General features: G+C 69.0%; 112 protein-coding genes and 3 pseudogenes (1 of these 115 cut by a window edge). 62 read left to right on the plus strand and 53 right to left on the minus strand.

Features of this window, described 5'->3' with window-relative positions; genetic code table 11:
• The 5 genes from AB4Z09_RS08390 to AB4Z09_RS08410 form a co-directional block, all read right to left on the minus strand.
• The coding region (locus tag AB4Z09_RS08390) for a signal peptidase I (protein WP_442239532.1) at positions 1–629 on the minus strand (629 nt) is incomplete at its 3' end.
• Between the two features lie 7 nt (positions 630–636).
• Entirely contained in the window at positions 637–1,230 is a 594-nt protein-coding gene (locus AB4Z09_RS08395) for a TasA family protein (protein WP_174908467.1), read from the minus strand.
• Positions 1,231–1,241: 11 nt separating this feature from the next.
• The gene (locus AB4Z09_RS08400; RefSeq protein WP_442239533.1) at positions 1,242–1,877 is read right to left on the minus strand and encodes a signal peptidase I; all 636 of its coding nucleotides are present in this window, start codon (positions 1,875–1,877) and stop codon (positions 1,242–1,244) included.
• Positions 1,877–2,431, minus strand: coding sequence for a hypothetical protein (locus AB4Z09_RS08405; RefSeq protein ID WP_254622815.1), 555 nt, complete (start codon positions 2,429–2,431; stop codon positions 1,877–1,879). Before AB4Z09_RS08405 ends, AB4Z09_RS08400 begins: the two co-directional genes overlap by 1 nt.
• 3 nt (positions 2,432–2,434) lie before the next feature.
• A complete protein-coding gene (locus tag AB4Z09_RS08410) occupies positions 2,435–2,962 on the minus strand; it encodes an alternate-type signal peptide domain-containing protein (protein ID WP_442239534.1) in 528 nt (175 codons plus the stop codon).
• Between the two features lie 305 nt (positions 2,963–3,267).
• Between AB4Z09_RS08410 and AB4Z09_RS08415 the strand changes: the two are divergent.
• Positions 3,268–4,645: pseudogene (locus tag AB4Z09_RS08415) on the plus strand (thiamine pyrophosphate-binding protein); the annotation flags it as partial.
• On the opposite strand, the gene AB4Z09_RS08420 reads toward AB4Z09_RS08415, so the two are convergent.
• Complete coding sequence (locus tag AB4Z09_RS08420) at positions 4,632–4,925, minus strand: thiamine pyrophosphate-binding protein (protein ID WP_442239535.1); 294 nt, start codon at positions 4,923–4,925, stop codon at positions 4,632–4,634. The pseudogene AB4Z09_RS08415 and the gene AB4Z09_RS08420 sit on opposite strands and share 14 nt — an antisense overlap.
• Positions 4,922–5,698 (minus strand): cyclase family protein, encoded by a 777-nt coding sequence (locus AB4Z09_RS08425; protein ID WP_442239577.1) that lies wholly within the window; start codon positions 5,696–5,698, stop codon positions 4,922–4,924. The genes AB4Z09_RS08420 and AB4Z09_RS08425 overlap by 4 nt, the downstream gene beginning before the upstream one ends.
• 281 nt (positions 5,699–5,979) lie before the next feature.
• On the opposite strand from AB4Z09_RS08425, the gene AB4Z09_RS08430 reads away from it, so the two are divergent.
• On the plus strand, positions 5,980–6,393 hold the full coding sequence (locus AB4Z09_RS08430) for a cold-shock protein (RefSeq protein ID WP_174908475.1): 414 nt from the start codon (positions 5,980–5,982) through the stop codon (positions 6,391–6,393).
• Between the two features lie 89 nt (positions 6,394–6,482).
• Here AB4Z09_RS08430 and AB4Z09_RS08435 read toward each other — a convergent pair whose 3' ends face one another.
• From AB4Z09_RS08435 to AB4Z09_RS08445, 3 genes are all read right to left on the minus strand, one after another.
• Positions 6,483–6,983 (minus strand): DUF2771 family protein, encoded by a 501-nt coding sequence (locus AB4Z09_RS08435; RefSeq protein ID WP_114722917.1) that lies wholly within the window; start codon positions 6,981–6,983, stop codon positions 6,483–6,485.
• 24 nt (positions 6,984–7,007) lie between these two features.
• A complete protein-coding gene (locus tag AB4Z09_RS08440; protein WP_217487189.1) occupies positions 7,008–8,807 on the minus strand; it encodes an MFS transporter in 1,800 nt (599 codons plus the stop codon).
• A 101-nt stretch (positions 8,808–8,908) separates the two neighbouring features.
• Positions 8,909–9,730 carry a glutaminyl-peptide cyclotransferase gene (locus AB4Z09_RS08445; protein ID WP_442239536.1) on the minus strand — a complete coding sequence of 274 codons (822 nt, stop codon included), beginning with the start codon at positions 9,728–9,730 and terminating at the stop codon, positions 8,909–8,911.
• A gap of 51 nt (positions 9,731–9,781) precedes the next feature.
• Between AB4Z09_RS08445 and AB4Z09_RS08450 the strand changes: the two genes are divergently transcribed.
• From AB4Z09_RS08450 to AB4Z09_RS08460, 3 genes are read left to right on the plus strand one after another with little or no spacing between them, the layout of a single operon-like run.
• The gene (locus AB4Z09_RS08450) at positions 9,782–10,642 is read left to right on the plus strand and encodes a DUF3027 domain-containing protein (RefSeq protein ID WP_254622949.1); all 861 of its coding nucleotides are present in this window, start codon (positions 9,782–9,784) and stop codon (positions 10,640–10,642) included.
• Complete coding sequence (locus AB4Z09_RS08455; protein WP_442239578.1) at positions 10,639–13,410, plus strand: sacsin N-terminal ATP-binding-like domain-containing protein; 2,772 nt, start codon at positions 10,639–10,641, stop codon at positions 13,408–13,410. The genes AB4Z09_RS08450 and AB4Z09_RS08455 overlap by 4 nt, the downstream gene beginning before the upstream one ends.
• 10 nt (positions 13,411–13,420) lie before the next feature.
• Positions 13,421–13,975, plus strand: a complete 555-nt coding sequence (locus tag AB4Z09_RS08460) for a phosphatase PAP2 family protein (RefSeq protein WP_114722919.1) — start codon at positions 13,421–13,423, stop codon at positions 13,973–13,975.
• 45 nt (positions 13,976–14,020) lie between these two features.
• On the opposite strand, the gene AB4Z09_RS08465 is transcribed toward AB4Z09_RS08460, so the two are convergent.
• The gene (locus tag AB4Z09_RS08465; protein ID WP_114722920.1) at positions 14,021–14,269 is read right to left on the minus strand and encodes a DUF2530 domain-containing protein; all 249 of its coding nucleotides are present in this window, start codon (positions 14,267–14,269) and stop codon (positions 14,021–14,023) included.
• A gap of 80 nt (positions 14,270–14,349) precedes the next feature.
• Between AB4Z09_RS08465 and AB4Z09_RS08470 the strand changes: the two genes are divergently transcribed.
• Together AB4Z09_RS08470 and AB4Z09_RS08475 are read left to right on the plus strand one after the other, a co-directional pair.
• Positions 14,350–15,840 carry an NCS2 family permease gene (locus tag AB4Z09_RS08470; RefSeq protein WP_114722921.1) on the plus strand — a complete coding sequence of 497 codons (1,491 nt, stop codon included), beginning with the start codon at positions 14,350–14,352 and terminating at the stop codon, positions 15,838–15,840.
• Between the two features lie 35 nt (positions 15,841–15,875).
• Positions 15,876–16,307: a MarR family winged helix-turn-helix transcriptional regulator gene (locus AB4Z09_RS08475; protein ID WP_174908478.1), complete on the plus strand. Its 432-nt coding sequence runs from the start codon at positions 15,876–15,878 to the stop codon at positions 16,305–16,307.
• A gap of 53 nt (positions 16,308–16,360) precedes the next feature.
• Here AB4Z09_RS08475 and AB4Z09_RS08480 read toward each other — a convergent pair whose 3' ends face one another.
• The 3 genes from AB4Z09_RS08480 to AB4Z09_RS08490 are packed head-to-tail and all read right to left on the minus strand — an operon-like array spanning position 16,361 to position 20,149.
• Positions 16,361–17,374: a winged helix-turn-helix transcriptional regulator gene (locus tag AB4Z09_RS08480; RefSeq protein ID WP_174908480.1), complete on the minus strand. Its 1,014-nt coding sequence runs from the start codon at positions 17,372–17,374 to the stop codon at positions 16,361–16,363.
• 8 nt (positions 17,375–17,382) lie between these two features.
• The gene (locus tag AB4Z09_RS08485; protein WP_174908482.1) at positions 17,383–18,915 is read right to left on the minus strand and encodes a carotenoid oxygenase family protein; all 1,533 of its coding nucleotides are present in this window, start codon (positions 18,913–18,915) and stop codon (positions 17,383–17,385) included.
• Positions 18,916–18,925: 10 nt separating this feature from the next.
• The gene (locus tag AB4Z09_RS08490; RefSeq protein WP_442239537.1) at positions 18,926–20,149 is read right to left on the minus strand and encodes an acetyl-CoA acetyltransferase; all 1,224 of its coding nucleotides are present in this window, start codon (positions 20,147–20,149) and stop codon (positions 18,926–18,928) included.
• A gap of 103 nt (positions 20,150–20,252) precedes the next feature.
• Here AB4Z09_RS08490 and AB4Z09_RS08495 point away from each other — a divergent pair, with 103 nt between their 5' ends.
• The 3 genes from AB4Z09_RS08495 to AB4Z09_RS08505 are packed head-to-tail and all read left to right on the plus strand — an operon-like array spanning position 20,253 to position 24,245.
• On the plus strand, positions 20,253–21,260 hold the full coding sequence (locus AB4Z09_RS08495) for an LLM class F420-dependent oxidoreductase (RefSeq protein WP_174908486.1): 1,008 nt from the start codon (positions 20,253–20,255) through the stop codon (positions 21,258–21,260).
• A complete protein-coding gene (locus AB4Z09_RS08500; RefSeq protein WP_174908488.1) occupies positions 21,257–22,441 on the plus strand; it encodes a thiolase family protein in 1,185 nt (394 codons plus the stop codon). Before AB4Z09_RS08495 ends, AB4Z09_RS08500 begins: the two co-directional genes overlap by 4 nt.
• A gap of 52 nt (positions 22,442–22,493) precedes the next feature.
• Entirely contained in the window at positions 22,494–24,245 is a 1,752-nt protein-coding gene (locus AB4Z09_RS08505) for a class I adenylate-forming enzyme family protein (RefSeq protein WP_174908490.1), read from the plus strand.
• Between the two features lie 22 nt (positions 24,246–24,267).
• On the opposite strand, the gene AB4Z09_RS08510 is transcribed toward AB4Z09_RS08505, so the two are convergent.
• Positions 24,268–24,819, minus strand: a complete 552-nt coding sequence (locus tag AB4Z09_RS08510) for a hypothetical protein (RefSeq protein ID WP_174908492.1) — start codon at positions 24,817–24,819, stop codon at positions 24,268–24,270.
• A gap of 70 nt (positions 24,820–24,889) precedes the next feature.
• Between AB4Z09_RS08510 and AB4Z09_RS08515 the strand changes: the two genes are divergently transcribed.
• The 3 genes from AB4Z09_RS08515 to AB4Z09_RS08525 are packed head-to-tail and all read left to right on the plus strand — an operon-like array spanning position 24,890 to position 26,608.
• On the plus strand, positions 24,890–25,495 hold the full coding sequence (locus tag AB4Z09_RS08515; protein ID WP_174908494.1) for a TetR/AcrR family transcriptional regulator: 606 nt from the start codon (positions 24,890–24,892) through the stop codon (positions 25,493–25,495).
• Positions 25,496–25,526: 31 nt separating this feature from the next.
• Positions 25,527–26,333, plus strand: a complete 807-nt coding sequence (locus tag AB4Z09_RS08520) for a TrmH family RNA methyltransferase (protein WP_174908496.1) — start codon at positions 25,527–25,529, stop codon at positions 26,331–26,333.
• Positions 26,330–26,608, plus strand: coding sequence for a DUF2537 domain-containing protein (locus AB4Z09_RS08525; RefSeq protein ID WP_174908498.1), 279 nt, complete (start codon positions 26,330–26,332; stop codon positions 26,606–26,608). The genes AB4Z09_RS08520 and AB4Z09_RS08525 overlap by 4 nt, the downstream gene beginning before the upstream one ends.
• 6 nt (positions 26,609–26,614) lie before the next feature.
• Here AB4Z09_RS08525 and AB4Z09_RS08530 read toward each other — a convergent pair whose 3' ends face one another.
• From AB4Z09_RS08530 to AB4Z09_RS08545, 4 genes are all read right to left on the minus strand, one after another.
• Positions 26,615–27,430, minus strand: a complete 816-nt coding sequence (locus AB4Z09_RS08530) for a DUF6928 family protein (protein ID WP_174908500.1) — start codon at positions 27,428–27,430, stop codon at positions 26,615–26,617.
• A gap of 5 nt (positions 27,431–27,435) precedes the next feature.
• Positions 27,436–28,311, minus strand: coding sequence for a septation protein SepH (gene sepH, locus AB4Z09_RS08535; protein ID WP_442239538.1), 876 nt, complete (start codon positions 28,309–28,311; stop codon positions 27,436–27,438).
• Positions 28,312–28,563: 252 nt separating this feature from the next.
• A complete protein-coding gene (serC, locus tag AB4Z09_RS08540; protein WP_174908504.1) occupies positions 28,564–29,682 on the minus strand; it encodes a phosphoserine transaminase in 1,119 nt (372 codons plus the stop codon).
• 54 nt (positions 29,683–29,736) lie between these two features.
• A complete protein-coding gene (locus tag AB4Z09_RS08545) occupies positions 29,737–30,864 on the minus strand; it encodes a citrate synthase 2 (protein ID WP_174908506.1) in 1,128 nt (375 codons plus the stop codon).
• Between the two features lie 234 nt (positions 30,865–31,098).
• On the opposite strand from AB4Z09_RS08545, the gene pdxH reads away from it, so the two are divergent.
• The 6 genes and pseudogenes from pdxH to AB4Z09_RS08575 all read left to right on the plus strand — a co-directional run bounded on the left by pdxH (position 31,099) and on the right by AB4Z09_RS08575 (position 36,062).
• Positions 31,099–31,749, plus strand: a complete 651-nt coding sequence (gene pdxH / locus AB4Z09_RS08550; RefSeq protein ID WP_174914482.1) for a pyridoxamine 5'-phosphate oxidase — start codon at positions 31,099–31,101, stop codon at positions 31,747–31,749.
• Positions 31,749–33,029 carry an MFS transporter gene (locus AB4Z09_RS08555; RefSeq protein WP_174914484.1) on the plus strand — a complete coding sequence of 427 codons (1,281 nt, stop codon included), beginning with the start codon at positions 31,749–31,751 and terminating at the stop codon, positions 33,027–33,029. The genes pdxH and AB4Z09_RS08555 overlap by 1 nt, the downstream gene beginning before the upstream one ends.
• On the plus strand, positions 33,022–33,942 hold the full coding sequence (locus tag AB4Z09_RS08560; protein WP_442239539.1) for a carbohydrate kinase family protein: 921 nt from the start codon (positions 33,022–33,024) through the stop codon (positions 33,940–33,942). The genes AB4Z09_RS08555 and AB4Z09_RS08560 overlap by 8 nt, the downstream gene beginning before the upstream one ends.
• Before the next feature lie 57 nt (positions 33,943–33,999).
• A complete protein-coding gene (locus AB4Z09_RS08565; RefSeq protein ID WP_114722932.1) occupies positions 34,000–35,298 on the plus strand; it encodes a citrate synthase in 1,299 nt (432 codons plus the stop codon).
• Between the two features lie 38 nt (positions 35,299–35,336).
• A pseudogene (locus tag AB4Z09_RS08570) lies at positions 35,337–35,693 on the plus strand (FKBP-type peptidyl-prolyl cis-trans isomerase); the annotation flags it as partial.
• Positions 35,682–36,062 carry an FKBP-type peptidyl-prolyl cis-trans isomerase gene (locus AB4Z09_RS08575; protein ID WP_254622950.1) on the plus strand — a complete coding sequence of 127 codons (381 nt, stop codon included), beginning with the start codon at positions 35,682–35,684 and terminating at the stop codon, positions 36,060–36,062. The pseudogene AB4Z09_RS08570 and the gene AB4Z09_RS08575, both read left to right, overlap by 12 nt.
• Positions 36,063–36,138: 76 nt before the next feature.
• On the opposite strand, the gene AB4Z09_RS08580 is transcribed toward AB4Z09_RS08575, so the two are convergent.
• The 7 genes from AB4Z09_RS08580 to AB4Z09_RS08610 all read right to left on the minus strand — a co-directional run bounded on the left by AB4Z09_RS08580 (position 36,139) and on the right by AB4Z09_RS08610 (position 43,623).
• Positions 36,139–36,384, minus strand: coding sequence for a nitroreductase/quinone reductase family protein (locus AB4Z09_RS08580; RefSeq protein ID WP_442239579.1), 246 nt, complete (start codon positions 36,382–36,384; stop codon positions 36,139–36,141).
• 217 nt (positions 36,385–36,601) lie between these two features.
• The gene (locus AB4Z09_RS08585; protein ID WP_114722935.1) at positions 36,602–37,684 is read right to left on the minus strand and encodes an alpha/beta hydrolase; all 1,083 of its coding nucleotides are present in this window, start codon (positions 37,682–37,684) and stop codon (positions 36,602–36,604) included.
• 154 nt (positions 37,685–37,838) lie between these two features.
• Positions 37,839–40,232 (minus strand): flippase-like domain-containing protein, encoded by a 2,394-nt coding sequence (locus AB4Z09_RS08590; RefSeq protein WP_442239540.1) that lies wholly within the window; start codon positions 40,230–40,232, stop codon positions 37,839–37,841.
• On the minus strand, positions 40,222–41,529 hold the full coding sequence (locus AB4Z09_RS08595; protein ID WP_174908516.1) for a sensor histidine kinase: 1,308 nt from the start codon (positions 41,527–41,529) through the stop codon (positions 40,222–40,224). The genes AB4Z09_RS08590 and AB4Z09_RS08595 overlap by 11 nt, the downstream gene beginning before the upstream one ends.
• Positions 41,526–42,263, minus strand: coding sequence for a response regulator transcription factor (locus AB4Z09_RS08600; protein ID WP_442239541.1), 738 nt, complete (start codon positions 42,261–42,263; stop codon positions 41,526–41,528). The genes AB4Z09_RS08595 and AB4Z09_RS08600 overlap by 4 nt, the downstream gene beginning before the upstream one ends.
• A gap of 5 nt (positions 42,264–42,268) precedes the next feature.
• Positions 42,269–42,721: a MarR family winged helix-turn-helix transcriptional regulator gene (locus AB4Z09_RS08605; protein ID WP_254622816.1), complete on the minus strand. Its 453-nt coding sequence runs from the start codon at positions 42,719–42,721 to the stop codon at positions 42,269–42,271.
• Between the two features lie 56 nt (positions 42,722–42,777).
• Positions 42,778–43,623: a fumarylacetoacetate hydrolase family protein gene (locus AB4Z09_RS08610; RefSeq protein WP_442239580.1), complete on the minus strand. Its 846-nt coding sequence runs from the start codon at positions 43,621–43,623 to the stop codon at positions 42,778–42,780.
• 112 nt (positions 43,624–43,735) lie between these two features.
• Between AB4Z09_RS08610 and AB4Z09_RS08615 the strand changes: the two genes are divergently transcribed.
• The 7 genes from AB4Z09_RS08615 to AB4Z09_RS08645 all read left to right on the plus strand — a co-directional run bounded on the left by AB4Z09_RS08615 (position 43,736) and on the right by AB4Z09_RS08645 (position 50,174).
• Positions 43,736–44,398 (plus strand): GntR family transcriptional regulator, encoded by a 663-nt coding sequence (locus AB4Z09_RS08615; RefSeq protein WP_442239542.1) that lies wholly within the window; start codon positions 43,736–43,738, stop codon positions 44,396–44,398.
• Positions 44,398–44,772: a BlaI/MecI/CopY family transcriptional regulator gene (locus AB4Z09_RS08620; RefSeq protein WP_258558012.1), complete on the plus strand. Its 375-nt coding sequence runs from the start codon at positions 44,398–44,400 to the stop codon at positions 44,770–44,772. The genes AB4Z09_RS08615 and AB4Z09_RS08620 overlap by 1 nt, the downstream gene beginning before the upstream one ends.
• Positions 44,769–45,722 (plus strand): M56 family metallopeptidase, encoded by a 954-nt coding sequence (locus tag AB4Z09_RS08625; protein ID WP_442239543.1) that lies wholly within the window; start codon positions 44,769–44,771, stop codon positions 45,720–45,722. The genes AB4Z09_RS08620 and AB4Z09_RS08625 overlap by 4 nt, the downstream gene beginning before the upstream one ends.
• Before the next feature lie 198 nt (positions 45,723–45,920).
• Positions 45,921–46,652, plus strand: coding sequence for a DsbA family protein (locus AB4Z09_RS08630; RefSeq protein ID WP_442239544.1), 732 nt, complete (start codon positions 45,921–45,923; stop codon positions 46,650–46,652).
• The gene (locus tag AB4Z09_RS08635; protein WP_442239545.1) at positions 46,649–47,509 is read left to right on the plus strand and encodes a cytochrome c biogenesis CcdA family protein; all 861 of its coding nucleotides are present in this window, start codon (positions 46,649–46,651) and stop codon (positions 47,507–47,509) included. The genes AB4Z09_RS08630 and AB4Z09_RS08635 overlap by 4 nt, the downstream gene beginning before the upstream one ends.
• Before the next feature lie 47 nt (positions 47,510–47,556).
• Positions 47,557–48,888, plus strand: a complete 1,332-nt coding sequence (locus AB4Z09_RS08640; protein ID WP_442239546.1) for a cryptochrome/photolyase family protein — start codon at positions 47,557–47,559, stop codon at positions 48,886–48,888.
• 89 nt (positions 48,889–48,977) lie between these two features.
• On the plus strand, positions 48,978–50,174 hold the full coding sequence (locus AB4Z09_RS08645; RefSeq protein WP_174908525.1) for an NADH:flavin oxidoreductase: 1,197 nt from the start codon (positions 48,978–48,980) through the stop codon (positions 50,172–50,174).
• Between the two features lie 16 nt (positions 50,175–50,190).
• Here the strand turns inward: AB4Z09_RS08645 and AB4Z09_RS08650 are convergent, their stop codons facing one another.
• From AB4Z09_RS08650 to AB4Z09_RS08660, 3 genes are all read right to left on the minus strand, one after another.
• On the minus strand, positions 50,191–51,030 hold the full coding sequence (locus AB4Z09_RS08650; RefSeq protein ID WP_174908527.1) for a hypothetical protein: 840 nt from the start codon (positions 51,028–51,030) through the stop codon (positions 50,191–50,193).
• A 238-nt stretch (positions 51,031–51,268) separates the two neighbouring features.
• Positions 51,269–53,182: a propionyl-CoA synthetase gene (locus tag AB4Z09_RS08655; RefSeq protein WP_174908529.1), complete on the minus strand. Its 1,914-nt coding sequence runs from the start codon at positions 53,180–53,182 to the stop codon at positions 51,269–51,271.
• 156 nt (positions 53,183–53,338) lie between these two features.
• Complete coding sequence (locus AB4Z09_RS08660; protein WP_442239547.1) at positions 53,339–54,076, minus strand: DNA alkylation repair protein; 738 nt, start codon at positions 54,074–54,076, stop codon at positions 53,339–53,341.
• A gap of 40 nt (positions 54,077–54,116) precedes the next feature.
• Between AB4Z09_RS08660 and AB4Z09_RS08665 the strand changes: the two genes are divergently transcribed.
• Positions 54,117–54,794 carry a GOLPH3/VPS74 family protein gene (locus tag AB4Z09_RS08665; protein ID WP_442239548.1) on the plus strand — a complete coding sequence of 226 codons (678 nt, stop codon included), beginning with the start codon at positions 54,117–54,119 and terminating at the stop codon, positions 54,792–54,794.
• A 75-nt stretch (positions 54,795–54,869) separates the two neighbouring features.
• Here AB4Z09_RS08665 and AB4Z09_RS08670 read toward each other — a convergent pair whose 3' ends face one another.
• The 4 genes from AB4Z09_RS08670 to AB4Z09_RS08685 form a co-directional block, all read right to left on the minus strand.
• A complete protein-coding gene (locus tag AB4Z09_RS08670) occupies positions 54,870–55,928 on the minus strand; it encodes an aldo/keto reductase (protein WP_442239549.1) in 1,059 nt (352 codons plus the stop codon).
• Entirely contained in the window at positions 55,925–56,359 is a 435-nt protein-coding gene (locus AB4Z09_RS08675; RefSeq protein WP_442239550.1) for a MerR family transcriptional regulator, read from the minus strand. The genes AB4Z09_RS08670 and AB4Z09_RS08675 overlap by 4 nt, the downstream gene beginning before the upstream one ends.
• 226 nt (positions 56,360–56,585) lie before the next feature.
• Positions 56,586–57,590, minus strand: a complete 1,005-nt coding sequence (locus AB4Z09_RS08680; protein ID WP_442239551.1) for an NADP-dependent oxidoreductase — start codon at positions 57,588–57,590, stop codon at positions 56,586–56,588.
• Positions 57,591–57,619: 29 nt separating this feature from the next.
• Positions 57,620–58,006, minus strand: a complete 387-nt coding sequence (locus AB4Z09_RS08685; RefSeq protein ID WP_114722951.1) for a DUF1304 domain-containing protein — start codon at positions 58,004–58,006, stop codon at positions 57,620–57,622.
• A 79-nt stretch (positions 58,007–58,085) separates the two neighbouring features.
• Here AB4Z09_RS08685 and AB4Z09_RS08690 point away from each other — a divergent pair, with 79 nt between their 5' ends.
• Positions 58,086–58,682 (plus strand): TetR/AcrR family transcriptional regulator, encoded by a 597-nt coding sequence (locus AB4Z09_RS08690; protein WP_114723015.1) that lies wholly within the window; start codon positions 58,086–58,088, stop codon positions 58,680–58,682.
• Positions 58,683–58,756: 74 nt separating this feature from the next.
• Here the strand turns inward: AB4Z09_RS08690 and AB4Z09_RS08695 are convergent, their stop codons facing one another.
• The 6 genes from AB4Z09_RS08695 to AB4Z09_RS08720 all read right to left on the minus strand — a co-directional run bounded on the left by AB4Z09_RS08695 (position 58,757) and on the right by AB4Z09_RS08720 (position 63,898).
• The gene (locus AB4Z09_RS08695; protein WP_442239552.1) at positions 58,757–59,302 is read right to left on the minus strand and encodes an SAM-dependent methyltransferase; all 546 of its coding nucleotides are present in this window, start codon (positions 59,300–59,302) and stop codon (positions 58,757–58,759) included.
• A gap of 81 nt (positions 59,303–59,383) precedes the next feature.
• On the minus strand, positions 59,384–60,889 hold the full coding sequence (locus AB4Z09_RS08700; RefSeq protein ID WP_442239553.1) for a carboxyl transferase domain-containing protein: 1,506 nt from the start codon (positions 60,887–60,889) through the stop codon (positions 59,384–59,386).
• 76 nt (positions 60,890–60,965) lie between these two features.
• The gene (locus tag AB4Z09_RS08705) at positions 60,966–62,177 is read right to left on the minus strand and encodes an ABC transporter permease (RefSeq protein WP_442239554.1); all 1,212 of its coding nucleotides are present in this window, start codon (positions 62,175–62,177) and stop codon (positions 60,966–60,968) included.
• Entirely contained in the window at positions 62,174–63,073 is a 900-nt protein-coding gene (locus AB4Z09_RS08710; protein ID WP_442239555.1) for an ABC transporter ATP-binding protein, read from the minus strand. Before AB4Z09_RS08710 ends, AB4Z09_RS08705 begins: the two co-directional genes overlap by 4 nt.
• On the minus strand, positions 63,070–63,615 hold the full coding sequence (locus tag AB4Z09_RS08715) for a hypothetical protein (RefSeq protein ID WP_174908546.1): 546 nt from the start codon (positions 63,613–63,615) through the stop codon (positions 63,070–63,072). The genes AB4Z09_RS08710 and AB4Z09_RS08715 overlap by 4 nt, the downstream gene beginning before the upstream one ends.
• The gene (locus AB4Z09_RS08720; protein ID WP_114722957.1) at positions 63,608–63,898 is read right to left on the minus strand and encodes a helix-turn-helix transcriptional regulator; all 291 of its coding nucleotides are present in this window, start codon (positions 63,896–63,898) and stop codon (positions 63,608–63,610) included. Before AB4Z09_RS08720 ends, AB4Z09_RS08715 begins: the two co-directional genes overlap by 8 nt.
• Before the next feature lie 101 nt (positions 63,899–63,999).
• On the opposite strand from AB4Z09_RS08720, the gene AB4Z09_RS08725 reads away from it, so the two are divergent.
• The 3 genes from AB4Z09_RS08725 to AB4Z09_RS08735 all read left to right on the plus strand — a co-directional run bounded on the left by AB4Z09_RS08725 (position 64,000) and on the right by AB4Z09_RS08735 (position 66,409).
• Positions 64,000–64,542, plus strand: coding sequence for a hypothetical protein (locus tag AB4Z09_RS08725; protein ID WP_174908548.1), 543 nt, complete (start codon positions 64,000–64,002; stop codon positions 64,540–64,542).
• Between the two features lie 126 nt (positions 64,543–64,668).
• Positions 64,669–65,226, plus strand: a complete 558-nt coding sequence (locus AB4Z09_RS08730) for a copper chaperone PCu(A)C (protein ID WP_174908550.1) — start codon at positions 64,669–64,671, stop codon at positions 65,224–65,226.
• Positions 65,219–66,409, plus strand: coding sequence for a Dyp-type peroxidase (locus tag AB4Z09_RS08735; protein WP_174908552.1), 1,191 nt, complete (start codon positions 65,219–65,221; stop codon positions 66,407–66,409). Before AB4Z09_RS08730 ends, AB4Z09_RS08735 begins: the two co-directional genes overlap by 8 nt.
• Before the next feature lie 19 nt (positions 66,410–66,428).
• Here the strand turns inward: AB4Z09_RS08735 and AB4Z09_RS08740 are convergent, their stop codons facing one another.
• On the minus strand, positions 66,429–68,066 hold the full coding sequence (locus tag AB4Z09_RS08740; RefSeq protein WP_442239556.1) for an ABC-F family ATP-binding cassette domain-containing protein: 1,638 nt from the start codon (positions 68,064–68,066) through the stop codon (positions 66,429–66,431).
• Positions 68,067–68,187: 121 nt separating this feature from the next.
• Between AB4Z09_RS08740 and AB4Z09_RS08745 the strand changes: the two genes are divergently transcribed.
• Genes AB4Z09_RS08745 through AB4Z09_RS08760 form a run of 4 tightly spaced genes read left to right on the plus strand, consistent with a single transcriptional unit; the run spans position 68,188 to position 71,553 of the window.
• A complete protein-coding gene (locus AB4Z09_RS08745; RefSeq protein WP_442239557.1) occupies positions 68,188–68,805 on the plus strand; it encodes a TetR/AcrR family transcriptional regulator in 618 nt (205 codons plus the stop codon).
• The gene (locus tag AB4Z09_RS08750) at positions 68,802–69,818 is read left to right on the plus strand and encodes a TIGR03617 family F420-dependent LLM class oxidoreductase (RefSeq protein ID WP_429517807.1); all 1,017 of its coding nucleotides are present in this window, start codon (positions 68,802–68,804) and stop codon (positions 69,816–69,818) included. Before AB4Z09_RS08745 ends, AB4Z09_RS08750 begins: the two co-directional genes overlap by 4 nt.
• Positions 69,815–70,627 (plus strand): enoyl-CoA hydratase/isomerase family protein, encoded by an 813-nt coding sequence (locus tag AB4Z09_RS08755; protein WP_442239558.1) that lies wholly within the window; start codon positions 69,815–69,817, stop codon positions 70,625–70,627. The genes AB4Z09_RS08750 and AB4Z09_RS08755 overlap by 4 nt, the downstream gene beginning before the upstream one ends.
• Positions 70,624–71,553, plus strand: coding sequence for an SDR family NAD(P)-dependent oxidoreductase (locus AB4Z09_RS08760; RefSeq protein ID WP_442239559.1), 930 nt, complete (start codon positions 70,624–70,626; stop codon positions 71,551–71,553). The genes AB4Z09_RS08755 and AB4Z09_RS08760 overlap by 4 nt, the downstream gene beginning before the upstream one ends.
• 51 nt (positions 71,554–71,604) lie before the next feature.
• Here the strand turns inward: AB4Z09_RS08760 and AB4Z09_RS08765 are convergent, their stop codons facing one another.
• The 3 genes from AB4Z09_RS08765 to AB4Z09_RS08775 form a co-directional block, all read right to left on the minus strand.
• Positions 71,605–72,402 (minus strand): SDR family NAD(P)-dependent oxidoreductase, encoded by a 798-nt coding sequence (locus AB4Z09_RS08765; protein ID WP_442239560.1) that lies wholly within the window; start codon positions 72,400–72,402, stop codon positions 71,605–71,607.
• Positions 72,403–72,596: 194 nt separating this feature from the next.
• A complete protein-coding gene (locus tag AB4Z09_RS08770) occupies positions 72,597–73,436 on the minus strand; it encodes an LLM class flavin-dependent oxidoreductase (protein WP_174908563.1) in 840 nt (279 codons plus the stop codon).
• A 61-nt stretch (positions 73,437–73,497) separates the two neighbouring features.
• Positions 73,498–74,106 carry a class I SAM-dependent methyltransferase gene (locus AB4Z09_RS08775; protein WP_174908565.1) on the minus strand — a complete coding sequence of 203 codons (609 nt, stop codon included), beginning with the start codon at positions 74,104–74,106 and terminating at the stop codon, positions 73,498–73,500.
• Positions 74,107–74,240: 134 nt separating this feature from the next.
• Between AB4Z09_RS08775 and AB4Z09_RS08780 the strand changes: the two genes are divergently transcribed.
• The 3 genes from AB4Z09_RS08780 (at position 74,241) to AB4Z09_RS08790 (ending at position 77,328) form a co-directional block, all read left to right on the plus strand.
• Positions 74,241–75,077, plus strand: coding sequence for an aldo/keto reductase (locus AB4Z09_RS08780; protein WP_114722969.1), 837 nt, complete (start codon positions 74,241–74,243; stop codon positions 75,075–75,077).
• Between the two features lie 113 nt (positions 75,078–75,190).
• On the plus strand, positions 75,191–75,835 hold the full coding sequence (locus AB4Z09_RS08785; RefSeq protein WP_442239561.1) for a PadR family transcriptional regulator: 645 nt from the start codon (positions 75,191–75,193) through the stop codon (positions 75,833–75,835).
• The gene (locus AB4Z09_RS08790; RefSeq protein ID WP_174908569.1) at positions 75,832–77,328 is read left to right on the plus strand and encodes a DHA2 family efflux MFS transporter permease subunit; all 1,497 of its coding nucleotides are present in this window, start codon (positions 75,832–75,834) and stop codon (positions 77,326–77,328) included. Before AB4Z09_RS08785 ends, AB4Z09_RS08790 begins: the two co-directional genes overlap by 4 nt.
• Here AB4Z09_RS08790 and zapE read toward each other — a convergent pair.
• On the minus strand, positions 77,315–78,406 hold the full coding sequence (zapE, locus tag AB4Z09_RS08795; RefSeq protein ID WP_254622818.1) for a cell division protein ZapE: 1,092 nt from the start codon (positions 78,404–78,406) through the stop codon (positions 77,315–77,317). The two genes, AB4Z09_RS08790 and zapE, sit on opposite strands and share 14 nt — an antisense overlap.
• Before the next feature lie 42 nt (positions 78,407–78,448).
• On the opposite strand from zapE, the gene AB4Z09_RS08800 reads away from it, so the two are divergent.
• Positions 78,449–79,039 (plus strand): TetR/AcrR family transcriptional regulator, encoded by a 591-nt coding sequence (locus AB4Z09_RS08800; protein WP_174914490.1) that lies wholly within the window; start codon positions 78,449–78,451, stop codon positions 79,037–79,039.
• A gap of 48 nt (positions 79,040–79,087) precedes the next feature.
• Here the strand turns inward: AB4Z09_RS08800 and AB4Z09_RS08805 are convergent, their stop codons facing one another.
• Entirely contained in the window at positions 79,088–80,407 is a 1,320-nt protein-coding gene (locus tag AB4Z09_RS08805) for a DUF222 domain-containing protein (protein ID WP_442239562.1), read from the minus strand.
• Between the two features lie 366 nt (positions 80,408–80,773).
• Between AB4Z09_RS08805 and AB4Z09_RS08810 the strand changes: the two genes are divergently transcribed.
• Positions 80,774–81,193 (plus strand): SMI1/KNR4 family protein, encoded by a 420-nt coding sequence (locus AB4Z09_RS08810; protein ID WP_174908572.1) that lies wholly within the window; start codon positions 80,774–80,776, stop codon positions 81,191–81,193.
• Positions 81,194–81,224: 31 nt separating this feature from the next.
• Here the strand turns inward: AB4Z09_RS08810 and AB4Z09_RS08815 are convergent, their stop codons facing one another.
• Positions 81,225–81,704 (minus strand): cupin domain-containing protein, encoded by a 480-nt coding sequence (locus tag AB4Z09_RS08815; protein ID WP_174908574.1) that lies wholly within the window; start codon positions 81,702–81,704, stop codon positions 81,225–81,227.
• 67 nt (positions 81,705–81,771) lie between these two features.
• Here AB4Z09_RS08815 and AB4Z09_RS08820 point away from each other — a divergent pair, with 67 nt between their 5' ends.
• Positions 81,772–83,130: a DUF1254 domain-containing protein gene (locus tag AB4Z09_RS08820; RefSeq protein WP_174908576.1), complete on the plus strand. Its 1,359-nt coding sequence runs from the start codon at positions 81,772–81,774 to the stop codon at positions 83,128–83,130.
• Between the two features lies 1 nt (position 83,131).
• Here AB4Z09_RS08820 and AB4Z09_RS08825 read toward each other — a convergent pair whose 3' ends face one another.
• A complete protein-coding gene (locus AB4Z09_RS08825) occupies positions 83,132–84,202 on the minus strand; it encodes an NAD(P)-binding domain-containing protein (RefSeq protein WP_442239581.1) in 1,071 nt (356 codons plus the stop codon).
• A 175-nt stretch (positions 84,203–84,377) separates the two neighbouring features.
• Between AB4Z09_RS08825 and AB4Z09_RS08830 the strand changes: the two genes are divergently transcribed.
• Together AB4Z09_RS08830 and AB4Z09_RS08835 are read left to right on the plus strand one after the other, a co-directional pair.
• Entirely contained in the window at positions 84,378–85,109 is a 732-nt protein-coding gene (locus AB4Z09_RS08830; protein WP_114722979.1) for an enoyl-CoA hydratase, read from the plus strand.
• Positions 85,110–85,139: 30 nt separating this feature from the next.
• Positions 85,140–86,237 carry an MBL fold metallo-hydrolase gene (locus tag AB4Z09_RS08835; protein WP_442239563.1) on the plus strand — a complete coding sequence of 366 codons (1,098 nt, stop codon included), beginning with the start codon at positions 85,140–85,142 and terminating at the stop codon, positions 86,235–86,237.
• Between the two features lie 19 nt (positions 86,238–86,256).
• Here the strand turns inward: AB4Z09_RS08835 and AB4Z09_RS08840 are convergent, their stop codons facing one another.
• Positions 86,257–88,629 (minus strand): glycoside hydrolase family 3 C-terminal domain-containing protein, encoded by a 2,373-nt coding sequence (locus tag AB4Z09_RS08840; protein ID WP_442239564.1) that lies wholly within the window; start codon positions 88,627–88,629, stop codon positions 86,257–86,259.
• 77 nt (positions 88,630–88,706) lie between these two features.
• Between AB4Z09_RS08840 and AB4Z09_RS08845 the strand changes: the two genes are divergently transcribed.
• The 13 genes and pseudogenes from AB4Z09_RS08845 (at position 88,707) to AB4Z09_RS08905 (ending at position 102,701) form a co-directional block, all read left to right on the plus strand.
• Entirely contained in the window at positions 88,707–91,178 is a 2,472-nt protein-coding gene (locus AB4Z09_RS08845; protein WP_442239565.1) for an HAD-IC family P-type ATPase, read from the plus strand.
• Positions 91,179–91,376: 198 nt separating this feature from the next.
• Positions 91,377–92,507, plus strand: coding sequence for a globin domain-containing protein (locus AB4Z09_RS08850; RefSeq protein WP_442239566.1), 1,131 nt, complete (start codon positions 91,377–91,379; stop codon positions 92,505–92,507).
• 119 nt (positions 92,508–92,626) lie between these two features.
• Positions 92,627–93,034, plus strand: a complete 408-nt coding sequence (locus AB4Z09_RS08855; protein WP_174908583.1) for a hypothetical protein — start codon at positions 92,627–92,629, stop codon at positions 93,032–93,034.
• On the plus strand, positions 93,034–94,233 hold the full coding sequence (locus tag AB4Z09_RS08860) for a globin domain-containing protein (protein ID WP_442239567.1): 1,200 nt from the start codon (positions 93,034–93,036) through the stop codon (positions 94,231–94,233). Before AB4Z09_RS08855 ends, AB4Z09_RS08860 begins: the two co-directional genes overlap by 1 nt.
• Before the next feature lie 79 nt (positions 94,234–94,312).
• On the plus strand, positions 94,313–95,011 hold the full coding sequence (locus AB4Z09_RS08865) for a PaaI family thioesterase (protein ID WP_442239568.1): 699 nt from the start codon (positions 94,313–94,315) through the stop codon (positions 95,009–95,011).
• Between the two features lie 100 nt (positions 95,012–95,111).
• Positions 95,112–95,303, plus strand: a complete 192-nt coding sequence (locus AB4Z09_RS08870; protein WP_031938790.1) for an antitoxin — start codon at positions 95,112–95,114, stop codon at positions 95,301–95,303.
• 76 nt (positions 95,304–95,379) lie between these two features.
• Positions 95,380–96,809, plus strand: a pseudogene (locus AB4Z09_RS08875) (cation:proton antiporter).
• A gap of 31 nt (positions 96,810–96,840) precedes the next feature.
• Entirely contained in the window at positions 96,841–98,022 is a 1,182-nt protein-coding gene (locus AB4Z09_RS08880; protein ID WP_442239582.1) for a lipase family protein, read from the plus strand.
• The gene (locus AB4Z09_RS08885; protein ID WP_442239569.1) at positions 97,998–99,227 is read left to right on the plus strand and encodes a sensor histidine kinase; all 1,230 of its coding nucleotides are present in this window, start codon (positions 97,998–98,000) and stop codon (positions 99,225–99,227) included. The genes AB4Z09_RS08880 and AB4Z09_RS08885 overlap by 25 nt, the downstream gene beginning before the upstream one ends.
• 109 nt (positions 99,228–99,336) lie before the next feature.
• On the plus strand, positions 99,337–100,095 hold the full coding sequence (locus tag AB4Z09_RS08890; protein WP_254622821.1) for a LytR/AlgR family response regulator transcription factor: 759 nt from the start codon (positions 99,337–99,339) through the stop codon (positions 100,093–100,095).
• Positions 100,092–100,463, plus strand: a complete 372-nt coding sequence (locus tag AB4Z09_RS08895; RefSeq protein ID WP_442239570.1) for a hypothetical protein — start codon at positions 100,092–100,094, stop codon at positions 100,461–100,463. Before AB4Z09_RS08890 ends, AB4Z09_RS08895 begins: the two co-directional genes overlap by 4 nt.
• Positions 100,464–100,475: 12 nt before the next feature.
• On the plus strand, positions 100,476–102,230 hold the full coding sequence (locus tag AB4Z09_RS08900) for a sodium/solute symporter (protein WP_442239571.1): 1,755 nt from the start codon (positions 100,476–100,478) through the stop codon (positions 102,228–102,230).
• 108 nt (positions 102,231–102,338) lie between these two features.
• A complete protein-coding gene (locus tag AB4Z09_RS08905; RefSeq protein ID WP_442239572.1) occupies positions 102,339–102,701 on the plus strand; it encodes a Rieske 2Fe-2S domain-containing protein in 363 nt (120 codons plus the stop codon).
• Here the strand turns inward: AB4Z09_RS08905 and AB4Z09_RS08910 are convergent.
• Positions 102,676–102,837, minus strand: coding sequence for a hypothetical protein (locus AB4Z09_RS08910; RefSeq protein ID WP_174908595.1), 162 nt, complete (start codon positions 102,835–102,837; stop codon positions 102,676–102,678). The genes AB4Z09_RS08905 and AB4Z09_RS08910 overlap by 26 nt on opposite strands.
• Positions 102,838–102,905: 68 nt before the next feature.
• Between AB4Z09_RS08910 and AB4Z09_RS08915 the strand changes: the two genes are divergently transcribed.
• The 4 genes from AB4Z09_RS08915 (at position 102,906) to AB4Z09_RS08930 (ending at position 107,152) form a co-directional block, all read left to right on the plus strand.
• A complete protein-coding gene (locus AB4Z09_RS08915; RefSeq protein WP_174908597.1) occupies positions 102,906–103,268 on the plus strand; it encodes a DUF485 domain-containing protein in 363 nt (120 codons plus the stop codon).
• A complete protein-coding gene (locus tag AB4Z09_RS08920; RefSeq protein WP_442239573.1) occupies positions 103,265–104,917 on the plus strand; it encodes a solute symporter family protein in 1,653 nt (550 codons plus the stop codon). The genes AB4Z09_RS08915 and AB4Z09_RS08920 overlap by 4 nt, the downstream gene beginning before the upstream one ends.
• A gap of 87 nt (positions 104,918–105,004) precedes the next feature.
• Positions 105,005–105,436, plus strand: coding sequence for a type II toxin-antitoxin system Rv0910 family toxin (locus AB4Z09_RS08925; RefSeq protein ID WP_442239574.1), 432 nt, complete (start codon positions 105,005–105,007; stop codon positions 105,434–105,436).
• A gap of 69 nt (positions 105,437–105,505) precedes the next feature.
• Positions 105,506–107,152: a VWA domain-containing protein gene (locus AB4Z09_RS08930; protein WP_174908601.1), complete on the plus strand. Its 1,647-nt coding sequence runs from the start codon at positions 105,506–105,508 to the stop codon at positions 107,150–107,152.
• Between the two features lie 44 nt (positions 107,153–107,196).
• Here the strand turns inward: AB4Z09_RS08930 and AB4Z09_RS08935 are convergent, their stop codons facing one another.
• From AB4Z09_RS08935 to AB4Z09_RS08950, 4 genes are all read right to left on the minus strand, one after another.
• Positions 107,197–107,844 (minus strand): CoA transferase subunit B, encoded by a 648-nt coding sequence (locus AB4Z09_RS08935; protein WP_114722994.1) that lies wholly within the window; start codon positions 107,842–107,844, stop codon positions 107,197–107,199.
• Positions 107,841–108,617 carry a CoA transferase subunit A gene (locus AB4Z09_RS08940; RefSeq protein WP_174908603.1) on the minus strand — a complete coding sequence of 259 codons (777 nt, stop codon included), beginning with the start codon at positions 108,615–108,617 and terminating at the stop codon, positions 107,841–107,843. The genes AB4Z09_RS08935 and AB4Z09_RS08940 overlap by 4 nt, the downstream gene beginning before the upstream one ends.
• Before the next feature lie 40 nt (positions 108,618–108,657).
• Positions 108,658–110,019: an MFS transporter gene (locus AB4Z09_RS08945; protein WP_174908605.1), complete on the minus strand. Its 1,362-nt coding sequence runs from the start codon at positions 110,017–110,019 to the stop codon at positions 108,658–108,660.
• Between the two features lie 327 nt (positions 110,020–110,346).
• The gene (locus AB4Z09_RS08950; protein ID WP_114722997.1) at positions 110,347–111,375 is read right to left on the minus strand and encodes an AraC family transcriptional regulator; all 1,029 of its coding nucleotides are present in this window, start codon (positions 111,373–111,375) and stop codon (positions 110,347–110,349) included.
• A gap of 337 nt (positions 111,376–111,712) precedes the next feature.
• On the opposite strand from AB4Z09_RS08950, the gene AB4Z09_RS08955 reads away from it, so the two are divergent.
• Both AB4Z09_RS08955 and AB4Z09_RS08960 read left to right on the plus strand, forming a co-directional pair.
• Positions 111,713–112,687 (plus strand): quinone oxidoreductase family protein, encoded by a 975-nt coding sequence (locus AB4Z09_RS08955; RefSeq protein WP_442239575.1) that lies wholly within the window; start codon positions 111,713–111,715, stop codon positions 112,685–112,687.
• 95 nt (positions 112,688–112,782) lie between these two features.
• On the plus strand, positions 112,783–113,188 hold the beginning of the coding sequence (locus AB4Z09_RS08960; RefSeq protein WP_114722998.1) for a TauD/TfdA dioxygenase family protein. 491 nt of this gene lie beyond the right edge of the window; the window shows 406 of its 897 coding nt (coding positions 1–406); the start codon lies at positions 112,783–112,785; its stop codon lies beyond the right edge, outside the window.

Here is a 113,188-nt window from a genome sequence, read left to right on the forward strand (position 1 = left end):
GTGGGAGACATGGGTTCGACCTTCGACTCGATGACTGGCACGAATTCGGTGGTGGCAGCGTCCTCGATAGACGAACCCGGGCCGGTCGCCTGGTCGTCGTCGCTGTCGTCGTCATTCTTCTTGGCTGGGCGTACCACGATCATCAGTAGAGCGCCGACGAAAGCGCCGCCGAGGAGGAGTGCAGCGGGGCTCGACAGCCACGCCACCACGTAGCCGAGTCCGCCGACGCTCGTGAAGACGCGATCGGCTTCGGTGATTGCGTAGGGTTCGATGTCGGGGTCCTGGTTGGCATCGCCCTTGAGTGTGACGAGCACGGTGCCACCGGCCTGTGGATCGAGCGCGTGCACGCGGTGCGTGATGCGGGTGCCCTGCGTATTCTCGACGCTGACAACGTCACCAACCTTCAGATCGGTGGCTGGGACGTTGCGAGACAACGCGAGTGAACCGGTTGTGATCTCGGGCGACATCGAACCGGACCGGAAGATCAGCGGCTTGACGCCGAACACCATTGCGGCGACGGTCGCCACTATGCAGATCACGCCAGCGACGGCACCGATGGTGAGCGCGGTTTCTCGGCAGAGCCAGCTGATTGATCTTGGCCGGCGCGAAGCCTTCTCATTGTCAGACATTGCTACCTCACGCCGTGGTCGCCGCAAAGGCGAATGAGACGTTGACCGTCTTGTTCTGCGAGGCGACTGTCACGGTGGGGTCGAGTGCGACGCGGAAACACAGTGTCTCCGAACCGGTCGACGGGGCGAGGTTGCGGCCGACGGTGATGATCGGCTTGGCTGCGCTGGTGGACAGGGCCGTGGGGGCGATGATCTGGTTTGCGCACGCGGCGTCGAGGACAGTGACCTTGAGGAATCCGGCCAGGGTGGCGTCGCCGGTTGCAGAGGCCGACATCGTATAGCTGAACGGGGCAGTGCCCTTGTTCTGGATCGGCAGGGCGGCCTGGACACTGTCGCCCGGCATCATGTCGGTCTTGTTCAGCGTTGTGAACGCGTACGCGGGATTGCCCTGATTGTTGTTGAGCTGCAGGTCGATCGAGGCAACGCTGAAAACACCCGACGTCGCGGTTGCGGTGTCACTCCACGCGGCCATAGTGCCGACCGCACCCAGACCGAGCACGATTCCGAGGGAGAGTGCGGCGCGCACTCGGCCGCCACCTAACGCCTTGCGCACGCGGGTACCGGAGGTGGGAGTCGATGAGGAGTGCTCGGGGCGAGGCATCGCGGTCCTTCTTACTTCGTCGTGGCCGGCGCGTCGGCGTCGACAACGGGGATTACGGCAGTGACGGTGGAGTCGTCGTCGGAGGCCGACTCGGGTCGGCGCTTGCGGGCCTTGTCCAGGCCTGAGCTGACGAACATCGACACCGCGTAGATCAGCAGACCGCCGACGACCACCACGAGGAGGTCCGAGCGCTGCTTGCCGGTGATGTAGTTGTTGACATACCCCACATAGGGCACGGAGTACCAGACCTTGCCCCGAACCTGCTCGGGTACAACCGGTCTCTCGTCGGGTGACGGGTTGTTGTCGCCGTGCGTCACAAACGTCAGTTCGCCCTGAGACGTGCGCCGCACCTGGGTGATCCGGTGGGTCACAACATCCGGCTTGCCGGACTCCCACTGAAAGGTGATGGGGTCGCCGACCGCGAGTGTCTGCGGGTCCTGCGGTCGCACAACGATGAGCGTTCCCGGAGGATACGTGGGCTTCATCGAACCGGTCAGCACCGTATATGGGGTGGCGCCGACGATTCGTGGAATCACGATCGTCAGCGCCAGGATGCCGACCATCGCGATGAGCAGCAGCCAAGAGACGACGGACTTCACCCACCACCAAATGGTGGTGGGCTCGTCCCTCCCGACCGCGTTACTCATCAGGACTCCGAAGCGAAGGTGAATGTTGCCGTGGTGCTGGCGCCTTGAATTGCTGCAGCGCCGACTGTGCCGCGAAGACACAGCACCTCGGACGCACCTGAGCCGAGAGTGCGCCATTGCGGCGACGTGGGAGTCTGCGCACCGACCATCGCCCCGCTGTAAAGCTGCGTTGCCCCAGTCGGGTTGGCGTCTGCGGGGCATGCCGCCTCTGAGCCGACGGTCGATACCGTGAGCGTCAGGGGCACAGCAGCATCGGATTGCGCGACGTTCTGCAGTCGGTACTTCATTGGCACGTTGCCGGAGTTGCGCACCGTCAGCGGAGCCTGCGCGAAGCCTCCGGGTATCAGGTTGGTCTTGCCCAGGGCCGAGAACGCGAAGTTGCTCTGCGTCGTGCCGCCGGCACCGACACCGATGTCGAGGGTTCCGGAGGTGATGGTTCCCCCGGCGAGGCTCTTGGAGTCACTCCACAGGGCGCCGGTCTGCTGGGTGGAGAAGAAGATCAGACCCAGGGCCGGCACCGCTGCGAGTGCCCACCAACGGTGGTTTTTGGACAACTGTCAGGAATCCTGCGTGAGGTCCAGAACGACGTTGCCGAAGGTCACGCTCTGGTTCTGTGCAACCTGGTTCGCGGTTGCCGCGTCGAACGTGAACTGGACCTGAACGTTGACGGTCTGGTTGTCGTTTGCACTGGTGATGGCGACGCCATCCTCGTCTGTGGGCAGCGTGGTGCCGCCAACCGATGCGGTCGTCACGGCGCTCAGCTTGGCGGCAAGTTCGTTGCCAGTCAGGCCGGGGACTGTTGCCTTGAGGTGTGCCGCGAGGTTGTCGCCCGAGGCGCCGATGGTCGCTGTGGCGTTGTAGCTGATGACGTCGCCCGGGACAACCTTGTATGTGGAGATGTCGATGCTCTGGCCGCCCTTGGTCCACGTCGGGGTTCCAGACGTGGTCAGGGTGAGCTTTCCGGACTGGATCGCGCCGCCGGCGAGCGATTCGGTGTCGCTCCACAGCGCGAACGAGCCGGCACCACCGGCGAGGAGCAGCGCCGCTGCGCCGGCGGCGATTGCGCCCTTGGTCTGCTTGTTCATGCGGGTGTTCTCGTTTCTTCTGGCCCCGGGGCAGGGGTCGTTACAAGGGGTGGTGCGTCGGCACTCAGACACTTGGACCAGTCAAAACTTTGTTTCACGCATACACCTGGTCGGCGCTTGTCCGGCGCTGGCAGAGCTGGTGGAGCAGATGAACTGGTGGAACAGATCGGCACAACCCCCGCGCTGCGCCGGAGCAATTTGTAGCACCTTCTGCGCCTGGTTGAAGGTAAAACTGGTCAAATGTCCAGTAGAAAGGTTCGTCCTGATCGGTTCAGCTGGTGCGGCAACGCCGACCAGCACCGACAGCCAGCACCGAAACCCCGCTGATCGTGCTCACCGCCGACACCGCGGGCGCGGCGGTGCGGTCGAACTTCCGGATCGACCAGGACGCGTTGGCGCGCAGCGTCGGTGCCGTCGCCGAGCGGGTGCATTCGGCGGCGTCGGCGGTGGCCGACACCGTCCGCGCGTACCGCACGGCGGTGCGGGAGCGCCGGACGGTGGTGCTGAGCCTGCCGCTGGGGGTGCAGGAGGCGCCGGCGCCGGATTCGTGGACGGTTCCGCTGCTGCCGCCGGTGCAGCGCATCCGACCCGACGTGGACGCGCTCCACGCGCTGGTGTCGGTGCTGGAGAAGGCGCAGCGGCCGGTGTTCGTCGCCGGGCGGCGCCCGCGATGCCGGCCCGCAGATCGCGGCGCTCGCGGATGAGGTCGGCGCGCTGGTCGCGACGTCGGCGGTGGCCAACGGTTTGTTCGAGGGAGATCCGTTCTCGCTCGGCATCTCCGGCGGCTTCTCGAGCCCGCTCACCGCGGAACTGATCGCCGGCGCCGACGTGATCGTGGGCTGGGGCTGCGCGTTGAACATGTGGACCATGCGGCACGGGTCGCTCATCGGCCCGGAGGCCACCGTCGTGCAGGTGGACATCGAGGACTCGGCGCTGGGCGCGAACCGGCCGATCGACCTGGGTGTGCTGGGCGACTGCCGGGAGACCGCGGCCGTCGCGCTCGAGCGGGTGCGTGAGGGCGGTCACGGCTACCGCAGCGACGAGGTGCACTCGCGCATTGCGGCGCAGGGCCGTTGGAACGACGTGCCGTTCGACGACCTGTCCACCGCGACGACGATCGACCCGCGCCTGCTCTCACGGGAGCTGGACGTGATCCTGCCGCGGGAGCGGACGGTGTCGGTGGACTCCGGCAACTTCATGGGTTACCCCAGCGCGTACCTGTCGGTGCCGGACGAGTTCGGCTTCTGCTTCACGCAGGCGTTCCAGTCGATCGGGCTGGGCCTGGCCACGGCGGTCGGCACCGCACTGGCACAACCGGATCCGCTGCCGGTCGCGGCGCTCGGTGACGGCGGATTCCTCATGGGGATCTCAGAGTTGGAGACCGTGGTACGCCTGGGACTGCCGATGGTGCTGGTGGTCTACAACGACAGCGCGTACGGCGCCGAAGTGCACCACTTCGACTCTCCCGGCACCGACCATTCGGCGGTCACCTTCCCCGACACCGACATTGCGGCCATCGCCCGTGGGTACGGCGCCGAGGCGGTCACGGTGCGGTCGGTCGGCGACCTCGACGCGGTGCGCGCATGGGTCGCGGGTCCGCGAACCCGTCCGCTGCTGATCGACACGAAGGTCGCCTCCGACGGCGGCGCGTGGTGGCTCGCCGAGGCGTTCAAGGGCCACTGACGGGCGTGCGGCTCTTGGCCGCCTCACCGATCCCCGTCAGCGCATTGGTCAGCCCGCACCCCTGGTGGGTGGTGACGACCGCGGGCAGCTCCGACATGCGCGAGTACGCGTCGGCCATGGTCGCGGCCCCGCCCTCGTGCCGGGCCGCGACGAACGGCACCCCCGCCGCGATCAGGGCGTTGGTGACCGCGAAGTTGCCACTGCCCACCACCCCGAACGCGTGACCGATCCCGAGGTCGGCGAGGGTGCGACCGACCAGCTGCGCGACGGTGGAACTCATGCGCGCTCGACCAGTGCGAACACGCGTGCCGGGCTGCCGGTTCCGCCGACGATCGGCAGCGGCGACGCCACCAGCACCGCGCCCAGCGTCGGCAGCTTGTCGACCTTGCGCAGCTGCGTCAGGCCGTACTTGTCGTGGCCCAGCAGGAAGTAGTGCGCCGGGAACATCGGGTCGAAGCCGCCCGCGATGCCGGCGTCGATGCCGACCGTCTCCACACCGAACCCGGTGATGGGGCTCGACTCGGCCAGCCATTTGGCCGCCGCCACCGACAGGCCGGGGGTGTGCGGGCCGTCGGCGTCCGCGTTCGCGAAACGCACCGGGTCGCTGCCCCGCTCGCCCCAGCCGGTGCGCAGGATCAGCCACGCGCCGTCGGGCAGCGGGCCGTGCTCGGCCTCCCACGCCTCGATGTGTTCCACCTCGAGCACGAAGTCCGGGTTCGCCTCCACCTCGGCGGTGACGTCGATGACCGCGACCGGACCGATCAGCCGCTCCGGCGGAATCTGGTCGACGCTGGCGCCGTCCCGCCCGGTGATCCAGTGCGTCGGCGCATCCAGATGGGTGCCGGTGTGTTCGCCGGTGTGCAGGTTGTTCCACGCCCACATCGGGCCGTCGTCGTCGAAGTTGCTGACCGTCTCGAGTCCCGCCGGGATGGTGTTGGCGAACGGCTCCGGCAGATGCAGGACCGGTGTGTCCGAGCTGAGCGGCGCGGTCAGGTCGAGCACCTCGATGCTCTTGGAGCCGATCTTGGTGAGCAGGTCGGTCAGCGTCGTCACTATCTCGTCCCATCGGTCGTCGGAGGGGTCGTCGGAGGGGTCGGGCCCGCCGAGCACCCCGACCATCTGCACAGTATCGAGCACGACGCCGACGAACCGACCGCCCGGTCACCCGGTCGAGAGGCCGCCGCGTGCCGGGAAAGGAGGATGCCGGGCAGCTGGCCAGGCGGGTACACTCGGCCATTCACGCGTCCCGCACTCCGAGTGGGGCGCGTTGTTTTGCATGTATCCACGCGCGCGCTCAACGACGAGTGCGGCAGGCAGATGAGCGGGTGAACACGGTGCCTACCGGCAAGGTGAAGTGGTACGACGTCGAGAAGGGTTTCGGCTTCCTGTCCCAGGAAGAGGGGGAGGACGTCTACGTCCGCGCGGCGGCGCTGCCCGAAGGCGTCGAGGGCCTCAAGGCCGGCCAGCGCGTCGAATTCGGCATGGCCGCCGGACGCCGCGGCCCGCAGGCGCTGAGCGTCAAGGTGCTCGATCCGGCGCCGACGCTGCGTCAGAGCGGCGGCGCGCGCAAGGAGGCCGTGGCCCGCAAGCACTCGCCCGACGAACTGCACGGCATGGTCGAGGACATGATCACGCTGCTCGAGGCCAAGATCCAGCCGGACCTGCGCAAGGGCAAGTACCCGGACCGCAAGACCGCGCAGCGGATCTCCGAGGTGGTGCGCGCCGTGGCGCGCGAGCTCGACAGCTGAGTGGACTCACTGCGGTAAGCAGTCGCTGACAGACGAAACGGGAGCCCTCCGATGATCATCGGAGGGCTCCCGTTTCGTCGTTCCTGGGGTCAGGAGGCCGGGGCGACCTGTCCGCCGCCGGGCATCGGGATGGTCTGCAGGGCCCACACCGGTGCCAGCCCGCCCTGCGCGGGAAGCTGGATGATGGCGCTGATCAGCTGCTCGCCCGGATTGCCGGGCACCGTCACCGCCCACGCCTCGCCGGGGGTGTAGTCGCGGTAGCCCTCGAAGATCTCGCCGGTCTTCGGGTTACCGATCTGGACGTTGAGACGCCAGTCGGAGTCCGCGACCTCCTTGGGCAGCGACAGCTGCAGCGGGTAGCCCTCGGGCACGTGGAGTTCGACGATCTCGAGCCCCTCGCACTGCAGCGTCTGGTCGCAGAACCCCGGCGTGGCCGAGACGGTCTCCTGCTTCGAGTACGCGGTGATGGTCGGCAGCTTCTCCTCCGACTGACCGACGAGGTAGGCGACGACCCCTGCAAGACCGGCCGCCGCGACCACCACTAGGGCCGCGATCAGCGCGACAATCTTTTTCGTCCGGTCCTGCATCATGGAATCCGTTTCTCGTTCGGTGGATCAGTCGGCACGAGGGCTGTGGCCGACGGTGGTCTCCTGGTTCACGTGCTCCGGTCGCTTGCCGCCCAGTCCCGGCAGCAGCGACGCGCCGCGGTACGTGAGGACGGTCTGCACCAGCCCGATCGTAAGCACCACCGACACGACCGTGAAACCGATCCACAGTTCGGTGGGCAGCAGGACGCCCATCGCGCCGCCGATGACCCAGCTGAGCTGCAGGACGGTCTCGGACCGGCCGAAACCGGATGCGATGGACTCTTCGGGCAGGTCTTGCTGCAGCGACGCGTCCAGCGACACCTTCGCCAGGGCGCTGGCGGCCGATGCCACGAGCGCTGCGAGCGCCGCGGTGAGCAGGTTACCGGTGACCGCCGCGATGATCGCGACGACCGTCACCGCGATCGTGCAGCGCAGCACCATCACCGCGGGCCGCCCCAGCTCCAGCCGGGCGCCGGCGGCATTGCCGGCGAAGTTGCCGATGCCGGCGGCCGCGCCCACCAGGCCGAGCATCGCGGCCTGCATCAGCGCCGCGTGTTCGGTGCTGGCCTTCGCGACGAACGCGATGTACAGCGTCAGGAATCCGGTGAGCACGCGGATGGTGCCGTTGCCCCACAGTCCGGTGACCACCACGCGGCCCAGGGGTTGGCGTCGCTTGTCCGGTTTGACGCTCGCCACGGCGGACACGTCGATCAGTTCGGTGGGGGAGTCGTCGCCGTGGAAGGTCAGCGTGGCCGGCACCTCACCCTCGGTGACCTCCACCCACGCCGGGATCCGCATGCTCAGGTAGGCGCCGAACGCGGTGATGAGCGCGGCCAACCAGAGCGCCCCGGTGGACCCGGTGACCAGCGCGAGGGCGCCGGCCAGCGCGCCCGCGCCGATGGTGCCGCCGAGCAGGCCGAACACCGTCAGCCGCGAATTGACCCGCACCAGATCGATTTCCGGTGGCAGCACACGAGGGGTCACGGCGCTCTTGAGGACCGAGAACGATTTGCTGAGCACCATCATGCCCAGCGCACACGGGTAGAGCGCCCAGCTGTCGAAGTTGAAGACGAGGACGAGCGCGAGCACCGTCCGCAGCGCGAACGACGACGCCAGCGCGATCCGGCGACCCCGCTGCAGGCGGTCGAGCGCCGGGCCGATCAGCGGGGCGATCACCGCGAACGGCGCGATCGTGATCAACAGGTACAGCGCGACCTTGGTCTTGTCCTCGCCGGTGGCCGCCGAGAAGAACAGCGTGTTGGCCAGCGCCACGGCGATCGCGGCGTCGGTCGCGAAGTTCGCCATCACCGCGTACGTGAGGGCGGTGAGCCCGGACTTGTCGGCGCCGTCCGCGGTCGCAGCCCGCCGGAACGTCGCGATGCTCTTGTTGGTCAGCTCGCGGCTGCGCATCGCGGCGACCCGGGTGACCGTCAGCTTCCGCGGCATCGGCCGCGGCTTGGGTGCCCCGTCGTCGGTGTCGGCCTCGAGCGCCTCCGCGTCCTGCTTGGAGAACCGTCGGGTCGACTGCTCCTGGTGTTCGGGCGGCTGCTCCACGCGCGCGGTCTCGTCGGGGCCCGGCGCGGCCTGCCCGTTCCGGTCCTGCCCGGTGCGGCTCGGCTCGCCCTGGCTGTGTCCGTTCGGTCCCGGCGGGATCCGATCGGTGGGCGCGGACCGGTCGACGGGATGCAGCGGGGGCAGCGGAGTGCGCCGGGCGGTGGCACGTCGCGCGGGCGGATAGTTGTCGTAGCCGGGGTGTCGCGGGGGCGCGGGGATACGCGGGTCCTGCCCACGCCGGTCGGCGTCGTGGGGTTCGCGAGGTCCGGTCACCCCCCAATTCTGTCCTAGTCCCCGGACATTGCACGACACGGGCGGTCTGTTCCAGCTAGTTCGGACGTGTCGGATGCGTCACGCGCTCGTCACGTCCGCCCTCAGGCGACGAACCGGACCTCGAACATGCGCGGCCACAGCTTCCCGGTCACGAGGAAGCGGTCGGTGCCCGGAATCTGGGCGATGCCGTTGAGGACGGCGATGTCGCGGCTCTCACCGGACGGCAGGGCCTCGCGCAGCGCGGCGGCATCGATCCGGCCGACCGCCACTCCGGTCGCGGGATCGATCCGCAGGATGGTGTCGGTCTGCCACACATTCGCGTATACGAAACCGTCACTGCTGCATTCGAGTTCGTTGAGCTGATCGATCGCCCGGCCGTCGAGCGTGACATCCACCGACCCCGTCGGCTCGAACGTCGCGGGATCACGGAACGTCAGGGAGTCCGAGCCGTTGCTCATCACCAGGCGGTCCGGTTGCGCGCACAGCCCCCACCCCTCGCCGTCGTACCGGACCTGCTGCTTTTGGGTGAGCGTGTCCCGGTCGCGCGCGACCGCGACACCGTCCTTCCAGGTGAGCTGCCACACCGTGTCGCCGACGACGGTGATCCCCTCACCGAACATCGGGCGCATCAGATCGGCACGCGCCCGCTCGGCGCCGGTGTCGAACTCGGTGGCCCGCACCCACGACCGGCCCACCCGGCCGGTGCTCTCGTACAGCGTGCCGTCGGAGATCTCGAGGCCCTGCGTGAACGCGTCCGGGTCGTGCGGAAGCTCGCGGACGATCTCCGGGCGCAGCGATTGGGCGATGGTCGCGCCCTCCGGCGGGGTGCCGTCGTCGGTGCTTGCGGTGCAGCCGGCGAGCAGCGCAACGGCCAGCACGGACACTCCGACAGCGACGGGATACGGGGTGCGACGCCGATTCACCGGACCAGCATGACAGCCCGCACGAGCACGGTCCGGACCCAGTGCGGCAAGATGGACATTGTGAGTGTTACGTCGTCTCCAGAGAGCGCCGTCGTGCGCCCCGTCCTCGCCGAAGCCGTCGAGCCTGCCCGAGCGGCACTGACCGCGCTCGGTGAGGGTGGTGTGGGGAAGCACCTGGGCGTGACCGGGGAGGACTTCTGCGCGGCCACCCACCGGTTCGAGGCCGAGCTTCCGGGCTATCGCGGCTGGCAGTGGGCCGTCGTGGTGGCCGCAGCCCCCGACTCCGATCGGGTGACGATCAGCGAGTTGGCGCTGCTGCCGGGACCCGACGCGCTCGTCGCCCCCGAATGGCTGCCGTGGGATCAGCGAGTCCGTCCCGGCGACCTGTCGCCCGGCGACCTGCTGGCGCCGCCCGCCGGCGACCCCCGTCTGGTGCCGGGGTACGTCGCGACCGGCGATCCCGAGGTGGACGACGTCGCGCTCGAGATCGGGCTGGGCCGCAAGCAGGTCATGAGCCGCGAGGGTCGACTGGAGTGCGCCGAGCGTTGGCACGACGGCGACTTCGGACCGGACTCGGACATGGCGAAGGCCGCGCCGTCCACGTGTGACCTGTGCGGTTTCTATCTGCCGCTGTCCGGTTCGCTGCACGCGGCGTTCGGCGTGTGCGGAAACGAGATGGCCGCCGACGGTCACGTCGTGCACGCCGCGCACGGCTGCGGCGCGCATTCCGACACCACCCTGCCGACCGGTGCCGGCACCCCGCGCTACGACGCGTACGACGACGCCGCCGTCGAGGTCGTCGAGATCGAGCGCCCGGTCGCGCCCGAGGCACAGGCCGAGGCGACCGCCGAGATGCAGGCCGACGAGCCCACCGATCCCGAGCCCCCGCTGGACCCGGCATCGACCAGCTGACGGATCCGTTCGGCACCGCGGCGCTGCGGGAGGGGACGCTCCTCGCGTGGCGGAACTCGCCGACGCGTCTGCGTGAGGACGCGGCGGCCGAGGCCGACCTCGTCCGCGCCGGCTACCGCGACCGGCTGCTGACCGAACTGGCGCAGAACGCGGCCGACGCCGCCGCCCGCACCGGGATCCCCGGCGCCCTGCGGGTCCAACTGCACGACGACGTGCTCCGGATCGCGAACACCGGTGCACCCCTCGATGTCGAAGGCGTGCACGCGCTCGCCGCGCTCCGTGCCTCCGGGAAGACCGGAAGCTCCGGAGCGTTCGCGGGGGTAGGACGATTCGGCGTCGGATTCACCGCGGTCCGGGCCGTCAGCGACGAGGTGGAACTGCGGTCCACCAGCGGCTCGCTGCTGTTCTCCGCCGCCCGCACCCGTGCCGCCGTCGCGGAGGAGGGCCTGGAGGTGCCCGACGCGGGTGTCCCGGCGCTGCGCCTGGTGTGGGCCACCGACGAACGGCCGCCGTCCGGATTCGACACCGAGGTGGTGCTGCGGCTGCGCCCCGATGTCGATGCCGCGGCCCTGGTGGCCGGATTCGCCGCCGAGGCCGTCGACCTGCTGCTCGAGCTCCCGGGAATCGCGACGATCGAGGTCGGCGACACGGTGCTGCGCCGTACCGAGCGTGAACTCGACGGTGACCGCGCCGGGCTCACCGAGATCACCGTCCGCGACCGCACGTGGTGGCAGTTCCGGGCCGATGCCGCGCGGTGGCTGGTGCCGGTGGTCGACGGGCGGGTGCGCACCGTGACCGCCGACGTCCTGCGTGCCCCCACCCGCTCCGACGAGGAACTGTCGATCCCGGCGCTGCTGATCGCCGACGTCCCGACGCAGCCCGACCGCCGGCGCGTGCTGCCCGGCGCGCCGTTGGCCGCCGTCGCCCGCGGCTACGCACGGTTCGTCGCGGCGCTCCCGCGCGACCAGCGCCCGGATCTGGTGCCGCAGCCCGGATTCGCGCGCAGCGAGGTGGACGCGGCCCTGCGCGAGGAGTTGCTGCGCGAGTTGCGCACGCAGCCGTGGGTGCCCGCCGCCCGCACCGCTGCCTACCCGGATGCCGCCGACCTGGTCCCGACCCGCGCCACCGTGATCCCCGCACTGACCGACGAACTGGCCGATGCGCTCGCCGATGTCGTGCCCGACCTGGTGGACCCGGAGCTGTCGGGGCCGCGGCACGCCCCGGCGCTGGCGGCGGTGGACGTGCACCGGGTGGGACTGGCCCGTATCGCCGAACTGCTGGGCGGCCATCACCGGGAACCGTCGTGGTGGCACGCCCTCTACGACGCGCTCGAACCGCTGGTGGTGGATGCGCTGGCCGTCGAAGAGCTTGCCGCCGTTCCGGTTCCGCTCGCGGACGGTCGCACCGTCACCGGCCCGCGCACCACCGTCACCGGCACCGACCTGGGGCATGCGGTGGATGCGGCCGTCGCGGCCCTGGACTGGGTGCGGCTGGTGCACCCGGACGCCGCCCATCCGCTGCTCAACCGGTTGGGTGCCGAGCGGGCGACCGCGGGGGACCTGCTGTCCGATCCCGCGCTGCGCGCCCGCATCGAGGACGTCGACTACGACGACCCCACCGCCGCAACCGAATTGGCGACCGCAGTGCTCTCGCTGGTCGGACTCGCGCCGCCCGACGCGCGGCCGGGTTGGCTGGGTGAGCTGCCGCTGCCCGACGCCGACGGCGAACTGGTGCCCGCCGACGAACTGCTGCTGCCGGGCGCCCCGCTCGCCGAGCTGCTCGACGACGACTCGCCGTTCGGCACCGTCGACGCGGCACTGGTCGAGCGGGTGGGGGAGGAGTCGCTGCGCGCGCTCGGCGTCGGCTGGGGCTTCTCCGTGATGCGTGCCGAGTTGCCCACCGGCCCCGAACACGACCTCGACGACGAGCCCCGCTGGTGGGACACCCTTTCCGAGGACCCCGAGACGCTGGTCGCGGTGCGGGACCTGGACCTGGTCGATCCCGCGCGGTGGTCGCAGGCGCTGACGCTGCTCGCCGGCGACCCGCTCACCGCGGCCGCGCTCGCCGACCGCGACGGCTACACCGCGTGGTGGCTGCGCACGCACGCCGAGATCGACGGACGGCGCCTCGGCCTGCTGCGCGCACCCGACGACGACACGTTCGCCGGACTGCTCGACGTCTTCGACCACCCGGCCGCACCCGCGCTGGCCGGTGCGCTGGCACCCACCGCGGTCGACGACACCGGGCTGGCCCGGGTGCTGCTCGACCRGCTCGCCGACCCCGAGCGCACCCCCACCCCGGACGTCGTGACCCGCACCCACCGGCTGCTGGCCGCGGCCGCGGACCGCGGCGTGCTGGATCTCGACGAACTGGGCCTGCCGTCCGGCGTGCGCAGCCTCGCGGGCGCCGTCGCCGATCCCGACGTCGCGCTGGTGCTCGACCGCGCGCACCTCGGCGCCGTCGTCCCACCGGGGCGCCTGGTGCTCGGTGCGCTGGACACCGCCGCCGCCCTCGCGGATCTGCTGGATCTGCCGCTCGCGTCGGCCGCGGTCCACGCACAGGTCCTCGGGGACGGCGAGACCAGCACGTGGGATCGCGAACCGGGGGCCGTGCTGGCGTGCACGGTGCTGGGGCTGCCGCTGCCGAGCGGATCCGTCGTCGTGCACGACGAGCTCGTCGTGCGGCTCGGCGGTGCGCTCGACGGTGACGTCGCCGTCGCATGGTGGGTGGACACCGACGGCCGGACCCACTGCCGTCGCCGTCCGTGAGGGGAGAGACATGACGTTCGACCAGTCGGTACTGGACTGGATGCTCGACATCCGCACGCCCGGGCTCACGGACGCCGTCACGGTCGTCACGAACAGCGGCGGGACGCTCGCGGTGTTCGTCATCTCCGCGGTCGTGACGACCGCGCTGCTCGCGCGGCGGTACACCGCGGACGCCGTGATGGTCGCCGGCGCGATGCTCTCCGGCTGGGCGGCGATGAGTTTGCTCAAACTTTTGTTCGGGCGTGAACGGCCGCCCCTGCCGGAGCGTCTCGTGATGCTCGAGAGCTATTCGTTCCCGTCCGGACACGCGATGATGTCCGCGATCCTCGCGTGCGTCCTGGGTGCGGTGGCGGTGCGGATCCTCGCCGCCGGCCTCCGGCGGAACCTGCTGCTGGTGCTGCTGGCGTGCTACACCCTGGCCGTCGGGCTCTCACGGGTGTACCTGGGCGCGCACTGGCTCACCGACGTGCTCGCCGGCTGGGCGTTCGGTGTGGCGTGGGCCGCACTGTGGATCTGGGCGATCACCCGTCGAAATACCCGTTTGACGCGCGCGAACTCCGTGTGAATTCCCTCACCCCGCGGATCGGGCGGCGGTGACGACGTCCGAGGCTCAGGCGAGGCCGCGCTGCGCGCCCCGGCTGCCGCGCCGCGCGGCCCGGCGCTGAACGAGGAACAACGCGAATCCCAGGAGGCCCAGGGCGGTTCCGGCATAACAGACCGGAAGTGCGTCGCTCCACCGGTCGCCCACCAGTAGCACCACGACGGTCGCCAGAACCCACGCTGCCGTGCCCACCGCGAGCACCGGGCGGGGATCGGACAGGCGGGCCACGAGCGTCGACGTGCTATGGATTTCGGTCACACGATTAAGTTACCCCTGCGTCGGTGCCCTAATCTGCCAGGTGCGAACCCCACTTCCCGGCGATTGGACCGAAACTCGACATGGCGGTTACCGACAAAACGACCGAGCCCACGCGGCGGTCGGCGCCCTCGCGGTTGCTCGACACCTACTTCAAGATCACAGAGCGTGGCTCGACCATCAGCACCGAGGTCCGCGGCGGCCTGGTCACGTTCGTGGCCATGGCGTACATCGTCGTCCTCAACCCGCTGATCCTCGGTAGCTTCTCGGCCGACGACGCCGCCGCCAAGACCGACGTCCTCGGCAACATCCTGCCGATCAGCCAGGTCGCGGCGGTGACCGCGCTGGTCGCCGGTCTGATGAGCATCGCCTTCGGCATCATCGCGAACTATCCGTTCGGTATCGCCGCGGGTCTGGGCATCAACAGCCTCCTCGCCGTGTCGATCGCGCCGCAGGTCACCTGGCCCGAGGCGATGGGTCTGGTCGTCATCGACGGCATCATCATCGTGGTGCTGGCCGCGACCGGTTTCCGCACGGCGGTCTTCAACGCCATCCCGCGTGAACTCAAGGCCGCGATCGCCGCCGGTATCGGCATGTTCATCGCGTTCATCGGTCTGGTCGACGCCGGATTCGTCCGCCGCATCCCCGACGCCGCCGGCACGTCCGTCCCCGTCGGCCTCGGCATCAACGGTTCGATCGGCGCGTGGCCGACCGCAGTCTTCGTCTTCGGTGTCCTGCTCATGGGCGTCCTCGTGGTCCGGAAGGTCCGCGGCGGCCTGCTGATCGGCATCGTCGTCACCACCGTGCTCGCCGCGATCATCGAGGCCGTCTTCGATGTCGGCGCCTCCAAGGGCGTCGACCCCAAGGGCTGGAACCTCAGCGTTCCCGTGCTGCCCGACGTCGTCGCGCAGCTGCCCGACCTGAGCCTCGTCGGCGACGTCAGCCTGTTCGGTGCGTTCACCCGCATCGGTGTCCTCGCCGCCAGCCTGCTGGTCTTCACCCTGGTGCTCGCCAACTTCTTCGACGCGATGGGCACCATGACCGGCCTCGGCAAGGAAGCCGGGCTCACCGACAAGGACGACAACCTGCCCGGCGTCGGCAAGGCCCTCGTCGTCGAGGGCGCCGGCGCGATCGTCGGCGGCGGCGCATCCGCGTCGTCCAACACGGTGTTCGTCGAGTCCGCCTCCGGCATCGCCGAGGGCGCCCGCACCGGCCTCGCCAACGTCGTCACCGGTGTGCTGTTCCTGGCCGCGATGTTCCTCACGCCGCTGTACTCGGTGGTCCCGATCGAGGCCGCGGCCCCGGCGCTGGTCGTGGTGGGCGCGTTGATGATCGGCCAGGTGCGCGACATCGACTTCGGCAAGTTCTCGATCGCGCTGCCGGCGTTCCTGACGATCGTCACGATGCCGTTCACGTACTCCATCGCCAACGGCATCGGTGTCGGCTTCATCTCCTACGTGGTCCTCGCGGCCGCGGGCGGCAACGCCAAGAAGGTGCACCCGCTGCTGTGGCTCGTTGCGGCACTGTTCGTCGCGTACTTCGCAGTCGGCCCGATCACTGACGCCGTTACGTGATTGGCGGGGCGCGAGTTCCCGTATTGTTTGATTCTGTGACATCGGATACTCGCGCCCTGGCCAGCGACCTGTCCTTAGCGGTTGTGCGTCTCACGCGCCACCTGCGGGGACGGCGTGCGGAGGCCCAGGTCTCGCTGACGCAGCTGTCGGCGCTCGCCACCCTCGCCGCCGAGGGGTCGATGACGCCGGGCGCTCTGGCCGCGCGCGAGAAGGTCCAGCCGCCGTCGATGACCCGGGTCATCGCGTCGCTCGCCGACCTCGGACTGGTCGATCGCACACCGCATCCCACCGACGGTCGGCAGATCATCGTCTCGCTCTCCGATGCCGGTCACGCCCTCATCGAGGGCGAGACCCAGGCGCGCGAGGCGTGGATGACCGAGAAGCTGTCGGGCCTCGACGACGAGCAGATCGAAACCCTGCGCAACGCCGTCACCATCATCTCCGGTCTGGTCTCCGAGAACGGCTGACTCGACCGATTGCGGCCCCGAAGTCGTTCACGCACAGCCTGATCGGGTCCGCGTCATCGCGAAGGTGATGCGGCGCTCGGTATCTTGTCGAGGTGTTGATCGGCGCGGGGCTCCACCGAGACGGTCCGCGCTTCCAGTGTCGTCTCGCAGTGATCGCACACGAGCCGCGGCACGAACGGCCTCCCGCACCCAGTGTGTGTGAAGACGATCGCCTCGCCCTCGGGTGCAGGAAACCAGTGCTGTCCCCACGTGATCATGCACAACACCACGGGGAAAAAGGCTCGACCCTTCTCGGTCAGGTGGTAGGTCACCCAGTCCGTACGGGCGGTGCTGGGCGATTCGCGAAGGACACCGAGTTCGAGGAACGTCCGTAGTCGATCCGCCACAATCGTGGGTGACGCCTGCATCCGCTCTGCGAACTCGCTGTAGCGCTGCGCCCCGAAGAACGCCGCTCCGAGCATCGCCGCGGACCACCGATTGCCGAGCAACTCCATGGTGTGCGGTAGTACTCGCGGCGGCCGGGCCGCGCCGCTGGACCGCCGCCGACTCGACGCCGCGGGCACGCTGCGGGTCCAGCCGCCACTGGGGCCCATCTCGGCGACAACGTCGCGGGCGCTGGCCGGACGACCGCACGCGGCGCAGTGCGTTACCGGTGTGAACTGGTGTCCACAAGGGGAGTGCCGCATGCTCGGCAGAATGCCCTCGTCCGGTGCCCACTGGAGTTCCCACGACCACACCGAGAGCAGAATCGGCCACACGGCGTGCCCGCACTGGGTGCGCCGGTACTCGTAACGCGCGGGTCTCTCCTGGTAGCAGACCCGATCGAACAGTCCGGCCTCCGTGAGCGCGGCCAGTCGGGCCGACAGGACCGCGTGCGAGATCCCGCCCACCGACATCCAGTCGCGGTACCGCAGTGCGCCTTGGAACGAATGGCGGAGAATCCACAGGTTCCATTCGTCGCCGAGCAGACCGAGCGTCACCGCGATCGCGTTGTCACCACCCGGTGCGAGCATGCGCCCGGCGGTCGGAGCGGTCTGCGCCGCGCCGGAGGCATGTTCGTCGGACATCCCACGAACTATAGTCCGGGACGGTCCAGTCCCACCGCGTCCGTCGGGCTGTCCGCCGTACGCCAACGGGGGAGCGCCGACCCCGGCGCCCACGTCGAATGCGTGCCGCTCGAGATCCGTTCGGGCAGGCGGATCCGCGCGATCGGTCCGTCGGCGACGCGCGCGGCGTCGAACACGAGGCACTCGGAGATGTCCCGGTTGACGTCCGAGGTAATGGTCACCAGGTAGCCGTCGTCCTCGGACGTCGACCCGATCCGCGGGGCCATGACGGTCTCGCTGCCGAACACGCCCTCCCCGAACGCGAAGTGTTCCTCGTTCCCCGTGACGGTGTCGTGCTTGACCAGGCCGTTGAACAGGAACCAGCCCGGAAGCCCGGTCGCCGCGTAGGTGTAGCGGTGACTGCGCCCCGCATGCGCGGGGTTGATCATGCCGAACTCCGTCACCGTCTCCGAAAGACGTTCCTCCCGAACCTCTCCCGTGCGCATGTTCAGCCGCCATCGGTGCAGGTGCGTGCCCATGCGGTCGAGCGCGAGGAAGCGGAACATCCGCTGGTAGGGTCCGCCGTCTCCGGTGTCTTCGGGCTCCGGATGCTCCTGGTGGAAGCCTTCGAGGATGATCTCGTCGCCGCTCTCGTACGCGTTGGTCCAGTGCAGGACGTACGTCGGGTCCGCCTCGAACCACCGGATCTGATCCGAGTTTCCGCGGCGTGGGATCACGCCCAGTCGTAGCGGGACGTCCGGATGGAACCGGGAGACGTACTTGCCCACCGCGAGGGCCTCCGGAACCCAGAACAGGGGGCAGTCGTTGAGGATCGCGTAGTTGTCGGTGAACGCCATGTCGTGCGGCAGGCGCGGACCCGGCAACTCGATGTCGACGTAGTGCACGAGGCGGTCGTCGGCGTCGACCACGCCGTAATGCATGTACGGAGCATCGGTGCCGTAGTTGAAGAACAACAACTCGCCGGTGCGTTCGTCGACCTTGGGATGCGCCGAGATGCCCAGGGCCGATGGGAAGTCGCCGTGCCACGTGGCCTTCCCCAGGGTCTCGAGCGTCGTCGGATCGAGCCGGTAGAGGTCGCCGCACTGCCAGAAACTGGTCTGGGCGACGCCGCCGTGGACCACGACATCGGTGCTCGACGCATCCTTCATCCGACCCCGGGCGCCCCAGCCGTCCTGCCGGATCGACTTCTCCGGCCGCTCGGCAATGCCCGCCCACAGCGGGCCACCGGCCTCCTGCTCGGCGAGGAATCCGTCGGTCTTGACGAAACGGTTGCGGTAGAAAGCCTTTCCGTCGCGGAAGCCGACGACGTGAATCATGCCGTCACCGTCGAAGGGGTGGTACCGGCCCTCCAAGGCCGGATGCGCCGGGTTCTCGGTGTTGCGGAGGTAGACGCCGTCGAGGTCGCTCGGCAACTCGCCCACCACCTCGAGATCGTCGGCGCTGCGCTCGACATGTTGGGGGCGCCACGCCCCCGTGCGGTACGGATGGTCGTCGTCGGCCGGCAGCGTCGTCAGGGCGCGCCCGAGTACCTCGATCTCCATGTGGTTCCTCCTACTGTCCGATCACGAAACTGGCTGTCGTTGCGGTGCTTCCGCCGAAGTTCAACATTGCGGCGCGGCGCGCGTCGGGCACCTGGTTCGCGCCCGCCCGGCCGGTCACCTGGCGGTGGCAGTCGAGCAGCATACGAATTCCGGTGGCGCCCACCGGATGGCCGACGCCGAGCAGGCCGCCGCTCGGGTTCACGGGGATTCGGCCGCCGATCTCGAGGTCGCCGTTCTCGACGGCGCGCCAGCTCTCGCCGGGCGGCGTGATCCCGAAATGATCGATGGCCAGGTACTCGCTGACGGTGAAGCAGTCGTGGGTCTCGATCAGATCGAGGGCGTCGACACCGTCGATCCCCGCGCGGCCGAACGCATCCCGGATCGTAGCCCGCACGTGGGGAGCCACGTAGGGGTCGTCGGCGCTGCATGAGAGCTTGTCCTCGAGTGACAGCCCCACGGTCCGGTGCCCCCAGCCCAGGATGCGGGACTGGTTCGACGTCGCCCCGCCGGAGCGGAGCACGGGGTGGTCCGCGCGGACCAGGACCACTCCGGCGGCGCCGTCGGTGAGGGGTCCGCAGTCGGCCTTCCGCAGCCGGCCCTCCACCGGCGGGTTGGCCACGAGGTCGTCGGTGAACGACGCCTCGGTCCGGTCCCAGCCGCGGGTCTGGGCCAGCGGATTGCGGGCCGCGTTGCGGGCATTGAGTTCCGCGATCGACCACAGGTGGCGTTCGTTCAGGCCGAAGCGCCGCTCGTACTCGTCGGCGATCTTTCCGAACATGTAGGGCCACATGAATTTTGCGTCGGATCCCTCGTGGCCTACCCATGCCGCGGCGCCCATGTGCTGCGCACCCAGGTCGCCGGGAACGGTCTTCTCGAGTTCGACGCCGACGACCAGCGCGCAGTCGTACCTGCCGGACTCGAGATCTGCCATTGCGGCGAGGAGTGCAAGTGACCCCGACGCGCAGGCGCCCTCGTGGCGGGTTGCGGGTGCGCCCCACAATCCGGGCACGACCGAGGCCGGCATCGCGCCGAGGTGGCCCTGGCCGGTGAAGAGCTGCCCGAATGCGTTGCCGACGTGCACGACGTCGATGTCGGAGGGGGTGACTCCCGCATCCGCGAGCGTGCCCTCCACGACCTCTCGGGTCAGGTCTGCGACATCGAGACCCTCCTTCGTCAGGTTGCGGGCGAAATCTGTCTGGTAGCCACCGATCACTCTGATCGCGTCTGTGTCCATGTCGGCTGTTGTCTCCTCGGGTCTTGCGGTTCCATGCGCGTCAGACTACAACTAACAGAGTGATGAAGGCCACTCATTCTTTCGAAGTGAGGATGACGACGCGATGAAGACCTCGGAGCCGCGACTGAGCGTGAGCCTCCCGTACTGGCAGGACCGCCCGCCGCTCGATGCGCTGGCCGTCGCCGACGAAACCGCCCGCCTGGGATTCGACCGTCTCTGGGTCGGCGAGATGGCGACCTTCGATGCCTTCGCGCTCGCCACGGCGATCGGCGCCAGGGTTCCGGACCTGCCGCTCTGCGTCGGACCACTGGCGGTGGACGTCCGTACGCCGGTGGCGATCGCACTCGGCGCGGCCAGCGTCGCCGCGCTGACGGGCGCGCGTGTCGATCTGGCGATCGGCACGTCCAGCACGGTGGTCGTCGAGGGATGGCACGGTCGTACGAGGCTCAGTCCCGCAATCCATCTGGAGGAGACGGCCCGCATCGTCCGGCAGGTTGCCGCGGGGCGGAAGGCGGACTTCGACGGTCGTGTCGAGCGTGCCCGCGGGTTCCGGCTCAGGTTGCCGGCCACCGACCCGGCGCTCGTCATCGCGGCCTTCGGCCCGCAGGCGCTCGCTGTCGCCGCCCGCGAGGCGGATGGTGTGGTGCTCAATCTCGTTACACCGCAGCAGGTGTCGCGGTGCGTATCCGTCGTACGTGCGGCGGCGGAGTCGGCCGGCCGGCCCTGTCCGCGAGTCTCGGTGTGGGTCACGGCCGCGGTGGACCCCAGTGCCGCGGACCTCGAGTCGTTCCGCCGCGCTGTCGTCGGCTATCTCGCGGCCCCCGGGTACGCCGAGATGTTCGCCGACGCCGGCTTCGCCACCGCGGTCGAGATCGCGCGTAGTGGAGCAACTCCTAAACAGATCTACGGTGCCGTCACCGACGACCTCGCAGCCGTGATCGGCGCCTTCGGAGACGCCGGCGCCGTGGCTCGACGTCTCGCCGCGTACCGAGACTCGGGTGCCGACGAGATCGTGGTGGTGCCCGCGACCTCGGCCGACGACCCGGGCGGAGCCCGGACGCTCGACGTCGTGGCGCGTGCGTGCGCCCCTGCCGCCGAGATCCTCGCGTGAGCCGGGCGCTGGTGTTCGACGCCGTCCGCCTGCCGCGCGGGCGGGTACGGCGCGGCGGCGGCACGCTGGCGGAGATACCGCCGCACGTTCTGTTCGCGCACCTGCTGCGCGCGCTGGAACTGCGCGGCCTCGACCCCCAGCGGGTCGACGACGTCGTGGTCGGGATCGGCACCGTCACCGGCGAGCAGGCAGGCAACCTCGCGCGCGGCGCTGCGCTGTACACGGGCTGGCCCGACGCGGTCGGTGGTTCGGTCGTGACGCGCCTGTGCTGCTCGGGGCTCGAGGCACTCGGCACCGCCGCGGCGAAGGTCGTCGCAGGGCACGCCGACGTGATCGTTGCCGGCGGCGTCGAGTCGATGTCGAGGGTGCCGATGCTCTCCGACGCCCCCGCGATCGCGACGGACGGTGAACTCGGTGAGCGGACCGGCTTCGTCACGATCGGTGTCTCCGCCGATGCGACCGCGACGGTGCACGGATTCACTCGCGATCAGCTCGACGTCTACGCCGTGGAGTCGCACCGGCGCGCGTCGTCGGCGCCGTCGTCGGAGTCCGTGGTGCCGGTGCGTCGTGGTGACGAGGTGATCCTGTCGGTCGACGAGGGTGCCCGCCACGACGCGAGTGCGGCACAGTTCGCGGCTCTGCCGGCATTGTTCGGGGACGACCCGGCCTGGGGGCTGGTGCAGCGCCGACTGCCCGAGATGCAGCCGCCCACCGAGGGTTTGCACTCCATCGCGACGGCGCCGCAACTCGCGGACGGCGCGTCGGCGGTCGTGATCGGGAGCCCCGGTGCGGGGCCGATGCGCGGTCGTCGGCCGGTCGCCGAGATCGTCGCCGTCTCGCACCGCGCCGTCCGCTCGCCGCTGCTCGATGCTCCGGTCGACGCCGCGCGAGATGCGTTGCGCCGATCAGGAATCGGTGCGCACGATCTGGACGTCGTCGAGGCCAACGAATCGTTCGCGGTGAGCCCGTTGCTGCTGACACGGGAGTTGGACCTCGATCCCGCGCGGGTCAATCCCGTCGGCGGGGCGCTCGCCGTCGGGCACCCGCTCGGTGCGACGGGCGGCAACCTGCTGGTGTCGGCGTTGGACGCGTTGCGCCGCGTCGACGGCGAACACGCTCTGATCACGATCCCGGCGGCGCTGGGCCTCGGCTCCGCCCTGGTCGTGCGTCGCCTCCGATGACGAACATCCCACATTCCAGACCCGTTCCCCCGCTCAGTCGAGGAAGGTAGCCATGCCCCGAGAGTTAACCGCCACAACACTTTCCGGATCGAGTAGTCGCGGCGCCGTGCTGTGCCATTCGGAGAGCAAGATCCGCGACTACGTCGAGAAGGGGTGGTGGCGGACCACCACGCTGCTCGACGCGTTCGACGACTGGGTCGCCACTCGACCGCACGAGGACGCGGTGTCCGATCCGGTGAACCTGCCCGCCCTCACCGGCGCCGTGCCGGAGACCGTGACGTGGACCCGGATGGGGGAACGCGTGGACGATATCGCGGCACGACTGTACGAGAACGGGATCCGGCAGGGCGACGTCGTGGTGGTGCTGCTGCCCAACACGGTGTCGCTCGTGGCGACCTACCTTGCCCTGTGGCGGCTCGGGGCGGTTGCGAGCCCGGCCCCGGTCGCGTACCGGCAGCACGAGCTGTCGAACATCTGCCGTGCGACGGGGGCGGTGGCCATCGTGACGGTGGGCCGGCTCACGGACCGCGACCTCGCGGCCGAGGCTCTCGAGCTCGTCGACTCGGGCGTCGGCCTGGAGACGGTGTTCGCGTTCGGGCCGGATGCCGACGTGCGCGCAGTGCCGATGGACCCAGAAGTGAACGACGCCGCGAAGGCGCAGGCCCGCAGCTACATCGACGATCTGCACGTCACGATCGGCGACCGGATCACGATCTGCTGGACCAGTGGGACCGAGGCCGCGCCGAAGGGTGTGCCCCGGTGTCACGCAGACTGGTTCGCGAGCGGGCAAGCCGCCCAGGACGGGCTCGAGACCGACACGTCGTCGGTGATCCTGAACCCGTTTCCGATGGTCAACATGGCGGGCTTCGCCGGCGCGTTCCTGCCCTGGCTGCTCGGCGGCGGTCACCTCGTTCAGCATCAGCCGCTCGACCTGCCCGTCTTCCTGTCCCAGATCGAGCGGCACCGCGTCACCCATACTGCGATGCCTCCGGCGATCCTGACGATGCTGCTGCAGCGCGACGAGCTCCGCGACTCGGTCGATCTGACATCCCTGCAGCGCGTAGGTTCGGGTGGTGCGCCGCTGCCACCCGCCGTGGTGCGTCGGTGGCAGGAAGAGTTCGGCATCGAGGTCCTCAACTTCTTCGGTTCGAACGAGGGTGTGTGCCTGCTCGGCGCACCCTCCGACATTCCGGATCCGACGGTGCGCGCCCGTCACCTGCCGAACTACGGTGCACCGGGTAAGGAATGGGCAACGCGGGTCGCGAAGATGACGGCGGTCCGACTGGTGGATCCGGTCTCGGGTGCCGATGTGCACGCGGTCGGCGAGCGCGGTGAACTACGCCTCGTGGGGCCGACCGTGTTCGGTGGATACCTCGAAGGCACCGCTACCTCGAGCCCGTTCGACGACCAGGGCTACCTCTGTAGCGGAGACGTGTTCGAGTTGGGCGGCACCGACGGGGAATACCTCGAGTTCGTCGACCGGATCAAGGAGATCATCATCCGTGGCGGCATGAACATCGCCCCCGCCGAGATCGAGGGACTGCTCTTCGAACATCCGGCCGTCGGCGACGTCGCGGTCGTCGGGTATCCCGACGAGGTCCTGGGAGAGAAGTGCTGCGCCGTAGTGGTGCCGGCCGGCGCGTCCGACGTGTCTCTCGCCGATCTTGTCGAACACCTACGTTCCCACCAGGTCGCCTCGTTCAAGCTGCCGGAGCGACTCGAGATCGTCGCGAGCATCCCTCGGAACCCCGTCGGCAAGATACTGCGCCGAGATCTGCGCGACAGGCTGCAGTCGAGGACGTGAGCTGCCCGCCGACCGCCCCCTTCTACGTCCGCCGCTCGACCGCCTTCGCCCGTGCCGGGAACACCGTGTAGCTCAGGGCGATGACGCCCCAGATCCCGAGTACGACGGTGAGGGTGTCGATCCAGTCGGACAGGGCTGCGGTGCGGGTCGGGTCGTCGACCATCGCGATCGCCGCGGACAGCAATCCGCACGCGATGCCCCACGCGATCACGGCCTTTCCGAACTCGCGCCACTCGCGGATCGCCCGGCCCGCGCCGTGCCGCGGCGGCTTCACCGGGGCCGGCCCGCCGGCGAACCGGTACGCGAATCGGGCGTCGGCCCAGCGGATGATGCTGTGCCCGAACGCCACCGAGAAGCCGATGTAGGCGGCCGCCAGGCCGTGACTCCACGACGCCGCACTGCCGCTGTGCAGGTCGATCGTGGTGGCGACGAGGAGCACTACGTCGACCAGCGGTGCGCCGATGAGTAGCGCGGCACCCAGGGCGGGGCGGCGCAGCAGGTAGCGGGCGACGAGGCCAGCGCTGAGGAACACCCAGAAGAGGATCTCGCACACGACGATCAGTTGGACGATCATGCTCGACCCCGTTTCTAGTACGACTGTGTTAGTTGTTCGAAAGCTAGCACAGTCGTGTTAGTTTTGCGATGTGGTGAAGAGGTCGAGCCCCGAATGCAGACGCGAGGAGATCGCCGACGCCGTGCTGCGCGTGATCCGCCGCAACGGCATCGGCGCGGCCAGCGTGCGAACCGTCGCCGACGAGGCGGGCATGTCGACCGGGTCGCTCCGGCACTTCTTCGGCACCCAGTCCGAACTGCTGCTCTTCGCGATGGAACTCGTCACCAAACGGGTCTACGACCGCATCGCCGGGATCGAGTTCAGTGGGGATCTGCGGGCCGACGTGCGCGTTCTGGCCGAGCAGTTCGTCCCCCTCGACGACGACCGTCGCGGCGAGATGGAGGTGTGGCAGGCGTTCACCGTCGCCGCCCAGGCCGATCCCGCGCTCGCCGAGGTGCGCGACCGCTCCGACTTCGCGGTGTACGAGGGCTTCCTGGGAGCCACTCGGTTGCTCGCGGAGGCCGGGGTGCTCGCGGCGTCCGCGGTCGAGGTCGAGGCGATGCGGATGCACGCCCTGGTGGACGGCCTCGCGGCACACGGCCTCAACCACCCCCACCGGATCGGTCCCGACCAGATCCACGCCGTCCTCGACGCACACTTCGCCGCGCTGTTCGCGGCGGGCGGGAGCGCCCGCTAGCCGTCGACCACCCATACGGCACGATGGATCCGTGGTTCACGTCATCGACATCGCAGACCCCGCCGATCCCCGGCTGGACGACTTCCGAGACCTCAACTCGTCGGATCGTCGGCCGGACCTGCCCGGGGGCAAGGGGCTGGTGATCGCCGAGGGTGTGCTGGTGGTCCAGCGGATGCTTGCGTCCCGGTACGCGCCGATCGGCCTGCTGGGTGTGGACCGCCGGCTCGGCGAGCTGTCCGCGGACCTCGAGGGCGTGGACGTGCCGTTCTACCGAACCACGGCCGACGTGATGGCCGAGGTGGTGGGCTTCCATCTCAACCGGGGTGTGCTCGCTGCGGCGCACCGGCCGCCTCCGCTCGACGTCGAGGACGCACTGCGCGACGCGCGGACGGTCGCGGTGCTCGAGGGCGTCAACGACCACGAGAACATCGGCTCGATGTTCCGCAACGCCGCCGGCCTGGGTGTGGACGCGATCCTGTTCGGTGCCGCCGTCGCCGACCCGCTCTACCGCCGCGCGGTACGGGTGTCGATGGGGCACGTGCTGCGCGTACCGTTCGCGCAGGTCCCCGAGTGGCCGCGTGGGCTGAACATTTTGCGCGACAAGGGCTTCCAGTTGATCTCGCTCACCCCCGATCCTGCAGCGGTGCCACTGGCCGAGGCGATGACGGGGGAGAAGGTGGCGGTGCTGCTCGGAGCGGAGGGCCCCGGCCTCACCGAGCACGCGATGCGCGTCACCGACGTGCGCGCCCGCATCCCGATGGCGCCGGGCACCGACTCGCTCAACGTCGCGACCGCCGCTGCGATGGCGTTCTACGAGCGCATCCGGACCGGCTCGTGACGGCAGGTCCGGCGTCGCCACCCACCCCGTGGTGCACGGGACTGCTGGTCAGTGGCTTCGCGGCGCTCGTGACGTTGGTCGCCGTGGTGGCCTTCGGGTCCGCGCTGGCGCACATCCACGTGCTGCTCGCGGTCGGCTTCAACCTGGTGGTCGTCGGCGGCGCCGCCCCCACCGTGTGGCGCTGGCGGCACCGGCCGGTATGGCGCTGGGTGGTGTACGGCGTCGGGGCCGGCGTGGTGTTCGGTTGGGCCGCGCTGTTTTTCGGGGCCCTCTGACGTCGGTCAGTGGTCGCGACGGAACAGGCGGGAGAGCAGCGACGGCCTCTTCGGTGACGGCACCGACTCCTGGTCGCTGCCGTCCTCCGGCTGGCTGTGCTCGTTCGGTTCGCTGTGCTCGTCCGGTGCGCCAGGCTCCTCCTGCTCCCGGGCCGGTTCCGCGCGGCGCGCCTCCTCGAGTCGGAGGACCGACTCGGGAACCTGTCCGGACGGGTGCACCGCGAACCGCGAGACCGTGATCGACGCCGGATCCAGGTCGTCGCCCAGCCAGCCCCGGGGTGCCGCCTCCGCGAACTCGCCGGGATTGAACGGCAGCGTCTGCGGGTCCGGTAACACGTCCAGCGAGGGGCGCACCGGATGCTCCCCGGCCCAGAACGGACGCTCCCACACCTGTGGGAGGCCGAGGTCCTCGATGATGTGAACCGGTGTGGCGCTGAACGATCGCTTCAGTTCCCCGTGGTCCCAGTGCGCGAACGCGCCCCACGAACCGGCCTTCGTCACCGGACTCGACGAGCAGAGAAACGTGTGGCGGAAGCCCGTCGGGTGGATCCAGTGCTCCACCAGTGAAGACGGGACCGGCGGCAGGGATTCGCCCGTGCGGACGACGACCACCCCGGGGTACCAGCCGGCGATCACCTCGCCCGCTTCAGGTTTCGCGGCGTCCGTCAACGGTTCGTCGCCGAGATACGACACCTCGAGCCCTGGATGCAACTGCCCGACGAGGTCGCGGGCGGCGTCCCGGTCCGGTTCCGCGTCACGCAGAACCGAGGCGGGCTCGGTGGCGTCGACGTACCAGATGGTGGATGCGTTGACCCCCAGCACTGACGTCAGCCGCGCCCGTTGCTCCGAACGCCCAGCAGAACGTCGTCCCAGGACGGCAGTGCGGGCTTACCGCGCTTGTCCTTGCCGTGGGTGTGCTGGGGTGCGGTCTTCGGCTCGTCGTGCTCGGCCTCGTCGACGGGCTCCGGCGTGTCGACCTGCTCCGCCGATTCCTCTTCGATGGCGTTGTCCGCCAAGATGATCGACGAGTCTTCCGCGGCCTCGTGATCGTGGTCCTGCTCCATGTCGGCCGGGCCGTAGATGCCGTCGCTGGGGACGGGAGTCAGCCCGCGGAGCGGACGCCCGAAGTCGGGGTCGATAAGCTGGACCGCGGCGTCGTCGAGGGAGTTGATGGTGCCGCCGTGCGCGTCCGGCTGGTAGCGCCAGTGCGCGGCGTTGGTGCTCCGTCCGGCCTGCCACTGCAGCTGGGCCACCCAGTGGCCGTCCTCGTCCTTCCACGCGTCCCACGTGGCGGCGTCCATGTCGTGGCCGCGGGCTCGGAAGGCCTGCGCGACGATCTCGGACAGGGTGTCCACGGCGGGGCCGTCCGGGCGGACCGGGTGACCGGCCTGTGCCATCTCGGCCGCGCGACTGCGTTCGAGAAGCACGGGATGTGCGTAGCGCTCCACCTTGGAGTACGGAATGCCCGCCTGCTCGGCGACTTGTTCGATGGATGCGCCGGCGCGGATACGGGCCTGGATCTCTCGCGGGCGAAGCTGACTGTCCATTTCGATCTCAATCTGGCCGAGTCGAGCGATGTCTCCGCGAGAGGCCGCGCGGAGCTTGTCATCGGCGGGGAGCCGGAACTTTTCGCCGGTATCTGGATCCGAACACACTACGTGCGCGCCGCCAGGTTCGAGACCGATCACTCGCAGCTCTCGCACACTGTCCTCCTCATCGCGCCGACTCGCGATCACGCCGGAATCGACTGTAATTCATCTGTGACCCGTGTGCAGGAAAGACACGCGTGTGAATACGTTTCCTCGCGATTTGCGCACGTATCGGTGTTTCGCGGGCGTCCCCGGGACCGATACGTGCGCAAATCGCGGGGCGGCGGGGCGCGCGGACGACGAAGACGAAAGGGAGGGGCGGTCACGCAATTCGTGACCGCCCCTCCCTTCAGAGGTAGTGCGGGATCAGCCGAGCTGCGAGACGACCCAGTCGATGCTCTTGGTGAGCTGCGAGATGTCCTCGGGATCGATCGCCGGGAACATGCCGATGCGCAGCTGGTTGCGGCCCAGCTTGCGGTACGGCTCGGTGTCGACGATGCCGTTGGCGCGCAGGATCTTCGCGACCGCGGCCGCGTCGACCGAGTCGGCGAAGTCGATGGTGCCGACAACCTGCGAGCGGTATGCCGGATCGGCGACGAACGGCGTCGCGTACTCGGAGGCCTCGGCCCACGAGTACAGGCGCTCCGACGAATCCTTGGTGCGCGCGGTGGTCCAGTCCAGGCCGCCGTTGGCGTTCATCCACGCGATCTGGTTCTCGAACATGAGTAGCGTCGCGAGCGCCGGGGTGTTGTAGGTCTGGTCCTTGGTGGAGTTGTCGACCGCGATCGGCAGCGACAGGAAGTCCGGCGTCCAGCGACCCGAGTCCTTGATCTCGGCGACACGCTCGAGCGCGGCCGGGCTCATCAGCGCGATCCACAGGCCACCGTCGGCGGCGAAGCACTTCTGCGGCGCGAAGTAGTAGACGTCGGCGTCGGCGGCGTTGACCGGCAGACCGCCGGCACCCGAGGTGGCGTCGATCGCGATGAGCGCGTTCTCCGAGCCCGCCGGGCGGGACACCGGCACGGCGACACCCGTCGAGGTCTCGTTGTGCGCCCAGCCGATGAGGTCGACGGAGCCGTCGGCGACGATCGCCGGCGCGGTGCCCGGATCGCTCGAGACGACGATCGGGTCACCGATGAACGGGTTGTTCTTCGCGACCGACGCGAACTTCGACGAGAACTCGCCGTACGTGAAGTGCTGCGAACGCTCACGGATCAGACCGAACGCCGCGGCGTCCCAGAACGCGGTGGAGCCGCCGTTGCCGAGCACGACCTCGTAGCCCTCGGGCAGCGAGAACAGGTCGCGCAGGCCCGAACGCACGCGGGCGACGACGTCCTTGACGGGCTTCTGCCGGTGGCTGGTGCCGAACACCGAGGCGCCGACGTCGACCAGGGACTGCAGCTGTTCGGGGCGGACCTTCGACGGTCCGCAACCGAAGCGGCCGTCTACGGGCTTGAGGTCGGCGGGGATGATCGGAGTGCTCATCGGCGTGAGATGTCCTTCTCGGTTGTGCTCGGTTGTGGTGACGGTCCAACTGGTCTAGCTGTGCGAGATCTGGTCCCAGCCCTCGACCGAGTCGGGGGTGCGGGGCTCGGGGCCGGTGTAGATCGCGGCCGGGCGGACGAGCTTGCCCAGACGCTTCTGCTCCATGATGTGCGCGCACCAGCCGGCGGTGCGGCCACACGTGAACATCGCGGGCATCATGTGCGCCGGGACCTCGGCGAAGTCGAGGATGACCGCCGCCCAGAACTCGACGTTGGTCTCGATCGCGCGGTCGGGGCGACGCTCGCGCAGTTCGGCCAGCGCGGCCTGCTCGAGGGCGGCAGCCGCCTCGAAGCGGGGGGCGTTGAGGCGCTTGGCTGTGGCGCGGAGCACGCGGGCGCGGGGATCCTCGGCCCGATACACCCGGTGACCGAAGCCCATGAGTTTCTCCTTGCGATCCAGGATGCCCTTGACCAGTGCGCGGGCGTCGCCGGTGCGCTCGGTCTCCTCGATCATCGGCAGCACGCGGGCCGGGGCGCCGCCGTGCAGCGGGCCGGACATCGCGCCGATCGCGCCGGACAGCGAGGCCGCGACGTCGGCGCCGGTGGACGCGATGACGCGCGCGGTGAAGGTGGAGGCGTTCATGCCGTGCTCGGCGGCCGACACCCAGTAGGCGTCGATGGCCTCGATGTGCGCGGGGTCCGGGTCGCCCTTCCAGCGCGTCATGAAACGTGCTGTGACGGTGGGGCATTCGTCGATCAGCTTCTGCGGGACGGCGGGCTGGTAGATCCCGCGGGCCGACTGCGCGACGTAGGACAGTGCCATGACGGACGCGCGGGCAGCCTGCTCGCGGGCGGTCTCGTCGTCGATGTCCAGCAGCGGCTGGTAGCCCCAGATCGGGGCGAGCATCGCCAGGCCGGCCTGCACGTCGACGCGGACGTCGCCGGTGTGGATGGGCAGCGGGAACGGCTCGGCCGGGGGCAGTCCGGGGCCGAATCGACCGTCGACCAGCAGGGCCCACACGTTGCCGAACGTGACACGACGACCGACCAGGTCCTCGATGTCGACACCGCGGTAGCGCAGCGCGCCGCCGTCCTTGTCGGGCTCGGCGATGTCAGTGGTGAAGGCGACGACGCCTTCGAGGCCGCTGACGAAATCCTCGGGTACTACAGCGCTTGGTGCCATTGCTCCTGGACTCTCCTCATCCGAGTGCGTCCCGGTGAGGGGTGCACTGCCTTGGACCGAATCAGCCTTCGACTACTGCGGTAACTGTCAGGTGCGGGATGCGCCGCCGGGCCTGGTACCCAAACTTTAGCCGGTGTCACCGGTCACCTGGTCAGCGCATACCCGGGGGTAGCGTCTGAGGCTGTGTCACCAGATTCCCAACGCCGGGGTTCCCGGAAGTCCGACCTCTCCGCGATGCGGGTGAGCTACGGCGAGATCGGACCCGAACGGCCCGTCGTCGACCCCGATCTGGAACCGTCGTGGCTCGACGACGGCTGGCCCGCGCTGGCGCGGCACTGGGTGGAGGACGCCGTCCAGGCCGCACTGCCCGAACCCAACGCGATGGTGCTCGGCACCGTCGACGCCGCCGGACACCCCTGCACGCGAACGGTGCTGTGCAAGGGACTCGACGCCGACGGGGTGCTGTTCTTCACGAACTACGACTCCGACAAGGGCCGTCAACTCGCGGCCACCCCCTACGCGTCGGTGACGTTCACCTGGATTCCGCTGGCCCGGCAGATCACCGTCCGCGGCCCGGTGGAAAGAACCAGCGAGAACACGACCTCCGACTACTGGGCCAGCCGGCCCCGCGGCTCGCAGTTGGGGGCGTGGGCGTCGCAGCAGTCGCGGCCGATCGGCTCCCGGGCCGAACTCGAGGCGGCACTGATCGAGGCGGGCGAGCGGTTCGCCGTCGACGGGGACATCCCGGTCCCGGGACACTGGGGCGGATTCCGGATCCGACCGGAGTCGGTGGAGTTCTGGCAGGGCCGACCCAATCGCATGCACAACCGGATCCGCACCCGTCTGGTCGACGGTGTGTGGATCGTCGAACGCCTCCAGCCGTGATGCGGGGACTGCTCGCCGACACCACACCGCTGCGCAATCCCGACTACCGCCGGCTGTGGACGAGCGGCATCGTCACGGTCATCGGCGGTCAGCTGACCGTGGTCGCGGTGCCGGTGCAGATCTACGCGATGACGCAGAACTCGGCGTACGTCGGCCTCGCCGGCTTGTTCGGGCTGGTCCCGCTGGTCATCTTCGGGCTGTGGGGCGGCGCGCTGGCCGACGTCATGGACCGCCGAAAGCTGATCATCATCACCACGCTCGGGCTCATCGGCACGTCGGTGCTGCTGTGGCTGCAGGCCGCGTCCGGGGTGAACAACGTGTGGCTGCTGCTGTGCCTGTTCTCGCTGCAACAGGTGTTCTTCGCGGTGAACTCGCCCACCCGCAGCGCGATCATCCCCCGCCTGCTGCCGCTGAAGGACCTGCCCGCCGCGAACTCGCTCAACATGACGGTGATGCAGTTCGGTGCGATCGCCGGTCCGCTGCTCGCGGGCGTGCTCATCCCGCACCTGGGCTTCGCGACGATCTACCTGCTGGACTCGCTCGCGCTGCTCGCGACGCTGTGGGCGGTGATCAAGCTGCCCGCGCTGCCGCCGACCGGGGAGGCGCGCCGCGTCGGCCTGCGGGTGCTGGGGGAGGGCTTCACGTACCTCGCGACCCAGAAGGTGCTGCTGGCGTCGTTCGTCGTCGACATCATCGCGATGGTGTTCGGCATGCCGCGCGCGCTGTTCCCGCAGATCGCCGAGGACACCTTCGGCGACCCGAGCGGCGGCGGGCTCGCACTCGGGCTGCTGTTCGCCGCGATGTCGGCGGGCGCGGTCCTCGGCGGCGTCTTCTCCGGGTGGCTGCCGCGGATCCGCTACCAGGGCCGTGCGGTGATCGTCTGCATCGTGCTGTGGGGGCTGGCGATGGTCGGCTTCGGCGTGGTCGTCGGGATCTCGACCCCGGGCAGCTCCGCGGTGCTGTTGTGGCTCGCGCTCGGCTTCCTCGCGTTCGGCGGTGCCGTCGACATGGTCTCGGCGGCACTGCGTTCCACGATGCTGCAGCAGGTCGCCACCGACGACATGCGCGGCCGACTGCAGGGCGTGTTCACCGTCGTCGTCGCGGGCGGGCCGCGGATCGGCGACGTGCTGCACGGCGGCGCGGCCTTCCTGTTCGGCACCGCCGTCGCGTCCGCGGGCGGAGGCGTCCTGGTGGTGATCGGGGTGGTCGGGTCGATGCTGGCGTTCCCGGCGTTCGTCCGGTACCGCGTCAGCCGATCGGGTAGCCCCGAACATGTCTGAGTCGCGAATCGTCGTGTGCGGTGAGGCCCTCGTCGACCTGGTGCCGACGGGGGAGACCACGTTCGCGGCGCACCTCGGCGGCGGCCCGTTCAACGTCGCGATCGCACTCGGCCGCCTCGGCAGCCGCGTCGCCTTCTGCTCGAGGCTCTCCACCGACTCGTTCGGGGAACGGCTGCTCGCGGCGCTGGTCGCGGCGGGTGTCGACGTCTCGATCACGCAGCGGGGACCCGAACCCACGACGCTCGCCGTCGCTGCCGTCGACCCCGACGGCGGTGCCGGCTACACGTTTCATGCCGACGGCACCGCCGATCGTCTCGTCGCCGATCCCGGACCGTTGCCGGCATCGGCGGCCGCGGTGTCGTTCGGCACGCTCTCGCTCGTGTTCGAACCCGGCGCGAGCRTGTACACGGATCTGTTGCGCCGCAGCCACGGCGAGGGGCGGCTCACGATCGTCGACCCCAACATTCGGCCGGACGTGTTCCCCGCCGACTACCGCCGCCGCTTCACCGAGTTGCTGCCGTCGATCGACATCGTCAAAGTCTCCGACGACGACGTCCAATGGTTGGGACGGGGTGTGGACGGCACGACGCCGGTGCAGTGGCTCGACCGCGGGGTCGCCGCGGTCGTCACCACCCACGGCGCCGACGGTCTGAGCGTGCGGACGCGTCGGTTCCGCGTAGAGGTTCCCGGTTGCCGGGTTCCCGTCGCGGACACCATCGGTGCAGGTGACACCGTTCACGGTGCGCTGCTGCATTGGCTCGACGAGCATCGCGCGCTGGATTCGGATTCGGTCGAGGGCCTCGGCGGGGGACAATGGCAGGACGCCCTGGAATTCGCGGCGCGAGCGGCTGCGGTCACCGTTTCCAGGCCTGCGGCGGACCCTCCGTGGGCATCGGAGCTCACGGGCGGCTAGTTTCTACTTGAATGTTACGAAGTTACTCACTGGTCTGAGTTTGAGAGGGATCCTTCCGTGCCCGCTGAGAATGACAACAAACCCACACTCAGCTACCCCGGTGGCGAGCACACAATGTCCATCGCCAAGGCGACTGAAGGCAATGACGGCATCGAGCTGGGCAAGCTCCTTGCCAACACGGGTTACACGACGCTCGACCCGGGCTTCGTGAACACCGCGTCCACCAGTTCCGCTATTACCTACATCGACGGTGAACAGGGCATTCTGCGCTACCGCGGATACCCCATCGAGGAGCTCGCGCAGCGCTCGACGTTCATCGAGGTCAGCTACCTGCTGATCTACGGGGAGCTGCCCACCGAAGCCCAGCTGGAGTCGTTCACGGACAAGATTCGTCGACACACGCTGCTGCACGAGGACCTCAAGCGGTTCTTCGACGGCTTCCCGCGCAACGCGCATCCGATGCCGGTGCTGTCGAGCGCCGTCAACGCGCTGTCCGCGTACTACCAGGACTCGCTGGATCCGGAGGATCCGGAGCAGGTCGAGCTGTCCACCATCCGACTTCTCGCGAAGCTGCCCACCATCGCGGCGTACGCGTACAAGAAGTCCGTCGGCCAGCCGTTCCTGTACCCGGACAACTCGCTGAGCCTGGTCGAGAACTTCCTCCGCATGACGTTCGGCTTCCCGGCCGAGCCGTACGAGGTCGATCCCGAGATCGCCAAGGCACTCGACATGCTGCTGATCCTGCACGCCGACCACGAGCAGAACTGCTCGACGTCGACGGTGCGCATGGTCGGCTCGTCGGACGCCAACCTGTTCACGTCCGTCTCCGCCGGCATCAACGCGCTGTGGGGCCCGCTGCACGGCGGTGCCAACCAGGCCGTGCTCGAGATGCTCGACGAGATCAAGGCCAACGGCGGCGACGCCAAGGACTTCGTGCGCAAGGTCAAGAACAAGGAAGACGGCGTGAAGCTCATGGGCTTCGGTCACCGCGTCTACCGCAACTACGACCCGCGCGCCGCGATCGTCAAGGAGACCGCGCACTCCATCCTCAGCAAGCTCGGCGGTGACGACAAGCTGCTCGAGATCGCGATGACCCTCGAGGAGACGGCGCTCACCGACGACTACTTCGTCGAGCGCAAGCTGTACCCGAACGTCGACTTCTACACGGGCCTGATCTACCGCGCGATGGGCTTCCCGACGCGCATGTTCACAGTGCTCTTCGCGCTCGGCCGCCTGCCCGGCTGGATCGCACACTGGCGTGAGATGCACGAGGATCCGGCCACCAAGATCGGCCGCCCGCGTCAGATCTACACCGGCTACACCCAGCGCGGTTACGTGGACCTGTCGGGCCGCTGACCCGTCCTGCCCGACTACGACTGATCGGACAACACACCATGAGCACCAAGCCCGAGATCGATTTCCAGGAGGGCCCCGCGCCCACCGAACTCGTCATCAAGGACATTGTCGTCGGTGACGGCCCCGAGGCCACCCCCGGCGCCAAGGTCGAGGTCCACTACCTCGGCGTCGAGTTCGACTCCGGCGAGGAGTTCGACTCCTCGTGGAGCCATGGCGAATCCATCACCTTCCCGCTCGCCGGCCTCATCGCCGGATGGCAGGAGGGCATCCCGGGCATGCGCGTGGGTGGTCGGCGTCAGCTGACGATCCCGCCGGAGCTCGCGTACGGTCCGGCCGGCGGCGGCCACCAGCTGTCGGGCAAGACGTTGGTGTTCGTCATCGACCTGCTCGACGTCGTCGTCCCGCCGCCCGCTCCCGAGATCGAGCCGGCCACCGGCCCGGCCCCGGCCGAGCTGGTCATCGAGGACATCGAGGTCGGTGACGGCGCGGAGGCTCAGCCCGGCGGCGTCGTCGATGTCCACTACCACGGCGTCGAGTACGACACGAACGAGGTGTTCGACTCGTCGTTCCTGCGCGGGGAGTCCGTCGCGTTCCCGCTGAACCGGCTCATCCCGGGCTGGCAGGAAGGCATCCCCGGCATGAAGGTCGGCGGTCGCCGCAAGCTCACGGTTCCGCCGGAGCTCGCGTACGGTCCGGCCGGTGCCGGTCACCAGCTGTCGGGCAAGACGCTGGTGTTCGTCATCGACCTGCTGGGCACCCAGTAGTCCTGTAGAGCAACAGAACTCGGGCCCCGCACCGTTCCTCGGTGCGGGGCCCGAGTCGTGTCCGGGCTCGGTCGTCTCAGGTCCGGCGGGTCTGCCCGATGACCGGCAGTTCACGATCGGTCTTCTGTTCGTACTCGGTGAACTGCGGCGCCGCCGCCGTGATCGTCGCCCAGGCGTCGTCGCGCTCGGTGTCCTGGAGTTCGCGTGCCGTCACCGGAATCGACTCGCCGCCCACCTCGATCGTCACCCGGTCGGGGTGCGCGGCCAGGTTCATGAACCTGCCGCCGCGCCGGACCGGCCCATCGCGAACTTGTTGACCCAGTTCACCATGCGTCCGTGCGGTGGGCGTGCTCCCCGGGTTGCACGTGGGTGGCTGAAGGTCATGGCTGCGTCTCCTCGTTCCGGGTCGGTACGGGACACGACCAGTATGAGCCGCGCGCGGGACTCTGCGGGACGAGAGACTCTGCGGGACGAGAGAGGGCGCCCCGGCCGAAGCCGGAGCGCCCTTGTCGCAGCGTGGTGAAGCTACCGCCGGATGACTACCGCGGGGTGCCCATGGCGTCGGCCAGCATCGGCCACGAGTTGTTCAGGTCGTCACGCCAGTAGCCCCACGAGTGGGTGCCGGCCGGCTTGAAGTCGAAGAACGCCTGCTCGCCCATGCCGTTGGCGTTGACCGCGTTGAACAGTCGGTGGGTGCACTCGTTGGTCGCAGCCTCGATGATGCCGCCGACGACGACCTGGTTGGCCAGCGTCCCGACGTTGCCGTTGATGCCCTGGCTGTCGAGGGTGTCGTGCGGGCCGGGCAGGCCGGACGCGTTGGAGACGTACAGCTTGGGGCCGCCCTTGAGCTTGCCGATGTTGATGATCGGGTCGTGTGCAATCCAGTCCGGGCTGCCGACCGGGCCCCACATGTTCTCGGCGTCGGCGTCGCCGCGGGCCGCGATCACGATCTGGATGTAGGTCTGGCCGACCGGAGTCGCGGTGTCCGCGCAGCCGCTGTACGCGCCGACGGCCTTGTACAGCTGGGGGTCCTTGAGCGCGAGGTTGAACACCGAGGTGCCCGACGTCGAGATGCCCGCGAGCGTGTTGACACCGGTGGTGCCGAGCGCCGAGTCGATGACCGGCGGGAGTTCCTCGGTGAGGAAGGTCTCCCACTTGTTGGCGCCGTGGAGAGACGGATCCGCCTTCTGCCAGTCGGTGTAGTAGGTGAACGCACCCTGCATCGGGGTGACGACGTTGACCTGCTTGCCCGCGAAGAACGTGCCGATGTCGGCCTGCTTCTGCCACGAAGCCGAATCCTCGCCACCACCGGCGCCGTTGAGCAGGTAGAGCGTGGGGGCCGGCTTGGAGGTGTCCGCCGGACGGATCACCTCGAGCGGGATGTCCCGGCCCATCGACTCGGAGCGGACGACCAGGGACATCTTGTTGCCCGTGCCCTGCTTGGCGGAGACCAGCTTGGTGCCGCCGTTCGACTGGGCAGCCGCCTCGACCTTGGCTGCGTCGGTTCCCGGCGCTGCGGCCGTGGCCACCCCGGCCCCCAAGAACACGGGAAGTGCGGCGACCGTCGCCGTCGTGGCGCCGATCAACGCTTTGAGCCGGCGGGACTTCTTGGTTACACGCATACTTACTCGCCTTCGGTGGTCGGCCGGGGAGCGCGGCTGTGCTCCCACGGTGCTGGACGTGTGTATATCACTTTCGCTATCGGGTCTACGTCACGATTTGCTACGGGTTGCCCGAAAGTTCTCGACACGTTCCAGAATTATCGAACACAAACCATCAGACCATGTCGTTTTTCTGCAACCAACGCAAGGTAGGCCAGCCACAGAAGACCGGCAGCCAACACGTCAGGACGCGGTACAGCAGAACGGACGGTACCGCGATCCCCACGGGCAGCCCGAAAGCGGTGAGGCCACCGATGAGGGCGGCTTCCACGGCGCCGACACCGCCCGGTGTCGGCGCAGCCGAGGCGAGGGTGCCGCCGATCATCGTGACGATCGTGACGGTGACGAACGTGGTGCCGCCGCCGAACGCCTCGACGCTGGCCCACAGGGCGAGCGCGGCGCCGAGGGTGGTGCCCGCGCTGCCGAGAACGATCAGCAGGAATCGGCCCGGGCTGCGCGCCAGTTGGGTCAGCGACCCCAGCACCTCGGTGAGCTGTGGGCGGACCTCGTCGTTGAGCCAGCGTCGCGCCTTCGGGATGAACATGAACGTGCCGATCGCACCGAGGGCGATGCCCGCGATGAGGTACAGCGTCGTGCCCTTGGGGACGAAGTGCGACAGGTCGGCGTCGCGCCCGGCCGCCACGCTGAAGAAGATCAGCAGCGCGATGTGGGTGACCACCTGCACGGTCTGCTGCAGCGCCACGGCCGCCGTGGCGCGGACCGTGCCGAGACCGCCCTTCTGCAGGAAACGCACGCTCAGTGCGAGCCCGCCGACGCCGGCCGGGGTGGTGGTGGCGGCGAACGTGTTCGCCACCTGCATGATCAGCAGGTCCCGGTAGCGCACGAGCTCGGATGCGCACGCCCACAGTGCCGCCGCCGCCCCGACGTAGGTGAGTGCCGACACCACCAGCCCGGCCAGTGCCCACCACCAGTTCGCCGTCTTCAGTTCGGTGAGGAACGTGGGCACCTGGCTGATGAACGGGTACGCGACGTAGACCAGGCCGATCAGCAGCACCAGCTGGATGAGCTGGTTCCGGGTGAAGCGGGTGACCTGTTCGGGCGCGATCTTCTCGATGTCGGTCTGCCGGCCCACCTCGTCGCGGATCGCCGAGAGCATCGCCGACGAATCGGGGACGTGTTTGCGCAGCCGCGACGGCATCGCCGACTTGGTGAGCCGACCCGACGCGGCGAGGATCCGGTCGCGGCCCTGAGCGTCCAGTGCGGCCCGCACGGCCGGTTCCACGCCGAACAACGCTGCCGTGGTCAGCAGCAACTGCGCGGTGTCGGAGAGGACCTGTGCCTCGGTCGGCCCGAGCTCGGCGTACGCGAACCCGTCGAACAGGGCGCGGCCGTCGTCGATCCGGATCTCGCTCGCCCGCAGGTCTCCATGGGTGATCTGGTTGGTGTGGAGTTCGCCGAGCGATCGCCACATCATCTCGAGCAGGGTGTCGCGGGGTTCCGGGTGATCGGTGGCCAGCGTCGCGACGGGGGCGCCGTAGGAGACGGGGTGCGCGTACAGCTGCCATCCACGGTCCAGGGCGGACACCGCGATCGGCTTGGACGCCGCCAGGCCCGCATCGGCGACCGCGATGCCCATCAGGGCGCGGTGCTCGACGGCCCGCGCGAGCGACGCGTGCACCGGTGCACTCTCGCTGCTGCGCAGCGCCAGCCACTGCGAGACCTGTCGGATCGCGCCGCGGCTGCGCTGATTCTGTCCGTACAGTTCGACGATCAGTTCGGGCTCTCCGTCGTCGCGCGAGGCGCCGAGGATCAGCGGACCGCTGCCGGCCGGGGCGATCACCCGGAACGCGGTGATGCGGTGACCGAGTCGCTCCAGCGATTCCACGGCGGACTCGAGCGGCACCTCCAACGCCGGCGTGCCGACCACCAGGACGATGACGGCGCCGACCAGGTAGCCGACCGCCAGCCCCAGCATCGAGCGCGCGGGCACGATGGAGCTGACGATCAGGTGGATCGGCGCGAACGCCAGCAGCAGCGCCCACCACAGTCGCCGCCACCGCTTCGGCAGCCACGGCCCCGACACCGTCAGGACGGCCGCGAGCATCGCGATCCAGCGGGGGTCGTCGAGGAACTGGGACAGGAACGTGTTGAGGCGGTCCGAGACGTCGAGGTGCCACTGCGGAGCGGCCAGCCCGGTCCCGGTGAACGACAGTGCGAGCCCCGCGATCAGCCCGGCCGCGGCGTAGCCGGCCAGCAGCTTCCAGCGGCGTCCGACGATCAGCTGGATCAGGATCGCGAACGGCAGCGCGAGGATCGCGACCCCGTACAGGAGATAGACGGTGTCCGAGACCCCCGGCGACAGGATGCCGACGATGTCGGACACCGACGTCTCGAGCGCGTCCCATTCGCTGCGGGTGATCACCGAACCGGCGATGACCGCGCCGAGCAGGGTCAGCGCGATGACCACCCGCAGGATGTCGCTCGTGCGCCGGACCAACGGCTGCAGGAGGCTGCCGGTGACCGGGATGTCGCGCCCGTCAACTCGCAAGGGACACCACCAGTCGCACGCCGCCGAGCGGGCTGTCCTCGAACCGCGCCCGGCCCCCGTGGAGGTGGGCCTGCTGAGCTATCAACGCGAGGCCCAGTCCGGACCCGCCCTTCGCGGCGCCGCTGCCGCGTCGGAAGCGTTCGAACACCTCGGTTCGTTCCTCCTCGGGAATGCCGGTGCCGTCGTCGTCGACGGTGACGGTGACGGTGCCTGGCGCGTCCCGGCCTGCGCCGATCGACACGTGTCGCGCGCCGCCGTGACGGAAGGCGTTGGCGATGGCGTTGTCGAGCGCCAGCCGCAGTCCCGCCGGCAGTCCTCGCAGCACGAGACCGGGTGGGGCGTCGACCGTCACAGTGAGGCCGGGGTGCTGACGCTGTGCGTCCTCGGCGGCGAGGTCGCACAGCTCCGTCAGATCGGTGTCGACATGGTCCTTCTCGCTGGACAGTTCGCCCGACGCGAGGCGCTCGAGCGCGGTGAGGGTCGCCTCGACGCGACCCTGGGTGCGGATGAGGTCGCCGAGGATCTCGGCGCGCTGGTCGTCGGACAGATCGAGCGTGTCGAGCACCTCGAGGTCGGTCCGCATCGCGGTGAGCGGGGTTCGCAGTTCGTGTGCGGAGGCGGCCGCGAAGTCGCGCGCGGTGTCGAGGGCGGCGGCGGTGCGGGACTGCGCATCGGAGACGTCCTGCAGCATCGCGCCGGCGGCCGCGGCCAGTTCGTCGGCCTCGCGGACCCCGGACGCGGCGGTGGCGAGGTCGCGGTCGCGGCGGCTCACCCGATGGGTCAGTTCGACCAGGGGCCGCACCGCCCGCCCACCGAAGATCCAGCCGAGGCCGCCCGCGGCGACGATCGCGAGCACACCCACGAGCGCGACCTGCTGCTGTTGTTCGGTCGTCGGATCCTGCGCCTCCGCGAGCGGAACGGCCACAGACAGCAGCGCCGTGGATTCGGGCCCGAGCGGGGCGGTGAAGGTTCGGAACGGGGTGCCGCCGACGTCGACGGTGTGCGACCCGAGGTCGAGCGCGGGAAGCCGGCTCGACGTGCTGGAGACGACCTTGTCGCCCGCCCGGATCGTGACCGCGAACGCTCCGCCGTCGCCGAGGACGTTGAGGAACGGTGCGGCGGCGGGCGCGTTGACGACCAGCACCCGCGACGCGGTCTCGAGGCGTCGGTCCAGTTGCTGCAGGTTGTTCCGCGCGATCGCGAGCGCGAGGTAGACGCCGACGGCGGCGACGATGATCGTCGCTCCCAGTGCCGTCGCCATCGCGACCCGCGCGCGCAGCGAATGCGGGCGACTCACGCCGGTTCCCGGAGAACGAATCCCACGCCGCGCACCGTGTGCAGCAGCCTCGGTGTGCCGTCGGTTTCGAACTTGCGCCGCAGGTAGCCGACGAAGACGTCGACGACGTTGGTGTCGGCGACGAAGTCGTAGCCCCACACCAGATCCAGTAGCCGTTCCCGGCTGAGCACGACGCCAGCGTTGCGGGCCAGCACCTCGAGCAGCTCGAATTCCCGCTTGGTCAGCGGAATCTCGGTGTCGTCGAGCCACACGCGGCGGCCCGAGAGGTCGATGGACAGGGGGCCGACGGTCAGCGGCGGCTCGGTGCCGGGGCCGGCGGCGGCCGAGCGGCGTCGCAGCATCGCGCGGATCCGGGCGACGAGTTCGGCCAGGACGAACGGTTTGACGAGGTAGTCGTCCGCGCCGGATTCGAGGCCCGCGATGCGGTCGTCGACCGAGCTGCGGGCGCTGAGTACACAGATCGGGATGTCGTTGCCCATCCCGCGCAGCGCCGTGACCACACCGGTGCCGTCGAGCACGGGCATGTTCATGTCGAGCACGAGAGCGTCGGGCTCGACGTCGGCGATCACCCGCAGCGCGATCGCGCCGTAGGCCGCGGTGAGAACGGTGAATCCGGACAGCCGCAGCCCACGCTCGAGTGAGGCGAGAACATCCTGGTCGTCGTCCACGACCAGGACCGTCGCGGGTGTGGTCACGTGAGCATTGTGCCTGGAACGAGGGTCCGATTCGTGCATGATCGTCACCGGTCCGATTCCGGTGGCTGCAGGTGTCGGTGCGTGATGAGCACGTCCGCCACGCGCACGAATGCCTCCAGATCCGCGGCGGGGACACCGTCGAAAAGGTCGTGCGCGGCCTGCTGCCGCAGTTCCCGGATCCGCGCGGCGTCGGTGTGTCCGCGCTCGGTGAGGGCGACGATGTGGGCGCGGCGGTCGGTCGGATGGGGGTCACGCCGCAGGTGACCGGACTTCTCGAGCGCGTCGACCAGGGCGGTGACCTGGCGGGTGCTGCAGCGCAGGACGCTCGCGAGGTCGCGCTGCGTCATCGGCGGATTCTCGAGGACGTACAGCAGGGCGCGGGTGCGTGCCGTCGTCAGCCCGAAGGTGCGCATACCTGCAGCCGTCGACGACGACAGGTGCTCGGCCAGAAGGTAGGCGCGAGCCAGCGCATCGCGAGTGTCGGGGGTGTCGGGCACGGCGATGATGCTAATTCATTGTGAACACTGTTCACGAACCGTGCCCGACGGCCGGGTCACTGCACGCAGCGCTGCACCAGGGCGCCGATGCCCTCGATCCGAGTGGTGACGACGTTGCCGGGGACGAGGAAGCGCTGCGGGCTGCGTCCCACGCCCACGCCGGCCGGGGTGCCGGTGAACACGATGTCGCCGGGGCGCAGGGTGCACACCGCCGACAGGTGCGCGATCAACTCCGCGACCGGGAACATCATCTGCGAGGTGCGGCCCGACTGGACCGTCTCGCCGTCGATCTCGCACGTGATCGCGACGTCGGTCGGGTCGGCGAACTCGTCCGGGGTGACCAGCCACGGGCCGATCGGCCCGAAGCCCGGGTGCGACTTGGCCAGTGAGAACTGCGGTGCGGGACCGGCCATCTGGGAGGTCCGCTCCGAGAAGTCCTGTCCGACTGTGAGCCCGGCGACGTGTGCCCACGCATCGGCCGCCGCCACGTCGGTCGCCTCGCGGCCGATGACGGCCACCAGTTCCACCTCCCAGTCGACGGTGTCGGTGGGCAGGCGCAGGTCCGTCTCGGGGCCGGTGAGGCAGCTCGCGAACTTGGTGAAGGTGGGCGGCGCGTCCGGCGCGTCGAGGCCCGTCTCCGCCGCGTGGTCCCGGTAGTTGAGGCCGATCGCGAACACCTGACTCGGCGCCGGAGATGGGGCGCCGAGGTCGCGGACCTCGAACGGGGCGCCGGAGGTGGTGACCGTGGCGGTGTCGGCGGCCGCCCACGTCGTGAAGGCCTCCCACTCGGCGTAGATGGCGGGCAGGTCGGGGCCGAAGCGTCCCGCGCTGGCGGTGTGGATGTCGACGGCCAGGTGTCCGTCGACGAGAACTGCTCGTCCGGAGAGGTTGGCGATGCGCACGGTCGTCACGTCCTGTCTGTGGTCGGGTGTGGACAGTAGATCCGAGAAATATCGGAAAAGCAATATAATTTCGAAACTTGACTCTCGATTCGCATCGTCCTGTACTTGCGGAATGGCACGAGCGAGCGGAACCCGCGCTGACAAGATCCACGCGCGGCTGCGAGCGGACATCCTCGGAGGTGTGCTCGCGCCGGGGGAGAAGCTCGCGTTCGGCCAGTTGCAGGCCCGCTACGACGCGAGCACCGGCGTCCTGCGGGAAGTCCTGCCCCGCCTCGTCGAGCGGGGGCTCGCGGTCTCCGAGGCGCAGCTCGGCTTCCGCGTGGTGCCGGTGTCCGTACCGGACCTGTTGGAGCTCACCGAGACCCGCGTGTTCGTCGAATCCGAGGCGCTGCGGCAGTCGATCGCGCACGGCGACGTCGAATGGGAGTCGGCGGTGCTCGCGGCGCGGCACACCCTCGCGCGGACGGCGGCCGTGGACGCGGACGGCAGGGTCGCCGAGGCGTGGCTGTCGGCGCACGGCAACTTCCACGGCGCACTCCTGCGCGCGTGTCCCAACGGGCGCCTGGTCCGAATCGCCGAATCGCTGCGCGACGTCTCGGAGGTGTACCGCTGCTGGAGTGTTCGCAGTGCAGAGTCCGAGAAACGCGACGTCGACGCCGAGCACGGACGGATCGCCGCGGCCGCCGTCGAACGGGACGTGGACCGCGCGGTGGACGAACTGCGACGGCACATCGAGTCGACGACTGCGCTGCTGATCGCCGGGGTGGACGCGTGATCGGGCTCGGCGACCTCGAGACTGCGGTGATGGACGTGCTGTGGAGCGTGGACGAATCGGTGCGGGTGCGGGACGTGATGGATCGACTGCAGTCGCCGCGGCCGCTCGCGTACACCACCGTGATGACCGTCCTCGACAACCTGCACACCAAGGGCATGGCGTCGCGGCAACGCGTCGGACGGGCCTATCGGTATCGCGCCACCCGCAGCCGGGAGGAGACCGCGGCCGATCTGGTTCGTCAGGTGCTCCGGTCGAGCGGTGACGCCGAGCAGGTCATGCTGCACTTCGCGAACTCCGCCTCGGAGGACGAGTCGAGGATCCTGCGTCGGGCCGCGCGGCGTACACAGACGCGCCGACCGGGTGGCGTCGGGTGATCGCCGCGATCGGACTCACGGTCGCCGCGGTGGTGCTCGGGTTCGCGGCGCCGCACTGGCTCGGCCTGCTCGCGGCACCCCACCGGCACCCACGGGTGGCCCTCGCGGCCTGGCTGTCGTCGCAGGCGTTGTTCGTCGGTGTGGTGGCGGCCGTGCCCCTCGTCCTCTGGGTGCGGCCGGGGGACCGCTGGCACCTCCTGCCGTCGTCGACGCTCTCGTGTGTCAACTCCCTGCGCCGGAACGGCACTGTTCCTTGGTTTTCCGCGGTCGAGGCAACGCTCTGGGGCGCCGGTCTGCTGGTGCTCGGACGGATCGTGGTCGTCGTCTCGCGGGCTCTGCTCCGCCATCGCCGAGTCACCGAGGAGCACGCGTCGGTGTTGCGTCTGGTGGGCCGGCCCACCGTGACCGACGGCGACGACGTCTTCCACCTCGTCGGGCAGGGCGTCGCGGCGTACAGCATCGGCGGCCGCTCCCCGGCGATCGTGTTGGGAACTGGTGTACGCGAACTCGATCCGTCGGCCCGGGCGGCGGTCCTGGCCCACGAACGCGCCCATCTGACCGGGCGTCACCACCTGCTGGTGGCGTGGGCAGACGCACTGAATGCTGCCGTCCCGTTCGTCCCGGTGGCGCGGGTGGGGGCAACGTGGATTCGTGTGCTGGTGGAGTTGTCCGCGGACCGTCACGCCGCCGCGTCGTGCGGTTCGGGAGCGGTGCGCGCCGCGCTCGAGAGTTGGCACGGCGAGGCGCGGGACCCTCGGCCGGCGGCGATGTCGGCCGCGGGCTTCGTCGAGGATCGGGTGGTGTGGCTCTCGGGACTGCGCGCGCCGCGTCGTGGAGCGCAGGTCCTGCACTATCCGCTCGCGCTCGCCCTGTCGGCGCTGCCGGTGCTGGCGACGGTCTCCGCCGTGGTCGCGGCGCTCGCGGCCTCCTGCGCGATCTTCGGCGGCTGACCCGTACCGGACCGCTCGGCCGGCGCGGTGCAGGCGGGTCCGCAGAGCAAATACCTCCCGCCGCTGAAGGTTTCGGTCACGGTGTGCCGATCCCGCTCGTCGGCGGAGGCCTCGGAACTACTAAGGATGATAGTAGTTCCATGTACGATCACCGATTGGTAGTCGTGGGCGAGTGTGCATGGAACGAACGGAGGACGGATGGCGTCGCGGAGCAAGCTCTTCGGGATCAGGCGGGACGTATGGCTGCTCGGAGCGCTCGGCGTCGTCGCGCTCGTACTGGCCGGGGTTCTCGTGCTGGAACGGATGCGCACCACGGACGAGCCGACCTCGGCGGCGGTGGCAGCCACCGAAGGTCTCGAGGCCGGAATCGGGCCGGTCGGCGACATGGCCCGCCGGGTGGACGGCGACCCGTTGGCGCGCGGACCGGTCGACGCTCCGGTGGTGCTGGTCGTGTACTCGGACTATCGCTGCCCGTTCTGCGCGAAGTTCAGTCACGACACCGAACCCCAGCTCGTCGACAAGTACGTCGAGGCGGGAAAGCTGCGGATCGAATGGCGCGACCTGCCGATCTTCGGAGAGGAGTCGATGGTCGCCGCGCGGGCCGGCCGGGCCGCGGCCGCGCAGGGCAAGTTCTGGGAGTTCAACTCGGCTCTCTACGCCGCCGCGCCGGATCGCGGACATCCGACCTTCGACCAGGCCGCACTTCGGGGGTTCGCGGAACAGGCCGGCGTGCCGGACCTGGATCGCTTCGCGCGTGACGCCGCGGACACCTCGGTGGACACCGAGATCGCGTCGGACGTCATGGAGGCCAACATGATCGGAGTGTCGAGCACACCGTCGTTCGTGATCGACGGCTATCCCGTGCTCGGCGCCCAGCCGCTGTCGGTCTTCGAGCAGTTGATCGCGAAGACCGGTGGGCAACTGCCGTGACCGACATCGGACTGCTCGGTGCGCTGTTGGGCGGTCTGCTCTCACTGGTAAGTCCCTGTTCGGCGTTGCTACTGCCGTCCTTCTTCGCCTACGCCTTCGACGGTGTGGGACGGCTCGCCGCCCGGACCGCGGTGTTCTACGTCGGCCTCGCGGTGGTGCTGGTGCCGCTCGGCGCCGGTCTCGGGGCGATGGGATCGTTGCTGACCCAGCACCGCGAGACGGTGACGACGGTCAGCGGTCTGGTGCTGATCGCGCTCGGTGTGATGACGGTGTTCGGCCGGGGATTCGCGTTCTCTCCCGCGCAACGCGCGGCGGGATCCGTCCGCATCTCCGGGGCCGTGTCGGTGTTCGCGCTCGGAGCGGTCTACGGGTTCGCCGGGTTCTGTTCCGGGCCCCTGCTCGGCAGCGTTCTCACGATCGCGGTGGCCGGGGGCGGTGCCGGCTACGGCGGACTGCTGATGGCCGTCTACGCGCTCGGGATGACCGTGCCGCTCTTCGTGCTGGCGTTGCTCTGGGATCGATTCGAACTGGGACGGCGTCAGTGGTTGCGGGGCAAGCAGATCGCGCTCGGCCCGGTGCGTCTACACACGACGTCGCTGGTGTCGGGCCTGCTGTTCGTGGCACTCGGGGCCCTCTTCCTCGTCACGGACGGGACGGCGAACCTCGGCAGTGTGATGGGCGTGGACGACCAGTTCTCGCTCCAGGTCACGTTGAGTGAATGGGCCCGGAACGTCTCCGACGCGGGGATCCTGCTGGCGCTCGTGCTGGTGCTGTTCACGGTGGTGGCGGTGCGGGTGGTGCGTCGGCGCCGATCCGAGTCAGCGGCGTCGGAGCCGGATCCGGGCCAGGGCGGCTGAACTACCGTGGGTGGCGCACCGCATGCACCATCGACGGAGAGGACGACGTGGCCGAGTCTCTTGTGTGGTTTCGGCGCGATCTGCGACTGGCGGACCTGCCGACGTTGAGTTCGGCGGGGGAGCGCGCGTTGGGGTTGTTCGTCCTCGACGACCGGCTGCTCGGTCCGTCCGGCGGTCCCCGTCGAGACTTCCTGTGCCGCAGCCTCGTCGCGCTCGACGAGCGGATGGACGGGCGGCTGCTGGTGATGCGCGGCGATCCTGCCGAGGTGGTCCCTCGGGTCGCGAAAGCCGTTGGTGCGCGGGAGGTGCACGTCAGCGCCGACTACGGGCCGTACGGGCGGGAGCGCGACGCGGCGGTGGCCGAGCAGGTCGAGTTGGTGGCCACGGGCTCGCCGTACGCGATCGCGCCGGGCCGGGTGACCAAGGACGACGGCACCCCGTACAAGGTGTTCACGCCGTGGTTCAAGCGGTGGCTCGACCACGGCTGGCGCGGGCCCGCGCAGACCGGCGTGGACACCGTCGCGTGGATCGACCCGGATGACGTTGGCGGGCTGCGTGATCGAGTGGCGATTCCGGCACCGTCGGAGCCGGGCCTCGAGGCGGGCGAGAGCGCGGCACTGACGCGGTGGCGGGAGTTCTGCGACGACGACCTGATCCGCTACGACCACGAACGTGACCGTCCGGACCTCGACACCACCAGCCGGATGTCGGTGTACCTCAAGTTCGGCAACATCCACCCGCGCACCATGCTCGCGGATCTGGCGCGCCGGCGCAGCCGCGGCGCCGAGCAGTACCGGCGCCAGCTCGCGTGGCGAGACTTCTACGCGGACATCCTGTTCCAGCGTCCCGACAGCGCGTGCCGCAACTACGACCGCAGATTCGATGCGATCCGGCACGACACCGGACGGGACGCCGACGCCTTGTTCGATGCGTGGTGCGCGGGCCGCACCGGGTACCCGATCGTCGATGCCGGCATGCGGCAGCTGGCCGTCGAGGGGTGGATGCACAACCGGGTGCGGATGATCGTGGCGTCGTTCCTCGTCAAGGACCTGCACCTGCCCTGGTGGCGCGGCGCGCGGTACTTCATGCAGCAGTTGGTGGACGGCGATCTGGCGTCGAATCAGCACGGCTGGCAGTGGACCGCCGGGTCCGGCACCGACGCGGCCCCGTACTTCCGGGTGTTCAACCCGATCAGCCAGGGCGAGAAGTTCGATCCGACGGGCGAGTACGTGCGGCGGTGGGTGCCCGAACTGCGCGGCGTCGAGGGCAAGGCGGTGCACGCGTTGAAGGCCGGGCGCCCCGACGACTATCCCGGCCAGGTCGTCGACCACGCCGAGGAGCGGCGCGAGGCGCTGGCGCGCTACGGCGAACTGAGCTGATCGCCCGGGTGTCCCACTGGGTGGACACCCCCACTTTCGAGACCGCTGGCTGCGGTATAGCCTCGGCCCGCCCCTCGACGGAAGGTTTCATGGTGTCCCAGATCGCTCCTCCTGACGTGTTCGCGCCGGCCAAGCTGGGCCCGATCACGCTGCGCAACCGCATCATCAAGTCGGCGACGTTCGAGGGACGGACGCCGCAAGCGCTGGTCACGGACGAGCTGATCGAGTTCCATCGCCAGCCGGCCGCGGGCGGTGTCGGCATGACGACCGTCGCGTACTGCGCCGTGCAGCCCGAGGGGCGCACCGAACGCGGGCAGCTGTGGATGCGTCCCGAGGTGGTGCCGGGACTGCGCAGGCTGACCGACGCCATCCACGCCGAGGGCGCCGCGGCGTCCGCGCAGATCGGGCACGCCGGTCCGGTCGCGAACGAGAAGTCCAACCGGCTGCCGGCGCTGGCACCGTCGACGTCGTTCAACCCCATGAGCATGAAGAAGATCCACGCCGCGACCGCCGCCGACATCGCACGGATCACCCAGGCGCACGCCGACGCCGCCAAGTTCGCGATCGAGGGCGGCTTCGACGCCGTCGAGATCCATTTCGGCCACAACTACTTCGCGAGTTCGTTCCTGAGCCCCAAGCTGAACAAGCGCAAGGACAACTACGGCGGATCGCTCGAGAACCGGGCGCGGATCGTGCTGGAGACTGCGCGTGCCGTACGCGAGGCCGTCGGTGACCGGATCGCGATCCTCGCCAAGCTCAACATGGACGACGGCGTGCCCGGCGGCTTCTGGGTGGACGAGGCGATCCAGGTGGCCCAGTGGCTCGAGGCCGACGGCAGCCTCGACGCCCTCGAACTCACCATGGGCAGTTCGCTGCTGAACCCGATGTACCTGTTCAAGGGCGACGCCCCGGTCCGCGACTTCGCCAACGCGATGCCGCAGCCGATCAAGCTCGGCGTGCAAATGGTCGGCAAGGCGTTCATCAAGACCTACCCGTACGAGCCGCTGTTCATGCTCGAGGAGGCCCGGCAGATCCGGGCTGCGGTGAAGATGCCGCTGGTGCTGCTGGGCGGCGTGACCGACAAGGCCGGCATGGACACCGCGATGGCCGAGGGCTTCGAGTTCGTCGCGATGGCCCGCGCGCTGCTGCGGGAGCCGGACCTGATCAACCGCATCGAGGCCGAGTCGCGCACCCGGTCGCTGTGCATCCACTGCAACAAGTGCATGCCGACGATCTTCTCGGGTGCTCGCTGCGTCCTGGTCGATCCGGTGCCCGTCCGCCGCTAGCGTGCCGGGCGAGCCGTCAGATGCACGCCCACGCGTACTCGACGGCCGCCCGGACGTCGGCGGCCCACTCGCTCCAGACGGACTCGTGTGTCAGCAGGTCGGCCACGGAACACAACGCGTCGGTGGCCTCGCGCACGATCTCGAGCACAAGATGGAACTGGTAGCCGCCGACGGTGGCCAGGTGGACGTAGTCGGTGGCGTGCGGCGACGCGTGCAGCGACTGCACGTCCAGCGGGCCGCCGTCACGCGCGGTGGCGGCGCCCAGTTCGACGAGTTCGACCAGCGCGGCGACCGGTGCATGCGGACCGGGCAGTGGCAGCGGATCGGTTTCCGTCGCAACAAGCTCCGCGGACACCAAGGCGGCCGGGAGGTCCAGGTCGACGTTCTCGGACGCCGCCGCCGCGGTGAGCCGGCCACGGGTGCGCGCCGATGCGGCCGCGAGCTGCGCCGCCACCCGCTCGCCCGCGGATGATTCCAGCGCAGCCAGGATGCGGAGTCGTTCGGCGGCCGACCCGAGCAGTGTCCACACGGTCGTCATGCGTCCGGCCTCGAACGGCGCGACGGCGTCGAGCAGCGTGTTCAGGATCTCGTCGTACTGGGCGATCGACGCGATCAAACGTATGCCCGGTCCGTCGGCCCAGTCGGGATCGGTGGACCGCTCCTTGCGTTCCGACTCGCGGAGGGCGTTCAGGTCCCGCTCCAGGCACGCCTGGACCGTCGCGACGAATTCGCGCAGCAGGGCACCCTGGTTCGACAGCTCCACGCCCTCGGTGTCGTGCAGGAAATGGCGCCGCGGGCTGTTCGCGACGAGATCACGCAGGAGGGCGTGGACGGACGGCGTGGCGACTGCGGACAATTCTCCCCCTCGGGCAAATGCGAATCGGTGGCGTCGAATCGAGGATCGGGTGAAACCCTGTCCGTGAACCTACCGTGATCGTACCGTGATGGTCAAGGATGGCGCATGTCCTGACCTGCGGGTTTGGGTGATTGAACTTATATGTCGTTTGGTCGAATTGATTCGACTGGTCCCATTTATCCGAAATAGGAAAGGCTCCGCACCTTGYGGTGCGGAGCCTTTCCGTCGACGGCGGTTCCTATCCGCGCAGCAGCTTCTCGAGCTCCTCGAGGACCGAGGGATCCTCGATCGTGGACGGCACGGTGTACTCGGCGTTGTCGGCGATCTGACGCATCGTCTTGCGCAGGATCTTGCCGGAGCGGGTCTTCGGCAGCGCCTGCACGACGGTGACGTCGCGGAACGTAGCGACGGCACCGATCTGCTCGCGCACCATCGCGACCAGTTCCTTGCGCAGCACCTCGTCGTCGATCTCCACACCCGCCTTGAGGACGACGTAGCCGCTGGGGCGCTGGCCCTTGAGTTCGTCGTGGATGCCGATGACGGCGCACTCGGCAACCGCCGGGTGCCCGGCGACCACGGCCTCCATGCTGCCCGTCGAAAGCCGGTGCCCGGCAACGTTGATGACGTCGTCGCTGCGGCCGAGGACGAAGACATAGCCGTCCTCGTCGATGTAGCCGGAGTCGCCCGTGAGGTAGTACCCGTCGAACGTCGACAGGTACGACTTCACGTACCGGTCCTCGTCGCGCCACAGCCCGGCCAGGGTGCCCGGGGGCAGCGGCAGGGCGATCACGATGTTGCCCTCGGTGCCGGCCGAGACGGGGGCGCCCTCGCCGTCGACGATGCCCACCCGGTAGCCGGGGACGGGCACGGTGGGGGAGCCGGCCTTGATCGGCATCGGTTCCAGCCCACGCATGTTCGCGCAGATCGCCCAGCCGGTCTCGGTCTGCCACCAGTGGTCGATCACCGGGACACCGAGCTTCTCGGTGGCCCACACGTACGTGTCGGGGTCGAGGCGCTCGCCGGCCGCGAACAGCGTCGTCATCGACGAGATGTCGTACTTGGCAAGCTCGTTCGCATCCGGGTCGGCCTTGCGGATGGCGCGGATCGCGGTGGGGGCGGTGAACAGCGCGGAGACGTTGTGCTCCTGGACGACTCGCCAGAACGCGCCGGCGTCGGGCGTGCCGACGGGCTTGCCCTCGTACATCACCGTGGTCGCACCCGCGAGCAGCGGCGCGTAGACGATGTAGGAGTGGCCCACGACCCAGCCGACGTCGGACGCGGTCCACATGACCTGGCCGGGACCGATGTCGTAGATGTTGCGCATCGACCACGTCAGCGCGACGGCGTGACCACCGTTGTCCCGGACGACGCCCTTGGGCTTTCCGGTGGTGCCGGAGGTGTAGAGGATGTACAGCGGGTCCGTGGCCGCAACGGAGACCGGCGCGGCATCGGTTGCGTCGGCGGCAAGTTCGTCCCAGTCGAACCACGCCGCGCCGCGGTCGCGGTAGTCGGCGGCCGAGCCGGGGATCGTCTCGCGGTTCTTGACGATGACGGTGTGCGGCGGGTGCGCCGACATCCCCAGCGCCTGATCGACCATCGGCAGGTACTCGATGGTGCGGCCGGGTTCGAGGCCGCCCGAGGCGGTGACCAGCACGACGGGCTGGGCGTCGTCGATGCGGGTGGCGAGCTCCTTGGCGGCGAAGCCGCCGAACACGACCGAGTGGACGGCGCCGATGCGCGCGCACGCGAGCATCGCGATCGCGGCCTCGGGGATCATCGGCATGTAGATGATGACGCGGTCGCCGGCGACGACACCCTGCTCGGCGAGCACACCCGCGAAGCGCGCGACCTCCGCCAGCAGTTCGGCATAGGTGTACGTGCGCTGGGCCGGAACCATGGCCGAGTCGTAGATCAGCGCGGCCTGGTCGCCGTGGCCGTCGCGCACGTGCCGGTCGAGCGCGTTGAAGCACGTGTTGAGGGCGGCGTCCGGGAACCAGCGGTACGCGGGCGCGTTCGAGTCGTCGAGGGCGCGGGTCGGCGCGGTGTCCCACTCGACGGCGTCGGCGGCGGCGAGCCAGAACTTCTCCGGCTGCTCCACGCTCTGGCGGAAGGCCTCGGCGTACGCGCCTGTTGCGTGCTCGGCTGGGCTCATCGATTCGTGTCCTCTCGGTAACTGACCACGCATCTGTGATGCACACAACACATTATTCGACCGGTGGTCGTTCGACGTGTCGGTCCGCCCTCCGTGGGTTCGGCGTGCGCCGGACGGTGGGGAACGGTCGGTGAACGGCATGGACGGTTGTCCGAGTCACCGTCGGCGCAGGCTCCGGTAGTGCGCGCGCAGGTCGGTGTCGAGATGCTCGGTCGCGTAGCTCAGCGCGGTCGCGCCCATGTCGGCGGCGTGCTCGTCGAGGAATCCGGTGAGCAGGACGCGGTCCACCCGCTTGCCCACCTCCCGCAACATCCACCCGGTCGCCTTCTGCGTCAGGTCGCGCCGATCCCCGAGGACGCGGGCCGCCATCGCGAGGGTGGTCGACGCGTCACCGTTGCGGATGAATCCGAACGTCGTCAGCAGCGCAACCCGGCGGCGCCACAGGTCCTCGTCGGTTCCCAGCTCGAAGACGAGATCGCGAGGACGGTCGTACAGCCAGTCGCCGAGGATGTACGGGGCGGACTGGTCCACCAGGTCCCAGTTGTTCACCCGTCCCCGTCGGACCGCCGCGAGATAGCTGTCCGCGATCCGTCCACGCGCGGCGTCGTCCCGCGTGCGAACCGCGCTCGCCCGGCCGAACTGTTCGACCAGGATCAGCAGGCCCGCGAGGCGGTGCTCGTGGACGGGGGAGTCGAGTAGGACGTCGACCTCGGTGAGCGGGAGTGCGGCGAACTGCTTCGCGAGCTTGCGGATCGCGGGCACCCGCACCCCGATGAAGACGTCGCCCTCGCCGTACTCACCGGGGCCGGTCTTGAAGAACCGCTGGAGGTGCTGCGCGTCGCCCGCGTCGGCGTTCTCGGCCAGCGCGTCGGCCACCTGGGAGACATCGGGCATGGTCGGACCCTGCCACATCCGGGATCCGTACGGTGGAGCCATGACGCTCATCGCCGAAGATCTGCTGCTGTTGCTGCTCGACGACGAGTCCGGCACCCCGCTCGTGGACGGCACGAAACTGCCCCGCGTGCTCGCCGGCGCCGTGCTGCTCGAGCTCGCCCTCGACGGCTACGTCACGCCCGCCGAGGCGGGGGAGGACGTCAAGAAGGGTCGCCTGGCCGTGCGACTCGACGGGACCCCCGACGATCCGATCCTCGCTCGCACCCTCGACGTGATCCGCGATGCCGGCCGGCCGATGAAGCCCGAGACCGTGATCGAGAAGCTCGACGCCGAACTGCGGATCGCGGTGTTCGAGCGGGTGATCGGCCGCGGCTGGGTTCGCGAGGGCCGCCGCAAGGTTCTCGGGATCTTCCCCACGAAGACATGGCCGCCGGTCGACGAGAGCCACGAGCGTGCGGTCCGGGACCAGCTGTCCGGTGTTCTGATCGAGGGCCTGGACCCCGGTCCCCGCACCGCCGCGCTGGTCTCGTTGCTGTCCGCCGTCGACGCCGCGGCCAAGGCGTTCCCCGACGCCGATCGCAAGGCGATCCGCAAGCGTGCCAAGGATATTGCGGACGGCGAATGGGCGGGAGCCGCGGTGCGCAAGGCCGTCGACGCGATCAACACCGCCGTCATGGTGGCCGTCATCGTGCCGGCGGCCATGATCGGCAGTTCCTGACCCCTGCCGGCCGGGTTCAACTGCCGAACGGCCACAGCGCCACCCCGTCGATGTTCGCGACGTCGGACGTTCAGGTCACTCGCGTCCGGCCGAGATCCACTGCGGTCCATTGAAGGTGAGATTTCTGCCGCCTGCGGCCATGTCGGCTGTACCGTCGAGGCGCGTCAGCTGTTCGTCGGACAGTGATATCGACAGCGACGCGGCGTTCTCGTCGACCCGTGCCGCTCGCCGAGTTCCTGGGATCGGTACGACGGGTATCCCCATCCGCGTGCCGCGGGAGTAGAGCCAGGCCAGGGCAGTCTGCGCCGGGGTTGCGTCAATCTCGTGGGCGATCGACCGGACGATGTCGACGACCGCTTGGTTCGCCTCGAAGTTCTGATCGAATCGCGGCTGTCCGGCGCGCATGGAGTTCGCGACGGACTCCCTCGTCAGCGTGCCGGTGAGAAATCCCCGACCCAGCGGAGAGTACGGAACGAATCCCGCCCCGACCTCGATCGCCGCAGATACCACGTGCCGTTCCACATCACGCGACCAGATGCTCCACTCGCTCTGAACTGCCGCCACCGGATGTACAGCCGCCGCTGCGCGTAACTCGTCGCCGGTAACTTCCGACAGGCCGACGTGTCGAATCTTGCCCTCGCGGACGAGTTCGGCCATAGCGCCGACCGTTTCCTCGATCGGTCGGTCGAGTTCGCGTCGGTGCATGTAGTACAGGTCGATGACATCGGTTCCCAGCCGCCGCAGTGACGCTTCGCAAGCCGACTTCACGTAGTCGCGATCGCCACGGATCGAGTTGCCGCCCGGGTTGCCCCCGACCGTGCCGGTGATTCCGAACTTCGTCGCCAGCCGCACCTCGTCGCGCCGGTGCCGCAGCACTTCTGCGATGAGTTCCTCGTTGGTTCCGGCGGGCCCCTCGGCTCCCGGTCGGGGTTCACCGTACACATCGGCCGTGTCGATGAAGGAGATCCCGATGTCGATGGCGTGGTTGATGGTTTGCAGGGCTTCTGCCGGATCCGACCGGCCGTAGACATGGCTGAATGCCATGGCTCCGAGGCCCATTCGGCTAACGGAGAGACCATCACCGAGTTCCACGATTGATACGACATCAGGATTGGTGGGGGAGTGTTCTGTCATGCCGGTTGACCTTGTCTCTCGCGGATGGAGGTATCGGTAATCGGGGTGTCGTCGCAGTCGAGGCCGTCCGCTATGAGTCCGCGGTAATGGCGGATCTTGTCGTCGACGGCAGCGAGGTCCTCTCGCAGCTCGGCGAGCTGAGTCGCCACTCGGGCACGGTGTTCCTCGAGCAATGCCATGCGCCGACCGTGGCTCGCGGCCCCCTCTCCGTACATCGCGAGGAACCGGCGGACCTCCGCCACCGGCATGCCCGTGCGTTTGAGCCGGACGATGAGCTGGATGATCCGAATGGATGCATTGTCGTATCGGCGTCGTCCGTCGGTGCCACGCGCAACGCGTGGAATGAGACCCTCGCGCTCGTACCAGCGAAGCGTGTCCTGCGTGAGACCTGTGACCTCTGCTACAGATGCGATTCCCAGTGAAGCGGTCATGATTGCGACGCTAGGCGCTGGAGTGCACTCCAACGCAAGTTCGCCGATCTCGTATCACCGTGATCCCACTGGAAGTCGATCTCCAGGAGCGCGGTGGGCTGGAGGATTGGGTGCATACCCGGACTCCAGAAGCTGGAGTGGACTCCAGCACAACCGATTACGTCCGGGTCCGTGAGTGACCCTCCTCCGTTCGACCGCTCCTGCGCGTGCGATCGGGGCCGGATGCCTAGATCTTCACCAACATCTTCCCGATGTTTGCGCCGCGCATGAGCTGGAGGAAGGCGTCGACGGAGTTGTYGATGCCGTCGACGACGGTCTCCTCGAACACCACGTCGCCGGATGCCAGCCAGGGGCCCATCTTGGCGGCGAACTCGGGGAAGAAGTGGGTGTAGTTGCCGAGCGTGAAGCCCTGCAGGGTCAGTCCGCGGGTGATGATGTTGGCCATGTTGTCGGGACCGGGGGTGCGCTCGGTCGCGTTGTAGGCCGCAATGGCGCCGCACAGCGCGGCCCGGCCGCCGCCCCGCATCACGTCGAGGGCGGCCTCGAGGTGGTCGCCGCCGACGTTGTCGAAGTAGACGTCGATGCCGTCCCCGGCGATCTCTCGCAGCTGGTCCCGCACGGGCGCCTGCTTGTAGTCGAACGCCGCGCTGTATCCGTAGCGGTCGGTGAGCAGCTCCACCTTCGCGGCGGTCCCCGCGGAACCGATCACCCGGGCGGCGCCCTCGAGTCGGGCGATCTGCCCGGCGGCCGTGCCCACGGCGCCCGCGGCGCCGGAGATGAACACGGACTCGCCCGGCTTCAGGTGGGCGATGTGCATCAGCCCGACGTATGCGGTCAATCCGGTCAGCCCGAGGATGCCGAGGTACGCGGAGACCGGAACCCCCGGAATCTCTTCCACGACAAGGAAGCTCGCGGCATCACCCTGGGCGACGTCGCGCCAGCCGAAATCGTGCACGACGACGGATCCGACGGGGTGGGCGGGCGACGTCGACTCGACGATCCGGCCCACCGCGCCACCGGTCATCGTCTCGCCCAGGGCGAACGGCGGCACGTACGACTTCACATCGTTCATCCGGCCGCGCATGTACGGATCGACGGAGAGGAACTCGTTGGCCACCCGCACCTGGTTGGGAGCGAGGTCGGGCAGTTCGACGGTCACGGTCCGGAAGTTGTCGGGCGTGGGCCATCCCGTCGGGCGGGCGGTGAGCTGGATCTGGGTGCTGGTCGACATGGGTCTGTCCCTTCGGGGGTGTGCGGGGTTCAGAGGATCAGTCCGAGCGTGAGGAGAACGACGGCGAGGAGGGGGAGGGTGCCCTGTGTGATCGCCGCCCGGGCCTTGTCCGGCGACGACAGCAGCAGCACGAGCGCCGCGAGGAACATGGATCCGGTTCCGGCGAACACGAGTGCCGATCCGACCGCGGTCGCGCCGATCAGCACACCGACGATGCCGGCGGCCGTGACGATCGCCAGGAACAGGTTGTAGAAGCCCTGATTGAAGGCGAGTTCCTTGGTCGCGACGGCCTCCTCGGCGCTGGTGCCGAACGTCGCGCGGGTGCGCGGGGCGGTCCAGCGCATGGACTCGAGGAAGAAGATGTAGACGTGCAGCGCGCCGGCGAGTGCGGCGAGAATCAGTCCCGCGACGACCATGGTCACTCCTCCTTATTTTGAACTGATCGTTTCAATATATACTGCAATGGTCGTTCCATAACGAGAAGTGAGGGTCGTCATGCCGCGGACGCAGGAGTTCGACACCGACACGGTGGTCGGTCGGGCACGGGACCTCTTCTGGGACAGGGGGTTCGGGGAGACGTCCGTTCCGGACCTCGAGCGGGCCACGGGCTTGAATCGGTCGAGCCTGTACAACGCCTTCGGTAGCAAGCGCGGTCTGTTCGACGCCGCCGTGCAGGACTACCTGGACCGCGTCGTGCGCCCGCGACTGCGGATCCTCACCGACGAGCCCACCGCCCCGGACGCCGCGACGCGGTACTACTGCGGTGTCGTCGAGGCGCTCGAATCCCTGCCCGACGACTACCCGGGCCGCGGCTGCCTGCTCCTCAACAGCGCCGCCGGCTTCGCCGCGCACGACGACGCCCAGCGGGCGGTGGTCGACGCCTACCGATCGGAGTTGGCCGCCGCGCTGGCCCACGCGCTGCGCGCCCTCGACCCCGGCACCCCGGCCGACCGGATCGTGCATCGCACCCGACTCCTGACGTCGCTGTCGATCAGTGCGCTCCTGCTCTCCCGCGTCAATCGGGACGAGGCCGCGGCCCTCGCGCGGACCGCGCTGGACCAGTTGGCGGAGTGGTCCGCGGCACGGAGCTAGCGGAACCGTCCCGTCGTCACTTCCTGGTGGCCGAGACCATCCACCGTCGGCGGGACCGTTCGAACGGAGCAGCTTCAGCCACTCCTCGCGGCTGAGGGGCTGTCCTGGAAGATCGGCGCATCGTCCATCACCGACGCGAAGTCGACGGTGGTGACGGTGGCCCCGAGCGCGCTGCCCCCGGCGGAGAGATCACCGACGCGGGTCATCAGTGCGTCGACGTCCTCGTCCGTGAGATACATCAGCAGGCCCTCGAGGACCCACGCGGTCAGGACGTCGTCGCGGAATCCGGCGTCGTGGAGGGCGGCGGGCCAGTCGTCGCGCAGGTCGATCGGGATCGGCACCCGGGTCGCATTCTCGTTCGGCGCGGCGTCGCTCACGACCGAGGCCTTGAACTCGAGCATGTCCGCGGTGTCGAGTTCGTGGACGGTCACGGGCGCCGGCCAGCGCAGCCGGAAGGCCCGTGTGTCGAGCCCGGCGCCGAGAAACACCAGCGGACCGCAGCCGCCGGCGACGGACTCGATCACGAAGTCGTCGAACAGCCGGTCCTCGCGCTGGCTCTCCAGCGCTCTCGCCGCGGCGACGAACACCGCCGTCGCGCCGACGCCGCGAGGTTGATTCATGGTGTCCCCTTCCGCGTCCCCCGTTTCACGGTCCCGAGCGGGTGTTCACCTCCAGTGTCCTCCGGGTCGACCCCGAGGGAGTCAGCTCGCGGGCAACCCCAGCGTGCGGTAGCGGGCGACCCGGGCCGCAATCCGGTCGTCTCCCGACATTCCGCCCAGCGCGACGAGTTCACGCGCGATCGCCGCCCCGACACGCCTCGAGAACTCGACCGGTTCGATCGCGGCGTCCGGGCGCTCGGGGATGACGCCGTCGACGACACCGTCGCGCAGCAGGTCCCGCGCCCGAATGCCCTGAGCCGCCGCCATCTGCGGCGCGTGGCTGGTGTCGCGATGGACGATCGCGCTCGCACCCTCCGGGGGAAGCGGTGCGAGCCAGCCGTTCTGGGCGGCGAGGACGCGGTCGGCCGGGAGCAGCGCGAGTGCGCCGCCGCCGGTGCCCTGCCCGAGCAGCACCGAGACGGTGGGGGTGCGCAGGGTGACGAGATCGGAGATGCACCGCGCGATCTCCGGTGCCAGGCCGCGCTCCTCGGCCTCCTTCGACAGCGCCGCGCCGAGCGTGTCGATCACCAGCACCAGCGGCAACCGCAGTTCGGCCGCCATCCGCATGCCGCGGCGGGCCTCGCGCAGCGCGGCCGGGCCCATCGTGTTCAGGGCCGACTGGCCGGCGCGGTCCTGCCCGAACAGCACACACGGCTGATCCTGGAAACGGGCGAGTGACAGTAGGACCGTCGAATCGACCTCGCCCTGTCCGGTGCCGCTCAGCGGTACCCGGGTGGAAGTGGCGTGACGGACCAGCTCGCGAATGCCGGGGCGGTCGGCGCGGCGCGAGATCATGACGGACTGCCACGCCGGGACGTCCGGAACATCCTGTTCTGCAACAGGATCAATACTCGTATCGAGCGGGTCGGCCGGATCCACCAGCACATGCAGCGCGCGCTCGACGAGGTCCCGCAACTGCGTCGTCGACGCGACACCGTCGATCACGCCGTTGCGGTACAGGTTCTCCGACGTCTGCACCCCCTCCGGGAACTTCTCGCCGTAGAGGGCCTCGTAGACGCGGGGACCGAGGAACCCGACCAGGGCGCCGGGTTCGGCGATGGTGACGTGCCCGAGCGACCCCCACGACGCGAACACGCCACCGGTCGTCGGGTTCCGCAGATACACGAGGTAGGGCAGGTGCGCGGCCTTGTGTGCCGCGATGGCCGCCGCGATCTTCACCATCTGCACGAAAGCCAGCGTGCCCTCCTGCATCCGGGTACCGCCGGAGGTCGGCGACGCGAGCAGCGGCAACCCCTCCGCGGTGGCCCGCTCGATCGCGGTGACGATCCGCTCGGACGCCGCCACCCCGATGGAGCCCGCGAGGAACGCGAACTCGCACGCGATCACCGCGACCCGACGACCACCGAGCGTGGCGGTGCCGGTGATCACGGACTCGTCGACGCCCGACTTCACTGCGGCCGCATCGAGTTCGGCCCGATACTTCGGATCGGGCGAGACGTCGATCGGGACGGTGTCCCACGAGACGAAGCTGTCGGCGTCGAACACCTGGCCGATCAGTTCACGAGCCGAGATCTTCTTGGGGGCCACGGATCTTCCTCCACTTCGTTACGAAGCGGCCGCCGCCGCTCGAGGAGCGGCGGCGGCCGTCACGGCTCCAGACTAGTTACCGGGCGAGGGCCTCACGCCACGAGACCGTCTTGCCCATCCGCAGGATCGACCGCTGATAGATGCGGGCGGCGAGGGCCGACATCGCCACGGTGACGACGAGCATCAGCGCGATCGTGCCGGCGATCTGCGCGGGAGACGCGACGCCCGCGGCGATGCGCAGCGGCATCAGGATCGCGGAGAACGGCGGAATCCAGCTGAGCACGTTCGACAGCGTGCCGTCCGGATCCTGCACGGCGGTGAACGCGGAGAAGAACATCGCCATCACGAGGATGGTCAGCGGCATCGCCGTGGAATTGACGTCCTCCTGACGCGAGACCATCGATCCGGTCGCGGCGTAGAGCACCGCGAAGAACGCGAACCCGAGCACGAACCAGCCGAGGGTGCCGGCCAGTGTGCCCCACGCGGTGCCGCCCAGCGTCAGTGCTCCGGTCGCGACGCCCGTGCCGACACCCGCGACGCCGTACGCCGTCAGCTGCGCGAGCCCGACCGCACCGATGCCGATCACCTTGCCCCACAACAGCTGCAGCGGACGCAGCGTGGACAGCAGCAACTCGACGACGCGGGACGACTTCTCCTCGACCACGCCCATTGCGACGTACATGCCGAACACCAGGATCTGCATGTAGAGCAGGAAGACGACGGCGGTCGAGAGCGCGATGCGCTGTCCGCGCTCGGGGTCCGGCGGATCGATCGCTTCCACCGTGACGACGGCGCCCTCGGTGGCCGCGGCGAGCTGTGTAGCGTCCACGCCCTGGGCGGCCAGCGCTGCCGACTGGGCCTGCGTCGCGACGGCGGCGTCGAGCACGACCCGCAGCGACGACTCGATCTCGGACTCGGTGATCGCGGTGACGCCGTTGTCGGCGCCGGGAATCAGTGCGACGTCGAGGTCGCCGCTCTCCACCTGGCTGCGGGCGGTCTGCTCGTCGGCGATCTCGGTCACCTCGACCGGGTTACCGGCTGCGTCCCCGGTCGCGACCAGGGCCGTGCTCAGCGACTGGTCGCCCACGAGTCCGACCTTCGCGCGGTCGTCGTCGTCGCCTCCCGAGAAGAGCGACACGGCGAGGATGCCGCCGACGATGGCGATGAGGATGATCGCGTTGCTGATGACGAAGCTCTTCTTCGACACCTGCGTCAGGAATTCACGGCGGGCGACCAGCGCGATCGCGCGGGCCGGGCTGATCCCTCCCCGCTCTCGAGTGCCGCTCATGCGGACACCACCTCTCGGAACAGGTCGGTCAGGGACGGCTTGCGGACGGTGAACTCGTGCACCGGTCCGGTCTTCAGAGCGGCGTCGAGGACGGCCTGGTCGTCGGCGCCCGCGCCGAGGGAGAGCAGGGTCCGCCCCTCGGTATGGCTCACGGTGGTGACGCCGAAGAGATGCTCGGCCCATCCGGGCGGCGCCGCGGGGGCGTGGACCTCGAGTCGGACATCGCCCCGGCCGCGCAGTTCGTCGACGGTTCCGATCGTGCTCATCCGACCCTTGGCGACGATCCCGACCCGGTCGCACAGGCGCTGCACGAGGTCCAGCTGGTGGCTCGAGAAGATCACCGGGACACCGGTTTTCGCCTTCTCGATCAGGACGTTGCTCATGACGTCGACGGCGACCGGGTCCAGCCCGGAGAACGGCTCGTCGAGGATCAGCACCGCGGGGTCGTGGACGAGCGCGGCCGCGAGCTGCACGCGCTGCTGGTTGCCCAGGCTCAGCGAGTCGACGGTGTCGTTCACGCGCTCGGCGATGCCGAGGCGCTCGGTCCACCGGCGCACCGAATCGGCGGCGTCGGCGCGGGACAACCCGTGCAGCTCCGCGAAGTACGCGAGCTGGCGGCCCACCTTCATCTTCGGATAGAGGCCACGTTCCTCGGGCATGTAGCCGATCGAGCGCCGCACCTCGAGATCGACGGGCTTGCCGCCGAGGCGGACCTCGCCGCTGTCGGCCGCGAGGACTCCGAGCGCGATCCGCATCGTGGTGGTCTTGCCGGCGCCGTTGCTGCCGACGAACCCGAAGATCTCGCCTGGGCGGACCTCGAAGCTGAGGCTCTCGAGGGCTACGAGGTCGCCGTAGCGTTTCGAGATCCCGTCGAAGGTGAGGGTCTGTCCGGTCATTCGGGCTCCAGATGGTCGTCGGGATCGGGGTCGGGGATGGTCCAGGCGAGGATCATTGCGGGCAGGCACCCGCCGAGTAGCAGTGCGGAGAGAACGGTGCCGCCGCCGGAGTAGGCGAGAGCGCGATGGTCGATCCCGTCGAAGCCCGCACCCCAGGTCAGCGCAAAGATCGGCAGCAACATGAGCCACTGGAGCACGGTCAGTCCGATCGACCGGGCGCTGTTTCGTTCGGCGATCTCACGCTCGTCCAACGCGAACCGGGGCGCATCGGACTGCCGGCTGGACACGATCTGCAGGGTTGTCCAGATCGGAAGGAACAGAACGAGGAGGGCGACCCAGCCGAGGACGATCGTGTCCGAGAAATAGGAGCCGACCGCGGTCACGAACATCCCGGTGAAGACGACGGCCAGCGCCACAACGAGGGCTCGACGGCGCGTCCGGGTGCGCCAGCGCGGCAGCCAGCTCGCGGTCTGGGCTTCGCGACGCAGAAATCGTCGCGTGCGGAAGTCCTCGTACCGTTCGAGCATGCCGGCGTCAGGCATGGCTCTCTCCTTCTCGGGCTCGATCGTTTCGGTACAGCTCGGCGCTGAGGGGTCCGAACTCCGTTCGCGAGAACACGGCCTCCACCGGAAGCTCGAACACCGCGCAGATTCGCAACGCCAGGTCGAGGCTGGGGTAGTGGTCGCCCCGCTCGAGCGCGCCGACGGTCTGAGGGTTCACCTCGATCAGTTCGGCGAGTCGAGCCCGACTGATCTTGCGCTCGGCGCGCAGCACGGCGATGCGGTTGTGGATGGGGAGGTTGGCCCCACGTCGCACCGGACTCATGCAACAGATTGTTGGGAAAACCCAACAACCTGTCAAATCGAGCGAACAGTCCGTGGTGCACCGGGGCAGGCCGATACGACGACCTGTAGTAACCTCGGGGCATGCGTATCGGCCCAGGTGAGGAGCTCGCACGTCAAGTGCGTGGCGTCGCCGTCGCCGGGTCCGGAATCGCGCTGGCGATCGGTGCGCACGGAATCGCCGGTGGCGGCGCCCCGCACGGCGTGACCCTGTTGCTGCTCGCCGGTGTCGCCACGGTGCTGGCCGCGTGTGTGGTTGCGGTGCCCGCCCTCGCCGTCCGGCGGATGTGGCTCGTGCCCGTCCTGGCCACCGGTCAGGTGCTCTCCCATACGGCGTTGTCGCTGGGCGACGCGCACGCCGGGGCTCACGCGGGTTCACACCTGACGGTGCCGATGCTGCTCGCGCACTCCGTCGCTGTCGTGCTGTGTGCGGCCCTCATCGCGGGTGCCGAACGCATCGGCCCCCGCGCCTACGCCGCGCTGCGCCGCATCGTGCCGCGGATACTCGCCGCCCTGCCGGTCCGGCTCGAGCCGGCGTCTCCGCATGTCGTCACCGACATCCGCCCGCCCCTGTCGGTGGTGCGCGTCGGTCCCATCGCGCGCCGCGGACCACCCGTCTTCTGCTGATCGCCTCACCTCACTTCACCGCGTCACGGCCGTCTCGCGCCATCGACGCGTGTCCCCCCACACCCTGCGGGCCGCGCCCGCGCGCCTGACGGCTGCCGCGCGCCCGCACACGAAAGGCACAGATTCATGAAGGCATTCACCCGCGCCCGCACCCTCGCGATCGGCGTGGCGGTCGCCGCCGGCCTCGTTCTCACCGGCTGCAGCAGCGACTCGGACGACTCGAAGTCGAGCGGTACCGACACCGCGGCGATCGCGTTGCAGGACTCGTGGGTCAAGGCGGCCGACACGGGCATGACCGCACTGTTCGGCACCATCGTCAACAACTCCGACAACGCGGTCAACCTCACCAAGGTCACCACGACGGCATCGCCGCGCGTCGAACTGCACGAGATGGCGCCCGACGGCACCGGCGCGATGAAGATGCGCGAGAAGGACGGCGGCGTGACGGTGGCGGCACACAGCACGTACGAGCTCAAGCCGGGAGCCGACCACATCATGCTGTTCGACCTGCCCGCACCGGTCCAGGCCGGCACCGACGTCCCGTTCACGTTCGAGTTCGCCGACGGTGCCACCGCCCAGTTCACGGCGCAGGTCCGTGACTTCACCGGCGCCCGCGAGGAGTACAGCGGTGGCGACCACGGTGCGGCGCCCGCGGAAACCCAGGGGATGAACCACGGTGGCTGATATCAGCCGCCGTCGGCTGCTCGGGGCCGGTGCCGTCGCTGTCGGCGGCGTCGGCCTCGGCCTCGGGGCGGGCGCCGTTGTCGCCCGCCCCGCCAGGGCCGAAGCCGTCTCGCCGGTGGTCCCGTTCCACGGGGAACACCAGGCGGGCATCGAGACGACGCCGCAGGCGCACACCACGTTCGTCGGACTCGACCTGCGTCCCGGCACCGACCGGGCCGCGCTGGTCAGGATGATGCGGGTGTGGACCGACGACGCGGCCCGGCTCACCGCGGGGCGCGGCGCACTCGCCGACACCGAGCCCGGCCTCGCGACGGCACCGGCCCGGCTCACCGTCACCGTCGGATTCGGCCCGGGCGCGTTCCTGGCCGCGGGACTCGAGGATCGGCGGCCGTCGTGGTGCAAGCCGTTGCCGCCGTACGAGATCGACCGACTCGAGGAGCGGTGGAACGACGGCGACATCCTGCTGCAGGTGGGCTCGGACGATCCGGTCACCGTCGCCCACACGCTGCGGGTGCTGCTCAAGGCTGCCCGCAACACCGCGACCGTGCGCTGGGTGCAGCGCGGGTTCCGCCGCGCCCGCGGCAGCGAACCGGACGGCACCACGATGCGGAATCTGATGGGGCAGGTGGACGGCACCGTCAACCCGCAGGCCGGCAGCGACGACTTCGCGCAGGTGGTGTGGAACGACGGTGCGGAGCAGCCGTGGCTGGCCGGCGGGACGTCGGTGGTGATCCGGCGCATCCACCTCGACCTCGACGGGTGGGACGAACTCGACGGTCCCGGCCGTGACGTGGTGATGGGCCGACGGATGTCCGACGGCTCGCCGCTCACCGGTGAATCCGAGCACGACACACCCGATTTCGAGGCCACCGGACCTGGCGGGCTCACGATCATCTCCGAGTTCTCGCACATCGCTCGGGCCCGTCCCGTCGACCCGCGGGAGCGGTTCCACCGCCGGGCGTACAACTACGACGAGGCGCCGGATGGTGTCGGAGTCTCCGACTCGGGGCTGATCTTCGTGGCCTACCAGGCCGACGTCGACGCCCAGTACCTGCCGGTGCAACAGCGCCTCGCCGAGTTGGACATGTTCAACCAGTGGTCGACGCCGATCGGGTCCGCGGTGTTCGCGATCCTTCCGGGATGCCGTGAGGGCGAGTACCTGGGGCAGGTTCTGCTGGGCTGACGCCCAGTCGGTGGCCGGCTCAGCTCTCGCTGAGTCGGCCGCCGTCCATCCGCCACCGTCGGGTGCTGCGCGTCGACTCCAGCATCCGCCGGTCGTGGGTGACCAACAGCAGTGTGCCGGTGAAGGATTCCATCGCCTGCTCGAGCTGTTCGATCGCCGGCAGGTCGAGGTGATTGGTGGGTTCGTCGAGGACCAGGAGGTTCACGCCCCGAGCCTGTAGCAGCGCGAGGGCCGCACGGGTACGTTCGCCCGGCGACAGCGACGACGCGGGCCGCCGCACGTGGTGCCCCTTGAGGCCGAACTTGGCGAGCAGGGTGCGGACCTCGGCCTCGGGCCAGTCCGGGACCTGCGCACCGAACGCGTCGGACAGCACCTCGTCGCCCTCGAAAAGTCCACGTGCCTGGTCGATCTCGCCGACCGCGACACCCGATCCCAGGGTTGCCGTGCCCTCGTCCGGGGCGAGCTTGCCGAGGAGGACGCTCAGCAGCGTCGACTTGCCGGATCCGTTGGGGCCGGTGATGAGGATGCGGTCACCCCAGTCGACCTGCGCAGTGACCGGGCCGAACGTGAAGCCGTCGCGTCGGACCACGGCGCCACTCATCGTTGCCACCACCGCACCGCTACGCGGCGCGGCGGCGATCTCCATCCGTAGTTCCCACTCCTTGCGGGGCTCCTCCACCACGTCGAGTCGTTCGATCCGGCGCTGGGTCTGACGGGCCTTGGCGGCCTGCTTCTCGGTGGATTCCGCGCGGGCCTTGCGTCCCATCTTGTCGGAGTCGCCGCCCTTGGCCTTGCGGCGGGCGTTGCGGACACCGTGCTCGAGCCAGTTGCGCTGCATCTGCGCGCGATCCTCGAGCGCGGAGAGGTTGCCGGCGTACTCGTCGAACGCCTCGCGGGCGTGACGGCGAGCCACCTCCCGTTCCACCAGATAGGCCTCGTAGCCGCCGTCGTACACCGCGATCTGCTGCTGCGCGAGATCCAGTTCGACGATGCCGGTCACGGTGCGCGCCAGGAACTCTCGATCGTGGCTCACCACCACCAGCGCGGTCCGGGTTTCGGCGACGAACTGTTCCAGCTGCTCGAGGCCGGGCAGGTCCAGGTCGTTGGTGGGCTCGTCGAGCAGCAGCACGTCGTAGCGGGACAGCAGCAGCGACGCCAGCCCGGCGCGGGCGGCCTGGCCGCCCGACAGGTCCGTCATGTGGGCGTCGCCGGTGACGTCGAGGCCGAGGTCGGAGAGCACCTTCTCGGCGCGCTCGGCGAGGTCGGCACCGCCGAGGGCGAGCCAGCGGTCGAGGGCGGGGGAGTAGAGGTCCTCACCGCCGTCCGCGAGCGACTCGGCGGCGGCGTTCATCGTGGACTCGGCGGCGGTGACGCCCGTCCGGCGCCCCAGGAATTCGAGCACCGTCTCACCGGCGATCCGATCCGGTTCCTGTGCGAGGTATCCGACCGTGGCGTCCGGCGGGCTGAGCGTGACGGTTCCCTCGACGTCGGCGCTCCCGACCCCGGCGAGTGTGGTCAACAGCGTCGACTTGCCGGCTCCGTTTGCGCCGACGAGTCCGATCACGTCGCCGGGCGCGACGGTGAGATCGAGGTCGGTGAAGAGGGTGYGCTCGCCCCGAGATGCGGATAGGCCGGAGATGCGCAGTGTTGCAGTCACGTGGGAATTATCCCCGGTGGCGGGGTGCCATCGCGGGCCGGTACCGACTCGGGCACGCTGTCCGCACCAGTTCCGCGATTTCGCCGCGAAACAGCTACATAACGTCCTAGCATGAAACGTAATGAGTGAGCGTACGCAGCGGGTGGGTCGACCGCGGGACCCCGGCAAGGATCACGCGGTGCTGGTCGCTGCCCGTCGTCTGCTCGCGGACGTCGGCTACCAGCAGACGACCATTGCCGCGATCGTGCGCCGGGCGCAGGTCAGTGCGCCCGCGATCTATCGGCGCTGGCCCACCCGGGAGGCGCTGATCGAGGAGGCCGTGCACGGCCCCGGCCGGTACGACCTGCCCGCGGACACCGGGGATCTGCGTGCGGACCTGGCGACCTGGGCGCGGGCGTTCCTGGTGCGTGCGGCCAGTCCTGCCGCGCGGGCCGGAGTCCCGGGGTTGCTGTCCGACATGCAGGCGGACGCGGACCGCAGCCGTCTGCTCGCCCGGCAGGCACCGGTCCGCGATGCGTTCGTCGCGCGACTCGACCGGGCCGCCCAGACCGGTGAAGTCCCCGGACCGGTCGATGCGTCGATCCTCTTCGAGATCCTCACCGGCGCGACGTCGATCCGCGGCCTCACCCAGGGCTACGCGGACGCCGAGGCGTTCGTGGAGTCCCTCACCGACGCCCTGTACACACTCGCGTGCCGCGGGGCCGCGGCCGCGTCCGAGACGAAAGCGAGTCACTCGTGAAGATCGACGTGCAACTGGACGGGCGGCCCGAACATGCCGCCCAGCGAGCGCGGGAACTGGTCGACCTCGGGGTCGACGGTCTGTTCACGTTCGAGGGCGCGCACGACGTCTTCGTGCCGCTGGTCGCCGCCGCGTCGGTGGTGGAGGCCGACCTGATGACGAACGTCGCGATCGCGTTGCCGCGCAGTCCGATGCACCTGGCGAACACCGCCTACGATCTGCAGCTGCTGAGCCGAGGACGGTTCCGGCTCGGTCTCGGCTCCCAGATTCGCCCCCACATCGAGAAGCGGTACGGCTCGCAGTGGTCTCGCCCAGCCGCTCGGATGCGCGAGACGGTACTCGCGATCAAGGCGATCTTCGATGCGTGGGAAGGGAATTCGCGCCTGCGCTTCGAGGGCGAGTTCACGACGCACACGTTGATGCCGCCCACCTTCGATCCCGGGCCCAACCCGTACGGCCCACCGCCGGTCTGTCTCGGTGCCCTGGGCCCGATCATGACCCGCACCGCCGCAGAGGTGGCCGACGGCCTGCTCGTGATGCCGTTCAACAGCGTCCGGCACTTTCGGGAACGGACCCTACCCGCTGTCGAGGAGGGGCTCGCCCGCGGCGGCCGCACCCGCGCGGACCTCGCGATCTATCCGCAGATCATCGTGGGCGTCGGGCGCACCCCGGACGAACTCGCCGCGGCCTCGCTCGGGGTGCGCGGACTCCTGGCGTTCTACGGTTCCACGCCTGCGTACCGGCCGGTGCTCGAGGTGGAGGGCTGGGCGGACCTGCAGCCCGAGCTGAACGTGCTGTCCAAGCGGGGAGAGTTCGCCGCGATGCGCGACCTGATCGACGACAAGATGCTCGCGACCCTCGCGGTGCACGGTACCCCGGAGGAATGCGCGGCCGAGATCGTCGCGCGCTTCGGTGACCACAGCGACCGGGTGTGCTGCTACTTCCCCGGGTACGACGTCGACGACCGGCACATCGCCGACCTCGTCGCGGCGGTCAAGGCGCTGACGTCGTGAGCGACGTCCTGGTCGAGATCGTCGACGGCGTGGCGGTTCTCACGCTCGACCGGCCGCAGCAGCGCAACGCGTTCACCGGGGCCATGGGACGCACGCTCGGCGATCTCTACCGCGCCCTGGACGCCGACGACGACGTCCGAGTCCTGGTGCTCACCGGAACCCCGCCGGCGTTCTGTGCCGGGGCCGACCTCACCGCCGGCACGGACACCTTCGCCGCACCCACCCACGACGGGTTCTCCGCGTCGCCGGTGAACCCGCCGGCCTTCGACCTCCGCAAACCGGTGATCGCCGCGGTGAACGGCCACGCCATCGGTATCGGCCTCACCCTCGCGATGCAGGCCGACATCCGCATCGTGGCCGACGACGCCAAGTACGCGATCCCGCAGGTGCGGCGGGGGGTGGTCCCGGATGCGATGTCGCACTGGACCGTTCCGCGTGCGGCCGGGATGGCCGCGGCCGCCGAGATCCTACTGACCGGGCGCACCTTCGACGGCCCGGAGGCGGTGCGGCTGGGAATCGCGAGCCGATCCCTGCCCGCCGACGAGGTGCTCCCCGCGGCTCTGGCGCTGGCGCGGGACATCGCCACCAACGTCGCACCGATGTCGGCGGCGCTGTCGAAGCGACTGCTGTGGGACACCGCGCGGTACGGATTCTCCCCGGAACGGGTGGCCGAGTTCGAGACCGAGCTCCACCACCGCGTGATGGGCAGCGCCGACGCGTCCGAGGGTGTGCGCGCATTTCTCGACCGGCGCGACCCGGACTGGTCCGCGCGCGTGTCGACCGACTGGAAGGAACTGCCTTGGGAATGAACGGTTTCGGGCCCGACACCACGACCGACGAGGTCCTCGCCGGGATCGACCTGCGCGGGCGAACCGCGGTGGTGACCGGTGCGACCAGCGGGCTCGGCACGGAGACCGCCCGTGCGCTGGCGGCTTCCGGTGCAGCAGTGATCCTGGCGGCCCGCGACGGTACCGCGGCGGCAGCCGTCGCCGATCGGATCCGAGACGAGATCCCGGACGCCGAACTGCATGCCGTCGCCGTCGATCTGGCCGACGTGCGCACTGTCCGAGCGGCGGCCCGGCGCATCGACGAGATCGGGAAGCCCCTGGATCTGCTGCTCAACAACGCCGGGGTGATGTACACGCCGTTCGGGCGCACCGCCGACGGGTTCGAGCTGCAGTTCGGCACCAATCACCTGGGCCACTTCCTGCTGACCACCCTGTTGTTGCCACACTTGCAGGACGGGGCTCGACGCTCGGGGACACCCGCCCGGGTGGTGACGGTGTCGTCCGACGCGCACCGGGCCCACGCCGTCGATCTGGGGGACCCGAACTTCGTGGAGCGTCCCTACGACAAGTTCGTCGCGTACGCACAGTCCAAGGCCGCCAACGTCCTCATGACCGTCGAACTCCAGCATCGCTACGCAGACAGTGGTATCCAGGCGTTCGCGRTGCACCCGGGGGTGTGCGCGACGGGTCTGTCGCGGTACATGTCCCGCGACGACTTCGCGGAGATGAAGCGGATGAGTGCCGGAAAGCCCGGCCTGCTCGCGAATCTCAAATCGATCCCGGCCGCGGCGGCCACCTCGGTGTGGGCCGCGACGTCCGCCGACCTGGACGGCGCGGGCGGGGCGTACCTCGCCGACTGCGGCATCGGCCGGGCGTCGGCCCATGCCGCCGACCCGGTCACCGCGGCCGCGCTGTGGGAGCTGTCGGAACGCCTGACGGCCCGCTGACCGAGCGCCGATCCGGGGTTGCCCACGAAGTCGACCCCGGATCGCGTTGTGTTACTTGGATTCCGGCGGCAGCATCGCCTTCGATGCGGCCTGGGCGGCGAGCAGCAGTTCGGCCCGGTTGCCACCACTGCGCTTCTCCACCGCGCCCTCGTTGCCCTTCGCGACCACCACCGGGCCGTTCGACAGGTTTGCGAGAGCCTGCGCCGCCACGTCCGCGGGCTCGGAGACGTTCAGGCCGGGGATGTCCATGTTCAGCCCGGCGCGGGCCATCGCGGGGGTCCGGGTGACACCGAGGACCATCTCGAGGACGTCGACGTCGTACTCGCGCATCTCGAGCCACAGGCCCTCGGCGAAGGTGCGGCAGAACGACTTCACACCTGCGTAGATGCTGATCTGGGCGGAGCCGAGGAATCCCGCCATCGAACCGACCAGCAGGAGACCGCCGCGCCGGCGGTCCTTCATCGGTGCGCCGAAGTGCTGGACGAGCTCGAGCTGGCCGGTGATGTTGAGATCGATGACCTGCTGGAAGCGGTCGAGGTCGCCGGTGACGAACTCGTGGCCGTAGGTGTTGGCGCCGACGTTGTAGACCAGCAGTCCCACCTCGAGATCGTCGGTGACACTGCGGATCTGGTCGAGCATGTCCGCCGCGGTCAGATCCACGGACAGCGTCCGGACCTCGACGCCCTTGGCTCGGGCCTTCTCCGCGGTCGCCTCGAGCGGCTCCGGCTTGCGCGCCAGCAGCACCAGGTTCAGACCGGCCTCCGCGAGTTGGACGGCGAACTCCTCGCCGACGCCCTCCGAGCCGCCCGCGATGACGGCCCACGGCCCGTACTTGGTCTTGTCGATCATGTATCGATCTCCTCGTCGTTCGTATCCTGTGCGACAGCATCTTTCGTGGAACTGTCCGCGACCCGGTGGGCGCCGGCAACGGCGCAAGGCGGGTCGAGCACTGCGAGTATCCGTCGACGTGGCCTGGATCACATCGCCGATTCCACCGGCCGGGACTTTCCGGACCGATCGGCTCGAGGCTGCTGCGGACGCGACTACGCCGCGATCAGCCGTTCCTGCTCCGGCGTCAGCGGGTTCGCGGCAGCCTCCTCCGGGCTCGGGAACCGGCCGGGATCGCCCGCCCGCAACCGCGCCATCGACAGCTTCATCGGGGCGGCGAGGTAGCGGGCGCGCTCGTCGTCGTCGGCGGCCATCACCGTGACCGTCAGCATCGCGTACGGCTCGTCGAGTACCTCCGACGGCCGGAACGATTCCCGGTACACGCGCAGTGCCGGCATCGTCTGGGCGGGGGAGAAGTGCCGGGCGAGCGCGAACGGCAGACCGAGGATCCCGGCGACCTGCGCGCTGTACGTGCTCGAGCCGAGCAGCCACACCGCGACCTTCGCGCCCAGCCCCGGGACGGCGGTGATCGCCGCGTACGGGTGGTCGGCGGGGAAGTCGTCGTCGAAGAACGCGCGCAGGTGCGCGAGCTGCTGCGGGAACTCGTCGGCGCCCAGCGCGTCGGTTTGGCGGCGCAGCGCGTGCGCGGTCACCTGGTCGGTGCCGGGTGCGCGGCCGATGCCGAGGTCGATCCGCTCCGGGTACAGGGCGTCGAGCGTGCCGAACTGCTCGGCCACCACCAGCGGTGCGTGGTTGGGCAGCATCACGCCGCCGGAGCCGACGCGAATGGAATCGGTTACTGCCGCGACCTGGCCGATCATCACCGCGGGTGCCGAACTGGCGATGCCGGGCATGGAGTGGTGTTCGGCGAGCCAGAACCGGTGGTAGCCGAGTTCCTCGGCGCGTCGAGCCAGCTCGAGCGTGTTGCGGAGGGCCTGGCCGACGGTGGAACCCTCGGCGATGGGGGACAGGTCGAGTACGGAAAGCTTCGGCATCACCCCGACGGCAACCCGTTTGCATTGCGAATTGTTCCGGTCTCGTTCCGGTCGACGGTGGTCAGTCGCGGACGAGTCGGAAGAACCGCGGCTCTGTCTTCGCGAGGATTACCGGCGCGGCCGTGGTGTCCATGGCGTCGTCCCCGACGACGGTCCACTTGCCGAGCGCCCGCTCGACGTCGGAGCGGGACGCGCCGCGTGGCAGTGGACCGCGGTGGCCGGGCGAGAACGAGAACATCAGCAACTGCGCGCCGGATTCGGTGACAGCGGTCAGGCCGTTGCCGTACACCCTGCGCTGCGCCTCACCGAGCCCGTGGAAGCAGCCGACGTCGAGCGCCAGAACGTACCCGCTGTCCACGTACGCGGGCAGATTCGTGACGTCGCCGAGCACGAACGTCACATCCGCGTTCGCGATCGGCAGCTTCGCGCGGGCCCGCTCGATCGCGAGCGGGACGGTGTCGACGGCGGTGACCGACCACCCGCGGATCGCCAACTCGATGGCATGGTCGCCCGTGCCGCAGCCGAGGTCGAGGGCCTTCGCGGCGGTCGCGTCGGTCGGGGCAGGTGCTGCGTCGAACAGTTGGCCCAGTTGGTCCCCGAAGACACTGCGCCCGGCGTTCTCCCACGGTGTGAAGCCGAGCCGATACGCCAGCCGGTACCCGAGGTTCATTGCCCGCCCCTTCCGGGAGATCAGACCACCTGGATCGAACGTATGCCTGCCCGTGCGCGCCGCGCAACGACATCGCGGTGTCCACGTTCTGGGACGCCGGGAACATGTCGGCGCGCCGCCGTGGTTGCCCCGATATGACCTCCACAAGTTCTGTACCTGCCGTTGCTCTCCATGACGGCAACACGATTCCGCAACTGGGCTTCGGGGTGTTCCAGGTGCCCGACGATCAGGCGTATGACGCCGTCGGTGAGGCGCTACGGGTGGGGTATCGCAGCATCGACACCGCTCGCATCTACGACAACGAGGCCGGTACCGGACGTGCCCTCGCCGACTCCGGCGTCGCTCGCGACGACCTGTTCGTCACCACGAAGCTGTGGAACGACGACCAGGGTTACGACTCGACGCTGCGCGCGTTCGACGACAGCCTCGCGCGAATGGGACTCGAGTACCTCGACCTGTACCTCATCCACTGGCCGGCCCCGGCGAAGGGCCGGTATATCGACACGTTCAAGGCGCTCCAGCAGTTGAAGGCCGACGGGCGGGTGCGGTCGATCGGTGTCTCCAACTTCACCGCGGAGAATCTCGAGCGCCTGGTCGAGGAGGTCGGAGAGGCGCCCGTTCTCAATCAGATCGAACTGCACCCCGGCTTCGGGCAGGCGCACCTGCGCTCGGTCCACGCGGACATGGGCATCGTCACCGAGGCGTGGAGCCCGCTCGGACAGGGGACCACGATCGGCGACCCCACGATCGGTGCGATCGCCGAGGCACGCGGTCGCACCCCCGCGCAGGTGATCCTGCGCTGGCACCTGCAGTTGGGCAACGTGGTGATCCCCAAGTCGGTGACGCCCGAGCGGATCGCGAGCAATTTCGACGTGTTCGACTTCGAACTCACCGCCGACGACATGTTCGCGATCGGTTCCCTGGACTCCCCGGACGGTCGTCTCGGACCGGACCCGGCGACGTTCGGCTGACGGCGACTCGCGGCAGTGTTCCTGGTCACAGGCCTCGCAGGGCATTGCCGGTGAAGCCTCCACGGCCGTATATTCCACGCGGAATATTTGGCGCGGAAGTGGGGTGACAGGAATTGCTGCCGCGATCAGTCACACCCCTCGGGGTGTCCGTCCTCGCGCTCCTGTTCGAGCGGCCCATGCATCCGTACGAGATGTACCAACTCCTCGTCACCCGCCGGAAGGACCGGATCGTCAAGGTCCGGCCGGGCTCGCTGTACCACGCCGTCGACCGTCTCGAGCGCGACGGATTGGTGGCGGTGGTGGGTACCGATAGGCAGGGCAACCGCCCCGAGCGGACCACCTACGAGATCACCCCGGCCGGACGTGCCGCGGTCCGTGAGCGCGTGGCCGAGATGGTGGAAGTCCCGGCCTCCGAGTACCCGCAGTTCACCCTCGGCCTGGCCGAGTTGCACAACCTCGGATCGGCTGAGGCCCTCGCGCTGCTCGAACGCCGGATCGCCGCGCTGGCAACCGAGATCGAGGAGCTCGATGCTTTCGCCGAGGCTGCTCGGGGGCGCGAGGTTCCCGACCTGTTCACCATCCCGTTCTCGTACACCCGGGCCATGGCACAGGCCGAACTCGACTGGCTGCGCGCGTTCGCGGCCCGGGTCCACAGCGGTGAGATCCCCTGGGTGACCGACGAACACCTCGAAATCTTGAAACGTGCGGACCAGCTACGTGCGGACCAGAAACTCGCAGATCAGAAGGGCAACCAATGAAAACCGAAGTCAAGCCCTGGCCGGCCCTGTGGGCCCTGTGTCTGGGGTTCTTCATGATCCTGGTCGACAGCACGATCGTCGCGGTCGCCAACCCGGTCATCACCGCCGAACTGGACGCCGACGTCAACGCGGTCATCTGGGTGACGAGCGCCTACCTGCTCGCGTACGCGGTGCCGCTGCTGGTGACCGGTCGGCTCGGTGACCGGTTCGGCCCCAAGAACATGTACCTCATCGGCCTGGTCGTGTTCACCCTCGCGTCCCTGTGGTGCGGCCTGTCCGGCGGCATCGAGATGCTGATCGTCGCCCGCGTCTTCCAGGGCCTCGGCGCGGCGATGATGACGCCGCAGACAATGGCCGTCATCACGCGAATCTTCCCGCCGGACAAGCGCGGAGCCGCGATGGGCCTGTGGGGCTCGGTGGCCGGCGTCGCRACTCTGGTGGGTCCGATCCTCGGTGGAGTCCTCGTCGACAACCTCGGCTGGGAGTGGATCTTCATCGTCAATGTCCCCGTCGGTGTCGTCGCGTTCGTGCTCGCGTGGCGTCTGGTCCCGGTGTTGCCGACCAGCAACCACAAGTTCGACCTGGTCGGTGTCGCGCTCAGCGCAATCGGCCTGTTCTGCATCGTCTTCGGCCTGCAGGAGGGCAACTCCTACGACTGGGACGCACGGACCTGGGTGCTGATCGGTGTCGGCGTCGTGGTCATGATCGCGTTCGTGTGGTGGCAGAAGGTCAATCGCAGCGAACCGCTGGTACCGCTCGCCCTGTTCCGCGATCGGAACTTCTCGGTCGCCAACCTCGGCATCATGACGATGGGCTTCTCCATCACCGCAGTCATGTTGCCGTTCATGTACTACGCGCAAAGCGTCACCGGTCTGTCGCCGACACGGTCGGCCCTGCTGATGGCACCGATGGCGATCGTCACCGGCATCCTCGCCCCGTTCGTCGGACGGCTCGTCGACAAGGCACATCCGCGCTTCATCGCGGGACCGGGCTTCCTGACGTTCGCCCTCGCCACCGCCTGGTTGGCGACGCGACTGACCCCGACCACGCCGATCTGGCAGATCCTGGTCCCGATGGCCGTCATCGGTGCGTCCAACGCATTCATCTGGGCTCCGGTCTCCGCGACCGCGACCCGGAACCTGCCCATGGCGCATGTCGGTGCCGGTTCGGGCGTCTACAACACCACCCGCCAGGTCGGAGCCGTGCTCGGTAGCGCCGCGATGGGCGCGTTGATGACGTCGCGGATCACGGCCGAGCTGTCCTCGGTCGGAATCAGCGGCGGTGCCTCGGCAGGGGAGGGCCACTTCATGGGCGGACAGTTGCCCGAGATGGTCCGCGAACCGTTTGCGACCGCGATGGCGCAGTCGGCGATGCTGCCCGCGGCCGTGCTGATGCTCGGCTTCGCTGTCGTGCTGTTCTTCGTCAATCCGCGCAAGGGTGAGCCGGTGCGCGAGGTCGTGGCCGACACCGAGTCGGCCGCTACTTCCAGCTGACGGATTCGGTCGTCGCTCCGGCCGTCGACGGTGCTTTCGCGCCGGTGGCGGCCGGAGCCGTCTCTGTGGGCCGCGTCTGCAACTGTCCGAGCCGGCTCAGGATCCGGTCGATGTCGACGGGCAGATGCTCGGCGCCGGCGAGCGAGTCGACCGTTCGGCCGGCGAGGAACGTCACCACGACGTCGCGGTCGTACAGGACGTCGACGAGATTGGCGAAGCGTTGCGCCGGTTCGCTTCCCGCGTGCACGAGATCGGGGATGTCGCTGATCACCCAGCGTTCGTGCCGTGCGGTGAGCTCCAGATAGTCCGCCGGCGCGGTGGTGTGGCCGCACAGGTCCGCGAAGTCGAACCACAGGCAGTGCGCGTCGGCGCGGAGCGCGACGAGCGGGTGCCCACACGGTGACATCGTCCGTCGTTCGGTCGGTTCGGGGCGCTCGAGCCCGAGTAGAGCGAGTTGCTCAGCGTCTGCAGGGACCACCCAGTGCCCGGCCGCGAATCCGGCGGCGTGGTCCGAGCCGGTGCGATAGTCACGGGGCCCGTCGACCGCGACGACGGCCAGAGACCGTTCGATCAACTCGATGGTCGGAACGAAAGCGTCGTGGAACAGCGGATTGGGCATCAGGCGGTGCGGCGGATAGTTCGACGTCACCACGAGGGTGACGTCGCGGGCGAGGAGCGCGGGCAGCAGTCGCGCGACGAACGTGGCATCGCCGACGTCGTGGACGTGGAACTCGTCGAAGCACAGCACCCGGACGTCACGGAGCAGGTCGTCGAGCGCGGCGTCGAGGTTGTGGCCGCGTCGGCGGATGGCGACGTGGAGGTCACGGAAGAACTCGTGGAAGTGCACGCGCAGTTTGTGTTCCGTCGGCAGGCCGTCGAAGTACGTGTTCAACAGCCAGCTCTTCCCGCGGCCTACGGGTCCCCACAGGTACACGCTGCGGCCGTCGGCTGCAAGCAGGTCGGAGATCGCTTGCCGCTGAGCGTGATCGAGTGCGAATCCGCGATCGGCGGCCGCAGTCTCGAACACTGCGGCGGAAACGTGCAGGGCGGGGAGGGGCGCGCGCCGGAACCATCTCACGGCCGAAACTCTAGCATCGTAGAGTCTGGGAGAATGGGAGACATGAATCACCGTCCCTCACGCCGCGAATCGATCTGTGACGCCGCGCTCGAGCTCGCGGCCGAGGGCGGCAACCACGCCGTCACGCACCAGGCGATCGACAGGCGACTCGGGCTCGCGAAGGGGTCCACGTCGTACTACTTCCGGACCCGTGATGCGCTGGTGGGTGCTGCGGTCCGGCGCCTGTCCGAGCGGTCTCGGCAGGCCTTTGTGGAAGCGCACGCCGTCGACGTGGACCTGTCGGTCGACAGTGCCGCCGATCTGATTGCCGGCCAGGTCGGTCTCTTGCTGACCGATCGGCGCCGTGACGTCCTGGCGCGCTACGCGCTCGCCGTCGATGCCGCCGGCGACGAGGAGCTTCGACCTGCACTCGCTGGGTGTCTCTACTCGGTGGAGAAGGCGACGGGGTTGATGGACGCGCTCGGTGCGAGTGATCCGCGCATGGCGGCGCACGACCTGATCAGCCTGCTGGAGGGGCTGGTGTTCGACGCTCTGTACGGGTCTCGATCGGTGCTCGGCAGCGGATCGGCGTTGGGCGCCGATCGACTTCGGTCGACGGTCCGGTTGTGGCTGGCCGCGCTTGCCGAGTCCTGAAATGCAACCCGCTGTAGCCGGCACCCGATTTGGGCGCCGGTTACAGCGTCATGCGGCGAGTGGTCCTGCGCGATTGTGCGCCGGGATGGGCTTCTTGTAGGGGTCGACCGAACTCGGTGGGGTGAACCACGGATGTCGGTCGGGGCCGATCTCGACTTCCCAGTGCGAGTGGTGGAGTAGTCGGTGGTGGTAGCGGCACAGGAGTACGAGGTTGTCGAGGTCGGTGGGTCCGCCGTCTGCCCAGTGTTCTATATGGTGGCCTTCGCAGTGGGCGGGTGGTTCTCCGCAGCCGGGGAAGGCGCAGCCGTTGTCGCGGGCGGCGAGGGCTCGGCGTTGTTTCTTCGAGACGGTGCGGGTGGTGCGGCCGAGGTCGAGCGGTACCCCGTCCTTCATGACGATCGGGGTGAGGTCGCAGTCGCAGGCGATGCGGCGGGCGGTTGCGACGGTGAGCGGCCCCATCCACGGCATCCAGGCGACGTCCTTGTCTCCCACCATGTCCGCGTGATCGGCGGGCGTGCTGCTGCCTGTGTCGGCGTGGCCGTCAGCGTTCGGCTCGGTGCGTGCGAGGTCGCGTGCGTTCACGTGTAGTGACAGGTGCGGCCGTTCGCCGCCTTCGACAGGAGCTGCGCCGGAGTTGAGGTAGTGGCGCAGGATGTCGGTGAACGCTTCGGCGCGGCGTTGTCCGGGGGTGCGCATGCCGGCGGGGTCGTCGACCGGGTTCCTCGGCTTGGTGAGGGCCGATAGCGCGGTGAGGAGCATTTCGCCTGTGACCGAGTCGAAGTCGCCTTTGACGGCGACGCGCCCGTTCAAAGTTTTGGAGGCGTGGAATTCGTTGCGGTCGGTGTCTTCGCTGGCCGGCAGGTCGTCGGATTCGAAGATGCGCTCGAGTTTGGCGATGGTGCCGCGCAGGGTGTCGGTGGTGGCTGTGGGGCCGGTGGCGCAGTCGAGCAGCACGTTGCGGCAGGAGTCGAGTGCTTCGGCGGGCATGCCGCGGGGCGGGCGCTCGCAGAACTTCGCAATCAGGCTGGCGTGGTCGGCGGAGATGCGGCCTCCTTCGAAGGCGTCGGCGATCTCGGGTTGGCGTCGGAGGGCTTTACCGAGGGCGAGGATCCGGGCGGCGGCGGGTACTTCGAGGAGGGTCGTCGATGCGAGCCAGAGTTTGACGCTGCGGAACCCGAGTGTGTCGAACGAGACTGCGCGCTCGTCGATTTCGGCGACCGCGGCGACGCGGAGTGTTTCGAGTCGTTCGATCTCGCGGGAGATGTCGACCGCGGCGGCGAGGAGTTCGGATTCGGGGAGTCGGCGCACGTCCTTGACGTGCAGCGATAAGGCTGCTGCGCCTGACTCGATGATTCCCCCCGGATTCATACTGAAAGTCTAGTTCGAACTGATGTTCGAGTCAATGGATTTCTCGTGCGTCAGACTTTCTGGTAGGGGCGACAGCGTCTCGGGGAACAGCCATCCGGCTCGGCCGAGCAGCGGAGCACGCTCGAGGAGCGTCGCCTGCGCAGCGAGAACGGGCAGCTGAAGTTGGCGTTGGCGGAGGCCGACGGTGCAACTGCGGATCTGTCAGCACAGCGCGAAGCTGGTCGATCAGGTCCTTTCCTGGGCCTCGAATCCCTGAGAGAGGCGTCCGGGCTGTCAGTTTCGAGGTTCGCACCACTCGCGCACATTCCCGAACGCACCTACCGACGCCGCCTCGCCCGCGCATCCCTGGGCCTTAGGATCGCGTGCATGGCTCTCGGTGCTGAACTGGTCGCACGCATCGAACGCGCGGTGGCCACCTACGGACCCGGGCGGCCCATTCCCTCCGGCGAGCTCCGGAACGGATTGAGTGCTCTGGGTCTCGTTCCCGACCCGGACTACGAGGAGTTCGTCGGCCGTTGGGGTGGCTGTTTCGTCGGTGTGCCCGTACACGCGTGGGACAACGCCTCGATCCTCGGGCGCGAGAGCAGCATCGAGTTGACCACCTGGGCGCGTGAGGCGTACGGAACCGTTGTCGACGGTGTCGTCATCGCCGACGACGGTTCCGGTAACCCGATCTGGATCGCTGCCGACGGAAGCGTTTGCCTCGTCGATCACGACAACGGTGGCGAAACAGTGGAACTCGCTCCCGATTTTCGAACTCTCCTCGCCGACAACGTCCACGATTGACCCGCCGAGGACGAATCGCGGATGCGACCCATCAGTACTGCGATGGCGACGACATCGGGTACTCCTGGCCTTCGAGGCGGAAGTCTGCGAAATCGAAGCCGGGAACGACGACGCAGCTGACGAGGCCGGCCTCGTCGTCGGCTGGGCGGGCCCGCTGCCATGTGCGTGGCGGCACCACGATCTGCGGGCTCTGCCCGGCCGCGATGTCCGGCCCGACGACGTGCGTGGTCACCGCGTCGGGTGTGTCACCGTCGCCGCCCAGCTCGAGGAGGATCGGGCTACCACGGTGGTACAGCCAGATCTCGCTGCCGCGCACACAGTGCCACGCCGACTGCTGTCCGGGCTCGAGCAGGAACAGGATCGCCGTCCCGGCGGAGCGTGCGCCGCCGTACATGTTCGGCAGCGCGACGCCCGGTAACTCGATATCGCTGCGCCACGTCTCGCGGTACCAGCCGCCTTCCGGATGGGGAACGAGGTCGAGCGAGCGTGCCCACGCGGGGAATTCGGTCACCAGACCATGATGAACCCAAAGTTCGCGGATCGCGAGCGAAGGTGCGCCAACGGTGGTGGAATGAGCCATGACCAATCCGAGCAGCGATTCGGCAGTCAACGTCGAGTCGGCAGTCATGGCGTTCATCTACGGTTTCGCTCCGGTGTTCAACCTGTCCCAAGTGCAACGATTCGTGACGACAGGGGTCGGGGCCAACGCGGCGGCCCCGTTCAATTCCTTCAGCCATGCGACGGATCTGGCGGGTCCCGAGGACACCTTCGTCTCGATCAACAACGACACCGTCTATTCGATGGCGCAACTCGATCTCGGTGTGGGGCCGCTCCTGCTGGACGTGCCCGACACGGCGGACGCGTACTTCGTCCTCCAGTTCGTCGATGCGTGGACCAACAACTTCGCGTACATCGGTAAGCGGGCGACCGGAACGCAGGCGGGAACCTACGTACTGGTTCCGCCGGGCTGGCCCGGCGAACTGCCGGCGGGTGCGACGCCCGTGCACTGCTCGACGCGCATCGTGTCGGTCGTCGGCCGGTGGGCGTGCGACGGACCCGGTGATCTGCCGCGGGTGCAGAAGCTGCAGGATCAGACTTCACTCAGCGCGATGACGTCCACCGATCCGGAGGGACTGCCGGAGCCGGATCCCGCAGTGCCGGAAGAGCTTCTGTTCTGGGAGAAGCTGCGGCTGTATCTGCAGGCTTTCCCGCCGGCACCGCGCGACCTGGCGCTGCAGCACGCCTTCGCGTCGCTGGGACTGCTCCAGACGGGACCGTCGCCCTACGTCGGCGCCGACCCGGCTCTCGCCCAGATCCTGATCGAGGGCGCCGCGCAGGGCCGCGCGAAGGTGGAGGACGCCTTGAAGTCGGGTGCCGGCGACGCCGTGGTGAACGGCTGGCACCAGACCTTCCACGTCTTCGACTACAACGACGACTTCTTCGAGATCGGGACGATCGACGCGCCGGAATGGCGAATCTCGGATCGTGCCAAGGCGATCGGGCTGCGTGCGGCGGCGGCGATGGGTGGGCTGTGGGGTAACCACGGGTACGAGGCTGCCTACAGTCCCATTTACACGGACTCCGACGGCGACCAGTTGACCGGCGACCACACCTACACGATCACCTTCGCGCCCACCCCGCCGGTGGAGGCGTTCTGGTCGATCACCATGTACAGCATGCCGAACTACTACCTGGTGGCGAACCCGTTGGAGCGGTACTCGATCGGTGATCGCACCGACGGCCTCGTCTACGGCGAGGACGGTTCACTCACGGTCACCCTGAGCGCGACCGAACCGGCCGACCCGACGGCGCGTGCGAATTGGCTTCCCACACCGACGGGTTCGTTCCGGCCGTTGCTGCGCATGTATATCCCCGACGAGGCAGTGCTCGACGGCAGCTACCGGATACCGCCGATCGTGAAGTCCGACCGCGGCTGACTCACCCCTTCAGGTATTGCGTCAGCTCCCGGGCCGCGGCGCGCCCCGCGCGATTGGCTCCGATCGTGGAGGCCGACGGCCCGTAGCCGACCAGGTGCACGCGGGGATCGGCTGCCACCTGCGTCGCGAGCCGGCCGGTCATCGTGATGCCGCCGCCGGGGCCGCGCAGGCGCAGCGGTGCCAGGTGGTCGAGCGAGGACCGAAAACCGGTGCACCACAGGATGACGTCGGCGCGTTGCTCGGAGCCGTCGGGCCAGCGCACGCCGGTCTCGGTGATCTCCGCGAACATCGGCAGTCGGTCCAGTACGCCGCGTTCGCGCGCGGCCCGGATCGCGGGTGTGACGGGCAGTCCGGTCACCGACACCGCCGATCCTGGCGGCAGTCCGCGGCGCACCCGTTCCTCGACGAGCGCTACTGCGGCCCTGCCGATCTCGGGCGTGAACGGTTCCTCGCGGAACTGTGGCTCCCGGCGGGTGACCCAGGTGGTGGTGGTGACGCAGGAGATCTCGTCGAGCAACTGCACCGCGGAGATGCCGCCGCCGACCACGATCACGTGCTGCCCCTCGAACTCGCGCGCCGACCGGTAGTCGCGGGTGTGCAACTGGCGTCCGGTGAACCGCTCGGCGCCGGTGACGGCGGGCACGAACGGACGCTCCCATGTGCCCGTCGCGTTGACGAGTCCGCGGGTCAGATAGGTGCCGTCGGGTGTCTCGACGGCCAGCCGCTCGCCGCGATCGCACACGACGGTGGCGTGCGTGGGGCGGTGGACGGGCAGCTCGAAGCGCTTCTCGTAGAGCCCGTAGTAGTGGGGGACGGCGTCGGMCGCCCGGACCGTGTCGGTGTCGGGCCCGAGGGTGTTCGCGAACGGCATCCCCGGGAGGTCGTGAACCCCGTTGACGGTCCGCAGCGTCAGCGACGGCCAGCGGAACTGCCACGCCCCGCCCGGTCCGGGCGCATGGTCGAGCACCACGAACTCCCGTTCGGGGGCGAGCCCGAAACGGCGCAGGTGGTACGCGGTGGACAGGCCCGCCTGCCCCGCCCCGATCACGACAACCTCGAGGTCGGTGTCCATCACGCTCCGATCTGTCATAGCCTGAATCTGCCGCAACGCCTCCGACGGGTCCGTTGTTCCATCGAACTCGGTGTGTCTGTGGATGCTGCGTGACAGGTACTGTTCGGAGCGCACCCGCCGGGGCCCGTCCACACGCGGACGGGGTCCCCGCACCCGAGAAAGCGAGTGGAGCCACATGATCGGGACCAGCCGTGACGGCCACGTAGTCACGCTCGAGCTACAGCGTCCGGATCGACGCAACGCCCTCAACTCCGAGTTGTGCATCGCGCTGCGCGAGGGCCTCGAGAAGGCGGTCGCGGAGGAGGCCCGGGTGGTGGTGCTCACCGGTCAGGGCACCGCGTTCTGTGCGGGTGCCGACCTGTCCGGCGACGTCTACGCAGAGGGATTCACCGACACGCTGCTCGAGATGCTGCACACCATCGACTCGATCCCGATCCCGGTGATCGCCGCGATCAACGGCCCCGCGATCGGGGCCGGTACCCAGCTCGCACTGGCGTCGGACCTGCGCGTGGTCGCGTCCGAGGCGCGGTTCGGGATCCCGGCGGCGAAGCTCGGGATCACGGTGGACAAGTGGACGGTGCGCCGGTTGGTGTCGCTCGTCGGCGGCGGACCGGCGCGGACCATGCTGCTCGGCGCCGAGATGCTCTCGGCGGAAGAGGCTTTCGCGCGCGGACTGGCGAACAAGATCGGTGACCTCGTCGCGGCGCAGGAGTGGGCGCGCACCATCGCGGAGCTCGCTCCGCTGTCGGTTCGGCACCTCAAGCTCGTTTTCAACGACGACGGGACCCGCGAGCCGCAGACCGAGGAGCAGCTCGCCGCGTTGTTCGCGGCCTGGGGCAGCGACGACGCGCAGGAGGCCCGCGCGGCCCGCGCGGAGAAGCGCGCACCGGAATTTCGGGGTAGGTAGAACCAGCGCAGGCAGGGGAGCGGAATGGTCATGATCGGCAGAGGTGTCCTGGTCGCGGCAGCGGCCGCGGGCGCGGGATGGGTGGCACGGGCCGCGTGGGGAGCGGTGCCGGCGCTGGGTGCGTCGCGAGCCGCGATCAAGCCGTATGCCGCGGCGTCACCGCGGTACCGGGACAGCCGGTTCCACAACTCCGATCCCAGTTCATCCCTGCCGGCGGGCTCCCAGTCCGGGCTCGCGAAGGCGTTCCTCACACGCGGAACCACGGGACGCCCGCGCCGGGAGATCCCGCTCGCGACGCCTCTCGCGCCGGCCGCCGCGGGCGAACTCGCGGTGACGTGGTTCGGGCACTCGAGTGTGCTCGTCGAGGTCGACGGTCGTCGTGTACTGGCGGACCCCGTATGGAGCGAACGGGTTTCGCCGTCGTCCGTCGTGGGCCCGGCGCGCATGCATCCGGTGCCGATGTCGTTGGCGGACCTGCCCGCGATCGACGCCGTGGTGATATCGCACGACCACTACGACCACCTGGACCAGGCCACCGTCACCGCCCTCGCCCGCACACAGGAGACCGTGTTCGTGGTTCCGCTCGGGGTCGGGGCGCACCTGCGGCGCTGGAACGTCCTGGACGAACGGATCGTCGAACTCGACTGGGACGAGCAGGCCGAGGTCGCGGGACTGACCCTCACCTGTACCGAGGCCCGGCACTTCTCCGGACGCGGGATCGCCCGCGACACGACGCTGTGGGCGTCCTGGGTGATCGCCGGGCCGCAGCGGAAGGTGTTCTTCGGCGGCGACTCGGGCTACACGCCGCGTTTCGCGGATCTGGGCCGCGCGTACGGGCCGTTCGACGTGACGCTGCTGCCGGTCGGCGCGTACGACGAGCGCTGGCCCGACATCCACATGAACCCGGAGGAGGCCGTGCGGACCCACCTCGACGTGGGCGGCGCGCTGCTGATCCCCATCCACTGGGCCACCTTCAATCTCGCGTTCCACCCGTGGGGTGAGCCGATCGCCCGCGTCGCGGATGCGGCCGCGGCGGCCGGAGTCACGATGGCGGTGCCCATGGTGGGGCAGCGCATCGACGCGCTCCGGCCGCCGACCCAGAAGACGTGGTGGGACGAACTGGGCTGACCCCGGCCCGGATGCGGGGCTACTTGCGGCGCAGGGCCGACACCAGCTTCCGGGTACCGCGCAGCAGTCCACCGTTGCAGATGTCGACGAAGGCCTGCGTCGCCTCGGGCGTGACGGCGCCCTGCGAGAGCATCGTCATCATCCGCGGCGGCAGCTCCTGCAGCGACCGTGCGAACAGCAGCGACAGCGGATCGTCCTCGTCGGCGGCCGGGATCATCGCCGCGACCTTCCGTCGCATCACCGTCGTCAGCAGTGTCGCCGCGGGGTGGCGGATGTCGGCGAGCGGGGTGTCGACGGTGTAGTGCCCGGGCGCGTCGACGACGTTGTCGGGCAGCGAGCGACCGTACAGTTCGGCGAACGCGTCGCGCTCGAACATCGGTGACCCGTGATACCCGGCCGGGCCGGGTGCGAAGCCCGTGCGGTCCGACTCGAGCGTCACTGTCGCCGACGCCCGGATGTCGCGGGACGACGCTCCGACGCGGATCTCGAAATCGCCGGATTCGATCGACCAGTCGTCGACCGTCGTGTCCCAGAACGCGAATGCTCGGCGATCCAGTTGCACTGTGACGCGGCGTGATTCGCCCGGGACCAGGTGCACCTTGGTGAACCCGGCGAGTTCCTGATCGGGCCGGAAGACGGTGGACTCGAGGTCACGCACGTAAACCTGGACGACGTCGCTGCCCGGCCGGTCGCCGGTGTTGGTCACCCGGACGCTGACATCGAAGCGCTGCTCGGACGCGTCGTCGTTCTCCACTTCGATGATCTCGAGTTCGGTCCAGTCGAACGTCGTGTAGCTCAGTCCGTGGCCGAACGGGTAGCGGACGTCGACGTCGGCGGCGTCGTAGTAGCGGTACCCGACGTACACGCTCTCCCGATACTCCACCTGCGCCGGCCCCGCGGGCCACACGTGCACCGGGTTGTCGGTCACTCGCAGCGGGAACGTCTCGGCCAGTCGGCCGCCGGGCTCGGCGTCGCCGATCAGGACCCGGGCGACCGCGCTACCGGAGGCCTGTCCGCCGAGGTACCCCTCGAGGATCGCGGCGACGTCGTCGTGCCACGGCATCGTCACCGGGGCGCCGTTCGCGAGCACGACCACCACGCGCGGACAGGCCTCGGCGACCGCGGCGATCAGTGCGTCGTGACCGGCCGGCAGATCCAGGTTCGCGCGATCGACACCCTCGGTCTCGTAGCTGTCGGGCAGGCCCGCGAACACCACCGCGACGTCCGCCGCCCCGGCCACCCGGCGAGCCTCGTCGAGCAGCGCGGGTTCGGTGCGGCCCGAGCCGCGCACGTAGCCCGGCGCGTAGGACAGGCGGTCCGCGCCGACCTGCTCCGTCAGGTCGGTCCATGCGTCGTCGACGCGATGCGGGTTGATCCCGGAGCTACCGGCGCCCTGGTAGCGCGGCTGCTTGGCGAACTCGCCGATCACGGCGATGCGTTCGGTGGAGCCGATCGGCAGCACGCCGTCGTTCTTCAGCAGCACCGTGCCCGCCTGCGCCGCACGCCGAGCGAGGGTGTGGTGGGCCGCGTGGTCGTAGCCCTTCTCTGCGGTGCGCGCCGGGGCCGTGCGCTCGATCAGCCGCCGCACCGACTCGGCGGCCCGGTCGAGGGCGGCGGCACTCAGTTCGCCGGTGCGCGCCGCCTCGAGCACCGCGTCGTCGCCGCGCCCGCCGTAGCCGGGCATCTCCAGATCCAGGCCCGCCTCGAGGCAGGTGGACCGCCGGGTCACCGCTCCCCAGTCGGAGACGACCAGACCGTCGAACCCCCAGGCGTCGCGCAGGATGTCGGTCAGCAGGAAGCGGTGCTCGGCGCAGTGGGTGCCGTTCACCCGGTTGTAGGCCGCCATCACCGTCGCCGGCCGGGCCGCGACGACGGCGTGCTCGAAGCTCGCCAGGTAGATCTCCCGCAGCGCGCGGTCGTCGACGAGCGCGTCGACGCTGTAGCGGCGGAACTCCTGGTTGTTGACGGCGAAGTGCTTGAGGGAGGCGCCGACGCCGGTCGACTGCACGCCCCGGATCCAGGCCGCGGCCATCCGGGACGACAGGAACGGATCCTCCGAGAAGTACTCGAAGTTCCGCCCGCACAGCGCGCTGCGCTTGATGTTCGCGCCCGGGCCGAGCAGGACGCTGGCGTCCTCGCTGCGGGCCTCGGCGCCGAGCGCGACACCGACCTCCTCGAGCAGTTCGACGTCCCACGTCGCCGCGAGGGCAGATGCGGTGGGAAAGCAGGTCGCCGGAACGGATTCCATGGCGTACCCGGCATCGGTGCGCTGCTTGCGGAGGCCGTGCGGTCCGTCGGTGAGCATGATGGCGGGCAGTCCCGTCCCGGCGGGAGCCTGGGTGTTCCAGAAGTCGGCACCCGATGTGAGGGATACCTGCTCGTGTGTCGTCATGTGACCAGCATGCCCGTGGCGCCTCACACAGCGGACTGTGTGTGGCAAACGGGACGGCTTGGAATAGCCTTCGTGTCATGGCAACGGACGACCCCACCGAAGGCGGCGCTGTCGGCACCCTCGAGACCGACCCCCGGCACATCGAGAACGGTCTCACGGCCGACGAGGTGGCGACGCGGGTCGCGAACGGGCAGACCAACGACGTTCCCGACCGAGCGAGTCGCTCGGTCAAGGACATCATTCGCTCGAACGTGTTCACCCGGATCAACGCGATCCTCGGTGTCTTGTTGATCATCGTGCTGTCGACGGGCTCGATCGTGGACGGAATGTTCGGCCTGCTGATCGTCGCCAACAGCGGGATCGGCATCATCCAGGAGATTCGTGCCAAACGAACCCTCGATCAGCTGGCGATCGTGAGCCAGGCCAAGCCGATCGTGCGCCGCGACGGCACGGCCGCCCCTCTCGCCCCGCGCGATGTGGTGCTCGACGACATCGTCGAGCTCGGGCCCGGCGACCAGATCGTGGTCGACGGCGTCGTGGTCGAGGCGTCGGCGCTCGAGGTGGACGAGTCCATGCTCACCGGCGAGGCCGACCCGGTGCACAAGCCGAACGGTTCGCTTGTGCTGTCGGGCAGCTTCGTCGTCGCCGGCAGCGGCGCCTACCGCGCGACCAAGGTGGGCCGGGACGCGTACGCCGCGAAGCTCGCCGAGGAAGCCAGCAAGTTCACGCTGGTGCACTCCGAACTGCGTTCGGGTATCGACAAGATCCTCAAGTTCATCACCTACCTGATGATTCCGGCGGGTCTGCTCATCATCTACAACCAGCTGTTCTCGAGCGGTCAGGACATCGGTCCCGCCCTCAACGGCATGGTCGCGGCGCTCGTGCCGATGGTCCCCGAGGGACTCGTGCTGATGACCTCGATCGCGTTCGCGGTCGGTGTCGTCAGGCTCGGTCAGCGCCAGTGCCTCGTCCAGGAGCTACCGGCCATCGAGGGCCTGGCCCGGGTCGACGTCGTCTGCGCGGACAAGACCGGCACACTCACCGAGAACGGTATGCGGCTGTCCGAGGTGCGCACCGCCCGATCCGACGACACCCAGGCGTCGCGCGCACTCGCGGCGATGGCGGCCGACGATCCGCGCCCCAACGCGAGCATGCTCGCGATCAAGGAGGCGCTCTCCGACGATCCGGGCTGGGAGCCCACCGCGGTGGCACCGTTCTCGTCGGCGAAGAAGTGGAGCGGGCAGTCCTACGGCAACAACGGCAACTGGCTGCTCGGCGCCCCCGACGTCCTGCTCGACCCCGACAGCGACATGGCCCGGCAGGCCGAGGAGATCGGCGCCCAGGGCCTGCGCGTGCTGCTACTCGGCAGCAGTGACCGGGCCGTCGACGCTGCGGACGCGCCCGGCGTCGTCACCCCGCGCGCCCTCGTGGTTCTCGACCAGAAGGTGCGCCCCGACGCCCGCGAGACCCTCGAGTACTTCGCGAGCCAGAAGGTGGACGTCAAGGTCATCTCGGGCGACAACGCCGTGTCGGTCGGTGCCGTCGCGAGCTCGCTGGGACTGGCCGGCGGCGAGCAGGCAATCGATGCCCGGCAGCTGCCCGAGGACCAGGACGAGCTGGCCGACGTGCTCGACGAGTCCACCACGTTCGGTCGCGTGCGACCCGATCAGAAGCGCGCCATGGTCGGCGCGCTGCAGTCGCGCGGGCACACGGTCGCGATGACCGGCGACGGCGTCAACGACGTGCTCGCACTCAAGGACGCCGACATCGGAGTCGCGATGGGCTCGGGCAGCCCCGCGACCCGTGCCGTGGCGCAGATCGTGCTGTTGGACAACAAGTTCGCGACCCTGCCGTACGTCGTCGGTGAGGGCCGGCGGGTGATCGGCAACATCGAGCGCGTCTCGAATCTGTTCCTGACCAAGACCGTGTACTCGGTGCTGCTGGCGTTCCTCATCGGCATCTCCGGCGTGGTGGCACAGATATTCGGTTTCGATCCGCTGCCGTACCCGTTCCTGCCACGGCACGTGACGATCGCGGCCTGGTTCACGATCGGTATCCCGGCATTCATCCTGTCGCTCGCACCCAACAACGAGCGCGCCCGCAGCGGGTTCGTCGGGCGGGTCATGCGGTTGGCGATCCCGTCCGGCGTCATCATCGGCGTCGCGACGTACGTGTCGTACCTGCTCGCCTACAAGGGCGTGAATGCCACCGAACAGGAGGTGGAGCAGGCCGGCACCACCGCTCTCATCACCCTCATCATGATCGCGCTGTGGGTGCTGGCCGTGGTCGCCCGCCCGTACACGTGGTGGAAGATCGTGCTGCTCGTGGGCTCGGTGCTCGGGTACGTCGTCCTGTTCGGATTCGATTTCACCCGCGAGTTCTTCAAGCTGGATCCCTCCAACGTGGCGGCCACGACCGGTGCGCTCGGGATCGGGCTGGTCGGTGTCGTGTTGGTCGAGATCGCCTGGTGGGTGACCGGCCGGATCCACGGTGAGCACCGGCGCCTGTTCGCGTCGAGCGACGATCTTCCCGGCGTGCACGCAGCGTGATCGGAGGGTGACACGACGGTTCCCGAGTCCGTCTCGGGAACCGTCGGACCGGCTGTTCGAACTATGTTGCGCAATCCCGACAAATTCCGTGATCTCTGTCGTAAAGTCCACCGCGCAGACACGACGGACCAATGGATTTCGGTCGGGATGAAGGGGACAGCCATTTCAGCGCAACTGTTGTCGGAGAAGCATGCCGAAGTGATTCGGGCGACGTTGCCCGTGGTGGGCGAGAACATCGGCGCCATCACTGGGCTGTTCTACACCAAGCTGTTCGATGCGGCTCCGGCGCTCGAGCGCGACGTGTTCAACAGGAGCAATCAGGCTCGGGGCGAACAGCAGAAGGCGTTGGCCGGTTCCATCGCCAATTTCGCGACGCTTCTGATCTCGGAGACCGACGAGGATCCTCGTACGACGATCGGTCGGATCGCGCACAAGCATGCTTCGCTCGGCGTGAGCGAACCCCAGTACGACGTGGTGCACACTTTCCTGTTCGAGGCCATCGTGGAGGTGCTCGGCGACGCGGTGACTCCCGAGGTCGCGGAAGCGTGGGACGCCGTGTACTGGCTCCTGGCCAATGCCCTGATCGACGCCGAGAAGCAGCTCTACAAGGACGCCGACGTCGACCCCGACACCGTCCTGCGAGAGGTTCAGGTCCTGGAGGTCGTCAGGCGTACCGAGGACGTGGTCTCGCTCGTCCTCGATGCCAGTGGGTTCCAGGAGCCCGTTCCCGGTCAGTACCTGTCGATCGGCGTGGAACTGCCCGACGGCGCGCGTCAGATCCGCCAGTACTCCATCGTCGACTTCGGCAACGGCAGGATCGAGGTGGCGGTCAAGCGGGACAAGAGCGATCCGCGGGGCGAGGTGTCCAACTTCGTCCATGACCATGTCGCCGGGGGATCCACGGTGATCGCGTCGCCGCCCTTCGGCGWTGTCGCCCTCCCCGAGGGCGACGGCCGAGTCTTCTTGCTGTCCAAGGGCATCGGCAACGCCCCGTTCGTCGGGATTCTCCACGGTATGGTCGCCCAGGGCCGGAAGAATCCGGTTGTCGTGATCCATGCCGATCCGGACAGCGCATCCCACGCCTTCGCCGACACCACCGCGGACCTGGTCGAGAAGCTGGGTGGGGAACACGTCTTCTGCTACTCGGAGTCCGACGACACATTCGCTCGAGCGATCGAGGACCTCGCCGTCGAGGACACCGACAGCGCTCTCATCTGTGGCTCGGTGGACTTCGTCGCCGCCACCCACAAGCTGCTCGACGTCGCCGGCGTCGCGGACTCCCGGATCCATTACGAGGTCTTCGGGCCGGATTCCTGGCTCCGATCCTGATCACTCCATAGGCGTGAATACGTGGTGGGGCCATTCCCGTATGGCCCCACCCGTATTCTGTTCAGCCCTTTCCAGCAGGGGTGGAAGCTCTTTGTGGCAGAGAACGAAGGACTAGAAGGATGACCCTGACCCGGTCTGGGGTGGGTGCGGAATTAGATCATCGAGAATCCCTTCGCTACGAACCGTTCACGAAAACTCGCGAGGTCGCGTCGCTGATGCGGGACGCAGAAATGTGGGGTTCGACGACGTCCGACCTCGATTCGTACCTGGAATCCCTGGAGCTCCAGTACTACCTGAAGGGGGTTCTGGGTGTCTTCCAGGAATCCGACGCCCTGTACCGCCCCCATGTCGCCTCGCCCGACGTTTCCGGGCCGGTCACCCGTCTGATCATCGCCCTCCAGGACAAGTTCGGTCCTCGATTCCACGATGGGGTTTCCGACTCGTCCGTGGAGGTCGCCTTTCATCAGGGGGTCGGCGATGGATTGTCCGCCGTTTTTCATTGGTCTCGAAAGGTCGTGACTATCTGATGTCCGAAGCCGTTGTTGCGCCGAATTCGTCGCTCCTTTCGCCTGCATCCCTGCCCGTCATCGAGGCGACGCTGCCCGTGGTGGGCGCGAATCTGGGCTGGATCAGCAGTGTCTTCTACAAGAACCTGTTCGACAGTCTCCCTGCGCTGGAGAAGGACCTCTTCAACCAGACGAACCAGGAGAGCGGGGAGCAGCAGAAGGCACTGGCCGGCGCGATCGCGGCCTTCGCCACCCTGCTGGTCACCGAGGATGCGCCGCCGGTCGACCACGTCATGTCGCGAATCGCCGCCAAGCACGCCTCGCTGGGCATCGCCCCGGTGCACTACGACATGGTTCACCGCGCGCTGTTCAAGGCCATCGTCGAGGTGCTCGGGGACGCGGTGACCGCGGAGGTCGCCGCGGCGTGGGACGAGGTCTACTGGCTCATGGCCAACTCGCTCATCAGGCAGGAAGCCGCGGTCTACGAGAGGGCCGGGGTGCCCACCGCGCAGATCTGGTCCGCGCTCACCGTCGTCGGTCGCCGCGAGGTCGCCCCGGGCGTGTGGACGTTCACCCTCGCCGGAGACGAGAACTCCCCGATGCATCAGTTCGAGGCCGGCCAGTACATCTCCGTGTCGGTGATCTACGAGGACGGCAGTCGCCAGATCCGTCAGTACACCGCGATGAAGGGCCAGGATCCGGGAACCTGGGAGTTCACCGTCGGTGCGGTGCCGGGCGGCCGCGTGTCGAACAAGTTGATCGCCGAGATGGGCGTCGGGTACCCCCTCGTGGTGTCGATCCCGTCGGGGACGTCGTATCCGATTCCGGCGGACGGTCCGATCGTGCTCGGTTCGTCCGGTGTGGGTTCCGCGCTGACGGTCGCCGTCCTCCAGAAGATGGTCGAGGATGGGGACACCCGCCCGGTGCACGTCTTCCATGTCGACTCCGGCGAGGCGTCCTTCGGCCACCGTGGCCAGGTTCGGGAACTGCTGTCTGCGTACGCGGGCAGGACGTCGATCGAGACCTTCTACGCCGGTGCCCTCGAGGAAGGCATCGCGCAGCTGCGCAAACACGACTGGGATCGCAACGCCGACGTGTACCTGTGCGGATCGCCCCAGTTCATGCGGCAGGTTCGCAAGATCGCGGTGGTCAAGGGGGTCCGTCCGGAGCGCATCCACTACGAGGTGTTCGCCCCGGATTCGTGGCTCGGCTTCGACTGACGGGGAGCCGGTCGACGGTGTCGGTCACATCACGTGCATGATGCATATCGCGTGTGGTCCGTAGTGGGAGTGAGGCAGAGTGACCGATTCGACCGAGCAGCAGAAGCTCCTCTACGTCTTCGACGGGTTGACCGACGACGAGATCGCCCGCGAGGCGGATCTCTACGGCCCGTTGACCGACAGCGTCCGTGAACTGATCGAACTGACCCTCGCCACCGAGGTCGAGGCCGCGGACATCGCCCGGGCCCGCGAGCACATCGCGGCGGCGAAGGAGTTGCTGGGCAAGCGCACCCGGCCCACCCCGTTCGGCGTGCGGTGGGGTGCGTCGGGGACGAAGCGGACGTGGGGCAACGCCGCGGTCGGATTGCGCAACGCCGTCGCGCCGCCGCTGACCGTGAACCGCGACCCCGACGGCCGCGTGTGGGCGGACTTCCACCTCGGGATGCCGTACGAGGGTCCGGCCGGCCTGACCCACGGAGGTGTGTCGGCCCTCGTGCTCGACCAGGTTCTCGGTGAGGCTGCGGAGGCCGGCGGCGCCCCGGGTATGACCGCGACCCTGACCCTGCGCTACCGCCGGCCGACCCCGCTGGGCAAGCTCCACGCGGAGGCGCGCATCGACCGGGTCGAGGGGGTCAAGACCTTCGTCACCGGCCACCTGGCGGGTCCCGACGGCGTGTGCATCGAGGCCGAGGGCATCTTCATCCTGCCGCGCTGGGCGCGTGGCGGCGACGGATCGGGTCCGGTGCCGGTGCCGGTGCCGGTGCCGGGACCGGACTGAGCGGCCGGTGACGGCACCCGCTGTGGAAAACACCGCGACCAGGGTGTGAAACTGGTTGCGCGGCGCAGTGGCCGTGGACGAACCCGAGGAGGATGTCGGTATGGGATTCATGGATTCGGTCAAGGGACTGGTCGACAAGGGGCAGGAGCTGGCTGCCGAGCACTCCGACAAGGTGCAGGACGTGATCGACAAGGCGGCCGACATCGCCGACGAGAAGACCGGCGGCAAGTACAGCGACAAGATCGACAAGGCCGCCGAGGCGGCCAAGAAGGTTGTGCCCCCGAAGGAATGACGGTGTGAGCCGGCCTGCCGGTGCAGGGCGGCGCGGCAGCGAGTGACGGGGGCCCGGTCGGCGGCACAATCGTCGTGTGAACGGAACCCTCGTACTGCTCGTCATCATCGTGTCGATCGCGGTGACGAGCCTGGCCAAGCGGCGGGACCTGCAGGTTCCCCTCATCCTCGTGGCCGTCGGCTCGGCGGCGTCGTCCATCCCGGGCATGCCCCGGCTGGAGCCGTCGTATCGCCGACCGACGCCGTCAGCGCGGTCACCGTGGGACGCAGGCTCGGGCTGCCGAAACGCCTGCTCGCCATCCTCACCGGTGAGGGCCTGCTCAACGACGCGACCGCGCTGACCCTGTTCACCGTGGGTGTCGCGGCCGTCGCGGGGACCCGCGTGGTCGTGGAGCAACCGGTGCTGTTCTTCCTCTACGAGGTGGTCGGCGGTGTCGTCATCGGCCTCGTGACGGCCACCGTCGTGCGCTTCGTGCGCGCGCGGATGTACGACTCACCGCTCGAAACCGTTCTGGGACTGGTCCTGCCGTTCGCGGCCTACCTTGCCGCCGAGGAGATCCACACCTCCGGGGTGCTCGCCGTCGTGGTCGCCGGATTCGTCATGGGCCACCACGCGACCAACGTGTCGATCCCGACCCGGCTGCAGGAACGCTCGCTGTGGGCGACGCTCGACATGCTGCTCGAGATGTTCGTCTTCGCCTACATGGGCCTGCAACTCGAGTTCGTCATCGACGACGTCGCCGACGAGGGACTGCCCGTCCACCACGTCTTCGCGTACGGGTTCGCGGTGCTGGTCGTCGTGATCCTGGTCCGCCCTATGTGGGTGTTCCTGAACTGGGGCGGGATACGGATGCGGTTCGATCCACGACACGGCACCACCGCACAGACCGGAATGAACTGGCGTCAGAAACTCGTCGTGTCGTGGGCGGGCATGCGCGGTGTCGTCACCCTCGCGGCCGCCGGCGGTATCCCGGTGCTGACAGCGTCGGGGGAGCCGTTCCCGGGGCGCGGCGTCATCCAGGCGATCGCGTTCGTCGTCGCGGTGGGCACCCTGCTGATCCAGGGGTCGACGATCCCGTTCATGATCCGGCGCCTCGACGTCGCCGACCCCGCCGAGCTCGAACGCGGGCGGCAGCAGACACTGCTCGCGCGCACGATCGCCGCCGACGCGGCCGACCGTGCGCTCGCCGAGGTCGCCGCGAGGCCGCCGGCCGGTGCGGATCCCGACCAGTTCGAGAAGGCGCTCAATCGCGTCCGGGTCTCGGTCCGCGCCCAGGCCCAGGTCGAGGAGGCCGAAGAGGACGACACCGGCGCCGCGTCCAAGATCGAGCGCGCCGGCGCAATGTTCGACGCGGTCCGGCGACGGGTGCTGCAGGCGCAGYGCAGCGCGCTGATCGCGGCCCGCGACGACGGTGTCCTCGACGACGAGGTGCTGCGCGCGGAACTCGAATCGAGGGACATCGAGGAAGCCGCCGCGGAGCAGAGAGTGCGCCGCAGGCGTGGATGACGGGCACAATCGAGCCGTGACCCGAACCCGGATGGCGCTCACCGCGCTCGCGTGCGCGGTGCTGGTGGCGGGCTGCTCGGCGACCGCCGACTCCCCGGAACGCGTGACCCCGTCGGCGGCCCCGACGACCTCCGCGATCGCGCTGCCCGATCCCGGCGACCGCGGCATCGTGACCCGCGACGAACCTTTCGCCGGGACCGGGCTGTCCGGCCACCGGATCCTCTACCGGTCCACCTCTGGCATCGACGACCGCGGCACCGAGGTGTCGGGGACGGTGTTCGCGCCGCCCGGACAGGCGCCGCCCGGTGGTTGGCCGATCGTGACGGTGGGGCATCCGACGACGGGCCTGCTCGACGAGTGTGCGCCGTCCGGGCATCCGAACCTGCTGGGTTCCGACGGACTGGTCCGGGATCTGCTCGCGCGCGGATTCGTCGTCGCCGTCACCGACTACGAGGGCCTCGGCACCGACGGCCCGCACCCGTACCTCGAGCCGGTCACGGCCGCACACAACCTGATCGACGCGGTCCGTGCCGCGCGGAACCTCGTGCCCGACACCTCGACCCGATGGACGGCGATCGGGGTCTCGCAGGGCGGTCAGGCGTCGTGGGCCGCCGCGGAACAGGCGGCGCGGTACGGCGACGGACTCGAGTTCCTCGGCGCCGCGAGCCTGTCCCCGCCCGCGGACCTCACGCCGATCGTCTCCGACGGCCCGGTCACCCTCGACGTGCCGCAACAGTTCTTCCTGCCGATGCTGCTCGACGGTCTGTCGGTGTCTCACCCCGACCTGGACGCGAGCGCCTACATCCGGGGCACCCTCGCCGACAACCGCGACGTGATCAGGTCCTGCACCGGGGAGTTGGCGTCACGGAAACTGTCCGTGGCGCTCAATCTGACACCCGCCGACACGCTGCCGCGCAGCACCAGCGACGTCGCGCGGATGCGTCAGTGGCTGGCACACGACGCCCTGCCCCAGCAGCCGGCCGCGGCACCGCTGCTGGTGGTGGTCGCGGGCCGGGACAACCTGATCCGGCCCGACTGGACCGTCGCCGCGGTCGGGCGCGCGTGCGGGCAGGGGGATGCGATCGAACTGCGGTACCGCGCCGACGACGTGCACGCCGATTCCAAGGCTCTGCCCGGTGCCATCGACTGGGTCGCGGACCGCTTCGCCGGCGCACCGGTCGTGAACACGTGCGCCGGGCAGGCGGCGCCGTGACCGCCATCGTGTGGACGGTGACCGTCGTCGCGCTCGCCGTTGCCCTCACGGTCGTCGCGATGCGGACCAGACGCGTGCTCACCACGCCGGCCGAACGCGCGGTCCACGACACCCTGCACACGGCGTCGCTGGCCGCACGACCGCTGCGGCGCGGTCTCGACGAGACGTCCGCGCGGGAGGCGGCGCCGCACCTGCGGCTGCTCACCGGCGCGCAGTCGCTCGCCATCGCCGGCCCGGACGGCCATCTGCTGGCGTGGAACGGCCCGCACGACGGGCTGGCGGGGCAGTTCGTGGCCGCCGCCGCCCGCGCGATCGACGGCGAACGCCGGGTCCTCGTCGACCGCACCGACCTCGACCGGAACGGCGACGACCACGACGTGCGGGCACTGATCGCGCAGCCGCTGTCGGTCGAGGGCACCGGCGTCGTCGGGGTGCTGGGGGTCGTGACCACCACCGAACCCGGGCCGGCGATGCTCGGGGCGCTCACCGAAGTCGCGCGGTATGCGTGCAGCCAGATCGAACTGGCCGAACTGGACGCGTCCCGCGCGCGCATCGACCGCGCCGAGGTCCGCGCGCTGCGCGCCCAGATCAGCCCGCACTTCATCTACAACGCGCTCGGGACCATCGCATCGTTCGTTCGCACCGACCCCGACCGTGCGCGGGAGCTGGTGCTCGAGTTCGCCGACTTCACGCGCTACTCGTTCCGGTCGGCGGGCGAGTACACCGTTCTGGCCGACGAGCTGCGCAACGTCGACCGGTATCTCACCCTCGAGCGCGCGCGGTTCGGCGACAACCTGCAGGTGCGACTGCAGGTGGCGCCGGAAGTGCTCAGCGTCGTGCTCCCGTTCCTCGCGCTGCAACCGCTCGTAGAGAACGCGGTGCGGCACGGGCTGTCGGGTAAACGGGGTGGGGGAACGGTCACGATCGTCGCCTCCGACGAGGGCACCGACTGCGTGATCAGCGTCGAGGACGACGGGGTCGGCATGGACCCCGAGTTGCTGCGCTCGGGGGAACTCGACGCCGTCGAGGCCCGTCCCGGCGGGCCCAGTGTGTCCGAGGCCGCCCACGTGGGCCTCGCCAACGTCGACGACCGGCTGCGGGCGGCGTTCGGCAACGACTACGGGCTGGTGGTGGAGACCGCGCCCGGGGCGGGCACCAAGGTCAGCATGCGGGTGCCGAAGTTCCGGCCCGGCATTCGGGCCTGATCACGAACGAGTCGATCGGCCCGCCATGGTCCGACTCGCCGCGGCGACATGGCACGATGGATTCGTTGTGAAAGAGACCTCTGACGGGCCCTCGGATGGCCTCCTGACCGTGCTGGCAGTCGACGACGAGCGCCCCGCCCTCGACGAGCTGGCGTACTTGCTGCGCGCCCGTGAGGACATCGGCGAGGTCCTCACCGCCGGGGATGCGACCACCGCGTTGCGGATCCTGCGTGACGGCGCCGTCGACGCGGCGTTCCTGGACATCAACATGCCGGGCCTCGACGGACTCGAGCTGGCCGGCATCCTGACGCAGTTCGCGAATCCGCCGTCGGTGGTGTTCGTGACCGCGCACGAGGACCGGGCGGTGGCGGCCTTCGATCTCGGTGCCGTCGACTACCTCCTCAAGCCGCTGCGCGAGGAGCGTCTCGCGGAAGCGGTGCGCCGGATCGTCGAGCGCCGCCGCCGCAGCGCCCGCGGCGAGGCCGACGACACGTCGGCGGCCGACGAGGTGATCCCGGTGGAACTGGGCGGGGTCACGACGCTGGTGCCGCGCTCGACCGTCAAGTGGGTGGAGGCCGACGGTGACTACGCCCGCCTGCACACCGCGACCGGATCGCACCTCGTCCGGATCCCGATCTCGTCGCTCGAGAGCCGCTGGACCGACGCCGGATTCCTGCGGGTGCACCGCTCGTATCTGGTGTCGCTGTCCGAGGTGACGGGTATCCGGAGTGTCGGCTCGGGCCTCGTGGTGTGTCTGCGTCCGCAGGGCGGCGCTCCCGCCGTCGAACTCCCCGTCAGTCGCCGGCACACGCGCGAACTGAAGGACAAGCTGATTCGCGGCCCGCGGCAGAACTGGATGTCGAGGTGACATCGCCGGGTGCCGTCCCACCCGCACGCGAGCGGGTGGTGCTCGCGCAGCGGCGCGGGGCCCGGATCGTGCGCACGCGCGTCGAGGTGCAGGAGCAGACCGAGGTCGGCGACGCGATGATCCGCGGGCTGGTCCGGGCCCAGCTCAGCCTGGCGCTGCGGGTCGCGGTCGCGGTCGGATTGGCGTTCGGCGCCGTCCCGGTGCTACTGCTCCTGTTTCCCCGCGTCGCCGATGTCGCGGTGTTTGGCATCCGTCTGCCGTGGTTCCTCGCCGGCGCGCCCCTCCCGATCCTGCTGGCGGCGGGCTGGTTCTACATCCGCGCCGCCGAGCGCAACGAGCAGGACTTCACCGACCTGGTCGACGACTGAGCCGCGGCGCCGATGACCGGACAGCCCATTCCGCTCCTGACGGTGCTGGCGCTCGTCGCCGCGGCGGTGGCCACCGTCGGCATCGGTATCTACGGGGTTCGCCTGGCGCGCACCACATCCGACTTCCTCGTCGCGTCCCGCAGCGTCGGTCCGGGATGGAACGCGGCCGCCATATCGGGTGAATATCTTTCGGCGGCATCGTTTCTCGGAGTCGCAGGCCTGATCGCGAAGTACGGCGCGGACGCGCTGTGGTATCCGATCGGCTTCACCGCGGGCTATCTGGGGCTGCTGCTGTTCGTCGCGGCCCCGCTGCGCCGGTCCGGTGCGTACACGGTGCCCGACTTCGCGGAGTTCCGGCTCGGCTCGGTGCGGGTCCGCCGGATCGCGATGGTGGTGGTCGCCCTGGTGTGCGGGCTGTACATGGTGCCGCAGTTGCAGGGGGCCGGGCTGACGCTGAACATCCTGCTGGGCGTGCCCGGTTGGGTGGGCGTCGTCGTGGTCGGGGTGATCGTGATCGCCAACGTCGTGGGTGGCGGCATGCGCTCCATCACGTTCGTGCAGGGATTCCAGTACTGGCTCAAGCTCACGGCCGTCGCGGTCCCGGCGCTGGTGCTCTCGGTGCACTACTTCGCCGACGCGCGGCCGGTGGGCGCGCCCGCACCACCGACCGTCGCCGCGCAGACGTCGGTGGACATCACCACCGATGTGGTGGTGCAGGTGGCGACCCCGACCGACGTCACGGTGCACGGACAACTCGACGGCCGAGAGGTGGCGGGCGACGTCCAACTCGGCACCGGCCGGCACGAATTCGGCACGGGGACGACGCTGGTGCTGCCCGCCGGATCGCCGGTGCCCGTCGTCGCGGGCGCTCCCGCCGACGGCGCCGGGTGGGCCGATCCGGGCGGCGGTTTCGGTGGTCCGCACCCGCTGTTCCAGGTGTACTCGCTGATCCTCGCGACCTTCCTCGGCGCGATGGGCCTGCCGCACGTGCTGGTCCGCTTCTACACCAACCCGGACGGGCGGGCGGCGCGGCTGACGTCGCTCGTGGTGATCGCGCTCGTGGGTGTGTTCTACCTGTTCCCGGTGCTGTTGGGGGTGTTCGCCCGGCTGTACGTGCCGCAACTGCTCATCACCGGGACGTCCGACGCCGCGGTGCTGCTGCTGCCGGTGTCGGTGTTCTCTGGATGGGGTGGCCAGTTGCTCGCGGCGCTCGTCGCGGCCGGCGCGATCGCGGCGTTCCTGTCGACGTCGTCGGGACTGCTGGTGAGCATCGCCGGCGTGCTGAGCACCGACCTGTTGCGCGGCCGGATCCGTGACTTCCGGGTGGCCGCCGTCCTGGCCGGTGCGGTGCCGCTCGTGCTGGCGTTGGGCGCGACGTCGCTGGACCTGTCGCGTTCGGTGGGCCTGGTCTTCGCGGTCGCGGCGTCCACGCTGTGCCCACTGCTGATCCTCGGCATCTGGTGGCGCGGGCTGACGGCCGCCGGGGCCGCGGCGGGACTGATGGTCGGTCTCGTGGTGGGCGGGGGAGCGGCGATGCTCGCGGTGCTCGGGGTGCCGTCGGACGACGTGTGGCACGGGTGGCCGTCCGTGCTGATCGGGTATCCGGCGGCGGTGAGCGTCCCGCTGTCGTTCGCGGCGATGGTGTTCGTGAGTATCGCGACCCGACGGCAGGCGTCGGCCGATATCGGCCGGATCTTCACCCGCATGCACGCGCCCGAGCGGCTGGGGATGGGCCGCGACCGCGAGGACGACCTTCGTTCGTTGTGACGCGGGTTCCGGTGGATGGGTCTCGCGATTGACGTGCATCGTCGGTATCGGCGAGCGTGGCCGAGTCTGCGTGCGCTCGGGTGTGCACGCCCGGAAGAAGGAGACCCTGTGTCGGACTGGTACTGCCTCGGATCGGCCGACGACTATCGCGACGGCAAGCCGCACGCCGTGCGGGCATTCGACACCGACCTCGTGGCCTTCTCCGACCGCGCCGGTGTCATCCACCTCCTCGATTCGCGCTGCCCGCACATGGGCGCCGATCTGAGCCGAGGCCGGGTCGTCGGCGACAACATCGACTGCCCGGCCCATCTCTGGCGCTGGAACGGCAAGGGGAAGTGCGTCGGCGGCTCGCCCAAGCTCCTCCCGATTCGCTCGTGGACGACGGAGGAGCGGGAGGGCCTGCTGTACGTGCAGAAGTCCGACGCTGCGCCGACCGGTCGGCCGGTCAGGGCTTCCAACGCCTGGTGGTGAGCGCCGCGGTGACGACACCGAGCGCGGTGCTGATCGCGATGCCGATGGCAATGTGGCGCGCGGCGCCCCGCCGTTCGTCGCGCCCGGGCGACCGTTCGGCGCACACGCCGACAGCTCGGCGTGTGACTGGCGCCACATGCTTCTCCTGTGACCTGGCTCTCACTAGCGTCGCTTCGCACACCCCGCACGAACTAGGAGCGCGCAGTGACCACAACAGATCTCAGCTCGGGAGCGCCGCCGCAACGGCCTGCCCCCGATGCGCAGGCCTTCGTCGAGATGCAGGCGAGCCCCGAGTTCCAGGATCTGCGACGCCGCCTGCGGCGCTTCGTCTTCCCGATGACCGCGTTCTTCCTCACGTGGTACTTCGTGTACGTCCTGCTCGCGACGTACGCGTCGGACTTCATGGCCACCAAGGTCTTCGGCAACGTCAACCTCGGCATCGTGCTCGGCCTCGGCCAGTTCGTGACGACGTTCGTCATCACCGCCCTGTACGTGAAGTTCGCGAACCGGGAACTCGATCCGCGCTCGGCAGCGATCCGCGAGGAACTGGAAGGACCGGCACAGTGATCACCACCCTCGTCCAGGCGGCGCCTGCGGCACCGGCCGCCGATGTCGGCAACCCGCTGTTCAACATCGCGATCTTCGTGACGTTCGTCGTCGGCACCATGACGCTGGTGATCCGGGCCAGTCGGACCACGAAGAAGGCGTCGGACTTCTATACCGGCGGCGGCCAGTTCTCCGGCCCGCAGAACGGATTCGCGATCGCCGGCGACTACCTGTCGGCGGCGTCGTTCCTCGGTATCGCCGGCGCGATCGCCGTGTACGGCTACGACGGCTTCCTGTACTCCATCGGCTTCCTCGTCGCATGGCTGGTCGCGCTGCTCCTGGTGGCCGAACTGCTGCGCAACACAGGACGTTTCACGATGGCCGACGTGCTCAGTTTCCGGCTGAAGCAGCGACCGGTGCGGATGGCGGCGGCGCTGTCGACGCTCGTCGTCTCGCTGTTCTACCTGCTCGCCCAGATGGCCGGCGCGGGCGGACTGGTCGCACTCCTGTTGAACATCAAGGACTTCGCGGGCCAGGCGGTCGTGGTCGCGGTGGTCGGTGTCCTGATGATCGTGTACGTGCTGATCGGCGGCATGAAGGGCACGACGTACGTGCAGATGGTCAAGGCCGTCCTGCTCATCGCCGGCGCCGGAATCATGTTCGTGCTGGYGCTGTTCGCGGTGAAAGGCAACTTCTCGCAGTTGCTCGCCGACGCGCAGAACATGGTCAACGGCTCGGCCAACGAGGCCGTCGCCGGCCGGGACGTGCTCGCGCCCGGTGCCAAGTACGGCATCAGCGACATGTCGCGGCTGGACTTCCTGTCGCTGGGCATCGCGCTGGTCCTCGGCACCGCGGGTCTGCCGCACGTGTTGATGCGCTTCTACACGGTGCCGACCGCGAAGGAGGCCCGGCGCTCGGTGACGTGGGCGATCGGCTTGATCGGCGCGTTCTACCTGTTCACGCTCGTCCTCGGGTACGGCGCCGCGAAGATGGTCGGCCCGGACAAGATCCTCGCCGCCCCGGGCAAGGAGAACTCGGCGGCGCCGCTGCTCGCCTTCGAACTCGGCGGCACGATCTTCCTCGGCATCATCTCCGCGGTCGCGTTCGCGACGATCCTCGCCGTCGTCGCCGGACTGGCGATCACCGCGTCCGCATCGTTCGCGCACGACATCTACGCCAGCGTCATCAAGCGCGGCAAGGCGTCGGAGGAGGAGCAGGTCCGGGTCTCGCGGATCACCGTGGTGGTCATCGGCGTCGTCGCGATCGTCCTCGGCATCCTCGCGATGGGGCAGAACATCGCGTTCCTCGTCGCCCTGGCCTTCGCGGTCGCCGCTTCCGCGAATCTGCCGACGCTGCTGTACTCGCTGTTCTGGAAGAAGTTCAACACCACCGGCGCGCTGTTCAGCATCTACGGTGGACTCATCAGCTGCCTGCTGCTCATCGTGTTCTCCCCGGCGGTCTCGGGTGCCAAGTCGTCGATGTTCCCGGACGCCGACTTCGCATGGTTCCCGCTGGCCAACCCCGGCATCGTGTCGATCCCGCTCGCGTTCGTCCTCGGCATCGTCGGCACCTACGTCGGCCGCAACAAGCTCGAGGACCCGTTCAAGCAGGCCGAGATGGAGGTCCGCTCGCTCACCGGCGTCGGCGTCGAGAAGGCCGTCTCGCACTAGTTCCACCCCGCTGTGCCTCGTGTCGCGCTCGCGGCACGAGGCACAGCTGTCGTGTACGTCACCTTTCTGATTGGTTACGATCCGTCAATGGCGAAGCTGAAGGTGTCGATCGACGTCCCCATGAGTCCCGAGGACGCGTGGACCAAGGCGTCTGATCTCGACGGATTCGAGCAGTGGCTCAGCATCCACGAGGGATGGCGCAGCGAACTGCCCGCCGAGCTGAGCGCCGGCACCACGATCAGTTCGGTCGTCACGGTCAAGGGACTGCGCAATCGGGTGAAGTGGACGTTGAAGCAGTACAACCCGCCACGCAGCCTGGTCCTGAAGGGGGACGGCAAGGGCGGCGTCAAGCTGGGGCTGGTCCTGAGTGTCGATCAGGCGGCCGCGGGTGCCAAGGTCGCCCTCGACATCGATCTCGGCGGTGCGCCACTGTTCGGCCCCATCGGCTCCGGCGTGGCGAAGGCGCTGCGCGGCGACATCGAAARCTCCCTGCAGAAGTTCGTCACCCTGTACGCCTGATTCGGCGGTACCCGTCCGTTCACCCCGCCCACCAGCGCTCCCTGTGCTTTCCCTGGAGGTCTCGAAGCCATGGCCGGTCGTCACAGCGCGTCGCGCACGAAATCGAAATCGAAATCGAAATCGACATCGCCCGTCGTCAAGTACGGCGCGGTCGGTCTCGCCGCGCTGGTCGTCGTGGGCGCCGGCGGCTACTTCGTATTCGACCGACTGGGCGGCGGCGGATGCGACTCGACCACCGAGTACGTGGTGGCGGCCGACCCGTCGATCGCCCCCGTGCTCACCGCCGTCACCACCGAGGCGTCCGCGGAGGACCTCGGTTGCCGCAGCTTTCGAATCGAAGCGGCGTCCGGCATGGATCCGCTCGGGGCGCCCGGACAGCAGGGCGGACCGGATCTGTGGATTCCGGATTCGACGCAGTGGGTCGCCAAGGCCAGCAGCGGAACGGGAACCCTGTTCGACGTCGCGGCCACATCCGTCGCGGCCACTCCGGTGGTCATCGCGGCGCGCGAGTCGGAAATGCCGTTCTTCGCGACGTGGACGAGCGCGCTGCAACTGCCCGGGCTGCGGATCGGTGATCCGCTGACGAGCAGCGTCTCGGTCGCGCCCATCGTCGGGGCGCTCTCGGAGGCGGCCGCCGGTACCGTCGCCGCCGACGCCGTGCCCGGCGCACTCGTCCCGATCGCACAGGCGCAGGCCGCCAACATGCACCAGACCGACGCCTCCGCGCGGTTCGCGGCCGTCACCGCAGACGGCGGCATCGCGATCGCTACCGAACAGCAGGTGGCGGCGCACAACCAGGACGACGCGCCGACGAAGCTGGCGGTGACGGTCCCGAACACGGGTGCGGTGTTCCTCGACTACCCGGTGGTGGCGACGGCATCGGGCACCGAGCACGCCGACGCGCGAGCGGCCGGAGTCGCGCTGGCCGAGGTGATGGGGACAGAATCGGGACGGGTCGCCTTGTCGCAGAGCGGGTTCCGTGGACCCGATCGGGCTCCGCTCGACGCCGGTCGCGGCGTCGGGGAGGCCACCGTACTGACCGTCTCCGATCCCGCCGCCACGGCCCAGGTGCTCCGGCGCTACGCCGTGCTGGCGCTGCCGTCGCGCGCACTGGTGGTCGAGGACGTCTCGGGTTCGATGGCCGAGACGGCCGGCCCCGACACCCGGATCGCATTGACGGTGCAGGCCAGTGAGACCGGCGCCATGCTGTTCCCGGACAACGCGCAGCTGGGTCTGTGGGCGTTCTCGATCGGGCTCGGCGGAAACGGGAAGGACTACAAGGAACTGGCGCCGATCCGGCGGATGGACGAGATGGTCGACGGGGTGAGTCACCGGCAGCGGATGACCGACGCCGTCCGGATGCTGCCGTCTCTGGTCAAGGGCGGGACCGGGCTCTACGACACCACACTCGCGGCGTTCCGGAACGTCAAGGAGGGGTACGACCCGAGCGCGATCAACAGCGTCATCCTCCTCACCGACGGCGCCAACGAGGATCCGTCGAGCATCTCGCTCGACGAATTGCTGGCGACGTTGAAGCGGGAGCAGGATCCTGCGCGTCCGGTCATCATCGTCACGATCGGCATCACCGACGACGCCGATGCGGCGGTCCTGCAGAAGATCTCGGCAGCGACCGGCGGAACCAGCCACATCGCGCGTACCCCGGCCGAGATCCCCGGGGTCTTCGTCGACGCGATGCGCAGTCGCGCCACGAGCTGAACGCGCGCAGGGTGGGCGGCGAGGGATCGCCGCCCACCCTGACGTCACGCGAGTGGCGCGTCCGTCGCGGCGCGAACCTGCTCCTCGTCGACCCCCGGAGCGCATTCCACGAGAACCAGCCCGGACTCGGTCACGTCGATCACCGCGAGGTCGGTGATGATCCGGTTCACCACCGCACGCCCAGTCAGCGGCAACGTGCACCGTTCGACGATCTTCGACGAGCCTTCCTTGTCCGTGTGCTCCATGAGCACAATGACCCGGCGCGCGCCGTGCACGAGATCCATCGCGCCGCCCATGCCCTTGACCATCTTCCCGGGCACCATCCAGTTCGCCAGGTCGCCGGTGGCGGAGACCTGCATCCCGCCCAGCACGGCGGTGTCGATGTGACCGCCGCGGATCATGCCGAAGCTGGTAGCGGAGTCGAAGAACGACGCACCGTCGTTGACGGTGACGGTCTCCTTGCCGGCGTTGATCAGGTCCGCGTCGACGGCGTCCTCGGTGGGGTAGGGGCCGGTGCCCAGGACGCCGTTCTCGCTGTGCAGGGTGACCTCGACGCCGTCGGGCAGGTGGTTCGGGATCAGGGTCGGCAGACCGATGCCGAGATTGACGTATTCACCGGTGGTCAGTTCCTGCGCGGCACGCGCGGCCATCAGCTCGCGGGTCCACCCGACGGTCTCCACGACTGCGGTCATCGTGCGTCCTCCTTCACGGCCGAGACGGTCCGCTTCTCGATCTTCTTGTCCTGCTGTCCGATATGCACGATGCGGTCGACGTAGATGCCCGGCAGATGTACCTGCTCGGGGTCGAGCTCGCCGGCCTCGACAATGACCTCCACCTGCGCGATACACACCCGGCCCGCCATCGCAGCCAGCGGGTTGAAGTTCATCGCGGCCTTGTTGAAGACGAGGTTGCCTTCCGTGTCCGCGACCATGGCGTGCACCAATGAGAAGTCGGCGACGATGGACTCCTCCAGCACGAACTGCTTGCTGCCGAAGGCGCCACCGAACTCGCGAACCTCCTTCGGGGGAGAGGCGATCGCGACGGAACCGTCGGCGGCGTACCGCCACGGCAGCCCACCCTCGGAGATCGGCGTGCCTACCCCGGACGGTGTGAAGAAGGCCGGGATTCCGGCGCCGCCGGCACGGAGCTTCTCCGCGAGGGTGCCCTGCGGGGTCAGCTCCACCTCGAGTTCACCGGACAGGTACTGCCGTGCGAACTCCTTGTTCTCCCCGACATAGGACGCTGTGACGCGCCGAATCCTTCTGTCTTCGAGGAGTATCCCGAGTCCGTGCCCGTCGGTTCCACAGTTGTTCGAGAACACCTCGAAGTCCGTTGCCGTGTGTGCCGCGAGGGCGGCGATCAGCACGTCCGGGATTCCGCACAGTCCGAACCCACCGACGGCTAGGGACGCCCCGGACGGGATGTCGGCGACAGCGTCGGCCGCCGATGCGTAGATCTTGGTCATGAGTACCTTTCCGTCTCCGACTGTCTCGGTGGTCGCTGGGTCAGGCGGACGCAGTGCTCTGCGATGCGAGCTTGCGCATTCCTGCCGGGTAGAGGCGCTTGCCGACGAGCAGCGCGACGATGGCAGCGATGTAGAAGAGCGGGGCCAGGCTGAGGGACTCGAGAAGTCCCAGTCGATCGGCGAGGATGCCGATGACGAAGGGGCCCAACGCCAATCCGAGAACATTGTTGGCGATGGTGAGTGTACCGAGTGCCGACGAGCGGACAGATTCGTGGGTGAGGCTGGCGACCATGGCCGCAGTCGGGCCCGAGCAGCCGGCCGAGAAGAAGGCGCCGATGCCGAGCAGGATCAGCTGGGGTGCGCCGGTGCCCAACCGGAAGGCGACACCGAGCGCCACGAGTGAGATGACGCAGAACGCGACTGCGGTCATCCACTTGCGTGCCGGGTTGTTACGGCTCACCCGGTCGGTGATCATGCCGCACACGACCATTCCCGTGCCGACCAACAGGACGAACAGTGCGGCGACCCCGGCCGCCTTGTCGAGCGCCATACCGTAGTACCGGTTGAAGAAGCTGGGCGTCCACGACAGCAGGACGGCCGCGGTGAACATCTGGAATCCGCCGGCGAGGTAAGCACACCACACGGCAGGGTTCGTGAACAGCGTGGACACGGGGACCCGGATCACCGGGGCGGACGGCGCGGAGCCGTCGGACGGGGCGACGGGTTCGTCGTGCACGGCGTACTTTGCGAGCCGGGACTCGGTGACCACGGCCCGGAACAGTGCGACGAGGATGAGTCCCAGCACAGCCATCGCGGTGAACGACCAGCGCCACCCGACGTTGACGGCGATCACACCACCGAGCGAGACGCCGACCACAGAACCGAAGGATCCGCCGGCCATGAAGGCGCCGCTCAACGACGAGTGCAGACGCGGGGAGAACACGCTCAGGACGACCGCGATACCGACGCTGCCGTATGCGGCCTCGCCCACCCCGACGAAGAACCGCGCCGCCAGCATCTGCTCGAAGTTGGACGCGATCGCGCAGCACAGGGTTGCGATGCTCCACATCACGGCCATCAGCACCAGGCTTCTGACTCGTCCCCACCGGTCGGCGAGCAGCGACAGCGGGAAGGTCAGGAGCCCGACCATCAGAGCAACCACGCTCGTGAGCGAGGCGAGCTGGGAATCGGACAGCGACCAATCGGCCTTCAGCATCGGGAAGACAGCGCTGAGGACCTGTCGGGACATGTAGTCCGACAGCAGCAACGCGAAGGCGAGGCCGGCCACGATCCACGGGTACATCCGGCTGCGGCGATTGCTACGTCCGGAGTCGACGGTCTCGGTGTGCGGTGCGTTGGTGCTTTCGACCGGCTGGTCGGTCAGAGTGGGAGGCAGTCCCATGGGTGCTCCTAAAGCGACAGGAGTGGTGGAGGCGGGTGTGCGCGACGACGGACGGTTACGTCGGCGGGGGCACGGGAGCGGCGGTATCGGCTGCGGACTCGAAAGCCGCCAGCTGCTGCATACGGTCGATCGCCGGAGGGGGTGTCGGCTCGGGGTTCGTGGTCATGGCGGCACTCGTTTCACGGCGGTCGAAATGGATGTGATGCGAGATACGGCTCGCTCGAAAGGTGGCGCAGATCACGTTATCCGGACTTGGCGGTTCGTGGTTATCCCTCGGGGACGCAGTTCTTTGCATTTCGGGACAGATGTCGGATTTGTCGCGCGCTGTCAGCCGTTTGCCGGCGCTTCCGCCGGCGTGAGGGACTGTCTGCGCCATTCGCGTGGGCTGACGCCGAATTGCTGATGGAACCATCGCGAGAAGCTACTCGGCGTCGAAAACGAGAGCATCTCCGAGATCTCGGTGAACGAGTACCGCTGACCGCTGACCATGCGATTCGCGAGTTCGGTTCGCGTGGCATCGAGCACGGACGAGAACGTCTGCCCCGACTTCGCGAGGTGGCGGTGGACCGTCCGGCGGTCGACGCCGAGGCTGCGCGCAACCTGGTCGATGGAACACCGGCCGGTCGGTAGGAGAAGTTCGACGAGTTCGCGCACACGGTTGGCGATCGTGGGTTCCTCGGGCGTCGTCAGAGTGTCGAGGAACTGTTGCGCGTACGAGCGAAGGTGTGGGTCGGACATCCGGTTGGGTTCGTTCAGATCGGCTGTGTAGGTGATGATTCCGCTGAAGTCGTTGTCGAATGTCAGTGGTGCGCCGAACATCTGTCGGTGCGTCGAATCGTCGATCGGCCGGGTGTGGTCGAAGCAGACCGACACGGGGCGCCAGCGCTCGCCGAGCATGTTGCGGAGCAGTTGGTGGGTGACCGCCACTGCCAGTTCGACTGCCTGTCGGACGATCATCGGTTCACCGGGTTCGATCCGGATCCTGATCGCGGTGAGCCCGTCCTTCTCCGACATGCGGATGTGAAGCGATTCGTTGTACATGTGCTGGTAGCGGATCAGCATGCGAAGTGCGCTGCGTGCGTCGGGTTCCTCCCGGATGCTCACGCTGAGGGGGCCGAGTGTGGAGAACCGGCGGCGCTCGGCGAGTTTGAGGGCGAAATCCTGGCGCCCGGTCGCCGCTGACGACAATTCCAGGAGGCGAGCGACGGACGATGCCGGAATCCACCGATCCTGGAGGTCGAGGCTGGCCGAATCCAGGCCGACGGCCCGCAGGAGTTGGACCGGATCGATGCCCAATGTCCGGCTGACCTCGATGTATCCGGTCAACGCGGCATATCGCGCGAGGGGTCTGGCCACGCTTGTCACCTCGTCTCGACTGTGCCCGACTGCCCCGCAAGGGTAAGTGTGCGGCGGGTCACGTGTCACGGACGGTGTGGTCTGAATCCCGGTTGTCCCGAAATGACAAGAAATATGTCCCTGAGAGGTAAGTGTGATGCCCTCCGAGTCGATACTGTCGTGTCAGCTGAATCACATCGGAACCGAGTTCCGGTTCCAGCGCCGAGTCGAACCGGGACGGCATGGATCGTCCCCGGGGAGGCGGGGTACATGTTCGAAAAGGTTGCGGTCCAGAAGATCCGGCAGCCGTGTGTGCGAGTTCGTCCACTCGGACGAACTCGCGAACAAGGAGATAGCAATGGCAAAGGCGATTCGCTTCTACGAAACCGGTGGTCCGGAAGTCCTGAAGTGGGAGACGGTGGAGGTCGGCGATCCCGGCCCCGGCGAGGTGCGTATCCGGCACGAGGCCGTGGGCCTGAACTTCGCGGACACCTACTTTCGGACCGGCCTCTACCCGGCCGCACTCCCGGCCGGTATGGGTGTCGAGGCCGCCGGCGTCGTCGAGGCCGTGGGCGAGGGCGTCTCCGGCTTCCAGGAGGGTGACCGGGTCACCTACACCGGCAGCCCGCTGGGTGCGTACAGCACCGAACGCGTGATGCCGGCCGAGCATCTGATCGCACTGCCGGACGGAATCGAGTTCGAGACCGCCGCGGCGATGACGATGCGCGGGCTCACGACGTCGTACCTGCTGCGCCGGATCTACCCGTTGAAGGCYGGTGACACGGTCCTGTTGCACGCCGCAGCGGGAGGCGTGGGACTGATCTTCTGCCAGTGGGCGAAGCTGCTGGRCATCAATGTGATCGGGACGGTGTCGACCGACGAGAAGGCGGCTGTCGCCAAGGCGCACGGCTGCAGCGAGGTGATCGTCTACAAGCGTGAGAACGTGGCCGAGCGGGTGCGTGAGCTCACCGACGGCGCGGGTGTCCCGGTCGTCTACGACAGCATCGGTGAATCGACCTACGAGTCCTCGCTCGACTCGCTGGCACGCCGCGGTCTGCTCGTCGCGTTCGGCACCGCATCGGGACCGATCCCGCCCATCAACGCCATGCAGTTGGCGGTCAAGGGATCGTTGTTCGTCACCCGCCCGGCACTGGCCGACTACATTGCGGATCCGGCGGAGCGCGCCGAGTTGGCGAACGAGTTGTTCGGCCATGTCGCCGCCGGCCGTATCTCCATCGAGATCAACCAGCACTATGCGCTCGAAGAGGCCGAGGCGGCCCATCGAGACCTCGAGTCCGGCAAGAGCATCGGTTCTTCGGTGTTCTCGTTCTGACCTGAAACACCCATTCAGCCAACGTCGTTCGGCGTGCCGACGTAGCACGTGACGGCGCTACGACCTACCACTTCCAGCTTGTACAGGAGAGTGCCATGACCACTGTCGAACTTGCGCCCGGAGCCCGGACGACCGTCTCGCCCATGGACGCCCGCCCGCTGACCTGCAGCATCGGTGCGGAACTCCACGGTGTCGACCTTGCCGATGTGTCCCGTGACGCCGACCTCTTCGCCGAACTGCGGTCGCTGCTGCTGAAGCACAAGGTGCTCTTCTTCCGGGATCAGGACATGAGCCGGGCCGAGCACGTCGCGTTGGCGGAGCGTTTCGGCTCGCTCGAGGACCATCCGGTGGTCGGCAGCGACCCCGATCATCCTGGTCTCGTGCAGATCTACAAGGACCTCGACAGCCCGCCGGAGGCGTTCGAGAACTCCTTCCACTGTGACGCGACGTGGCGTGTGAATCCTCCGATGGGGTGCGTCCTCCGCTGTGTCGAGGGCCCTG

The sequence above is a fragment of the Rhodococcus sp. TAF43 genome, assembly GCF_052113525.1.
Lineage (GTDB): Bacteria > Actinomycetota > Actinomycetes > Mycobacteriales > Mycobacteriaceae > Prescottella.

Bases quoted from the DNA above. Each gene is read 5' to 3' on its own strand.
- serC (WP_174908504.1), bottom strand. From the start codon at position 29,682: ATGAGCACTCCGATCATCCCCGCCGACCTCAAGCCCGTAGACGGCCGC.
- AB4Z09_RS08600 (WP_442239541.1), bottom strand. From the start codon at position 42,263: ATGCACGAATCGGACCCTCGTTCCAGGCACAATGCTCACGTGACCACA.
- AB4Z09_RS08835 (WP_442239563.1), top strand. From the start codon at position 85,140: ATGATCGGCAGAGGTGTCCTGGTCGCGGCAGCGGCCGCGGGCGCGGGA.
- AB4Z09_RS08730 (WP_174908550.1), top strand. From the start codon at position 64,669: ATGAAGGCATTCACCCGCGCCCGCACCCTCGCGATCGGCGTGGCGGTC.
- AB4Z09_RS08880 (WP_442239582.1), top strand. From the start codon at position 96,841: ATGGCGCTCACCGCGCTCGCGTGCGCGGTGCTGGTGGCGGGCTGCTCG.
- AB4Z09_RS08505 (WP_174908490.1), top strand. From the start codon at position 22,494: ATGCCCCGAGAGTTAACCGCCACAACACTTTCCGGATCGAGTAGTCGC.
- AB4Z09_RS08665 (WP_442239548.1), top strand. From the start codon at position 54,117: ATGACGCTCATCGCCGAAGATCTGCTGCTGTTGCTGCTCGACGACGAG.
- AB4Z09_RS08775 (WP_174908565.1), bottom strand. From the start codon at position 74,106: ATGAACCTCGGGTACCGGCTGGCGTATCGGCTCGGCTTCACACCGTGG.
- AB4Z09_RS08715 (WP_174908546.1), bottom strand. From the start codon at position 63,615: ATGCCTGACGCCGGCATGCTCGAACGGTACGAGGACTTCCGCACGCGA.
- AB4Z09_RS08705 (WP_442239554.1), bottom strand. From the start codon at position 62,177: ATGAGCGGCACTCGAGAGCGGGGAGGGATCAGCCCGGCCCGCGCGATC.
- AB4Z09_RS08765 (WP_442239560.1), bottom strand. From the start codon at position 72,402: ATGATCGACAAGACCAAGTACGGGCCGTGGGCCGTCATCGCGGGCGGC.
- AB4Z09_RS08495 (WP_174908486.1), top strand. From the start codon at position 20,253: ATGAAGACCTCGGAGCCGCGACTGAGCGTGAGCCTCCCGTACTGGCAG.
- AB4Z09_RS08555 (WP_174914484.1), top strand. From the start codon at position 31,749: ATGCGGGGACTGCTCGCCGACACCACACCGCTGCGCAATCCCGACTAC.
- AB4Z09_RS08805 (WP_442239562.1), bottom strand. From the start codon at position 80,407: ATGAATCCGGGGGGAATCATCGAGTCAGGCGCAGCAGCCTTATCGCTG.
- AB4Z09_RS08670 (WP_442239549.1), bottom strand. From the start codon at position 55,928: ATGACAGAACACTCCCCCACCAATCCTGATGTCGTATCAATCGTGGAA.
- AB4Z09_RS08420 (WP_442239535.1), bottom strand. From the start codon at position 4,925: ATGAGTTCCACCGTCGCGCAGCTGGTCGGTCGCACCCTCGCCGACCTC.
- AB4Z09_RS08395 (WP_174908467.1), bottom strand. From the start codon at position 1,230: ATGCCTCGCCCCGAGCACTCCTCATCGACTCCCACCTCCGGTACCCGC.
- AB4Z09_RS08720 (WP_114722957.1), bottom strand. From the start codon at position 63,898: ATGAGTCCGGTGCGACGTGGGGCCAACCTCCCCATCCACAACCGCATC.
- AB4Z09_RS08725 (WP_174908548.1), top strand. From the start codon at position 64,000: ATGCGTATCGGCCCAGGTGAGGAGCTCGCACGTCAAGTGCGTGGCGTC.
- pdxH (WP_174914482.1), top strand. From the start codon at position 31,099: ATGCGGGTGAGCTACGGCGAGATCGGACCCGAACGGCCCGTCGTCGAC.
- AB4Z09_RS08810 (WP_174908572.1), top strand. From the start codon at position 80,774: ATGGCTCTCGGTGCTGAACTGGTCGCACGCATCGAACGCGCGGTGGCC.
- AB4Z09_RS08460 (WP_114722919.1), top strand. From the start codon at position 13,421: ATGACGTTCGACCAGTCGGTACTGGACTGGATGCTCGACATCCGCACG.
- AB4Z09_RS08435 (WP_114722917.1), bottom strand. From the start codon at position 6,983: ATGATGCAGGACCGGACGAAAAAGATTGTCGCGCTGATCGCGGCCCTA.
- AB4Z09_RS08745 (WP_442239557.1), top strand. From the start codon at position 68,188: ATGAGTGAGCGTACGCAGCGGGTGGGTCGACCGCGGGACCCCGGCAAG.
- AB4Z09_RS08490 (WP_442239537.1), bottom strand. From the start codon at position 20,149: ATGGACACAGACGCGATCAGAGTGATCGGTGGCTACCAGACAGATTTC.
- AB4Z09_RS08690 (WP_114723015.1), top strand. From the start codon at position 58,086: ATGCCGCGGACGCAGGAGTTCGACACCGACACGGTGGTCGGTCGGGCA.
- AB4Z09_RS08820 (WP_174908576.1), top strand. From the start codon at position 81,772: ATGACCAATCCGAGCAGCGATTCGGCAGTCAACGTCGAGTCGGCAGTC.
- AB4Z09_RS08400 (WP_442239533.1), bottom strand. From the start codon at position 1,877: ATGAGTAACGCGGTCGGGAGGGACGAGCCCACCACCATTTGGTGGTGG.
- AB4Z09_RS08830 (WP_114722979.1), top strand. From the start codon at position 84,378: ATGATCGGGACCAGCCGTGACGGCCACGTAGTCACGCTCGAGCTACAG.
- AB4Z09_RS08685 (WP_114722951.1), bottom strand. From the start codon at position 58,006: ATGGTCGTCGCGGGACTGATTCTCGCCGCACTCGCCGGCGCGCTGCAC.
- AB4Z09_RS08710 (WP_442239555.1), bottom strand. From the start codon at position 63,073: ATGACCGGACAGACCCTCACCTTCGACGGGATCTCGAAACGCTACGGC.
- AB4Z09_RS08860 (WP_442239567.1), top strand. From the start codon at position 93,034: ATGTCCGAAGCCGTTGTTGCGCCGAATTCGTCGCTCCTTTCGCCTGCA.
- AB4Z09_RS08545 (WP_174908506.1), bottom strand. From the start codon at position 30,864: ATGGCACCAAGCGCTGTAGTACCCGAGGATTTCGTCAGCGGCCTCGAA.
- AB4Z09_RS08930 (WP_174908601.1), top strand. From the start codon at position 105,506: ATGGCCGGTCGTCACAGCGCGTCGCGCACGAAATCGAAATCGAAATCG.
- AB4Z09_RS08695 (WP_442239552.1), bottom strand. From the start codon at position 59,302: ATGAATCAACCTCGCGGCGTCGGCGCGACGGCGGTGTTCGTCGCCGCG.
- AB4Z09_RS08645 (WP_174908525.1), top strand. From the start codon at position 48,978: ATGGTGTCCCAGATCGCTCCTCCTGACGTGTTCGCGCCGGCCAAGCTG.
- AB4Z09_RS08940 (WP_174908603.1), bottom strand. From the start codon at position 108,617: ATGACCAAGATCTACGCATCGGCGGCCGACGCTGTCGCCGACATCCCG.
- AB4Z09_RS08410 (WP_442239534.1), bottom strand. From the start codon at position 2,962: ATGAACAAGCAGACCAAGGGCGCAATCGCCGCCGGCGCAGCGGCGCTG.
- AB4Z09_RS08900 (WP_442239571.1), top strand. From the start codon at position 100,476: ATGACCGGACAGCCCATTCCGCTCCTGACGGTGCTGGCGCTCGTCGCC.
- AB4Z09_RS08630 (WP_442239544.1), top strand. From the start codon at position 45,921: ATGGCGTCGCGGAGCAAGCTCTTCGGGATCAGGCGGGACGTATGGCTG.
- AB4Z09_RS08780 (WP_114722969.1), top strand. From the start codon at position 74,241: ATGACCTCCACAAGTTCTGTACCTGCCGTTGCTCTCCATGACGGCAAC.
- AB4Z09_RS08660 (WP_442239547.1), bottom strand. From the start codon at position 54,076: ATGCCCGATGTCTCCCAGGTGGCCGACGCGCTGGCCGAGAACGCCGAC.
- AB4Z09_RS08470 (WP_114722921.1), top strand. From the start codon at position 14,350: ATGGCGGTTACCGACAAAACGACCGAGCCCACGCGGCGGTCGGCGCCC.
- AB4Z09_RS08945 (WP_174908605.1), bottom strand. From the start codon at position 110,019: ATGGGACTGCCTCCCACTCTGACCGACCAGCCGGTCGAAAGCACCAAC.
- AB4Z09_RS08450 (WP_254622949.1), top strand. From the start codon at position 9,782: ATGGACATTGTGAGTGTTACGTCGTCTCCAGAGAGCGCCGTCGTGCGC.
- AB4Z09_RS08585 (WP_114722935.1), bottom strand. From the start codon at position 37,684: ATGCGTGTAACCAAGAAGTCCCGCCGGCTCAAAGCGTTGATCGGCGCC.
- AB4Z09_RS08800 (WP_174914490.1), top strand. From the start codon at position 78,449: ATGAATCACCGTCCCTCACGCCGCGAATCGATCTGTGACGCCGCGCTC.
- AB4Z09_RS08675 (WP_442239550.1), bottom strand. From the start codon at position 56,359: ATGACCGCTTCACTGGGAATCGCATCTGTAGCAGAGGTCACAGGTCTC.
- AB4Z09_RS08840 (WP_442239564.1), bottom strand. From the start codon at position 88,629: ATGACGACACACGAGCAGGTATCCCTCACATCGGGTGCCGACTTCTGG.
- AB4Z09_RS08935 (WP_114722994.1), bottom strand. From the start codon at position 107,844: ATGACCGCAGTCGTGGAGACCGTCGGGTGGACCCGCGAGCTGATGGCC.
- AB4Z09_RS08855 (WP_174908583.1), top strand. From the start codon at position 92,627: ATGACCCTGACCCGGTCTGGGGTGGGTGCGGAATTAGATCATCGAGAA.
- AB4Z09_RS08870 (WP_031938790.1), top strand. From the start codon at position 95,112: ATGGGATTCATGGATTCGGTCAAGGGACTGGTCGACAAGGGGCAGGAG.
- AB4Z09_RS08770 (WP_174908563.1), bottom strand. From the start codon at position 73,436: ATGCCGAAGCTTTCCGTACTCGACCTGTCCCCCATCGCCGAGGGTTCC.
- AB4Z09_RS08845 (WP_442239565.1), top strand. From the start codon at position 88,707: ATGGCAACGGACGACCCCACCGAAGGCGGCGCTGTCGGCACCCTCGAG.
- AB4Z09_RS08615 (WP_442239542.1), top strand. From the start codon at position 43,736: ATGGCACGAGCGAGCGGAACCCGCGCTGACAAGATCCACGCGCGGCTG.
- AB4Z09_RS08510 (WP_174908492.1), bottom strand. From the start codon at position 24,819: ATGATCGTCCAACTGATCGTCGTGTGCGAGATCCTCTTCTGGGTGTTC.
- AB4Z09_RS08480 (WP_174908480.1), bottom strand. From the start codon at position 17,374: ATGTCCGACGAACATGCCTCCGGCGCGGCGCAGACCGCTCCGACCGCC.
- AB4Z09_RS08655 (WP_174908529.1), bottom strand. From the start codon at position 53,182: ATGAGCCCAGCCGAGCACGCAACAGGCGCGTACGCCGAGGCCTTCCGC.
- AB4Z09_RS08485 (WP_174908482.1), bottom strand. From the start codon at position 18,915: ATGGAGATCGAGGTACTCGGGCGCGCCCTGACGACGCTGCCGGCCGAC.